Origin of the sequence: Microbacterium paludicola (assembly GCF_015235415.1) — a bacterium.
Taxonomy (GTDB): Bacteria; Actinomycetota; Actinomycetes; order Actinomycetales; family Microbacteriaceae; genus Microbacterium; species Microbacterium paludicola.
In genome coordinates this window covers 1-114,415 of the sequence record NZ_JADGLL010000004.1, presented here as the reverse complement: position 1 = coordinate 114,415, position 114,415 = coordinate 1, and the positions used below count along the sequence as shown (strand labels likewise).

Genomic DNA, 114,415 nt, shown 5'->3' with positions numbered 1-114,415 from the left:
AAGTTCGGCGTGTATCCGGAGGACGAGGCGGTGTTCCACTGGATGCGCGACGGCGCGCCCGGTCGCCTGCGCTGCATCGAGGCCGAGGTCATGGACCTCTCCGACGACATCGCGTACTCCGTGCACGACTTCGAGGACGCGGTCGTCAACGGCTACATCGACCTGGAGGCGCTCGCGGATCCGGTGCAGCATCATCCGCTGATCGGCAAGATCCAGCAGTGGGTCGGCTACGACTACAGCCGCGAGGAGCTGGCGGACGGGCTCTATCGCCTGACGCGCCAGCCGATGTGGCTGAAGTCGTTCGACCGCTCGCGGCAGGACCTCGCGCGTCTGAAGAACCTCACGAGCGACCTCATCGGGCGCTTCGCACGCGCCGCGGTCACGGCGACGCGCGAGGCCTACGCCGGGTCGTCGCTCGCCCGGTACAACGCGCACGTGGTCGTGCCGCGTGTCGTGGATGTCGAGATCGCCGTTCTCAAGGGCATCATGGGCTCGTCCATCGTGACGATCGAGGCGCGCAAGGGCGTCTACAAGGAGCAGCGGCGGGTGCTCAAGCGCCTCGCCGATGCCCTGTGGTCGACGGACGCGCTGTGGTCGGCTGGGGCGGATGTGCTCGAGCCGGCGTTCGCCGCCGACTTCCGGGCGGCGCAGAACGACGCCGAGCGGGCACGCGTGGTGGTCGACCAGGTCGCGAGCCTCACGGACCAGACGGCGATCGACTGGCACAACCGCCTTGTCGGGGAGATCGACCCCGCCGAGGTCGGCATCTGGACTCCCCGCCACGCGCGTCCCGGCGCCCGGACGCGCTCTGCGGCGACGCCGCAGACGGTGGACGTCGGGGTGGGCTGATGCCCCGCATCCGTCAGGCCGACGTCGAAGAGGTCAAAGCGCGGACGAACATCGCCGACATCGTGGGCGAGCGCGTCGCGCTTCGGTCGGCCGGAGTGGGCTCGCTCAAGGGACTGTGCCCCTTCCACGACGAGAAGAGCCCGAGCTTCCACGTGCGACCGCAGGTCGGCTACTACCACTGCTTCGGCTGCGGCGAGTCGGGCGACGTCTACACGTTCCTGCGCGAGATGGACCACGTCACCTTCACCGAGGCCGTCGAGCGCCTCGCGGGGCGCATCGGCTACACGCTTCACTACGAGGACGGCGGCCCGGCGCCCGAGACGAGCGGCCGATCGCGGCTGTTCGCGGCGAACTCCGCGGCCGCCGAGTTCTTCCGCGCGCAGCTCGTCAGCGCCGAGGCGGAGCCCGCGCGGCGGTTCCTGGGGGAGCGCGGTTTCGACGCCGGCGCGGCGGCGCACTTCGGCGTCGGCTACGCGCCCAAGGGCTGGGACGCGATGCTCAAGGCCCTCACCGCTCAGGGCTTCACGCGCGACGAGCTCACCACCGCGGGCCTCGTCTCGACCAACCAGCGCGGCGGCGTGTACGACCGCTTCCGGGGCCGGCTGGTCTGGCCCATCCGCGACGTCACCGGTCAGACCATCGGCTTCGGCGCGCGCAAGCTCTACGACGACGACCAGGGCCCCAAGTACCTGAACACGCCCGAGACGCCGATCTACAAGAAGGCTCAGGTGCTCTACGGCCTCGACCTCGCCAAGCGCGACATCTCGCGCGGCGACCCCAAGCGCGTCGTGGTGGTCGAGGGCTACACCGACGTGATGGCCTGTCACCTCGCGGGGGTGACGACCGCGATCGCGACCTGCGGCACGGCCTTCGGATCGGAGCACGTCACGGTGCTGCGGCGCGTGATGGGTGACGATTCCGCGTCCGGCGAGGTGGTGTTCACCTTCGACGGCGACGAGGCGGGCCAGAAGGCCGCGATCCGCGCATTCGCCGAGGACGGGCGCTTCAACGCCCAGACCTACGTCGCCGTCGCCCCCGACGGCCTCGATCCGTGCGACCTCAGGCTGCAGCGGGGAGATGGCGCGGTCCGCGGCCTGCTCGACCACCGGGTGCCGATGTTCGAGTTCGTGATCGACCGCCGCATCGGGGGGTTCGACCTCCGCAGCGTGGAGGGCCGCATCGGCGCGCTTCGCTCCGCCGCGCCCATCGTCGCCGCGATCCGCGACAGGATGGTGCGCGCCGGCTACGAGCGCGTCCTCGCGCGGAAGCTCGGCATGGAGCCGCGCGATGTGCACGGCGCGGTCGAGCAGGCCGCGCGCCGCGCGTCGTCCGACGGCGCCCCGTCCCGCTCGGACGGCCGCTCGGATTCGCGCCCCGAGCCGCGTCCGATGCCGGGATCGGAGCCGGCGGTGCAGGCCCCGCTCGAGCGCGTGACGCTCGCGTCGCTGCCGCGTTCGACCGACGTCGCCCTCGAGCGCGACGCGCTCACGGGCATCCTGCTCTACGGCCACCGCATCGACCCGGACCTGCTCGCCCGCGCGGTGAGCATCCCGTTCCGCACGCAGGCGCTGGAGGCGGTGCGCGCCAGCGTGGCCACCGCGGCCGACCGCACGCGACCCGGATGGGCGATGAGCGCGATCGAGGCCGTGCGCGAGCCCTACCGGCAGCTCGCCGGCGAGCTGCTCGCGCGCGACTTCCCGGCCCGGGATGACGAGCACGCGATCGCGTCGGTGAAGGACATCTGCCGCCGCCTCATCCTGCGGGCGCTCGACAGCGAGAAGTCGGAGCTGCTCGGCGCGGTGCAGCGTGCGGCGCCGACGTCGGAGGAGGGACGGACGCTGCGCATGAGGCTCCGCGATCTCGACAACGAGCGCCGCGCCCTCATCGACGTCGAGTGAGTCGGCTGGCCCGCGGTGTTCGCAGCGGGCAGGATGGGCTCATGTTCCGCGTCCCGGATGATCCCGTCAACGCCGTCGTCTGCGACGACCTGAGCGTGAGCCGGTGGGGTCACGGCCCCGAGACCCGCGCGGTCGACGGGGCGACGTTCACCGTCAAGGCCGGGGAGATCCTGGTCGTCTCCGGCCCGACCGGGTCGGGGAAGTCGAGCCTGCTCGGCGTGCTCGCGGGGCAGAGCGACGACACGCTCGGCATCGCCGGGGGCGAAGCGCGGGTGTGCGGCATCTCCGTGCGGCGCCGGGGGAGGGATCGCCGGGTGCTCACCTTCCGGGTCGGCTACGTCCCGCAGGGGGCAGGTGCGACGCTTCCCGCGCGCCTCACGGTCGGGGAGACGATCGCCGAGCCGATCACGTCACGCGACCGCCGCGTCAACAGCCGCGCGGTCGCCGTCCGGGTCGCGGCACTGCTGGATGAGATGCACCTGCCGCTGGGCACCGCCGACCGCTTCCCGTTCGAGCTCAGCGCCGGGATGCGCCAGCGCGTGGCGTTCGCTCGCTCGCTGATCCTGGATCCGCGCATCCTGATCGCCGACGAGCCGCTCGCCAACATCGACCTCGAGGTGCGTCACGTCATCTACGACGCGATCGTGCGCCGCCGGCGCGACTCGGGCATGGCGGCGCTCATCGCGAGCAACGACGAGGCGTTCGCGCGCGAGCTCGGCGCCGCGCGCCTGCACCTGCACGGAGGCCACGTCGTCGCCCAGTCGGCGGACGGCCAGGTGCTGTGGACACCCGACACGCCAGGGCGCACGCCCGTGTCGTGAGCACCCGTTCGGCTTTGCTAAGATTGTGGGGTTGCCCCGCGAGGGGCAGAGGAATGATCCTCGGTAGCTCAATTGGCAGAGCAGCCGGCTGTTAACCGGCAGGTTCTTGGTTCGAGTCCAAGCCGGGGAGCCAACAGGGCCCGTCGAAAGACGGGCCCTTTCCCTTTGGTGCGCGCGGAGGGGCACCCTGTCGGTACACCCCTCATCAGAGGGTCCCTCGCGCGTCGGCACCGGGCGAGGCTGGATCGCATGACCGCTCCGCACCCGCACGCCCCCGCCGTCAGCCGGTCCCTGCCGGCGCTGCTGCTGATCCTCACGGTGTTCGGTCCGATCTCGATGGACCTGTACCTGCCGGCGCTGCCCGCGCTCACCGCGGAGATGGATGCGGCCACGTCCGTCGCCCAGCTGACGGTCACCGCGTGTCTGATCGGGCTCGCGGTCGGACAGCTGATCGCGGGCGCGCTGTCCGACCGATACGGACGACGGGGGATCCTTCTGATCGGCATCGTCGGCTACATCGTGACCTCGGCGCTGTGCGCGCTGAGCCCGAGCATCGAGTCGCTCATCCTCGTCCGCCTCGTGCAGGGGCTCGCGGGCGGCGTGGGCATCGTGATCGCCACCGCCGCCGGTCGCGACGTCTTCAGCGGCAGGGCGTTGATCCGCTTCTACGGGAGCCTGACCGTCGTGGGCGGGCTCGCGGCGATCGTCGGCCCCCTCCTCGGCGGGCTGCTCAACACCTTCACCAACTGGCGGGGCCTGTTCGTGTTCCTCGCGCTGATCGGCGTTGCGATCCTCGTCCTCGTCCTCATCGCCTTCGGCGAGACGCTGCCGGCCCAGCGTCGAGCCCAGGGCGGTTTCGCGAAGACGCTTCGCGATTGGCGAACCCTCCTGAGTGACCGCGGATTCCTCGGCGCAGTGCTGAACCAGGGGTTCCTCTACGCCGCGCTGTTCGCCTATCTGGCCGGATCGACCTTCGTGCTGCAGGACATCTACGGGCTCTCACCGCAGTGGTACGCCGCGGCGTTCGGCCTCAACTCCGCGGGTCACATGATCTTCGGCTATCTCGCCGGCCGCAGCGCCGAGCGGTGGAGCATCCCCGGCACACTCGTTATCGGCGTCGCCGTGACCGGCTCGGGTGCGCTGGGCCTCCTGGCCGCGGGACTGACCCCGGTGCCGCTGTGGGTGGTGATCGTGTCGCTGTTCGCGCTCTCCAGCGGAGTCGCGATCACGGCGCCTCCGGCGACGACCCTCGCGATGTCCGACTATCCGCAGATCGCGGGCACCGCGTCCTCGCTGCTCGGGATGGTGAGGTTCGGGTTCGGCGGCATCGCGGCCCCGTTCGTCGGCGTGGCCGGCGCGCTCAGCATCCTTCCGCTCGGTGTGGTCACCGTCGTCTGCGTCGCTCTCGCCGCCGCAGCCCTGCTCCTGACCCGTGCCCCCTCGACCGACGGTGCGCGGGGCGAGCGGCGCCCTGCCCTTGAGCCCGCATCCACCGCCATCCCCGACAGGAGCTCCTCATGAACATCGAACCCGCAGGCCCCACGATCAAGAACCCGCCCGAGCAGTTCGCCGGTGACGTCTGGGTCGACATGATCGCCACCCCGCACGAGGCCGACCAGCGGATGTCGGTCGCCCTCGTGCGGTTCGCGCCCGGCGCGCGCACCGCCTGGCACTCGCACGCCCGCGGCCAGTACCTCCGCGTCACCCAGGGCATCGCCCGATTCGGAACCCGCGACGGCCGGATCATCGAGCTCCACCCGGGACAGACGCTCTACACGCCACCGGGGGAGGACCACTGGCACGCTGCCGCCGCCGGCACCTTCATGGAGCACATCGCGATGCTCGAGAGCGGCGACGACCCGGCATCCACCACCGTGTGGAAGGAACACGTCACCGACACGGAGTACCAGGGGAACGACGTCGAGGGCGGGGCGGCGGCGGTGCCGCGATGATCCGCCGCATGCCCGTGGCGTTGGCCGCGGTCGGCGGGCGCCTCATGGGCGGCCCTCGGCGTCGACGGCGGCGGGGTGTTCCGCGCTCCACGAGGCAAGCAGGCGCAGCCGCTCGGCCGAGGGGGATCCGGGCTCCGCGGTGTAGATGAGCATCACGTTGCCCGGCTCGGCGGTGAGGGCGAACTCCTCGTACGCGAGGGTGAGCTCGCCGACGACGGGGTGGTGGAAACGCTTCGTGCCGGCACCGTGGGTGCGCACGTTGTGCGCCGCCCACAGCGTGCGGAAGTGGTCGCTGCGCGTGGACAGCTCGCCGACCAGATCCTGCAGTGCCTTGTCATGCGGGTCGCGGCCGGCCTCGGCGCGCATGATCGCCACGCACATCTCGGCGAACTTCTCCCAGTCGGGGTAGAACTCGCGGGCGGCAGGGTCGAGGAACTGGAACCTGGCCAGGTTCGGCGTGCGGCCGCCGTCGCCGATCGCCGGCGAGTAGAACGCACGGCCGAGGTCGTTCACCGCGAGCAGGTTCTGTCGCTGGTCGCGCACGAACGCGATCCCGTCCGTGATCGACGCGAGTGCCCATTGCAGGCTCTGCCGTGGCACGGGTGTCCCGGCGGCACGCCGCCGCGGCCGGCCGCTGGTGGGGACGCCGTCGGCCGCGCGGGCGAGGTCGAACAGGTGCGCGGTCTCGGTCTCGTCGAGCTGAAGCGCGCGGGCGAGGGCGTCGAGCACGGAAGCCGAGGCACCGGCGATCGCGCCGCGCTCGAGCTTGGAGTAGTACTCGACGCTGACCCCGGCGAGGCTCGCGACCTCGCTGCGGCGCAGCCCCTCGACGCGACGGTTGCCGCCGGCCGTGATGCCTGCCGCTTCGGGGGTGATCCGGGCGCGGCGGGTCATCAGGAACTCGCGCACCTCCGCTCGGTTGTCCATAGGACGAGGCTATGCGCGCCCGGCGGATCGAGGGGTTCCCTGTGGGTACACCTCACGGCAGAGTCTCCCGTTCGCCCGCGCCGCGCGCGAGGCTGGATCACGCGGCCCTCCGCCCCGTCCGCTCGCGGCGAGGCGCGGCTGCGGATCTGCGAACCCTGAATGGAAGGACACCATCATGCGTGGAGTCATCATGCACGCCCCCGGCGATGTGCGCGTCGAGGATCGGGACGACCCGACGATCCTCGAGCCCACCGACGCCATCGTCCGGCTCACGGCGTCCTGCATCTGCGGATCCGACCTGTGGCCGTATCGCGGCGCCGAGCCCGTCGACCATGCGCCCATGGGGCACGAGTACGTCGGCGTGGTCACCGAGATCGGTGCGGACGTGAAGAACGTGAAGGTCGGCGACTTCGTCGTGGGCTCGTTCTGGTCGTCGGACAACACCTGCGAGATCTGCCAGGCCGGCTACCAGTCGTACTGCGTGCACCGCACCCTCATGGGGACGCTCGGCACGCAGGCCGAGTTCGCCCGCATCCCGCTCGCCGACGGAACCCTCGTCGCGACGCCCGGCCAGCCCGACGCCGAGCTCATCCCGTCGCTTCTCGCTGCCTCGGACGTCCTCGGCACCGGCTGGTTCGCCGCCGTCGCCGCCGAGGCGGGCCCGGGCAAGACCGTCGCGGTCGTCGGCGACGGCGCGGTCGGGCTGCTCGGCATCCTCGCCGCACGCGAGCTCGGCGCGGAGCGGATCATCGCCATGTCGCGACACGCCGACCGCCAGGCACTCGCCCGCGAGTTCGGAGCGACCGACATCGTCGAGGAGCGCGGCGAGGAGGGCGTGGCGCGCATCAAGGAGCTCACCGGAGGTCTCGGCGCGCACAGCGTGATCGAGGCAGTCGGCACGCAGGAGGCGATGCACCAGGCGATCCGCGCCACCCGCGCGGGCGGTCACGTGGGCTTCGTCGGCGTCTCGCACGACGTGTCGCTCGACGGCCTCGAGCTCTTCGGCGCCGGCATCCACCTGCACGGGGGAGCGGCGCCCGTGCGGCAGTACCTGCCCCAGCTCATCCAGCTGATCTGGGACCGCAGGATCGACCCCGGCAAGGTGTTCGACCTGACGCTCCCGCTGGAGGACGCCGCCGAGGGCTACAAGGCGATGGACGCGCGCCGCGCCACAAAGGTGCTGCTCACCGTCTGAGGGATATCGGATCGGGGCGGCCGGACGTTCTCCGGCCGCCCCGTGACCGGGGCCTGGGCCGAGGCGCACACGGCCGCCGTCGTGACCGACTGGTCGCTGCTGCGACCCGTTCCGGCCGAGGACCAGCCGGGGGAGCGCCGATGAGCCTGCTGCGCACCGGCGCGCGCGGCGCCGAGCTGTTCCGGATGAGCGCCGACCAGGCGACGGTGACCGTTCACGCCCTCGACCCGGACGCGGATGCGGATCTGATCCACGGCTGGGTGACGCAGCCGCGCGCGGCGTTCTGGGGGATGGGCGGGCTCACGCGTGACGAGGTGCGCGACGCCTACGCGTTCGTCGAGACGCTTCCCACTCATCACGCCTACCTCGTGCGCTGGGACGGCACACCCGTCGTGCTGCTTCAGGCGTACGACGCGCAGGACGATCCGGTCGCCGTCGCGTACGACGCGCGGCCCGGGGACGTCGGGTTCCACTTCTTCCTCAGCGCCCGGATCGAGGGCGTCTCGGATGTGTGGGAGCTCCTCGGCCCCGCGCTCGTCTCGTTCCTGCTGTCGGAGCCCGGGGCCCAGCGCCTCATCGCCGAGCCGGACGCGCGCAACCGCGCCGCCGTCGCGCGGGTGCTCGCCATCGGGTTCCAGCGTGGAGAGCGGGTGCGGTTCGATTCCGCCTACGGGCCGAAGGACGCGCAGCTCGTGTTCCTCACCCGTGAGCGCGCGGCCGCTCTTCTCGCCGTCGCCTGACGCCGCGCTCCCCGCGGCCCGGCACCGAAGGGAACCGGCGCTTGCCGTTGACGCCGGCCGCGCCCCCAAGTAGCGTCGCCCGTAGCGTCTGGAAAGCGCATTCCATCCGCGGATGAAACGTTTCGAAGACGAGCGTCCATCATCAGGAGAAGAGGATTCGACGATGAATCTCAGACGACCTTCCTTCCGTGTGCTCGTGGCGGCGGCAGCCGCGGCGGGCCTTGTCGCGACCGGCGGTGCCGCCGTCGCCGCACCGCCGGATCATGCCGGGCCCTTCGGCGGTGAGGCCGTGCCAGAGGGCGTCCCGCAGCTCGAGGCCCTCGACCGCGGGCTCGTCGCGCTCGCCGGAAGCGGGGGAGTGCACCTCAGCTGGCGCCTGCTCGCGTCCGAGGTCACGGGAGCGACCGAGACCGGGATGGCAGGACCCGACTTCGTCGTGTCGCGCGACGGGACGGAGATCGCGACTGTCACCGACACGACCGACTTCCTCGATGGCTCGGGCAGCGCCGCCTCGTCTTACACCGTGACTCCCGTGCTCGACGGGGTCGCGGGAGAGCCGAGTGCGCCCGTCGCGCCGGTTTCCGCGGATCACCTCACGGTGCCGCTCACCAAGCCAGCCGATGGCGTGACCCCGAAGGGCGAGGCATACACGTACTCGGCGAACGACACCAGCGCGGCCGACGTGGACGGCGACGGCGATTACGAGCTCGTCGTGAAGTGGGATCCGTCGAACTCGAAGGACGTCTCGCAGGTCGGCTACACGGGGGAGGTCTTCCTCGACACGTACGAGCTCGACGGCACCCTGTTGAACCGCATCTCGCTCGGCCGCAACATCCGCGCCGGTGCGCACTACTCGCAGCCTCTCGCGTACGACTTCGACGGCGACGGCCGCAGCGAGCTGATGGTGAAGACAGCGCCCGGCACGAAGTCCACGCAGTACGCGGCCGATGGCTCGATCGTCGACGAAGCGTTCGTGACCCTTACCGACGACGACGCCGCATCCGGCGTGACGCACGACGACGACTACCGGATGAGCAACGCCGACTTCCGCGCGCACCTCACAGACCTGTTCCTCGGCTGGCACGAGCGTCCCGAGGTCGTGTCGGGACAGTGGCCCGCGACCCTCGAGGAGGCCTGGGGCGCACCCGTGAGGCACGAGTACCCCCTGTCGCCGCAGAGCGCACACGAGCTGACCGACTACTTCATCGACGTCTACGCACCGAGCCGCAGCGGTAACAACCGCCTGTGGAACTTCGAGGGCTTCATCCTCGAAGGGCCCGAGTACCTCACGGTCTTCGACGGGCTGACCGGCGAAGAGCTCGAGACCGTCGACTACACCCCGCCGCGGGGCGACGACGGCCTCCTGTGGGGCGACTACGCGATGGGCCGGATCGAGCCGGGCAACCGGGTCGACCGCTTCCTCTCGGGAGTCGCGTATCTCGATGGCGAGCGCCCGGCCGCCATCTTCGCCCGGGGCTATTACACACGGTCGACGATCGCCGCCTACGACTGGGACGGCGAGCACATCGCCGAGCGCTGGTTCGTCGACAGCGGGCACGTCCCGCTCACCAACCCGTTCAACGACGGCCCACACGGACGGGACGGAACCGACCCGGAGTTCGGCACCCTGACGACGCAGGGCTTCCACTCCCTGAGCGCCTCGGATGTCGACGGTGACGGAAAGCATGAGGTCGTCTACGGCTCGGCGACGATCGACGACGACGGCTCGCTGCTGTACAGCTCTGTCGCCACGATGCCGCCGCAGAGCGCGCAGCCCGGCGCAACGGCCCGCCTCGGCCACGGCGACGCGATGCACGTCACCGACATCGACCCCGCCCGCCCCGGCCTCGAGATCTTCACGGTGCACGAGGGTGGTTCCTGGGCGCCGTACGGCTACGCGCTGCGCGATGCGGCGACGGGCGAGGTGATCTACGGCGACTACACCGGCCGCGACACCGGGCGCGGCATGATCGGCGACATCGACCCCGCGGTCCCGGGTCTCGAGACCTGGGCGACGCGCCTGCGCGCCGCGGACGGCACCGAACTCGGCGCCGCGACGGGCCTCGGCACGAACCAGTCGATCCGCTGGGCGGGAGACCTCACAACGCAGATCGTCAATGGCTCGGGCGATGCCGCCGTCACCGTGGATGACCGCACCCGCGGGCGGATGCTCACCGCGGCCGGCACGCGCAGCAACAACGGCACGAAGGGCAACGCCGCGCTCGTGGCCGACATCGTCGGCGACTGGCGCGAGGAGCTGGTCGTGCGCACGACGGATTCGTCCGCTCTTCACGTCTACGTGTCAACGGATCCGTCGCAGCACAAGCTGCCCACGCTGATGCAGGACCCGCAGTACCGTGCCGAGGTCGCGCGCCAGCAGACGTCCTACAACCAGCCGTCCTACCCCGGGTGGTATCTGGCCTCCGACACCGACTTCGCTCAGGTGCCGATCCTGACTCTGGAGACGGCTCCGCGCGAACCGCAGCTGCGCGACCGCCCCGGCGCGAAGCACGATGCCGTGAAGGTGTTCGCCAGCCCGGGCGTCGCCTGGTACGTGAACGGCGAGCGGGTCACCGCACCCAACGGCACCGTCGCCGTGACGGGTGAGGTCGAGGTCGTCGCCGTCCCGACGGCTTGGCACCGCTTCCCGGCCGAGGCGCAGACGCGCTGGACGGGCTCGTTCAGCGACTGAGCCGCCGCACGTCCGATCGGGCTCCCTCGACTCGTCGGGGGAGCCCGACGCGCGAGGGGGCCTCCGCGAGTCGACCTCAGTCGGCCGGCTCTTCCCGCCGTCGCCTGGTCATCCGCGTGATCGCGTAGAGCACTGCTCCGAGCGCCAGAAGCGCTCCGCCGAAGAGCCACACGGCGCCGTCCTGCTGGGTGAGCAGCAGGATGCACGACGCGATGCCGAGGACAGGGACGATCGTCCAGACCCGGAAGTGGTCGTGCTCGACGTGGTCGCGCCGCAGCACGAGCACCGACACGTTCGCGCTGAGGAACACGAACAGGAGCAGCAGCACCACGGTCTCGGCGAGCATGGCGAGATCGCCGAGCAGAGTCAGGGCCATCGCCACCGCGGTGGTCGCGATGATCGCCACCCACGGCGTCCTGCGGTTCGGCAGCACGCGCCCGAACACGGACGGCAGCAGGCCGCCGTCGGCCATTCCGTACGCGAGCCGGCTCGCCATGATCATGGTCAGCAGCGCGCCGTTGGCGACCGCGATGAGGGCGATGAGGCTGAACAGCCACGACGGCACGGCGACCCCGGTCGCCTCGACGACGTCGAGAAGCGGGCCGGTCGACCCGCTCAGCTCCTCGGCTGGCAGGGCGATCGCGCTCGCGAGCCCCACGAGGACGTAGACCGCCCCCGCGACCAGCAGCGAGCCGAACAGCGCACGCGGATAGGACCGGCGGGGATCGCGCACCTCCTCGATGACGTTCGCGGAGGTCTCGAATCCCACGAACGAGTAGTACGCGATGATCACGCCGCCGAGCAGCGCGAGTGGCACCGCGGTGTCCGGCGGCGGCTGCAGCACGCGAGACACGTCGCCGCCACCACCCGCGAGGAACACCGCCACGACCACCACCACGATCACGAGCCCGCTGAGCTCGATGGCCGTCATCACGAGATTCGCCGACATCGACTCGCGGATGCCGCGGGCGTTCAGCGCCGCGACGACGGCGAGGAACACGATCGCGACGGGCACCGTGGGGACGTCGAGGAAGGTGCGGAAGTAGTCGCCGGCGAAGGCGAGCGCGAGGCCCGCGGCGCTCACGATGCCCGCCGCGAGCATGCTGAAGCCCACCAGGAACGACACCAGCGGGTTTCGGAACGCCCGTTCCGCGAAGACCGCCGCACCGCCCGCCTTCGGATACTTGGTGACGAGTTCTGCATACGAGCCGGCCGTGAGCAGCGCGAGCGCGAGGGCGATGAGCAGCGGCGCCCAGAGCAGACCGCCGACCTCGCCCGCGAGGACACCCATGAGCGCGTAGATCCCCGCGCCGAGGACATCCCCCAGGATGAACACGAACAGCAGGGGACCGGTGATGCCCCTCCGCAGCCGGGTGTCGTCCGTCGTCTCTGCGCTCACTCCGCCTCCGCTCTCCGCCCGCATCCGGTTCGAGCGCTTTCGTCCATGCTCATCCGCGCGCCCGCCGGGCGCCACGGCTTGACCAGGCGAGGGCCGAATCGATAACGCGCCGGCGCATCCCACGTCATCGGGCCCGGAGTAGCTTGGGAGCGTGCGGCAGGAGCAGCGGGCGGGCGACGCGAGACGGGAGCTGCTCTCCGCGGTCGAATCGCTCCGCTGGGTGCAGGCCCTGCCGCCGCTGGCAAGGCCGGCCGACGCGCGGCACGCCGCCGTGCTCGTGCTCTTCGGAGTGCTCGACTCGGTCGTCCCCGCCGTGCCGGATGCGGCGGTCGCGCGCGAGCTCGACGTCCTCCTGCAGAGGCGCGCCGCGACCCTGCGCTCGCATCCGTCCGAGGTGTCGTTCCCGGGTGGGCGCCGCGAGCCGGGCGACGCGGATGCCGTCGCCACGGCGCTGCGCGAGGCCGAGGAGGAGACCGGGGTCGATCCCCGCGACGTCGAGATCCTCGGCCTGCTTCCCGAGCTGCCGCTCGCGGCCAGCAGCCACCTCGTCACCCCGGTCGTCGCCTGGTGGCGGACGCCCTCGCAGGTGGCGGCCGTGGATCACGCCGAGACGGTGGACGTGCTCCGCGTGCCGGTCGCCGAGCTGCTCGACCCCGCCAGCCGCTTCATGTCGGTCTGGACGTTCCGCGGCCGCGAGCGCGAGGCGCCCGCCTTCGACGTCGGGGGCACGATCGTGTGGGGCTTCACCGCCATCGTGCTCGACCGCCTCTTCGACGCGGCCGGGTGGACGGTGCCCTGGGACACCGACCGCACCCGACCCGTCGAGGAGTTCTTCCCGCGGCCCGCGCGCGGCGGGGAGTGAGCACTCCCAGCGCGGCTCAGCGCGCGGCGCCCTTGAGCGACCCCTCCACCGGCTTGGCGGCGCCGCCGTCGCCGGGCTCGTAGATCACGCACTGCACGAGGCGGTCCTTCACGTTCGGGTCGTTCCAGCCGCCCTCCAAGGGCGCGAGGAAGACATACTCGAGCACCGAGTCCTCGTACGCCTTCCCGACGAAGCCCGCGAACGCCTCGTAGCAGCCCTCATCGGCCGCCGTGTCGATCGCCTCCTTGCCGGGCCACTCGCCGTCCGGCAGCGAGAACTCGTGGAAGATCTCCTCGGTGTGCGGCTCCGCGCAGGGGACCACCGCGGCGGAGGAGAGCTCTCCGCTGTCATCGAGATTGAGGCAGTCGCCCACCTCCAGCTGGAAGACGTCGACGTCACCACCCTCCGTGACCTGACCCGTCTCCTCGTCGCGGTCGGGCCCGCCGCCGAAGACCTGGTCGATCACGGCGCACCCGCCGAGGGTCGAGGCGAGGGCGAGTGCGCCGATCGCGGCGGCCACGCGGACGGGGCGGATGCGGATCATTGCGCCTCTCCTGTCGATCATGCGAGGCGGTGCACCGCCTCAGCGCTCACAGTAATCCCCGGCGGGGCGACGGGCGAGCCTCCGCGACGGGCAGAGCTGACCGGTATGCGCGTCAGCCCTCGAGATCGTCGATCCCGGGCATCCAGCTCGCGCCCGGACGTCCCCAGCCGCGCTTGCGGGCGATCTTCTGGACGAGCTTCGCGTCCGATCCGCCGAGCCGGTCGACGTAGAGGACACCGTCGAGGTGATCGAACTCGTGCTGCAGGATGCGCGCGCGCCACCCGTCGACGTCGATGCGCACCGGTGCGCCGTCCAGGTCGAGGCCGGTCACCAGGACGCGCTCCGAGCGCCGCAGCGGGAAGCGCTCGCCCGGGAAGGACAGGCAGCCCTCCGACTCCTCGTCCTCATCCGGCTCGCCGGGGACGGTCGGCGTCATCCAGAGCTCAGGGTTCAGGATGACCCCGCGCCACGGCTCACCCTCGTCGTCCTCGTACGAGTACGTGAAGATGCGCAGCGGAACCCCCACCTGCGGGGCGGCGAGGCCGACGCCGGGGGCGGCGTCCATCGTCTCGAACATGTCCGCGACCAGTGTGCGGATCTCGTCCGTGATCTCGTCGACATCGGCGGCGGGTGCGTGGAGAACGGGGTCGCCCATGATTCGGATCGGGAGCACGGCCATGTCTCCAGCGTAGTCGGGCCCCCGCCGGGTACCCTCGGAGGGTGCATCGGGGGATCGTTGAGCTGGCGCTCGGAAACGGGGTCATCGGCGTGGACGAGGTCGGTGATCAGCTGCTCGGTGCGTTCCAGAACCCGGGCCTCCTCCTGGGCATCCCGCTCGCTCTCGCTGGCGCGGTGTTCATGTCGCTCGGCGCGCAGTACCAGAGCCAGGGCGTCCGCAAGGTCGAGCGGATCTCCGGAGCGAACGCCGACACGGGGCTCGGGCTCTCGCACCTGCTGCGCCTGCTGACGCGCCCGTCCTGGGTGATCGGGACGGTCCTGCTGACCGTGGCCATCGTCTGTCAGCTCAGTGCCCTCGCCGTCGCGCCGCTCATCGTCGTGCAGCCGCTGGGCGCCGTCTCGCTCGTCATCACGACGCTGCTCAACGCGCAGATCACCGGACACGTGCCGACCAGGAAGTCGCTGACGTCGATTGGGCTGTGCGTGGGCGGCATCTTCCTGTTCGTCATCGTGGCGACGCTGTTCGCCACCGAGCACCCGCTCAGCCAGTTCGAACTGCTTGTCGTGCTCGCGATCCTGCTCGTTGTGATCATCCTGCTCGGCGTTGCCTGGCTGATGCTGCGGCACCGGATGGGCGCCCTGTTCTACATCACTGCCGCCGGCGTTCTCTACGGCTTCGTCGCGACCCTCGCCAAGGTCGTCATCAGCAGGTTCCAGCAGGGCGACTTCGACTGGCTCACGATCATCTGCCTGATCGCGCTCGTGGCCGCGGCGATTGCCGGCGGCTACTTCGTGCAGACGGCATACGCGTCGGGACCCCCGGACCTCGTCATCGCCGGCCTCACCGTGATCGACCCGATCATCGCGGTCCTCATCGGCGCGATCGTGCTCGGCGAAGCCTCGAAGGCTCCGCTGTGGGCCCTGATCGTCTTCGGCATCGCCGGGGCCGCCGCGTCTCTCGGCGTCTTCCTGCTCGCTCGGCACCACCCGCAGGTGGTGAGCGAGAGCCAGGAGCTGGCCATCGCCCGCGGCCGCGACGCGGGGGTGGATCGCGCCGCGCGCGACACCGACGAGCCGCTCCCGGGCAGCGCGTCGGCGCTCGACCAGCTTCGCGCGGCGCGCGATCCCGACGACCTGTTGAGCCGGCGGCTTCCGCCGGAGGACGAACCCGGCCCCACGAGGTAGCGCGGGTCGCGTGACCCGGCCCGCGGCGGGCCGGACCGGCGTATCGTCGATCGCATGGGGACGGCGGTGACGGGTTCGGTGACGTTCGCGAACGGCTTCGCGCGCGACGTCCCTGAGATGGCGGTGCCCTGGCGCGCAGAGCCGTTCCCGGATGCGCGACTCGTTGTGCTCAACGAGCCCCTCGCGCGCGAGCTCGGTTTCGACCCGGCGTTCCTGCGGACGCCGGAGGGCGTGAAGCTGCTATGCGGCGCCGCCCTCGGAGACGGCGCGGTTCCGGTGGCTCAGGCGTACGCGGGGCACCAGTTCGGCGGCTACTCGCCGCGCCTCGGCGACGGCCGGGCGCTCCTCCTCGGCGACGTCGCCGACGCGCACGGCGACCGGCGCGACATCCACCTGAAGGGCTCGGGCCCCACGCCGTTCGCGCGTGCGGGGGATGGCTTCGCCGCGCTCGGCCCGATGCTGCGCGAGTACCTGATCAGCGAGGCGATGCACGCGCTCGGCATACCGTCCACCCGGTCGCTCGCGGTCATCGCCACCGGGGCGACGGTGTATCGCGAGACGGCCCTGCCGGGCGCGATGCTCGTCCGCGTCGCGAGCAGCCACCTGCGCGTGGGCAGCTTCCAGTACGCCGCGGCCACGCGCGATCCGGATCTTCTCGTGCGGCTCGTCCGCCACGCGATAGACCGCCACCATCCGGAACTCGCCGAGGCGGACAACCCCCCGCTCGCCCTGTTCGAGGCGGTGCGCGACGCGCAGGCCGCCCTCGTCGCGCAGTGGATGCTGGTCGGCTTCGTCCACGGCGTTATGAACACCGACAACATGACGATCTCGGGCGAGACGATCGACTACGGACCGTGCGCGTTCATGGAGGCGTTCGATCCCGGCGCGGTCTACAGCTCGATCGACGTCGACGGCCGCTACGCCTACGGAAACCAGCCCTCGATCGCCGCGTGGAGCCTCGCGCGCCTCGCCGAGACGCTGCTGCCCGTGTTCGACGAAGACCGCTCGCAGGCACTCGCGCTCGCTCAGCAGGCCCTGGATGCGTTCGGCCCGCGCTACAGCGCCGCCTGGACCGCCGGCTTCCTCGCGAAGCTCGGCCTCGGCGCGGGAGCGGACGAGGATCTGACCACGTCCCTGATCGGCGACCTGCTGTCGCTGCTCCGGGCGGATCACGTCGACCACACCTCGTTCTTCCGCGCGCTGGGCGAGGCCGCGCGCGGCCGCCCCGAGCCGGTGCGGCGGCTGTTCCTCGATCTCGGCGCGATCGACGCGTGGATCGAGAGGTGGCGCGGGCTCGGCCCCGACGCGTCGGCGATGGACGCCGTCAACCCCGTCTACATCCCGCGGAACCACCTCGTCGAGGAGGCGCTCACCGCCGCGACCGATGGCGACCTCGGTCCGTTCGAGCGCCTGCTCGACGCGGTCAGCACCCCGTACGTCGAGCGTGCCGGCTTCGAGCGCTATGCGGAGCCGGCGCCGCAGGACTTCGGCGCGTACCGGACGTTCTGCGGCACCTGACGCGCTCCTCCCGTGCCGGGTCGTGACCCGCGCGGCAGTAGGCTCGAGGTACGCGGGGCGGTGGCCAAGATGGTCAAGGCAGCGGGCTCATAACCCGACGATGCGTGGGTTCGAGTCCCACCCGCCCCACCAACGAGCCGGACCGGATCCGCGCAGCCGCGTCAAGTCCCTGCCGCCGGGGGCGTCCGCGTGCGCATACTGACGCATGCGGACGTTCGGGGTGGAGGAGGAGTTGCTCCTCGTCGACGGGGTCACGGGAAGCCCGCGGGCGCTCGCCCCGGACATCCTCGATCGCTTCGGGCGCGGCGACGGGGCGGGCTTCTCGCTCGAGGCCGAGATGCAGCAGGAGATGATCGAGGTCGTGTCGTCGCCCTGCACCGAGCGCGGCGAGCTGCTGCGCTTTATGCGTGCGGGGCGGCGCACGGCCGACGGCCTGGCGCAGGATCGCGGCGCGCACGCCGTCGCGATCGCGGGCTCCCCGATGCCCGTCCGTCCGCACGTGACGACGCGGCGCCGCTACCAGGCCATCGCCGAGGGCTACGCGGGCATGGCGCGCACGACGCTCGAATGCGGCTTCCACGTGCACGTCGGCATCGCCGACCCCGAGTGGCGATCCTGAACCGGATCCGCGCCTGGCTGCCGGTGCTGCTGGCACTGTCGGCCAACTCGCCGTTCCGGGACGGTGAGGACACCGGTTACGCGAGCTTCCGCTTCGTCGCGTGGCACCACTGGCCGACCGCCGGCCCCATCGACGTCTTCGCGGATGCCGCGGCGTACCGGGCGTTCGAGCAGGAGCTGGTCGCCACCGGTGCCATCCTCGACACCGGCATGCTGTACTTCGACGCCCGCCTGTCGCACTCGCACCAGACCGTGGAGGTGCGGATCGCGGATGTCTGCCTGACGGCGGAGGACGGTGCGGCGCTCGCCTGCATGGTCCGGGCGCTCGTGGATCAGGCGGCGGATGACTGGCGCGGGGGAGTGGCTCCGCTGCCGGCGTCGACGGCGGCGATCCGGCTTGCCTCCTGGACCGCGGCGCGTCACGGCATGCGCGACCGGCTCGTCGACCCGCTCACGGGAACCGCGCGGCCCGCCTCGGCCGTCGTCGACCGGATGCTCGCGTGGGCCGGTCCGTCCCTTCGCCGGCATGGCGACGAAGAGGCCGTGCGGCACGCTCTCCGCGCGATCGCCCACCGCGGAACGGGCGCCGATCGGCAGTGGTCGGTCTACGCGCGGACCGGCTCGGTCACCCAGGTCGTGCTGGACGCCGCTCGCGTGTCCCGAGAATCAGGAATCACACGCTTGTGATTCCGGACCCGCCCGGGTCATAATGCTGGGAGAACTGAAGATTCGTCACCGGATCCGCCGGTCAGGTCGTAGGGGAAGACGCACCTGACGAAACGGAGAGATCATGGCGACACCTATGGCGCGCGGAGTGGTCTACATCCACTCAGCGCCACGTGCGTTGTGCCCCCACCTGGAGTGGGCGGTCGGCCGATCGCTCGGCCGGGCCGTGAACTTCGAGTGGGCCGACCAGCCTGTGCTGGACGGTGCGCGGCGCGCGGAGTTCTACTGGGAGGGCCCCGCCGGCACCGGCGCTGCCCTGGCCACCGGCATCCGCGGCTGGGAGCACCTGCGCTTCGAGGTGACCGAGGACCCGACCCCGCGCAGTGACGGCGGTCGCTGGATGCACACGCCCGATCTCGGCATCCACTACGCGCAGATGGACACGGCAGGAAACGTCGTCGTCCCCGAGGATCGCATCCGCTACGCGATGGAGGTCGCCGCGGGCGACCCCTTCGAGCTGCAGCGCGAGCTCGACATCGCCCTGGGCTCGGCCTGGGACGAGGAGCTCGAGCCGTTCCGTCACGCGAGCGACGACGCACCGGTCGTCTGGCTCCACAAGGTCGGCTGAGCACCGCACAAGCCACGGAGCGGCGCCGGTACCGCCGGCCGGTGAGGAGTCCCGGCGGGTGAGACAGCGTCACTCCGGAACGAAAGAAGCGGCCCCTGGAGAACCAGGGGCCGCTTCTGCGTCCGCGGATCAGTCGTCGTAGGACGCGAACGCCGCGACGGCGTTGTGTCCGCCGAAGCCGAACGAGTTGCAGATGGCCAGCTGCGGGTCGGCGCTGAGCTTCTGCGGCGAGGTCGACGCCTTCAGCGGGATCGCGGGGTCCTGATCGACGAGGTTGATCGTCGGGGGAGCGACGCGATCGCGCAGCGCGAGGATCGTGAAGACCGACTCGATCGCACCCGTGCCGCCGAGCAGGTGGCCGGTGGATGCCTTGGTGGCCGAGACCGGGATGTCGTGGACGCGGTCGCCGAACACCGACAGCAGCGCCGCGTACTCCGCCGGGTCGCCCACGGGCGTCGACGTCGCGTGCGCGTTGATGTGGGTGACCTCGTCGGGCGTGCGACCGGCCTGCTCGAGCGCCTGGCGGACGGCGCGCGACGCTCCGGCACCGGTCGGGTCGTTCGCCGTGATGTGGTGGGCGTCGGCGGTGACCGCGGAGCCGACGAGGCGGCCGTAGATCTTCGCGCCGCGAGCGAGCGCGTGTTCCTCGGTCTCGAGGATCAGTGCGGCCGCGCCCTCACCCATCACGAAGCCGTCGCGGTCGACCGAGAAGGGCCGCGAGGCCGTCTCGGGCGAGTCGTTGCGACGCGACAGCGCCTGCATGGAGGCGAAGGAGGCGACGGTGATCGGGTGGATGGCGGACTCGGTGCCGCCCGCGATCACGACGTCCGCGAGGCCGAGCTGCAGGTGCTCGTAGGCGCTCGCGATCGACTCGACGCTCGAGGCGCAGGCCGAGGCGACGGTGCGCGCGAAGGCGCGTGCGCCGAAGTGGAGCGAGAGGTTGCCGGCCGCGGCGTTGGGCATGAGCATCGGCACCGTCATCGGCATGACGCGACGCGGCCCCTTCTCGCGCAGCGTGTCCCACGCGTCGAGCAGCGTCCACACGCCGCCGATGCCGGTGGCGAAGTCGATGCCGAGGCGCTCGGGGGCGACCTCGGGAGCGCCCGCGTCCTCCCAGGCCTCCATGGCGGCGATCAGCGCGAACTGCGACGCGGGGTCGAGGCGCTTGGCGGTCGGGCGGGGAAGCACGGTCTCCGGGCGCACCACCGCCTCGGCGGCGAAGGTCACCGGGAGCTCGTACTCGGCCACCCAGTCGTGCTCGAGTGCGCGAGTGCCGGAGACGCCGGCGAGAAGGTTCTGCCAGTTCTCGGGCGCGGTGCCGCCGAGCGCCGACGTGGCGCCGATGCCGGTCACGACGATGGACTTGCTCATGGGTTGGTTCCTCGTGCTCCGATGAAGGGGATCCGGTGCCGCACCCGGTCGTCAGGGGTGCGGCACCGCGGATGTCACTGGTTGTTGGTGATGAAGTCGACGGCGTCCTTCACCGTCTTGAGGTTCTTGACCTCGTCGTCCGGGATCGTGACGCCGAACTTCTCCTCGGCGTTGACGACGATCGTCATCATCGAGATCGAGTCGATGTCGAGGTCGTCGGTGAACGACTTCTCGAGCGCGACCTCCTCGGCGGCGATGCCGGTCTCGTCGGTGATCAGCTCGGCCAGGCCGGCGAGGACCTCGTCAGTCGTGTATGCCATGGGGTACTCCTTCAGGATGTTTCGGTCGGATCGGATGATTCGGGAGACGACGGAACCGAGGTTCAGTCTATGGTCGCGGCGCCACGCCTCACGGGAGGACGACGACCTGTGCCGCGTAGACGAGGCCGGCGCCGAAGCCGATCTGCAACGCGAGGCCGCCGCTCAGCTCGGGATTCTCCTGCAGCAGCCGGTGGGTGGCGAGCGGGATCGAGGCGGCCGACGTGTTGCCGGTGGTCTCGATGTCGCGGGCGACCTTCACGGTCTCGGGAAGGCCCAGCTGCTTGGCGAACTCGTCGATGATGCGCATGTTCGCCTGGTGAGGGATGAATGCGGCGAGGTCGTCGGCGGTGATGCCCGCGGCCTCGAGGGCCTGCTTGGCGACCTTCGCCATCTCCCACACGGCCCAGCGGAAGACCGTGGGGCCCTCCTGGCGCAATGTGGGCCACTCGGCGGCGCCGTCGCGGAACTCGGTCAGCGTGTGGTTCATGCCCACCGCGCCCGCCTTGGAGCCGTCCGAGCCCCAGATCGAGGCCGAGACCCCGGGGGTGTCGCTCGGCCCCAGCAGGGCGGCGCCGGCACCATCGCCGAGCAGGAACGAGATGCTGCGGTCGGTGGGATCGACGATGTCGCTGAGCTTCTCGGTGCCGATCACCAGCGCGTAGCGGGCGGCGCCCGAGCGGATGAGCGCGTCGGCCTGTGCGACGGCGTAGCAGTAGCCGGCGCACGCCGCGTTGACGTCATACGCCGCGGCGGGGTTCGCTCCCACGCGGTCGGCGACGATCGCCGAGACCGAGGGAGTCTGCTTCGGGTTGCTGATGGTGGCGACGATCACGAGGTCGACCTGTGCGGGGTCGACGCCCGCCTTCTCGATCGCCTCCCGGGCGGCGGACGTCGCGAGGTCGATCGCATCCGTCTCGGGCACGGCACGCACGCGCGTGACGATGCCGGTGCGCTGCCGGATCCACTCGTCGCTCGAGTCGATCGGGCCGACGAGGTCGTCGTTCGGCACGGCGAGCTCGCCGCGCGCGGCGCCGTAGGCGTAGATGCGGGAGTGCGGAGCCCCGACGGCTTCCTTGAGGATGACGGTCATGTGCGTTCCGTTCTGTGAGGTCGGGGCGGATCAGGCGGCGAGCAGCTCGAGCGCTGCGGCTAGATCGTCCGGGGTCTTGACCGCGACGCTGGGCACGCCGCGCAGGCCGCGCTTGGCGAGGCCGACAAGGGCGCCGGCGGGCGCCAGCTCGATGATGCCGGTCACTCCCTGCTCGGCGAACGAGGCCATGCAGAGGTCCCACCGCACCGGGTTGGCGACCTGGTGCACGATCAGCTCGAGCGCTTGGAAGCCCGCGGGGACGGTGCTGCCGTCGCTGTTCGTCCAGAGGGTGAGATCGGGATCGCCGACCGCGCGGACGCCGTCGACCGCGCTGCGGAGGGCATCCTGCGCCGGCGCCATGAACCGCGTGTGGAACGCGCCCGCGACCTGGAGGGGGATGACCCGCGCCCCGCGGGGCGCCTGCTCGGCGAGGGCCGCAAGACCGCGAAGCTCGCCGGCCGCGACGATCTGACCGCCGCCGTTGAAGTTGGCGGGGGTGAGCCCGTTTGCCTCGATCGCGTCGAGAACCTGCTGCTCGTCTCCGCCGACGACCGCGCTCATGCCCGTCTCGACGAGCGCGGCGGCATCCGCCATCGCCCGACCGCGGACCCCGACGAGGCGCATTCCGGCCTCGGCGTCGATCACTCCCGACGCCACGAGCGCGGCGATCTCACCGACCGAGTGGCCCGCGACACCCGCGGGACGCGCGCCGCCGCCGGTGAGCTGCTCCCACGCGAGGATGCTCGCGGCGACGATGAGCGGCTGCGCGATGCGCGTGTCGCGGATCGTGTCGGCGTCCGACTCGGTGCCGTGCGCGACGAGGTCGACCTGCGCCGCTTCGGAGAACGACGCAAGGCGCTCCGCGGCGCCGTCGAGCTCAAGCCAGGGCGCGAGGAATCCAGGGGTCTGCGAGCCCTGTCCAGGGCAGACGACGACGATCACCCGTCCAGTCTGCCAACGTTGTTCAACGCGGCGCTGGCGACGGCCTCACAAGAAAACCGGAATCACTTGTGCGTGGCGGACAGTCCGTGAGCTCGCTTCGCTGCGGGTCTCTTCTGGCGGCTCGCGGCGGGCGTGCCTGGGAACCCACCGGCGAGCGAAGCGAGCGTGCCGCGGAGCGGCCAACCAGCGCGCCCCGGATGGAGCGGAGCGACAGCCCATCGAGCGCGAGTCCCGCCGCGGAGCGTCGGGCGAGGGATCGATGAGCGCGCGGCGCGAGCGAAGCGAGCTGACAATCAGCGGTAGCCAGGATTGGGCGCGAGCGAAGCGAGCCGAGAAACAGGTCAGCGAGGGCGGCGCACCGCGGCGCGGCGGCGGCCGACGTCCGCCGATCCGATCGAGCCGAGGATCAGCGCCGTCTGCAGGATGAGCGCCTCGCGCGGGCCCGTCGCATCCCAGCCGATCACGTCGCTGACCCGCTTGAGGCGGTAGCGCACGGTGTTCGGGTGGACGAACAGCTCGCGGGCCGTCGCCTCGAGCGATCGGCCGTTGTCGAGGTAGCTCCACAGCGTCGTGACGAGGTCGGTGGAGTGCGCCGCGAGCGGGCGGTAGATCCGCTCTACGAGGGTCTGCTTGGCGACGGGATCGCCGGCAAGAGCGCGCTCGGGCAGCAGGTCGTCGGCCTCGACCGGACGAGGAGCGTGGCGCCAGCCGCGCGCGACGGCGAATCCCGCGAGCGCGGCGCGGGCGCTCTGGCTCGCGTCCACGAGCGCGGGAACGGTCGGCCCGAGCACGAGGTAGCCCTCGCCGAACAGGGGCTCGAGGTGACGGGCGACCTCGATGAACGGCATGCCTTCGGACTCGGTCTCCTCGTCGGCGTCCGCCTCCTGGGCCCGGCCGATCACGATCACGAGACGCGATCCCTGCACGCCCACGAGCACATCCACGCCGAGCTTGCGCGACGTGCGCCGCACCTGGTCGACATCGAACTGCGGGGGAGCGGTGCCGACGAGCACACACGCCTGGCCGTGGCCGTGCCAGCCGAGCGCGGCGATCCGGCTCGGCAGCTCCTCGTCGGCCTCGCCCGTGAGGATGGAATCGACGACGAGCGCCTCGAGGCGCGCATCCCACAGGCCCCGCGATTCCGCGGCGCGTGCATAGACGTCGGCAGCCGTGAAGGCGACCTCACGCGAATACAGGAGGATGCCTTCGCGCAGGTCCTCGCTCTTCGACGCGACGCGCTCCTCGACGACCTCCACGGTGATCCGGATCAGCTGCAGCGTCTGCTGCAGGCTGACGCTCCGCAGCAGCTCGCGCGGGGCCGCCGCGAAGATGTCGGCCGCGATCCAGGGCGTCGACGTGGGGTCGTCGTACCACTGGATGAACGACGTGATGCCGGCCTGCGCGACGAGGCCCACCGCCGAGCGGCGCGCGGGAGGCATCCCGGCGTACCACGACAGCGACTGCTCGAGCCGTGTTGTGGTCGCCGTCGCGAGGTCACCGGAGATCCGGCGCAGCCAGGCGAGGGTGGCCGTCTTGTCGAGAGCGGCCCCCTCACCCGATGCCGTGCCCTCGACGGGCGTGGCGTCCTGACTCACTGAGAGCTCAGCTCTCCCCGCCGGCGTTCCCCGAGGTGCCGGCGTTGACGTCGTGCAGACGGTACTTCTCGATCGCCTGGGCGATCACGCTGCGGTCGACCTTGCCCTCGTCGGCGAGGCCCTGCAGGGCGCGCACCGCCATCGACGGGCCGTCGATCTTGAAGAAGCGACGGGCCGCGGCGCGGGTGTCCGAGAAGCCGAAGCCGTCGGCGCCGAGTGTCAGGTAACGCTGCGGCACCCAGGGCCGGATCTGGTCCTGCACGGCGTGCATGAAGTCGCTGACCGCGATGACCGGGCCCTCGGCGTCCTTGAGCTTCTCGGTGATGTACGCGGCCTTCGGCTCTGCCTCGGGGTGCAGGAAGTTGTGCTCGTCGGCGGCGAGGCCGTCGCGGCGCAGCTCGGTCCAGCTGGTCACCGACCACACGTCGGCGACGACGCCCCAGTCGTTCTTGAGCAGCTCCTGTGCCTCGAGCGCCCACGGCACACCCACGCCCGACGCGAGAAGCTGCGTGCGAGGGCCGTCGCCCTGGCCCTCCGAGATGCGGTGGATGCCGCGCACGATGCCGTCGACGTCCACGTTCTCCGGCTCAGCCGGCATCACGATCGGCTCGTTGTAGACGGTGATGTAGTACATCACATTGGGGTCCTCGTGCTGGCCGCCGTACATCCGCTCGATGCCCGAGCGCACGATGTGCGCGATCTCGTACCCGTACGCCGGGTCGTACGACACGGTCGCCGGGTTCGTCGAGGCCAGCAGGTGCGAGTGGCCGTCGGCGTGCTGCAGGCCCTCACCCGTCAGGGTCGTGCGTCCGGCGGTCGCGCCGATGATGAAGCCGCGGGCCATCTGGTCGCCGGCCGCCCACTGGGCGTCGCCGGTGCGCTGGAAGCCGAACATCGAGTAGAAGATGTAGATCGGGATCAGCGGCTCGCCGTGCGTGGCGTACGTCGTGCCCGTCCCGGTGAACGCCGCAAGCGCGCCGGCCTCGTTGATGCCGACGTGGAGGATCTGCCCCTGCGGGCTCTCCTTGTACGCAAGCAGAAGCGCGCGGTCGACCGAGGTGTAGTTCTGGCCGTGGGGGTTGTAGATCTTCGCGGTCGGGAAGTACGAGTCCATGCCGAACGTGCGCGCCTCATCCGGGATGATCGGCACGATGCGGTTGCCGAACCCGTCGACGCGCAGCAGGTCCTTCACGAGACGCACGAACGCCATGGTGGTGGCGATCTCCTGCGTGCCGGAGCCCTTCTTCATCAGGGCGTAGTCCTTGTCCTGCGGAAGAGGGATCTGGGTGTACTTGCTGCGGCGCTCCGGGAGGAAGCCGCCCAGCGCGCGGCGGCGCTCGAGCATGTACTGGATCGTCTCGTCGTTCTCACCCGGGTGGTAGTACGGCGGGCGGTACGGGTCGTCCTCGAGCTGCTTGTCCGTGACAGGGATGTGCATCGTGTCGCGGAACAGCTTGAGGTCGTCGAGCGTCATCTTCTTCATCTGGTGGGTCGCGTTGCGGCCCTCGAAGTGCGGCCCGAGGCCGTAGCCCTTGATGGTGTGGGCGATGATGACGGTCGGCTGGCCCTTGTGCTCCTGGGCCGCCTTGAAGGCCGCGTAGACCTTGCGGTAGTCGTGACCACCCCGGCGCAGACCCCAGATCTGGTCGTCGGAGTAGTCCTTGACCAGCTCGAGCGCGCGCGGGTCGCGGCCGAAGAAGTTCTCGCGGACGTACGCACCGGACTCGGTCTTGTACGTCTGGAAGTCGCCGTCGGGCGTCACGTTCATCAGGTTGCGCAGCGCGCCGTCCTTGTCGCGCGCGAGCAGGTCGTCCCACTCGCGGCCCCAGATGACCTTGATGACGTTCCAGCCGGCACCGCGGAAGAAGCTCTCGAGCTCCTGGATGATCTTGCCGTTGCCGCGCACCGGGCCGTCGAGGCGCTGGAGGTTCGCGTTGACGACGAACGTGAGGTTGTCGAGGCCCTCGTTGGCCGCGACCTGCAGCTGGCCGCGGCTCTCGACCTCGTCCATCTCGCCGTCGCCGAGGAACGCCCAGACGTGGCTGTCGGCCGTGTCCTTGATGCCGCGGTTGGCGAGGTACTTGTTCGTCATCGCCTGGTAGATGGCGTTGATCGGCCCGAGGCCCATGGAGACGGTCGGGAACTGCCAGAACTCGGGCATGAGCCGCGGGTGCGGGTAGGACGGGATACCGTTTGCCCCCGCCGACTTCTCCTGACGGAAGCCATCGAGCTGCGCCTCGGTGAGGCGTCCCTCGAGGAACGCGCGGGCGTACGGTCCGGGGGAGGCGTGTCCCTGAACGAAGATCTGGTCGCCGCCGGACGGGTGGTCCTGGCCGCGGAAGAAGTGGTTGAAGCCGACCTCGTAGAGCGAGGCGGACGACGCGTAGGTGGAGATGTGGCCGCCGACGCCGATGCTGGGCCGCTGCGCGCGGTGCACCGTGAGGGCCGCGTTCCACCGGATCCAGGAACGATAGCGACGCTCGAGCTCCTCGTCGCCGGGGAAGTCGGGCTCGTCCTCGGGCGCGATGGTGTTGACGTAGTCGGTGGTCGGCACCATCGGCACGCCCAGGTGCAGATCCTTCGACCGCTTCAGCAGGCTCAGCATGATCTCGCGACCCCGCTGATGACCCTTCGCGTCGACGAGCTCATCCAGCGACTGCTGCCACTCGCTGGTCTCTTCCGGATCGCTGTCCTGCGGTCCCTGCGAGTACGGATCCTGGTCGTGTACAGCCACCGGATTCCCTTTCGTCGAGCGGGGCAGGTCGTGCCTCGCGTACATGCCTGCGCGCGCGCCGATGGGTCCGAGCGCACGCGTGATCGCCTCTCAGCCTAGACCCCGCAAGGGTGCAGGATGGACGGGTGCCGCACGTGAGAGCCCTGTTCCGCTATCCGCTGAAGGGCTTCACGCCCGAGCCTCGTCAGTCGCTCACGGTCGGCCCGGACGGGCGCGTGGAGGGCGACCGGGTGCTCGCGTTCCGGTTCGCCGACGCGGCGGTGCCGGAAGACCGCGACGGGCTCGACTACTGGCCCAAGACCCGCGGGCTCGCGCTCGTCGACTTCCCGGGGCTCGCCCGGCTGGGGGTGACGTACGACGCCGCGGGGCAGCGCGTGCGCGTCAGCCTGGGAGACGACGTGCTGGCAGATGAGGGCCTCGACGAGGAGGGCCGCGAGCGTCTCACGGACGCCGTCACGGCCTATGTGCTGGGCACGCCGGACGGCCGTCGCCTCCGCGCCGAGGGACGCCTGCCGCTGCGGCTTGTCGGCGACGGTGTGGCGTCGCGGTTCCAGGACCGGCCGCGCGGGTACGTCTCGCTGCACGGCGGTGCATCGGTCGTGGCGCTGGATGCGATCACGGATGCGCCCGTCGACGACCGGCGGTTCCGCTCGAACGTTGTGCTCGACGGCGTCGCGGCCTGGGCCGAGCTCGGATGGACCGGGCGCGTCACCATCGGCGACGTGGCCTTCGAGGTGCAGCAGCCGATCGGGCGCTGCGTCGCGGTGCACGCGAACCCGGACACGGGGGAGCGCGACGCGCGACTGCTGCAGACGCTCACGCGCGACATCGGACAGGACGCGCCGACCCTCGGCATCCTGCTGCTGCCCGTCGATGGCGGTGGCGTCATCCGGGTGGGCGACGAGGTCCGCGTCGGCTGAGGCGCGCCCGTAGACTCGAAGAACGGGCCTTTAGCTCAGCTGGTAGAGCACCTGGTTTACACCCAGGGTGTCGTCGGTTCGATCCCGGCAGGGCCCACCACACCGTCAGAGCGCGCGCAGGCGCTCCAGCAGGGGCCCCGCCACGTCATCGAGGAACTGCTGCTGCTTCTCGTCGCCGATCTGCACGATCGCGATGTCGGTGAAGCCGGCGTCGAGGAACGGACGCACGCCCTCCGCGAGCGCATCCAGATCCGGTCCGCACGGGATCGACGCCGCGACGTCCTCCGGCCGGACGAACTGACTCGCCGCCTCGAAGCCCGCCGGGGTCGGCAGATCGGCATTGACCGCCCATCCGCCGCCGAACCAGCGGAACTGATCGTGAGCGCGCGCGACGGCCGCATCCGGATCCGGATCCCAGCTGATCGGCACCTGGCCGATCTTGCGCGACTCACCCTCGTGCTTCTCATCCCACCCCGTGACCAGCTGCGCCTCCGGCTGCACCGCGATCAGGTGATCGCCCAGGGGAGCGAGCTTCGACAGCGAGCTGTCGCCCGACACCGCTACTCCCAGCGGGACCCCGCCGTCCGGGGCGTCCCAGACCCGCGCCGAGTCGACGCGGAAGTACGCGCCGTCGTAGGTGACGAGGTCGCCGGTGTGCAGCGCGCGGATGATCTCGATCGCCTCGACGAGCATGTCCTGGCGCTGATCGACCCCGGGCCACCCCTCGCCGACGACGTGCTCGTTGAGGCTCTCCCCGGACCCGAGACCGAGGGTGAAGCGCCCCTCGGACAGAAGCTGCATCGTCGCCGCCTTCTGCGCCACGACCGCGGGGTGGTACCGCATCGTCGGGCAGGTGACGTAGGTCATCAGATCCACGCGGGAGGTCACCTGCGAGACCGCGCCCAGCACGCTCCAGGCGTAAGGGGAGTGCCCCTGGCTGGTGAGCCAGGGGGAGTAGTGGTCGCTCGAGACCTCGAAGTCGAAGCCGAGATCCTCCGCCTGCTGCGCATAGCGGACAAGCTCGCGCGGTCCGCTCTGCTCGGTCATCAGGGTGTAGCCGAAACGTGTCATCCGATCCTCCGTCGTGCGCGTCGGTCAGCGTCCACGGGCGACGTTACGAGCCTCGAGCAGCGGGCGCACGGGGGTTGCGGACGCGCGGCTCATCGGGCAACCTCCGCCCGTGCGGCGGGCGGGTGCCGGGGTAGGTTGGAAGGGTGAAAGCCAGCCCCGCAGACCAGCTCCTCCTGCTCGACGTCGTCGACATCGACCGCCGCATCGCGCAGGCGGAGTCCGCGCGCAAGAACCCGCCCCAGGCGGCGCGCGTGCAGGAGCTGATCGCCCGGCGCACGGCACTCGGCCGCGAGCTCGCGGAGAAGGCGGGAGCGCGCGACGACCTGCGCGCGGAGCTGAAGCGCATCGAAGGCGACGTCGCCGTCGTGTCCGCCCGTCGGGCGCGCGACGCGGAGCGTCTCGCCGCCACCAGCAGCCCGAAGGACGCCCAGGGGCTCGAGCACGAGATCGCCGGCCTCGAGAAGCGCCGCAGCGACCTCGAGGACGCCGAGCTTGAGGTCATGGAGAAGCTCGAAGCCGCCGAGGCGGCCGCCGCCGAGCAGCAGGCGCTCCTCGACGAGGTCACGTCCGAGGGCCAGCGCCTGAGCACCGAGGCGAAGGGAATCGTGGCGCAGGCGACAGCCGACCTCGCCACCCTGACGCGCGACCGCGCAGCGGTTGCCGGGCGCATCCCCGCCGACCTTCTCGCCCTCTATGAGCGGCTCGCGTCGCGCGGCACGGGCACCGCCGTGTTCACGCGCGGCATGTGCGGCGCCTGCAACATGAACCTCTCGCCCAGCGACCTCGCGGTCCTCCGATCGACCCCGGACGACGAGGTCGCGCTGTGCCCCGAGTGCGGCGCCATCATGGTGCGCACCGCGGAGTCCGGTCTGTGACCGGAGCCCTCATCGTCGAGGCCGACGGCGGCTCGCGCGGCAACCCCGGCACGGCTGCCGGCGGCGCGGTGGTGATCGACCCGGCCACCGGAGCGGTGCTCACCGAGGTCGGCGTCTACGTCGGCATCGCGACGAACAACGTCGCCGAGTACAACGGGATGATCGCCGGGATCCGGGCCGCGCTCGATCGCGACCCGACGGCCATCCACGTGAGGATGGATTCGAAGCTCGTCGTCGAGCAGATGACCGGCCGCTGGAAGATCAAGCACCCCGACATGCAGACGCTCGCCCGCCGCGCGCGCGAGCTGACGGCAGGGCGGACGGTCACCTTCGAGTGGGTGCCGCGCAGCGACAACCGCCTCGCGGACGCTGCAGCCAACGAGGCGATGGATGCGCGAGCGAGCTTCCGCCGCGATCTCGACGGCGGCGTGGCCGCCCCTGCACCCGAGGCCGTGGGCGGTGACTTCCTCCTCTGAACCGGCGGACGCCTCGCCGTGGGCACACGCGGATCGCATCGCCCTCGGGCGCACCGCGGGCGGCGGCATCGTGGCGATCGTGCTCGCCCGCGAGGGAGAGCGGGGCCGCCGGCCGCTGACGGCGGCAGAGCTGCCCGCCTGGGTCGCCGCGCGGGAAGCGGAGGCCGCGAACGCGGGCCGCGCCATCCGCTGGGTGTGGTCGAGCACGGCCGAGTGGTACCCGAAGCTCCTGGCGGCCGGCGTCCGCGTCGTGCGCTGCCACGACCTGCGGCTCTCGCACGCGATCCTGCGCGAGGCGGCGCCGAGCGCATCCGCCCTGCGCGCGGCGACGGAATGGGACGGGATCGGCACGGCCGAGGGCCCGGATGACGACGCGCTGTTCGCGCTGGATCGCACGGGATCCGAGAGAGGGCGCGACGACATCGCCGAGGTGCTCGCCGAGCTCGACCGCCAAGACGCGGCGGTGCCACTCGCGCCGGACCCCGGCAGGATGCGCCTGCTTCTCGCCGCCGAGTCGGCCGGCGCGCTCGTGGCCGCCGAGATGCGCGTCGCCGGGGTGCCGTGGGACGCCGAGCATCACCGCCGCATCCTGACCGAGGTGCTGGGCGCCCGTCGGGCCGGCGGCGTGCCCGATCACATGGCGCGTCTCGCCGCCGAGGTGCGCGAGGCGCTCGACGACCCGGCCGCCTCGCTCGATTCGCCGCCGCGCCTGCTGCGCGCACTGCACAGCGCGGGAATCCTCGTGGACTCGACGAGCAAGTGGGAGCTGCGTGAGATCGCGCACCCCGCGATCCCTCCGCTGCTCGAGTACAAGCGGCTCGCACGGCTGCTGACGGCCAACGGCTGGGCCTGGCTGGACGAGTGGGTGAACGACGGGCGGTTCCGTCCGGTCTTCGTGCCGGGCGGGGTCGTGACCGGCCGATGGGCGTCCTCGGGAGGCGGCGCGCTGCAGCTGCCCCGTCAGATCCGCGGGGCGCTGCGCGCCGATCCGGGGTGGCGCATCGTCGGCGCGGACGTCGCCCAGCTCGAGCCGCGTGTGCTCGCCGCGATGTCGCGGGACGACAGGATGGCGGATGCCGCGCGCGGGCGCGATCTCTACGAGGGCATCGTCGCGGACGGCGCGGTCAGCACGCGCGCCGAGGCGAAGATCGCCGTGCTCGGTGCGATGTACGGCGCCACCACCGGCGACTCGGGCCGGCTCGTCCCGCGTCTGCGCCGGGCCTACCCGCGGGCGATGGGGATGGTGGACGCGGCTGCGCGAACGGGGGAGGACGGCGGGGTCGTCGCCACCTGGCTCGGCCGCACGAGTCCGGGGCCGGACGAGGCCTGGCGCTCGGCTCAGGAGCGCGCCTCGCGTCCCGGTGCGTCGGCGGCGGATGAGAACCGCGCGCGTCGCATCGCGCGCGACCGCGGGCGCTTCACCCGCAACTTCATCGTGCAGGGGACCGCGGCGGAGTGGGCGCTCGCGTGGCTCGCGGATCTCCGGCTGCGGCTGGCGCAGCTGCCTCCTGTGGCGCCGGCCGCCGCCGCGCCGGCCTCGGGGCCGGCTTTCGCGCGGCGCGCGCACCTTGCGTTCTTCCTCCACGACGAGGTGCTGATCCACGCCCCGGCCGAACAGGCCGAAGCCGCAGCCGAGGCCCTGAGCGAATCTGCCGCGGCGGCCGGCCGCCTGCTGTTCGGCTCGTTCCCCATCGACTTCCCACTCGACCTGCGCATCTCCGACAGCGCCGCCAAGGAGTGACCGGCGGGATCCTCCGATCTCGGCGACGTAGACTGGCGGATGCGAATGGGTCGGCCGGACGACCGCGTCGCGGGCGGTTCGCCGCCGCGCGCCGAGGAACGTCCGGGCTCCACAGGGCAGGGCGGTGGGTAACACCCACCCGGAGCGATCCGCGAGACAGTGCCACAGAAAGCAGACCGCCGGGCACCCGAAAGGGCGCCCGGTAAGGGTGAAACGGTGGTGTAAGAGACCACCAGGGGTCGCGGTGACGCGATCCGCTCGGTAAACCTCGCCCGGAGCAAGACCAGACAGGGGACGTCGAAGCGGCCCGCCGAGTCCCCGGGTAGGTCGCTAGAGCGGCACGGCAACGTGTCGCCGAGAGAGATGGTCGTCGAAGGGGCGAAAGCCCCGGAACAGAACCCGGCGTACAGGCCGGCCCATTCGCCTCAGCCGTGAACGAAGACGCGCCCGGATCCAGTCGGATCCGGGCGCGTGCGGCTTACGGGGTCAGAGGGACAGCGACGCGGCGCCGATGATGCCGGCGTTGTTCGCGTGCGTCGCGATCCGCATCTCGGCGCGGGTCTTCAGCATCGGCATGAACTTCTCCGGGTTCTTCGACACGCCGCCGCCGACCAAGATGAGGTCGGGGGAGAAGAGGAACTCCACGTGGTCGTAGAACTCCTGCAGGCGACCCGCCCACTCCTCCCACGACAGGTTCTCGCGCTCGCGCGCGGTCGGGGCTGCGTAGCGCTCGATGGAGTCGCCGTTCCACTGCAGGTGGCCGAGCTCGGTGTTCGGCACCAGCGCGTCGTCGAACAGGAACGCCGATCCGATGCCCGTTCCGAGCGTCGTCAGGATGGTGAGCCCCGGCTGGTCCTTGGCGCCGCCGAAGCGGAGCTCGGCGAGGCCCGCGGCATCCGCGTCGTTGACGAAGTGGATCGGGCGTCCGAGGCCCTCCTCGAAGAAGCGGTCGGCCTCGAAGCCGATCCACTTCTTCGACACGTTCGCCGCCGACAGGGTGCGGCCGTTCTTCACGATCGTCGGGAAGCAGATGCCCAGGGGCAGCTCGTCGGCATCCGACCCGAGCTTGTCGAGCAGCTGCTCGACCGTCGCCAGGACGTCCTTCGGCTTCGCGCCTTCGGGGGTGGGGATCCGCACTCGTTCGCTCACCAGCTGACCGTCGACGAGGTCGACGATGCCGGCCTTCATGCCGGTGCCGCCGATGTCGATGCCGACGGCCCGGTCCACGCTCTTCGCCATGGTCACAGCCTATGGGAGCCGGAGGGGAGTGCTTGACGTTCGATCACAACAGAAGACGCCGGCCACGATGGGCCGGCGTCGTCTCTGTGTGATCGGTCAGGCCGACTTGGCGCGCGCCTCGTCGCCGGCGCCGCGGCGGGCCCGGACGAACTCGAGGCGCTCCGCGAGGATCTCCTCCAGCTCGGGGAGGGTGCGGCGCTCGAGCAGCATGTCCCAGTGGGTGCGTGCGGCCTTGTCGCCGCTGTGGTCGACCTCGACGGTGCCACCGTCGATCTTCAGCAGCGCCTCGCCGCCACAGCCGCGGCACTCCCAGGTCTGGGGGGCCTCGGCGTCGGCCGCGAAGGTGAGCGTGGTGTCGCGATCACACGCGGCACAGTGGTACGTGTGCTGGGTGCGCTCCATAAAAACGACGCCCTCCTCGCTCTGGAGGCTCTGGGCGCCGAGTCGGATTCCGCGAAGGCTGCGATCTGCCATTGTGTGGTCCTCTCGTCGGTCCCAGGTATAACGCTCGCGCCTGTGCGCATCATCCGAAGTGCGCGCTCCCGCAAGGGTTTCCCAGCCGAATCCCAGCGTGATGAGAGATGGGCCGCGCGGCTCAGCGGGTGAGGGTCTCCAGGGCGAGATCCGCCCGGTCCGTGACGATCCCGTCGACGCCCATCGCCACGAGCATGCGCATGCGCTGCGGGTCGTTGACGGTCCAGACGTGCACCTCGACGTCGGCGTCGTGCGCCCACCGGATGAGCCTCGGCGTGAGCACGCGGATCGCGCCCTGGCGCTCGGGGATCTGGATGGCATCGAACCCGCGCAGCAGCCGCATCGCGACCGGCCGCAGCCCGGCGCCCACGGCCGCGACGATGCGCGTGATCGTGCGGGAACCGGGCGAGATCGCCGGGCGCGCGGGGAGGGCCGCGTCCATGGCGATCCGGCGTCGCTGATCCGAGAAACTCGTCACCAGCACGCGGTCGGCATGCTCGGCGACCAGCCTGCCGACGCCCACGGCGGCCGCGCCGGCCTTGACGTCCAGATTGAATCGCGTCTCGGGGAACGCCTCGAGCGACTGCTCGAGGGTCGCGAGGCCGCCGAGAGACTCCATCTGCTGCGCGAGCTCCCGCAGCGAGACCTCCGCGATCGCGCGGCGGTCGCCCGTCACGCGCTCGAGCGTGTCGTCGTGAAAGAGCACAACGTGACCTTCCGCCGTCACGTGGCAGTCGGACTCGACGTACGCGGCGCCCGCGGCGTGCGCGGCGGCGATGGCGGCGAACGAGTTCTCGGCGACGTGATCACCCGGCACGGCGAGGCCACGGTGGGCGAGCACCCGCGGATGGGGCGTTCCGGTGAGGTACGGGTGCGTCACGGGCGATCCGACGGGGTCGTGCCGCGGCCGAAGCCGCCGGCGATGCCCTTGAGGGCCTCCGTCAGCTCGCTCGGGATGATCCAGAGCTTGCTCGACTGGCTCTCGGCGAGCTTCGGCAGCGTCTGCAGGTACTGGTAGGCGAGCAGCTTGTCATCCGGCGCGCCGGCGTGGATGGCGTTGAAGACGTTCTGGATCGCCTCCGACTCGCCCTGCGCGCGCAGCACCTGCGCCTGCTTGTCGCCCTCGGCCTTGAGGATCTCCGCCTGGCGGGCGCCCTCCGCGACGAGGATCTGCGACTGCTTCTGGCCCTCGGCCGTGAGGATCGCGGCGCGCCGGTCTCGCTCGGCGCGCATCTGCTTCTCCATCGCATCCCGCAGCGTCGCCGGCGGGTCGATCGCCTTGATCTCGACGCGGCCGACCTTGATTCCCCATTGGCCCGTGGCCTCATCGAGCGTCGCGCTGAGCTTGCCGTTGATCAGGTCGCGGCTGACGAGCGCCTCCTCGAGGTTCAGGCCGCCGACGACGTTGCGGAGGGTCGTGATCGAGAGCTGCTCGACGGCGCCGAGGTAATTGGCGATCTCGTACGTCGCGGCGCGCGGATCCGTGACGCGGAAGTACACGACGACGTCCACCGCGACCGACAGGTTGTCCTCGGTGATGACCTGCTGGGGCGGGAATGAGACCACCTGCTCGCGGAGGTCGACGCGCGCACGCGTGCGGTCGATGATCGGCATAAGCAGGTGGGGCCCGCCGTAGAGGGTGCGGTGGTACCTGCCGAGCCGCTCGATGATGAACGCCTCGCTCTGCGGCACGATCCGGATCGCCTGGACGAGCACCGTGATCACGAAGATCACGACGGCGATGGCGAGGATCCACAGCAGGATCGCTCCGATGTCTGGCATGAGTCAGCTCTCCGGGGTCGGTGTTGTCGCGGTCGTTCGGGTCACGATCGCCGTGGCGCCGTTGATCTGCTGCACAACGACCGGGGTGGCCGGCGGAAGCTCGCCACCTGCCTGCACGCGCGCCGACCACGAGTCGCCGTTCACGAGCTTGACGCGTCCGCCGATCGCCGTCACGGTCTCGGTCACCATGCCGTTCAGGCCGATGAGCGCATCCACGTTGAACTTCTGCGGGTCGGAGCTGCGGCGCAGCCTGCGCAGCAGCGGGGCCCGGAGCAGTGTGAGCCCGGCGACGGCCGCGACAGCGGCGATGATCACCTGCAGCCAGACGGGCGCGCCGGCGAGCGCCGCCACGATTCCCGCGGCCGAGCCGAGGGCGAGCATGAGGAACGTCAGCTCACCCGCCATGACTTCGATCGCGAGGAACAGGGCGATCAGCACGATCCAGCCGACCCACGCCCACTGTCCGATGAATTCCCACACTGCGAAGTCCATGGGGCCTCCTTGCTCGCACCCTACCAGCGGCCGACGACGCCGGGACGGACAACCGGAGCGCCGCGACATTGGAGGCTCGCGACAGGGCTCCGCGGTGCCTCGTTGGTACTGTCGAACAGACCCCAGGGCGCGCCGCGATGACCTCGCGACGCGCGCCCGATCCGCTCGTCCGCTCCAGGAGACACCGTGACCGACGCCCCCTCGCAGCCCATCGCCCCCGGCACCCTGGCGGGCAAGGTCGCCCTCGTGACCGGCTCCTCCCGCGGCATCGGCGCGGACACGGTGCGCTATTTCGCGCAGGCCGGCGCCGACGTCGTCATCAACTTCCGCAACAAGGCGCCCCGCGCCGAGAAGCTCGCCGCCGAGCTGCGCGAGCTCGGTGTCCGCGCCCTCGTCGTCGGCGCCGACCTGACGGATCCCGCGTCGGTGGACGCGATGTTCGCGGCCGTCAAGGACGAGTTCGGCACGCTGGACATCCTGGTCCTGAACGCCTCGGGCGGCATGGAGTCGGGGATGGCCGCGGACTACTCCCTCACGCTCAACCGCGACGCGCAGGTCGGCGTGCTGACGGCGGCCGAGCCCCTGCTCGGCGACGGATCGCGGGTGGTCTTCGTGACGAGCCACCAGGCCCACTTCATCCGCACCACGCCGACCATGCCCGAGTACGAGCCCGTCGCGCTGTCGAAGCGCGCGGGCGAGGACGCACTGCGCGAGCGCATCCCGGCGCTCGCCGAGAAGGGGATCGGCTTCACCGTCGTCTCGGGCGACATGATCGAGGGGACGATCACCGCCACGCTTCTCGAGCGCGCCAACCCCGGGGCCATCGCGCAGCGTCGCGAGTCGGCCGGGAAGCTGTACAACGTGTCGGAGTTCGCCGCCGAGGTCGCGCGGGCCGCGGTCGACCCGGTGCCGGCCGACAACACCCGCCTCGTCGGCGACGTCAGCGCCTTCGCCTCCGAGTAGCGGGCGTCGCGCGGGTGCGGCGGGCCCCACAATAGGTCCATGCCCTCGCACGACGTGGTCGTCATCGACCACCACGACAGCTACACGGGGAACCTCGTGCACCTGATCGCCGGGGTGACCGGCTCGCTGCCGCGTGTCGTCGAGCACGACGAGTGCACGGCGGCCGAAGTGCTCGCGCACGACTTCATCGTGCTGTCGCCGGGCCCAGGCCATCCGGCCGACCCGCACGACTTCGCCGTCGGGCGCGAGGTGCTCCGCGCGGGGGAGAAGCCGGTGCTCGGGGTGTGCCTCGGCATGCAGGGCATCGTGACGACGTTCGGCGGACGCGTGGAGCGGGTCGACCCGGGGCACGGCATCGACGCGACCGTGCACCACGACGGCGCGGGGCTGTTCGCCGGCATCCCCGACGGCTTCCGCGCCATCCGCTATCACTCGCTCGCGGCCCTCGAGCTGCCCGACGACGTCGTCGTCACGGCGACGGACCAGCGCACGGGTCTCGTGATGGGTGTCGCGCATCGCACACTGCCGATCGCGGGAGTGCAGTTCCACCCCGAGTCGATCCTCACCGAACACGGCGAGACGATCGTGCGGAACTTCCTCGGTGCCGCATGACCGACCGGATCGCACAGGCCGCCGGGAGCGGCCGCTGCGTCTGGCTTCACGGGGGTGACGGCGGGCCGCAGCTCGCCTGGCTCGAGCCGGACGACGTGTCGCTCACCTACGACGCCCGCCGCCGCGAAGTGACGCGCCACGTCGCGGCCAGGCGCGAGGTGGTCGGCGATGACATCTTCGACGTGCTCGCCGCCGAGATCGCGGCCGGGGCGCCGGACGACCGCTGGTACGGCTACTTCGGGTATGCCGCGCGCTCCGATCTGCCGGCGCGGCCCGACGACATCCTGCCCGACGCGGTGTGGATGCGCCCGTCGCACGTCGAGTCCCTCGAGCTGCCCGAGACCTCAGGGCAGCAGGTCGTCGGAGCCACCCACGAGCCCGCGCCGCAGTGGTACCGCGACGCGTTCGAGTCCGTGCAGGAGCACCTTCACGCCGGCAACTCGTACGAGGTGAACCTCACCTACCGCGCCACCACCCGCAGCGACCTGACACCGCTCGAGGCCTTCACGCGCCTGTGGCGGGTGAATCCCGCGCCCTACGCGGCGTACCTGCACCACGACATGCCCGGCGCCCGCGCCTTCGTCGCCGGCTCGTCGCCGGAACGCTATGCCCGGATCGACGCCCGCGGGACGGCGCGCACCCTGGAGGCGAAGCCGATCAAGGGGACCACCCCTCGCGGGGCGACCGCGGCGGAGGACACGGCGGCGGCCGAGCTGCTGCGCACCGACCAGCGCTTCCGCTCCGAGAACCTGATGATCGTGGACCTGCTGCGGCACGACCTCTCGCAGGTGTGCGAGGTCGGCACGGTCGAGGTGCCGACGCTTATGGCGGTCGAGTCGTACGCGTCGGTGCACCAGCTCGTGTCGACAGTCCGCGGGGCGCTGCGTGCCGACGTGTCCAGCATCGACGCCCTGCGCGCCCTGTTTCCTGCCGGATCGATGACGGGTGCCCCCAAGCTGCGGACGATGCAGATCATCGACGAGGTCGAGGCGACCCCGCGCGGCGCCTATGCGGGGGCGCTCGGCTGGATCTCGGGTGACGGCCGCGCCGATCTCGGCGTGATCATCCGGACGCTGCTGACCGACGGATCCGGCACGTACACGCTCGGCACCGGCGGCGGCGTCACTGTGCAGTCGACGGCCGAGGACGAGTACACGGAGTCGCGCTGGAAGGCCGAGCGCCTGCTGCGCGCTCTCGAGGCGTGACTCAGGCCCCGAAGACCGTCGCCGCGACGAACACGATCGGGATGCAGCCGAACGTGGTCAGGAAGACGACGTCTCGGGCGAGGATCTCGCCGACCCCATAGCGCTGGGCGTAGTTGAAGACGTTCTGGGCACTCGGCAGGCTCGCCAGCACCACGACCACGAGCATCGCGTGCGCATCGAGCTGGAACAGCAGCCCGATCGCCCAGGCCGCCACGGGCATCAGGAACAGCTTCATCCCGGTGGACAGCAGCACATCCGCGCGGGACGCGCGCGTGGTGAGCACCCGCTGCCCGAACAGCGACATGCCGAAGCTGAGCAGCAGCACGGGAACCGCGGCGCCGGCGATCAGGTCGATCGGCGCCGACACGATCGTCGGCAGCTCGATTCCGAGCACCGCGACGAGCACCCCCAGGGCGGCCCCGATGATCATCGGGTTGCGCAGGGTGCGTCGCAACGCGCGTCCGAGCCCCCGCCATCCCGCGGCGCCACCGCTGGAGACGCTGTCGAGGATCGCCAGGACGACGGGTGTGAAGATCAGCAGCTGGATCAGGATGACCGGGGCCGCATACGCGCCGTTGCCGAGCAGGTAGGTGGAGATCGGGATCCCGATGTTGTTGCCGTTGACGTAGCCGGCACCGAGGGCGCCGACCACGACCTCGCCGAGCGAGCGCTTCCAGAGCAGGAGCGCGATCAGCGCGTAGACCAGGATCATCGCCACTGCTGCGAGCAGCGACACCGGCAGCAGGGCCGAGAAGAGAAGCCCCAGATCGGCGTCGGCGAGCACCGCGAACAGCAGGAACGGATTCAGGACGAAGAACGTCAGGCGGCTGAGGACGTACCGTGCGTGCTCGCCGAGCAGGTCGATCCTGGCGACGATGTAGCCGACGAGGATCGCGAGACCGACGACCGCGAAGCCGGTCAGAACACCGATCACGAGGCGGGACGCACCTTCGGCGCGGGCAGCGGCGGCGCCTCCGCCGCGGCGACGGCCTCGAGGCGCCGCAGCGCCTCCTCGATCGCGCGATCGAGCTGGGGGTCGTCGTCCCGGAAGAGCTGCGCGGGGGTGTGCACGACCTCGATGTCCGGGTCGACGCCGTGGTTCTCGACGCCCCAGCCCTTGCCCTGCAGCCAGTAGGCGTACCGCGGCTGGGTGACCTTGGTGCCGTCGACGAGGTCGAACCGGCTGTCGATCCCGACCACGCCGCCCCACGTGCGCACACCCACCACGGGCCCGACGCCGAGCGCCTGGGCGCGCGCGTTGACGATGTCGCCGTCGGATCCCGAGAACTCGTTCGCGACGAGGACGACCGGCCCCCGCGGTGCGCGATCGGGATCCGGGACGAACTGCTCGAAGTGCCGGGCGGCGTTCCAGGCGATGACGCGGGACGCGAGGCGTTCGACGACGAGCTGGCTCGTGTGCCCACCGCGGTTGTAGCGCACGTCGGCGATCACGCCCTCGGCGTCGGTGGCGATGCGCAGGTCGCGGTGGAGCTGCGCCCAGCCGTAGCTCTGCATGTCGGGCACGTGCACGTAGCCGAGCCGTCCGCCGCTGCGGGTGGAGACGTACGCGCGACGCGACCGGACCCAGTCCTGATACCGAAGCACCTCCTCGTCCGGAAGCGGCACGACGACCACGCGCCGATCGTCCTCGCCCTCGCGGCGCAGGGTGAGCTCGACGGGCTTGTCGGCGGCCCCCACCAGCGACGCGGCGGGGCCCGCGACCTCGTCGACGGGCTTCCCGTCGACCGCCACGATGAGGTCGCCCTCGCGCGCGCCGACGCCGGCCTGACGCAGCGGTGAGCGGGCGTTCGGCTCGCTCGATTCGCCCGGCAGGATCCGGTCGATGCGCCAGCCGCCCTCGGCGGGGGAGAGGTCGGCACCGAGGAACCCCAGGCGGCGCGTCTGGTTGCCGAGCGGCGCGGAGGGGGTGACGTAGGCGTGCGAGGTGTTCAGCTCGCCCACCGTCTCCCACAGGATGTCGACGACGTCGTCGTGCGTGAGCGCGGACTCGACGACGGGACGCCAGCGGGCGACGACCGCGTCCCAGTCGACGCCGTCCATGTCGGCCCGCCAGAAGTGGTCGCGCATGATGCGGGCGTTCTCGTCGAACATCTGCCGCCACTCGGCGGGGCGGTCGACGGTGAAGCGCAGCCGGCCGAGGTCTACCTTGACGGCGTCGTCCTTCGCGGGACGGTCTGCGGGCACCACGGTGACGGCGTCGCGGTGCCGCACCGTCAGGCGACGTCCGTCGCCCGAGACGGCGTAGCGGTCCACCGCCTCGACGAGGGTGTCGGCACGGCGGTCGGCGAACGACCAGCGCTCGAGGCTGTCGGGCGTCGGCTCGTCCTTCACTCCCGCGCGGCGCGAGCCGAGCACTCCCTGCTCGCGGTGGACGGCGATCCACACCACGCCGCCGTCGACGCACCGCAGGTCGCGGTACTCCGCGGACGGAACGGGGAACGGCACGATCCGCTCCTCCGCGCCGTCGGCGTCCAGGTCGGGGCACACGACGCGCTCGTCCTCGGCGGGCTTCGGCGCCGGAGAGACGGGCCAGCCGTCGGCGCTCGGCCCGAACGGGGCGGGCTCCGTGGCCGACAGCGGGATCAGCCAGGGGCGCGTCGCGCCGGCGAACGCCAGGTCGAACGCGTGGGCGTTGTAGTGGGGATCGAACGTGCGATCCGACAGGAACACGAGATGGCGGCCGTCGTGCGTGAAGTCGGGGGAGCGGTCGTTGTACTGCCCCGTCGTCAGCCGGATCGCGGGGCCGGCCGCGTGGATGTCGGCGATCCAGATCGCGTGGAGATCGCCGCCGGCGTCCACCGGCTGGGTCCAGGCGAGATAGCGGCCGTCGGGGGAGAAGCGGGGAGTCCGCGCCTCGCCGCGGCCGGAGCGGCTGACCTCGCGCGTCGAGCCACCGGCGACGTCGACGACGCGCACGGTGCCGTCGTGCGAGATCGCCGCGATGCGGTCGCCCCCGGGGCTGGCGGCGAGGTGGAGGATGCGTCCGAGGTCGCCGGACAGCAGGCGGCGCGGCGGCTGCGTGCCGTCGAGAGACAGGATGTCGATGCCGTCCTCGCCGTCGGCGTCGCTCGCGACGGCCCCGAATCCCGTCCGTCCCAGCACGATCGGCTCCCGCGCGCGGATGCCCGAATCGGCCAGCAGCGCCCGCGCCGGACCCTCGCGGTGGGCGAGCCAGAACGCCTTGCCGCGCCAGGTGACGAGGCTGCCGGAGGCGTCGTGATCTGGGGCGAACGCGTCGAGCCGCCGGGTTCCGCCCAGCACCAGCGGCTCGGCGGCGGTGCCGGGAAGCGTGACGTCGATGGTCCGGGGCGCGCCATCGAGGCTGTCGAGGATCCGGATCCGTCCCCGGCTGTGCCAGACGATCCGGTTTCCGTCGGTCGTCGCGTCGCGGACGTAGCCGTCCGCCGCCGTCTGATGCGTGAGCAGGCGCGGCGCACCCTCGCCCGGGGTCTCCCAGATCCAGAGGTTCGCCTGCTCGTCCGCCCGGTCGGGGAACGTCGCGGCGCGGTCCGAGGCGAACACGAGCGCGTCGCCCAGCCACATGGGGTCGGTGATCGACGCCTCGTCCTCCGTGAGCAGCTGCTCCCAGGCGCCGGCGCCCTCGCGCGCGAGCCACAGCCGCGGGGCCGTGCCGCCGCGGTAGCGCTTCCAGTGCGCCGGCGGGCGGCTCCACGGCGTGGTGAGCACGATGCGCCCGTCGCCGTGAAGGGCGATGCCCGACGCCATGCCGATCTCGGGGCGCTCCCACGACCCGTCGAGAGAGAGGAGCTTCACGACCGTGTGCCGGATGTTCGCCTCGCCTCCGTTGGACGCGACGATGATGCGCCCGTCCGCGGTCCAGCCGAGCAGATAGGTCATCTGGGCGCCCCAGTGCGTGAGCCGTCGCACGTCGCCGGAGTCGACCTCGGCGACCATCACCTCCGGATGCCCGTCGCGGTGTGAGACGTACGCGATACGCGCACCGTCCGGCGAGAACCGCGGCTGACGCACCGGGGCGATGTCGCTCGTGAGGCGCCACGCGCGCCCTCCGGAGACCGGGGCGATCCACACGTCGTCGGCCGCGACGAACGTGAGGAGGTCTCCGTGGAGATGGGGATAGCGGAGGTATGCGGGACGGGCGCTCACCCCCTCAACCTACGGCTCCGTAAGCTGGGGGCATGACCACCACGCGCACGTCCATCCGCCGCGTCACCGTCTTCACCGGATCATCCGCCGGAGCGGACCCGGCATACGCCCGCGCGGCCGTCGACGTCGGGCAGGCGTTCGCCGCGCGCGGCATCGGGGTGGTCTACGGGGGCGGCAACGTGGGCCTGATGGGCGCGATCTCGACCTCCGCGCGCGAGGCCGGCGCCGAGGTGCACGGCGTCATGCCCGAGGCGCTCGTCGACAAGGAGATGGCGCACCCGAATCTCACGAGCTTCGAGATCGCCCCCGACATGCACGCGCGGAAGATGCGCATGGCCGAGCTCGGCGACGCGTTCGTCGCGCTGCCCGGCGGAATCGGCACCCTCGAGGAGTTCTTCGAGGTGTGGACGTGGTTGCAGCTCGGCATCCATCGCAAGCCCGTCGCGATATACGACGTGCGGGGGTTCTGGCGCCCGATGCTCACGATGGTCGACCGGATGGTCGAGGAGGGGTTCGTCACGGACACCTTCCGCGATTCACTGCTCGTCGTCTCCACGCCGCGCGGCCTCATCCACGCCCTCGAGGACTGGGAACCGCCGACGCCGAAGTTCAGCGCCGAGGAAGCGCCCCACGCCTGAGCGCATGTCGGCGGGTCGTGGCACGATCGGGATGTGACCCCGGCCGTCGACGAATCCCGTCTGCGCGATCTCGCGCTGCTGCGGCGCGTGCGCGACAGGATGGACCGCGAGTACGCGAAGCCGCTCGACGTGGAGGCGCTGGCGCGCGGCGTGCACATGTCGGCCGGTCACCTCAGCCGGCAGTTCAAGGCCGCCTACGGCGAGTCGCCCTACTCCTATCTCATGACCCGGCGCATCGAGCGTGCCATGACGCTGCTGCGCCGCGGCGATCTCAGCGTGACCGAGGTCTGCTTGGAGGTCGGCTGCGCGTCGCTCGGCACCTTCAGCTCGCGCTTCACCGAGCTGGTGGGAATGCCGCCGAGCGTCTACCGCAGCCGCGTCGAGCACGGGCTCGGGGGGCTTCCGTCCCTCGTGGTGAAGTCCGCCACGAGACCGGTCAGGAATCGAGAAGCGCGGCCCGCAAGGGCGTCGATAACGTGACCGACATGGACATCACAATCAACGCGAGCTTCCTGCCGCACACCGACCCGGAGGCGTCGCTCGCCTTCTACCGTGACGTGCTGGGCTTCGAGGTGCGCCTCGACGTCGGCTACGAGAACATGCGCTGGATCACCGTCGGTCCCGCGGGGCAGCCCGACACGTCGATCGTGCTCACCCCGCCCGCCGTCGACCCCGGCGTCACCGACGACGAGCGCGGGACGATCGCCGAGATGATGGCGAAGGGCACGTACGCGGGGGTCGTGCTCGCGACGCCCGACGTCGACGCCGTGTTCGAGCGCATCCAGGCGCTGCCCGACGTCGACATCGTGCAGGAGCCGATCGATCAGGACTACGGTCTTCGTGACTTCGCGCTGCGCGATCCCGCGGGGAACATGGTCCGCATCCAGCAGCGCGGCTGACTCATCCCGCAACCCCGTCCCAGACCACGGAACGACCGACACGAAGGAGCGCCGGTGCACCCCGCCGACACCCACGACCTGATCCGCGTGCAGGGCGCGCGCGAGAACAATCTGAAAGACGTCAGCGTCGAGATCCCGAAGCGCCGGCTGACGGTGTTCACCGGCGTCTCCGGGTCCGGCAAGAGCTCGCTCGTCTTCGACACGATCGCTGCCGAGTCCCGGCGCATGATCGACGAGACCTACAGCGCGTTCGTGCAGGGATTTATGCCGTCCGTGCCGCGGCCGGACGTGGATGTCCTTGAGGGGCTGACGACGGCGATCATCGTCGACCAGGAGCGGCTCGGTGCCAACCCGCGGTCGACGGTCGGCACCGTCACCGATGCGAACGCGATGCTGCGCATCCTGTTCAGCCGGCTGGGCGAGCCGTACATCGGCGGTCCGACGGCGTTCTCGTTCAACATCCCGACGCAAAAGGCAAGCGGAGTGATGACCGGGCCGAAGGGCGAGAAGACGATCGTCAAGGACGTCATCTACCTCGGCGGCATGTGCCCCCGGTGCGACGGCCGCGGCTCGGTGTCAGACCTCGATCTGACGAAGATCATCGACGAGTCGAAGTCGCTCAACGAGGGCGCGATCATGGTGCCCGGCTACACGGCCGACGGCTGGATGGTGCGCGGATTCGCCGAGTCGGGCTTCTACCCGGCCGACAAGCCCATCGCGCAGTTCAGCGAGAAGCAGCGCCACATGCTGCTTTACGGCGAGACCACGAAGGTCAAGATCCAGGGGATCAACATGACCTACGAGGGTCTGATCCCGAAGATCACGAAGGCGATGCTCTCGAAGGACATCGAGTCGCTGCAGCCGCACGTCCGCGCGTTCGTCGAGCGGGTGGCGACCTTCGCGACGTGTCCGGAGTGCGACGGCACCCGCCTGACCGAGGGAGCGCGCTCGTCGAAGATCGACGGGGTCAGCATCGCGGACGCCTGCCGGATGCAGGTGACGGACCTCGCCGAATGGGTCCGCGGGCTCGACAAGCCCGGCGCCGGCCCGCTGCTGAGCGCCCTCGGTGCGAACCTCGACGCCTTCGTGACCCTGGGCCTCGGGTACCTCAGCCTCGATCGCCCGTCCGGCACGTTGAGCGGGGGAGAGGCCCAGCGCATCAAGATGCTGCGGCACCTCGGCTCCTCGCTGACCGACATCACGTATGTGTTCGACGAGCCCACGATCGGCCTGCATCCGCACGACATCCAGCGCATGAACGAGCTGCTGATCCGACTGCGCGACAAGGGCAACACGGTCCTGGTCGTCGAGCACAAGCCAGAGGCGATCGCCATCGCCGACCACGTCGTCGACCTCGGCCCCCGCGCTGGCAGCCAGGGCGGCACCATCTGCTTCGAGGGGACGGTGGACGGGCTCAAGGCGAGCGGCACCCTCACCGGTCAGCACCTCGACTACCGCGCTCAGCTGAAGCCCGCGGTGCGTTCGGCGACCGGCGCGATCGAGGTGCGCGGCGCCAGCGGGAACAACCTTCAGGACGTGGACGTCGACATCCCGCTCGGTGTGCTGACCGTCGTCACGGGCGTCGCCGGATCCGGCAAGAGCTCGCTCATCCACGGCGAGGTGTCGCCGCGCGAGGGCGTGGTGTCGATCGACCAGGGCGCCATCCGGGGTTCCCGACGCAGCAACCCGGCCACCTACACGGGGCTGCTCGAGCCGATCCGCAAGGCATTCGCCAAGGCGAACGGCGTCAAGCCGGCGCTGTTCAGCGCGAACTCCGAGGGCGCCTGCCCGACCTGCAAGGGCGCGGGCGTGATCGTGACCGAGCTCGGGTTCATGGACACCGTCGAGACGCCCTGCGAGGACTGCGGCGGGAAGCGCTTCCAGGCCGCGGTGCTCGACTACAAGCTCGGCGGCAAGGACATCACCGAGGTGTACGACCTGCCGGTCGCCGAGGCGCGGCCCTTCTTCTCGGAGGGCGAGGCGAAGATCCCGGCCGCCGCCGCGATCCTCGGGCGACTCGAAGACGTCGGCCTCGGGTACCTGACGCTCGGTCAGCCGCTGTCGACCCTCTCGGGCGGCGAGCGGCAGCGGATCAAGCTCGCCAACCAGATGGGGGAGAAGGCCGACATCTACGTGCTCGACGAGCCCACGACGGGTCTTCACCTCGCCGACGTCGAGAACCTGCTCGGCCTGCTCGACCGGCTCGTCGACTCGGGGAAGACCGTGATCGTGATCGAGCACCACCAGGCGGTCATGGCGCACGCCGACTGGATCATCGATCTCGGTCCCGGTGCCGGCCACGACGGCGGCCGCATCGTGTTCGAGGGAACCCCCGCCGACCTTGTCGCCGCCAAGTCGACCCTGACGGGGGAGCACCTGGCGAAGTACGTGGGGGCAGTCGGGGCATGACTTCCTGGGTTCCCGAATGGGACGGCTTTCCGGCTTCGCTTCTCGAGTTCTGGACCGAGCGGCACCTCTGCACGCTGACGACGCTGCGCGCAGACGGCCGGCCCCACGTCACTCCCGTCGGGGTAGCCCTCGATCTGGAATATCGGTGCGCGTGGGTGATCACCTCACGCTCGTCGTTGAAGGCGAAGCTCGTCGGGCGCGATCCGCGTGTCGCTGCGTGCCAGGTGGACGGACGCCACTGGTCGACGCTGGAGGGAACGGCGAGCGTTCTGGATGACCCGGAGTCCGTCCGCCGCGCCGAGGAAAGGTATGCCGCGCGTTACCGGACGCCGCGGCCGAACCCCGAGCGCGTCGCGATCCGCGTCGAGATCGACCGGTTCCTGGTCTCGCAGAGCCTGACGGCCGATCTGCCGTCGTCCTGAAGCTGCGGCCGGTCTCCGTGCCAACGGGCTGGCGGCTGTCGCGCGCAGCCGCTAGCACGGATGAATGGAGTTCCAGGAGATCGTCGAGACCGTGGGACGCGGCAGCCGGTTCCGTCGGTTCCTCGGACGGTCGATCCTGCATCGTCGTCATCCGGACGTTCCTCAGCTGGTCACTCGAGCTGGAGATCACCGGGCAGTGGCCGTGGCAGAAGCGCAAAGCCCCGGCTGCCGAGGCCACCGAGTGACCCGGTGTGTTCTTGCCGATAATGCACATTATGTCAGTACAGATTGCAGACGCCCTAATAGGTGCGAACGCGATGCCGGGAGTTGCTCTCCCCGGGGGCCACACCCACGCACCGCGATCATGCGAAGGCAAGCACGCCAGTCAGTTCCCCAAGGCTGTCGATACGCAGGTCGGCAAGCTCGACCTCGGTCGAGGGCTTCATCGGACACCGGCCGTGCAGATCCTGCCGAACCGGCGCGAGGGTTACTCGCTGATCTGCGTCAGCAGCTCCAGCTGGTCGGTCCCCGCGAACTCGGCGATGCGGCCCTTGGCCAGGCGGTACATCCCGAACTCCGCGACGTTCACGTGCCGCCGCGTTGCGGCGATGCCATGGAACACGGCCTGATGCGTGCCGCTCCCCCGCAGGTGCGCCGCGATCCGGTCATCCTCGACGACGAGCTGGATGCGGCGCCATCGCCAGTCGGGGAACGCGTGGAAGAGGTCACCGAGATCACCGATCCACGCGTCCGCTCCCCCGGGCAGATGAGCCCGACGCACGGCGGGATCGACGAACTCGCGGATGCGCTCGAGGTCGTGTCGATTCAGGGCGTCGAGATAGTCCTCGAACCACTCGTGCATCTGCCACGGCTCCACTGAGCCATTATCGGCTCAGGCCGACACGCTCGGCCTCGCGAGCGACGAGCCGTTCCGCTGGTCAGCGGAGGGCGCGAAGGTAGCGGCGCCGCACGATCCTCTGCACGAGGAGCAGCGCCGGCCACGCGAGGCGCCATCCGCCGCGTGCTGCCGGGCGCGTCAGCGAGCGCACCGTCAGGCGGATCGCCTCCCCCTCACGATGCAGGATGAATGCCTCCTCGCCGGACACCGGATGGCCAGGCAGCGTGCGATAACTGAAGCCGACACGGTCGGTCTTGTTCACAACCTGGACGACCTCGATGGGTTCGCGGATCCGGATCCATCCCACCCTCGCGACGACCACGAGGCGCTGCGCCGCCGCGACCGGCGTTGTATCCGCGATGGTGAATCCGCTGCGCGTCTTCACCGCCCACGACAGCAACTCCCCCGTCGCACGGGCCCAGACCGCATCGCCACGGCCGATCTCGGCCGAGCGCTCGGAGACCCGTCCGCTACCGCGGGGCGCGGCCCAGACGGCTGCCGCCGGGTCCGTCATCCCCGCACCTGGATCGACGACTGCACGCTCATGGGTCCAACGGTAGCGATGCGGCGCGGAAACGACGGAGATGGACCGAATCGACGCACGCGATTCGCGTATCCGGTCCGTAGATCCGGGCATCGTCCGTCGATTCGGTTACCGCCTTCATGCCTGTGGGCGGCTGCCGTCACCGGCAGCCGCCCACAGGAAATGACCGCTCTTACTCAGCGGGCAGGACGAGCTCCTGGCCCACCTCGATGAGGTCGGGGTTGGAGATCGTGTCCTGGTTGACGGCGAAGATGCCGAGCCAGCCGGTCTCGAGCTCCTGCGCCTCGGCGATCTCGAACAGCGTGTCGCCGGCCTCGACCTTGTAGGTCTCGTCCGAGGGCTCGACGTCCGGAAGCTCGTACGTCGGCGCGGCAGGTGCGGCCGCGGGAGCCTGCGCGGCTCCGCCCGTCGAGGGGGCCGGGGCCGCCGGGGCCGCGGGAGCTGCCTGCTCCGCAGGCGCCGGAGCCGGTGCAGGAGCGCTCGGCTCGGCCGCTCCGTTGGCGCCGATCTGGGCCGAGCAGCTCGGCCAGGCGCCCCAGCCCTGCGTCGCGAGCACGTTCTCCGCGACGCGGATCTGCTCCTCGCGCGAGGCGGCGGCGGGGTTGCCGGAGCCGCCGTTCGCCTCCCACGTCGACTGCGAGAACTGCAGGCCACCGCGGTAGCCGTTGCCCGTGTCGATCGCCCAGTTGCCGCCCGACTCGCACTGTGCGAGGGCGTCCCAGGTCGCGTCGTCCGCGGCGTTCGCCGCGGACGGGATCAGAACACCGGCGCCGGCGGCGAGCACGCCGGCAGCGAGAAGGCCTCCCCGCGCGAGGCGCGAGGAACGGCGCGAGCCGGTGGTGATGCGGGAATTCGTGTTCAGGGTCACTTGGAACTCCACGGCCCCGTCTCCGCGTGCGACCGCAGTCTGCACGTCCGTCCGCCCGACCGGAATGGTCTTTGTGGATCTCGGGTACGAGGGACTCTCGGGGCGGATCCGACGGCGGTCCCTCGCCGTTCGAACTGCCACCATACGTGATGGTCACGAAGAAGTAACAATCACGTCCAGGCTCTTGCCAGGAACCGCCTCAGTCCAGGCGCATCTCCATCTCGACCTCGTCGCCGAAGGGCGGCAACTCGTACGGGCGGCGGTTTCCCGTTTCACGGAAGCCTCTGCGCCGGTAGAACGCGGACGCGCGGGGATTGTCCGCGTGCACCTCGAGCCGCAGGGTCTCGCCCTCGCCGCGAGCCCAAGTCACGACCGCGTCGAGCAATGCATCAGCGACGCCGATCGCCGCGCTGCGCCAGCCAGGGTCCACGAACACGCTCACGAGCATCGGCCCACGGGTCTGGGATACGAACCCGCGCATGATGCCGACCCAGCTTCCGTCATCGGCCACCGCCACGAAGCTCGCGTTGTGCGGCTGCTGCCCACGACCCGCGCGGGCTCGCCATTCGGCCTCGTCGATGCGGAGGCTCGCCTCGTACGTCTCGCCGTACGCGATCGGGGTGTCCTGCAGCATCCGCAATCGGATGTCGCGGAACTCCCGCCAGTCATCCGCCGTGACCTCGCGCACCGTGAAGCTCATGCGGTCACGCTATCTCCCCGCCGATGCGGGTCCCCCACACCCGCCGAGTGAGGTGCGCGCACCTCACCGCGCGCGGCGGCCTGTCGTAGCATCGGGCGATGATGAGTGAGGCGTTCGACACAGCGGTCGCGCAGGATGCGCCGGATCCGCGCCTGGGCCGGCGCGCCCCCGAGGTGCTCGACGAGTTCCAGCGGCGCGAGCGGCATCCGGAGTTCCGCGTCGACCTCGAGCGGATCCGGTTCTCGCCGTACTTCTCGCGACTGTCGGCCGTCACGCAGGTGATCTCGCAGACGGGCGCGGGCCTCGCCGTCCACAACCGCCTCACGCATTCGGTGAAGGTGTCGGCCGTCGCCCGTGCCATCGCCGTGCAGGTATCGCACGACCGGGGAGCCCAGGGACGCGTCGTGGCCCAGCTGGGCGGCTGCGACCCGGTCGTCGCGCAGGCCGCGGCCGCGGCCCATGACCTCGGCCACCCGCCGTTCGGGCACCTCGGCGAGCAGACGCTCGACCGGCTCGCGAAGGATCGGTTCGGCCTGAGCGAGGGCTTCGAGGGCAACGCCCAGACGTTCCGCATCATCACCCGCCTCGACGAGCACGATCGTGCCGGGACGGGCCTGAACCTGACGGCCGCGGTGCGGGCCGCCGTGCTGAAGTACCCGTGGCTGCGCCGCCAGGGCCGGGACGGAGCGGGAGGACCGCAGACGCCCCGCGGATTGACGCCCTCCTCGCCCGGCGGAGGAGCGAACAAGTTCTCGGTCTACGCGCTCGACCTCGCCGACATGCAGGATGCCCGCCAGGCGTATCCCGCGATCGGCGAGTATCAGCAGACCGTCGAGTGCGCCGTGATGGACATCGCGGATGACATCGCATACTCGCTGCACGACCTCGACGACTTCTACCGGGCAGGGCTGCTGAACCAGGCGACCATCTCGTCGGAGTTCCGCGCCTGGCGCCGTGAACGGGCCGAACTCGCTCATCTGGATCCGACCGAGCTGCGGATCGCCGAGCGCACGCCCGGCCGATCTCTCGAGCTGCTGTGGCGCCGGCTCGCGGACAAGGACCCGTGGATCGCCGACGAGGACGCCTTCATCGAGGCCGTGTCCCGGGTGAACGAGGACGTCGTCGAGGGGCTGCTGTCGGTGCCGTTCGACGGCTCGCTGCTCGCCGAGCGCTCGCTGTCGCAGTTCACCAGCGCCTGGATCAACCGGCTGCAGCACTCCGTGACGGTGAGCGCCGAACCGCCCGTGCGGTCGGGGCACGTCAGCCTCAGTACGGCGGCCTGGCACGAGGTCGCGGTGCTGAAGTTCCTGCACCAGCGGTTCATCCTGGAGCGACCCGATCTCGCCGTGTACCAGCGCGGCCAGGCGAGCGTGCTCGAGCGCCTCGTCGACGGTTTCGCCGCCTGGCTCGACGATCCGCACGACGTGCGCCGTGCGCCGCGGCGCCTGCTGGACCTCGTCGACCTTGCCGGGGAGGATCACGACCGGCTGCGGCGAGACCATCCGGAGCTCGTCGACGCGGAGGGGCCAGACCTGCGTGTCCGCGCGACCGGACGCGGGATCATCGACTACGTCGCGGCCCTCACCGACGCGCAGGCGATGCACCTCGACGCGATGATCAACGGGGGCTCCGAGCGACTCTGGGAGGGTGGCCAGGGCCTCTGAGCCGAGACAGCCGCACCGCGGCGGCTCAGATGCGCCCGCGTACGGGTGTGCGCTCGACCGGGTCGCCCTCCTCGGGCATCACCATCTCGGCGCGCACGCCGAGCAGCCGCACCTCGCGGTCCTCGAGCGCGTCGCACAGCGCGAGCGCGGCGGCGACGACGTCCTCTCGCTCGGCCGTCGGCTCGGCCAGCTTCCTGCCCCACGTCTTGGTGTCGAACGGCGCGTACCGCACCTTCAGGTGCACGCGCATCACCGCGCGTCCTTCGGCAGCGCAATCGTCGAACGCCTGACCGGCGAGCACACGCACCGCGTCTTCGATGTCGGCGCGGGTCACGAGGTTCTGCTGGTAGGTCGTCTCCCTGCTGTGGCTGCGGGCGACCCAGGGCGTGTCGTCGACGACCGCGGGCCCGATGCCCCTCCCGAGCTCGCGATACCAGACGCCCATCCGCGGCCCGAACTCCGCCACCAGTTCGTCGGTGGACGCGTCGGCGAGTTCCCGCACCGTGCCGATCCCGTGCGCCGCGAGGCGCTTCTCGACCTTCGCGCCCACGCCCCACAGGGCGCGGGTGGGCCGCTCCCCCATGACCTCGAACCAGTTCTGCGCGGTGAGCCGGAACGTACCGCGCGGCTTGCCGAACTCCGTGGCGATCTTCGCGCGCACCTTGTTGTCGCCGATGCCGACCGTGCAGTGAAGTCTCGTCGCCGCGAGCACCGCGTCCTGGGCCTGCTGCGCGACGGACTCGGGGTCATCCGTCGCCACGCCGAGGAAGCACTCGTCCCAGCCGAGCACCTCGAGGACCACGCCCGGGAGCGCACGCAGGGTCGCCATGACCTGTGCCGAGGCCTCCTCGTACGCGGCGTGGTCAACGGGCAGGAACACAGCATCCGGTGGGGCCTTGCGGGCGGCGATCTTCAGCGGCATCCCCGAGCCGATGCCGAAGGCGCGTGCCTCGTACGACGCCGTCGACACCACCGCCCGCTCGGTCGGGTCGCCGCGCCCGCCGACGATGACCGGCAGCCCCGCGAGCTCGGGGCGCCGCAGCACCTCGACGGCGGCGATGAACTGATCCATGTCGACGTGCAGCACCCATCGCGGCGCGCTCATGGCTGGAACGACTGCCTCTCGGTGAGTGTGAGCGCCATGCCGACATGGTGGCAAGGACCACCGACATCCGAAAGCCCCGACCGGCGCCGCGCCTGTCAAGCGGTGGTCGCGGCCCGCGAAGATCGCGCAGGATGGAGCCCATGCCGAACGTGCGCCTCCTCGACGTCGACGGACGCACCTTCCGCGTGTTCTCGTCCGAGCGCCCCGGCGCCGAGACCGCGTTCGTGCTCGTGCACGGGATCGGCATCTCGCACCGGCTCTTCTCGCGCCTGCACGGGCTGCTCGCCGAGCGGCACACCGTCCACACCCTCGATCTGCCGGGGTTCGGCGGCCTGCCGCAGCCCGCCGACTCGCCGGACGTCCCTGCCATGGCCGCGGGCATCGCACGCGTGCTCGAACGCATCGGGGCCGGCCGCGTCGTCGCCGTGGGTGATTCGATGGGAACGCAGTGGGTCATCGAACTCGGCGCACAGCGGCCAGACCTCGTCTCGCACGTCGTCGCGATCGGCCCCGTGGCCGACGAGCGGCATCGCACACCGCTGGCGCAGGCGACCGCGCTGGCCGCCGACACCGTGCGAGAGCCGCCGGACGCGAACATCCGCGTGCTCACCGAGTACACGCGCTGCGGCCCTCGGTGGTACTTCCGCCAGCTGCCGCACATGCTCTCCTACCGCATCGAGGATCGCGCCGCCGACCTCACGCAGCCGCTGCTCGTGATGCGGGGCGGCTGGGATCCGATCGCCGGGCGCGAGTGGTGTCGCCGCGTCCGCGACAGCGCGCCGCGCGGTCGCCTGGTCGAGGTGCCACGGCACCCGCATCTCGTCCAGCACACGGCACCCCGCGCGGTCGCCGCGGCGACCGCCTCGTTCCTGGCCGGGGAGGACGCATGATCCGGCCGCTGCGCAACCTCGCCTGGTGGGCGGCCGACTACGCCTACGCCGCGGGCTGGCAGGTGCGTGCGTTCGCGAACCGCACGGACCCCGCCGGCTTCCACTCCGGAGAGCGCGTCCCCATCCTGGTGATCCCCGGCGTGTACGAGTCCTGGAAGTTCCTGCAGCCGCTCGTCGTCGCCCTCCACGACCGGGGGCATCCGGTGCATGTCGTCGATCCGCTCCGACACAACCGGCAGCCCGTCGCCGCCGGCGCCGCGCTCGTCACGGAGTACCTCGAACGCCACGGCCTGAGCGATGTCGTGCTGGTCGCGCACAGCAAGGGCGGCCTGATCGGCAAGCACGTGATGGCCCTCGGCCCGGCGGCCCACCGCGTCCGCGGGATGGTCGCCGTCGCGGCGCCGTTCGGCGGCTCGCGGTACGCGCCGCTCATGGTGACGCCCACCCTCCGCAGCTTATCGCCGCGCGATGCGACGATCCTTGCGCTCGCACGCGAGACCGGCGTCAATGCCCGGATCGTGTCGGTGTACGGCCGCTTCGATCCCCACATCCCCGGGGGCAGTGAGCTCGCGGGCGCCCAGAACGTGGTCATCGAGACCGGCGGCCACTTCCGCATCCTCGCGCACCCGCGCGTGATCGCGGAGGTCGCCGCCATGGCCGAGCTTCCGCCCGCGCCCGGGTGATCGCTCAGCGCCGCGGCGTCCAGCCGAGCGGAAGCGGCCCGTCCGCGTCGGCGCGCTCGCGGTCGGCGGCCGCCGACCACCCCTGCGCGTCCGGGCCGTCGAAGCCGCCGCGCGCGACCCGGAACCCGAGATCCTCGTGGTGCATCCGGGGTGCGCCCCCACGCCGCACCGAGGCGCGCACGTTCCAGGCCTCGTCGGCGAAACCGCCGCCGCGGAACACGCGGTAGTCGTCGTAGCGCAGCGGATCGAGCAGATCCCAGCACCACTCCCAGACGTTGCCGAGCGTGTCGAACAGGCCGAACAGGTTCGGCAGCTTCCCGCCGATGTTCTGCGGCGTGCGCACCGCGTCGGCCGCGGTCCACGCGACCTCCGTGAGCGGACCGTAGTGCGGCCCGGTCGATCCGGCCCGGCACGCGTACTCCCACTCCGCCTCGGTCGGCAGGCGATAGCCGTCGGCGTCGACGTGCCAGGTGACCTCCTCGCCGTCGAAGGAGTACACGGGGTCCAGCCCTTCCCACTCGGACGCGGCATTGCAGAACCGGATCGCCCGCTGCCAGCTGACGCCGGTGGCCGGACGGCGCGGGTGCGGGTGCTCCTCGCCCGTGTCGCCGAGGATCTCGGCGACCTGCTCCTGGGTGACGGGGAACACGCCGATCTCGAACGGGGCGAGGTCCACCGTGCGCCGGGTCTTCCGGCGGGCGTTGTGGAGCGTCACGGCCCCGGCCGGGATGCGCGCGAGTTCGATGTCCAGCACGTCATCCATCCTGCCCCCACAGCAGGTTGGCAGGATCCAGGCGCCACTCGTCGGCGCAGGATGGGGCGCCGCGCGGTCCATGCGTGTGAAATGGAGCAATGACCACCGCCCTCGTCGTGATCGACATGCAGCAGGGATTCCTCGACCCGTTCTGGGGACCCACGACCAACCACCCGCAGTGCGAGCACAACGTCGCCCGCCTGATCGAGCACTGGACGGCGCAGGGCGAGCCGATCGTCGTCGTGCGTCACGACAGCGCGAACCCTCATTCCCCGCTCCACCCCGGCAACCCCGGCAATCGCCTCATGGATGCGGTCGACGCGGTCGAGCCGGCGCTGTTCGTCGCCAAGACCGTCAACTCGGCCTTCTACGGCGAACCCGATCTCGAGGCGTGGCTGCGCGAGGCGCGCATCTCGCGGATCGTCGTGTGCGGCATCCAGACGAACATGTGCGTCGAGACGACGGCGCGCATGGGCGGCAACCTCGGCTTCGACGTCGTCCTCGCGCTGGATGCGACGCGCACGTTCGATCTCACCGGGCCGGACGGAGTCGTGATCCCCGCCGACGTCCTCATGTCCACGACGGCGACCAACCTCCACGGCGGAGGTTTCGCGACGGTGCTGTCGACGGCGGAGCTGCTCGTCCCCGCGGCGTGAGGGCTCAGCGCCAGCCGAGCGCCGGCGCCACGTGCGTGAGGATCGACTCGATCATGTGCGTGTTGTAGTCGACGCCCAGCTGGCTGGGGATCGTGATGAGGATCGTGTCCGACTCGGCGATCGCCTCGTCGCGCCGCAGCTCCTCGATGAGGACCTCGGGCTCTGCGGCATAGGAACGGCCGAAGATGGCACGGGTGTTCGCGTCGATGTAGCCGACCTGATCCTCGTGGTCTCCCCCGCCGACGAAGTAGCGTCGGTCGCGCTGATCGGTGATCGCGACGATCGAGCGGGACACGGAGACGCGCGGCTCGAATCCCCAGTCGTGCTTCGCCCACTCCTCGCGGAACAGCCGGATCTGCCCGGCCTGCTGGACGTGGAACGGCTCGCCGGTCTCGTCGAACTTGAGCGTCGAGCTCATCAGGTTCATTCCCTGCTCCGCGGCCCAGACGGCGGTCGCGTTCGCTCCGGCGCCCCACCAGATGCGCTCGCGCAGGCCGTCGCTGTGCGGCTCGAGACGCAGCAGGCCCGGCGGGTTCGGGAACATCGGCCGCGGGTTCGGCTGCGCGAAGCCGCGGCCCTCGAGCAGCTGGAGGAACAGCTCGGTCTTCTGCCGGGCCATCTGGGCGCCGTCGGCGTCGTCGTCCGCGCTCGAGTACCCGAAGTGCTTCCAGCCGTCGATGACCTGCTCGGGTGACCCGCGCGAGATGCCGAGCTGCAGGCGGCCCTCCGAGATCAGGTCGGCGGATCCGGCGTCCTCGACCATGTACAGCGGGTTCTCGTACCGCATGTCGATCACACCGGTGCCGATCTCGATGCGCGACGTCTTCGCGCCGATCGCCGCCAGCAGCGGGAACGGCGAGCTCATCTGCCTCGCGAAATGATGCACGCGGAAGTAGGCGCCGTCGCCGCCGATGTCCTCGACGGCCTGCGCCAGGTCGATCGACTGCAGCAGCATGTCGCCCGCACTGCGCGTGCCCGACTCCGGATGCGGCGTCCAATGACCAAAGGACAGGAACCCGATCTTCTTCACGCTGAGGCAAACCCCTCGCCGTGCGAATCTATTCCACTGAATGAAGGTCGGATCTGCTGCCACTCGGCGAACTTCGGCAGACGCCCGTCTCCGGACGACGTGCGCGTCAGCCGTCGACGCAGCCAGGGGCCGACGTGCGTGCGGTAGTACTCGGCTCCCCGCAGCCGCACACCCGAATCGTCGACGGGCAGCGACCACCACGCCGGGTCGGGCTCGAAACCCAGCGCCGTGAGCACCCGTGCGGCGACGCGGTGGTGCCCGCGCGCGTTCATGTGCAGGCGGTCGGCCGACCAGAACGGGGCCTGCGCGAGCTCGCGATCCGGCCAGTTCAGCGCCCGCACGACGTCGACGCGGCCCTGCATCCGCTCCTCCACCGCGGCGGAGAGCTGATCGCCCCGGCGACGGACGAGCGCGCCGAGGGGCAGCCCCTCGGTGGGATCCGCTCCCGAGAGCAGGATGAGCCGCACGCCCTCCTCGTCGCAGCGCTTCAGGACGTGCGCGAAGGCGTCGGCGATGCGGGAGATCGGCGTGCGGGGACGCAGCATGTCGTTGCCGCCGCCGTTGAACGACAGGTGCGTGGGGCGCAGCGCGAGCGCCGCCTCGAGCTGCTCGTCGACGATCGGCCAGGCGAGTTTGCCGCGGATCGCGAAGTTCGCGTACTGGATGGGCTCGCCGAGCGCGTCCGCCCATCCCTGGGCGGCGAGGTCGGCCCACCCGCGAGGGGTGCCGTCCGGCAGTTCGTCGCCGACGCCCTCCGTGAACGAGTCGCCGATCGCCGCGTACCGCACCTCAGCCATGGCGGCAGTCTATTCCGGTGGTCGCATACGCGGGCCCGTCAGCCGACGGGAAGGCGCTCCTCGAGGGCGGCGCCCTTGCGCTCGGCGAGCGGGATCACGCCGATCGCCGCGACGGCGAAGAAGATCGAGAAGACCGTGAACAGCAGCGGCGCCCCACCGATGCCCATCGCCCACGGCACAAACAGCGGCGCGACGATCGACGCGATGCGCCCGGCGGCCGCCGCCCATCCGGCTCCGGTCGCGCGCAGCGCTGTCGGGTAGAGCTCGGGTGTCACCGCGTACAGGGCGCCCCAGGCGCCGAGGTTGAAGAACGACAGGGCCATGCCCGTGGCGATGATCTGCCACTCCTGCGTCGAGTTGCCGAACAGGATCGCGGCGACCGCCGAGCCGACGAGGAACGTCGCGAGCGTCGCGCGCCGGCCCCACACCTCGATCAGCCAGGCGGCGACAGCGTAGCCCGGCAGCTGCGCGAGCGTGATGATCAGGGTGAACCCGAACGACTTCACCAGGTCGAATCCCTGCGCGAACAGGATCGACGGGATCCAGATGAACGCGCCGTAGTACGAGAAGTTGACGCAGAACCAGACGAGCCAGAGCGCCCCCGTCCGCACCCGCAGCGCGGGGATCCAGAGCGCCGCGACCGCGGCAAGGCCCCGCGGTGTCGACGGCGCCTGCGCGGCGGACCGCGGGACGACGGGTGACTCGGCGCGCGTGACGGGCCGGCCGGCCGACGCCTCGAACTCGCGCACGATCGCGTCCGACTCGGCGATGCGCCCCTTGCTCTCGAGGTACCGGGGCGACTCGGGAAGGGCCCACCGCACCACCAGCGCATACACGGCGGGGACGGCGCCGATGGCGAAGGCCCAGCGCCACCCCTCCTCGAGCGGCACGACGAAGTAGCCGATCAGCGCGGCGAGCGTCCATCCGACGGCCCAGAAGGCCTCGAGGATGACGACGAGTCGGCCCCGGATGCGCGTCGGGGCGAACTCGCTGACGTACGTGGACGCGACCGGGAGCTCGGAGCCGAGCCCGAGCCCGACGAAGAACCGCAGCACAAGCAGCGCCGCCACTCCCCCGACCAGCGCGCTGGCTCCCGTGGCGACGCCGTAGATGAGCAGCGTCAGGGCGAACACCTGCCGGCGCCCCAGGCGGTCGGCGAGAAGACCGCCGACGCTCGCGCCGATCGCCATCCCGATGAACCCGACCGACGCGATCCACGAGGTCTCGGTGGGCGACAGCTGCCACTCGGCCGCCAGCGCCGCGATGATGAACGAGATCAGGCCGACGTCCATCGCATCGAGCGCCCAGCCCACGCCGGAGCCGGTCAGCAGGCGCAGGTGCTTGCGCGTGAACGGCAGGGAGTCGAGGCGAGCGGACGGCGCGGTCATGGCTCCACCCTAATGGTCAGGCTGACCTATCAGTCGGATCCGGCCAGCAGCTCGCGCACCCGCGGCGCCACGACGGTCCCGTAGAGCTCGATGCTCTTCATGAGCTTGTTGTGCTCGAGCCCGCCGTTGGCGAACTTGAGGTCGAAGCGCGTCAGGCCCAGCGTCCGAACGGTGTCGGCGATCTTGCGCGCCACCCGCTCCGGGGAGCCGGCGTACACGGCGCCCTCGGGGCCGACCTCGTTCTGGAACTGGAGGCGGTTGTAGCCGCCCGCCCAGCCGCGCTCGCGCCCGATCTTCTCCCGCAGCGCCGCCATCTCGGGGTACAGCTCGTCCCACGCCTGCTCGTCGGTGTCGGCGATGTGGCCGGGCGAATGAACGCCGACGGGCGCGATCGGCTTCTCGTGGGAGGCGAGCGACCGGTGGAAGAGATCGACGTACGGCCGGAACCGGGCGGGAGACCCGCCGATGATCGCCAGCATGAGCGCGAGCCCGTGCCGTGCCGTGCGGACCACCGATTCGGGCGAACCGCCGACGCCGACCCACGCGGCGATACCGTTCTCCGTCTTCGGGAACACATCCGCCTCCGTGAGGGACGGGCGCATGGTCCCCTGCCACGTGACGGGACGCTCGCTCATGAGCTGCACGAACAGGTCGAGCTTCTCCTCGAACAGCGCCTCGTAGTCGTGAAGGTCGTAGCCGAACAGCGGGAACGACTCGATGAAGGAGCCGCGACCGAGGATGACCTCGGCGCGACCGTGCGAGACCGCGTCGAGCGTGGCGAAGCGCTCGTAGACCCGCACGGGGTCGTCGCTGGAGAGCACGGTCACGGCGGTGCCGAGCCGGATGTCCTTGGTGACCGAGGCGATCGCGGCCAGCACGATCTCGGGGCTCGACACGGCGAACTCGTGCCGGTGGTGCTCCCCCACCCCGAAGAAGGACAGCCCCACCTCGTCGGCGAGCTTCGCCTGCGCGACGATGTTGCGGATCGTCTCCGCGTCGCTGAGGGTTCCGCCGTCGGGTCCTCGTGTGACGTCCCCGAAGGTGTCAAGCCCGAGCTCGATCTCCATGTCGTTCCTTCCTATTCACTCGCATGGAACCCGAGCGGGGCTGCGGCTATTCCGCCGCCTCAGCCGAGCAGCGCGGACTTCAGCGTGTCGAGGCCGACGCCGCCGAGATCGAGGGCGCGCTTGTGGAACTCCTTCATGGAGAAGCCGTCGCCGCGCGCCGCGCGATAGTCGTCGCGGACCTGCTCCCAGAGGCGCTGGCCGACCTTGTACGACGGTGCCTGGCCGGGCCAGCCCAGGTAGCGGTTGACCTCGAAGCGCACGAACTCGTCGGGCATGTTCACGTTCGCGCGCATGAACTCGAGCGCGTAGTCGGCGTCCCACGTCCCGGCGCCGTCGGGACGCGGCTTTCCCAGGTGCACCCCGATGTCGAGCACAACGCGCGCGGCGCGCATCCGCTGTCCGTCGAGCATGCCCAGCCGGTCGGCGGGATCGTCGAGGTACCCGAGCTGCTCCATCAGCCGCTCGGCGTACAGGGCCCATCCCTCGGCGTGGCCGGACGTGCCGGCCAGCAGGCGGCGCCACGAGTTGAGCTGGGCGCGGTTGTACACCGCCTGCCCGATCTGCAGGTGATGCCCCGGGACGCCCTCGTGGTACACCGTCGTGAGCTCGCGCCACGTGTCGAACTCGGTCACGCCCTCCGGCACAGACCACCACATCCGGCCCGGACGCGAGAAGTCGTCGGTGGGCCCCGTGTAGTAGATGCCACCCTCCTGCGTGGGGGCGATCATGCACTCGAGCCGCCGGATCGGCTCGGGGATGTCGAAGTGGGTGCGCCCGAGCTCGGCCACGGCGCGATCGCTCGTCTCCTGCATCCACTCCCGCAGCGCATCCGTGCCGATGAGCTTGCGGGACGCGTCCTTCTCCAGGTGCGCGACGGCCTCGGCGACCGTGGCGCCGGGAAGGATCTCCCGCGCGATCGCCTCCTGCTCGGCCGTCATCCGGGCGAGTTCATCGAGCCCCCACTCGTACGTCTCGTCGAGGTCGATCTTCGCGCCGAGGAACCGCCGCGAGTGAAGCGCGTACAGCTCGCGACCCACCGCGTCGGTCTCGGTCGCGGCGTGGGCGAGCGGTCCGGTCAGGAACTCCGCGAGCCGGTCGTAGGCAGCGCGTGCGGAGGTCGCCGCACGCTCGAGCTCGACGCGAAGCGCCTCGGGGAGTGCGCCGTCTCCGGCCGTCGCCTCCGTCGCGAGGGTGGCGAAGAAGCCGTCCTCCGCGGTGTAGCGCGGGATCTGATCCGCGACCTCTCGCACCTGCCGTGCTGCCGGGACGACGCCGCGATGGATGCCCTCGGTGAGCGTCTCGACGTAGCCGTCGAGAGCGGCGGGGACCGCCGCGAGGCGGCGCGCGATGACCTCCCAGTCGTCGGCCGTCTCGGTCGGCATCAGGTCGTACACCTGACGGACATCCTGCGCGGCGCTGGCGATCACGTTCAGGTCGCGGAGGTGCCACTGCGCATCGTGCAGCTCCTGCGCGAGGCGCAGCTCGGCGCCGAGGTCCGCCTGCGTCACCCGGTCGATGTCGTCGGCCGGCACCGCGGCCTCCAGGGCCGCGAGCGTGCGCCGTCCGGTCTCAAGGGCATCGTCGTGCCCGGCGAGGCTGAAGTCGTCGTACCGATCGCTGCTCTCGCTGCGCCCGATGTACGTCGCGGCGATCGGCGACAGACGCACGACCTCGTCGACCCAGCCCTCCGCGATCCGATCGATCTCCGTCTGCGGCCGCTGCTGATCCGTCATCCCGTCGGTCCCTTCGTCGGCCGCGCTCAGTGCGCGGCTTCGTTCCAGTCGGCGCCGCGTCCCACCTGCACGTCGAGCGGCACCGTCAGCTGCGCGGCGCTGCCCATCCGATCGCGGACGATGCGCTCCACATCGTCCCACTCGCCCGGCGCCACCTCGACCACGAGCTCGTCGTGGATCTGCAGCAGCACGCGGGAGCGCAGGTCGCGCAGGTCGTCGTGGATGCGGAACAGCGCGATCTTCATGATGTCCGCCGCGCTCCCCTGGATCGGGGCGTTGAGGGCCGCGCGCTCGGCGTTCTCGCGCAGCTGGCGGTTCGGGCTCGTCAGATCGGGGAAGGGACGGCGGCGGCCGAAGATCGTCTCGGTGTAACCGTCGACGCGCGCCTGCTCGACCGACGAGCGGAGGTAGTCGCGCACCGCGCCGAAGCGAGCGAAGTACTCGAGCATGAGGGCCTTCGCCTCCGACTGCTCGATGCGCAGCTGCTTCGAGAGGCCGAAGGCAGACAGGCCGTACACGAGGCCGTACGACATCGCCTTGACCTTCGTGCGCATCGCGGATGTCACGTCCTCCGGGGCGACGCCGAAGACCCTGGCGCCGACGAAGCGGTGAAGGTCCTCGCCGGAGTTGAACGCCTCGACGAGGCCCGGGTCGCCCGACAGGTGCGCCATGATGCGCATCTCGATCTGCGAGTAGTCGGCCGTCAGCAGCGCCTCGTAGCCCTCGCCCACCTCGAACGCGGCGCGGATGCGGCGCGACTCCTCGGTGCGGACCGGGATGTTCTGCAGGTTCGGGTCGGTGCTCGACAGACGCCCGGTCTGGCTGCCGGTCTGCACGTACGTGGTGCGCACGCGCCCATCCGGACCGATCGCGGCATCCAGGCCGTCGATGATCTGCTTCAGCTTCGTCGCCTCGCGGTGCTGCAGCAGCAGGTCGAGGAAGGGATGGTGGGCCTTCTCCTGGAGGTCGGCGAGGGCCGCGGCGTCGGTCGTGTAGCCCGTCTTGGTCTTGCGGGTCTTCGGCAGCTGCAGCTCCTCGAACAGGACCTCCTGCAGCTGCTTGGGCGAGCCGAGATTGACCTCGTGGCCGATCGCGGCATACGACCGCTGCGCGAGCGCGTCGGCGCGACCGCCGAGTTCGCCCGAGAATCCCGAGAGCTTCTCGTGCGACACCGCGACGCCCGCGAGCTCCATGTCGGCGAGAGCGATCAGCGTCGGCAGCTCGATGTCGGTCAGCACCGTGTTGACGGCGTCGGGCAGCTCGTCGCGCAGCCCCGCCGCCACACGCAGCGTGTACCAGGACAGCTGCCCGGGCGTCGCGCCCTCCGTCTCGGGGACGAGCTGGGAGGGATCGGCCTCGGGCAGCTTCTCGCCGAGATAGCGCTCGACGAGATGGCCGAGCGTGCGGTCGGGGAAGCTCGGACGCAGCAGCCAGCCGGCGACGATCGTGTCGAAGGCGAGGCCGCCGACCGTCGCCCCCGCACGCCCCAGCGCCTTGACCTGGGGCTTCGCGTCGGAGAGCACCTTCGGCGCCGCGGAGGCGAGCCACGGGCCCAGGGCGGTGGCGACTTCGTCGGACCAGGATGCCTCGACGGCCTCACCGGCGGCCGCGAGGCCGATGCGGTCGGGACGGCCGGCCTGCACCGTCACCGTCACGCCGACCTCGCCCTCGGCGGCGGCAGCCCAGGCGGCGAGCTCGGCCGCGGGAAGCTCCCTCGGCGTGGGCGCCGGCTCGGCCGGCGCCTGCGGCTCGTCCTCGCCGGTCGTGCCGGCCCACTCGAACACGCGCGGCAGCAGGGTGCGGAACTCGAGCCGGGCGAACACGTCGCGCACCGCCTGCGGGTCGAGCGGCTTCACCGCGAGCTCGGCGGGTCCGAAGGGAAGCTCGACGTCGCGCAGCAGCCGGTTCAGGCGGCGGTTGCGCCGCACGTCCTCGATGTGGTCGCGCAGGTTGCCGCCGACCACGCCCTTGATCGTGTCGGCTCCGTCGAGCAGCGCGTCGAGCGACCCGAACTGCGTGAGCCACTTCACGGCCGTCTTCTCACCGACCTTCGGCACACCGGGGAGGTTGTCGCTGGTCTCGCCCACGAGCGCCGCGATATCCGGGTAGAACTCCGGCGCGAGGCCGTACTTCTCGACGACCGCCGCGGGGTCGTACCGCTTCAGCTGCGACACCCCCTGCACCGACGGGTAGAGCAGCGTCACGTCGTCGTTGACGAGCTGGATGGTGTCGCGATCGCCCGAGCAGACGAGCACCCGGAAGCCCTGCTCCATCCCCTGCGTCGCGAGCGTCGCGAGGATGTCGTCGGCCTCGAAGTCGGGCTTCGTCAGCACCGTCACGCCCATCGCGTCGAGGCACTCCTGCAGGAGCGGGATCTGCCCCTTGAACTCGGACGGCGTCTCGGACCGGTTCGCCTTGTACTCGGTGTACTCGCGGGTGCGGAACGACTCGCGGGACGTGTCGAAGGCCACCGCGAGATGGGTGGGTTTCTCGGCCTTCAGCAGGTTGACGAACATGGAGAGGAACCCGTAGATCCCGTTTGTGTGCTGCCCATCCTTCGTCGTGAAGTTCTCGACGGGAAGCGCGTAGAACGCCCGATAAGCGAGCGAATGGCCGTCGACGACGAGAAGGGTAGGCTTTGCGGAGTCCGTCACCCTGCCAGCCTAACTTCGGCCAGGGACATACCGAGGAGCCGCCGTGTCCGACCGTTCGACCGTCCTCTCCCCCGGACTCGAATGGCTGCACCAGCGCGGAGTCGGCGTGCTCGCCGAGCGCATGGGGGTGCAGTTCACCGAGTTCAGCGCCGAGCGCTCCGTGGCGACGATGCCCGTCGAGGGAAACACTCAGCCGGTCGGTCTCATGCACGGCGGCGCATACGTCGTGCTCGGCGAGACGATGGGCTCGATGTCCGCGAACTACCACGCGGGGCCCGGCCGCCTCGCCGTGGGCCTGGACATCAACGCGACCCACACGCGCTCCGCGCGCACCGGCATCGTCACCGCCACGTGCACCGCGATCCACCTCGGGCGCACGACCACGGTCCACGAGATCGTCGTCGTCGACGAGTCCGGCCGCCGGTGCTCGACGGTCCGGATCACGAACCTCATCAAGGACCTTCCGGCCTGACACCCGGCCCGGCGACACCCACCGAGCGAGCGAGACCGCACCCCGCGGCCGAGACCGCGCCCCGCGGCCGAGACCGCAGTCCCCACACGCAGTCTCGGCCCGCAGCTGCAGTCTCGACCCGCAGCTGCAGTCTCGGCCCGCGACCGACGTCTGGGATGCGCGGACGGCGCCGCAACGAGAACGGCCCCGCCCCTTGGTGAGGGACGGAGCCGGATGTCTCGGTGAGGGTGCTTACGCCTTCTTCGGCGAGAGCTGCTCGATGATCGCCTTGGCGACATCCTGCATCGTCAGGCGACGATCCATCGACGCCTTCTGGATCCAGCGGAACGCCTCGGGCTCCGACAGACCCATCTTCTCGTTGAGCAGGCCCTTGGCCCGGTCGACGAGCTTGCGGGTCTCGAAGCGCTCGACCATGTCGGCGACCTCGGCTTCGAGCGTGATGATCTGCTCGTAGCGCGCCAGGGCGATCTCGATCGCCGGCAGCAGGTCGTTCGGGGTGAACGGCTTCACGACATACGCGAGGGCGCCGGCCTCGCTCGCTCGCTCCACGAGCTCCTTCTGGCTGAACGCCGTCAGAAGCACCACGGGCGCGATGTGGTTCTTGCTCAGCCGCTCGGCCGCGCTGATGCCGTCGAGCTGGGGCATCTTCACGTCCATGATCACGAGGTCGGGGCGCAGCTCGGTCGCGAGCTGCACGGCGGTCTCGCCGTCACCCGCCTCGCCGACCACGTCGTATCCGTTGTCCCGGAGGATCTCGACGATGTCGAGGCGGATGAGGGACTCGTCCTCGGCGACGACCACGCGGCGCGGTGCCGCGGGTGCCTGTCCGGTCTGCTCTTCGGTCACCTGTACATCCTAGTTCTTCGTCGTGTGACGCCCGGGAGCCACGTCGGCTCGGGCGTTCGATTGTGCATGGGAGTGCCGGTGGTGGGACTCGAACCCACACGCCCTCACGGACAGCGCATTTTGAGTGCGCCGCGTCTGCCATTCCGCCACACCGGCCCCGATCGACACTACCGCGTCGGCACCGTCGTCCATCCGGTCGGCTCCCAGACGGCCGACCGCCCCGACGCGCCAGGCGCATCGGGGCGGTCGCGGTGCCGTGGCGTTACTGCTGGTAGACCGGCGCCGCACCGTGGACGGCGTCGCCCACCTTGTGCACGCGCAGGTCGTTGGTCGATCCGACGATCCCGGGAGGGGAACCGGAGATGACCACGACCTTGTCGCCGATCTGGGCGAGTTCGTTCTCGAGCAGGTACTCGTCGACCTGGTGGAACATCGCGTCGGTGTGCGCCACCATCTCGACGAGGTGCGACCGGATGCCCCACGTCAGCGCCATCCGGTTCTGGATGGCCGGGTCGGGCGTGAACGCGATCATCGGGCGGTGCGAGCGCAGGCGCGACATGCGACGCGCCGAATCGCCCGACTGCGTGAAGATGCAGAGGAACTTGGCGTCGACGAAGTCGGCGACCTCGACGGCGGCGAGGGTGATCGCGCCGCCCTGCGTGCGCGGCTTCGTCTGCAGCGGCGGGATGCGCTCGAGACCGTGGTCCTCGGTCGACTCGACGATGCGCGCCATGGTCGCGACGGTGACGATCGGGAACTCGCCCACGCTCGTCTCGCCGGACAGCATGACCGCGTCCGCGCCGTCGAGCACCGCGTTGGCGACATCACTCGTCTCCGCGCGCGTCGGCACGGGGTTGGTGATCATCGACTCGAGCATCTGCGTCGCGACGATGACCGGCTTCGCCATCCGGCGGGCCAGCTCGACGGCCTTCTTCTGCACGATCGGCACTGCCTCGAGCGGAAGCTCGACGCCGAGGTCGCCGCGGGCGACCATGATGCCGTCGAAGGCGTCGACGATGTCCTCGAGGGCCTCGACGGCCTGGGGCTTCTCGATCTTGGCGATGATCGGGACGCGACGTCCCTCCTCGGCCATGATCACGTGGGCGCGCTGCACGTCCTTCGCGTTCCGCACGAACGAGAGGGCGATCAGGTCGGCGCCCTTGCGCAGGGCCCAGCGCAGGTCGGCCTCGTCCTTCTCGCTGAGGGCGGGGACGTTCACGGCGGCGCTCGGGATGTTGATGCCCTTGTTGTTGGACACGTTGCCCGCGACGATCGTCTTCGTCGTGACGGTGCGCTCGTCGGCCTCGACGACCTGGAGACGCACCTTGCCGTCGTCGATCAGCAGGAAGTCACCGGGCTTCACGTCCTGCGGCAGGCCCTTGTAGGTGGTGCCGCAGATCTCCTTCGTCCCCTCGATCTCGTCGATCGTGATGGTGAAGATGTCGCCCTCGGCGAGGTAGTGCGGGCCGTCCTTGAACTTGCCGAGCCGGATCTTCGGGCCCTGCAGGTCGACGAGGACGGCGACGGGCTTGCCCAGGTCCTGGGCGGCGCCGCGCACGTTCTCGTAGTTCGCGTCGTGGACCGAGTAGTCACCGTGGCTCAGGTTCAGACGAGCGACGTCGACCCCCGCCTCGATGAGCTCTCGAACCTTCTCGCGTGTCGATGTCGCGGGCCCGAGGGTGGCGACGATCTTGGCACGTCTCAACTGCATACCTCCGCACAAGGATGGTCAGGGTTGGGGTTTTTCGGCGGGGCCACAGAACTTCCGATCCTTGTGACGCGCCGACGGGGATTCGCTCGTCAGCCTACGCGGGCTGCAGACCGATCGCGACATCCGTGGGGCGCACCGGAGAGGGCAGGGACGTCTCCCCCATCAGGTAGGCATCCACCTCCGCGGCGACCGACCGGCCCTCCGCGATCGCCCAGACGATGAGCGACTGCCCACGTCCCGCGTCGCCCGCGACGAACACGCCGGGAGCCGTCGCCTGGAAGGCGCCGTCCCGCTCGACGTTCCCGCGCGAGGTGAACTGCGCCTGGAGCTGCGACTCGAGCGCGTCGCGCTCGGGGCCGGTGAAGCCCATCGCGATCAGCACCAGGTCGGCGGGGATCTCGCGCTCGGTGCCGCGCTTCGGCACGCGGCGTCCGTCCACGAACTCGGTCTCGGCCACGACGAGGGCGCGCACCTCGCCCGCGTCGTTGCCGACGAACTCGACGGTGGAGGCGAGGTACTGACGCTCGCCGCCCTCCTCGTGGGCCGAGGAGACCTCGAACAGGGTCGGCGTCATCGGCCACGGCTGGTGCTCGGGACGCTCGCTGCCGGGCTGCTTGCCGATGGCGAGGTTGGTCACGCTCAGCGCGCCCTGACGGTGGGCGGTGCCGATGCAGTCGGCGCCGGTGTCGCCGCCGCCGATGACGACGACGTGCTTGCCCTCGGCCGTGATCTGGTTCGGCACGGTGTCGCCCGCGACGGCCTTGTTCGACTCGACGAGGTACTCCATGGCGAAGTGGACGCCGGCGAGGTTGCGGCCGGGGATCGGCAGGTCGCGCGGAACCGTGGCGCCGGTGGCGACGACGACCGCGTCGTACCGGGCGCGCAGGTCGCTCCAGCTGATGTCCTTGCCGATCTCGACACCGGCGCGGAAGCGGGTTCCCTCGTCCTGCATCTGGCGAAGGCGCGCCTCGACGTGCTTCTTCTCCATCTTGAAGTCGGGGATGCCGTAGCGCAGCAGGCCGCCGATGCGGTCGTCGCGCTCGTACACGGCGACCGTGTGACCGGCGCGCGTGAGCTGCTGGGCGGCGGCGAGGCCGGCGGGACCGGATCCCACGACCGCGACGGTCTTGCCGGTCAGGCGTGCCGGCGGCTTGGGCTCGACCCAGCCGTTGCCGAACGCCTCGTCGATGATCGAGACCTCGATCTGCTTGATCGTGACGGCCGGCTGGTTGATGCCGAGCACGCACGCGCTCTCGCACGGCGCCGGGCAGAGGCGACCCGTGAACTCCGGGAAGTTGTTCGTCGCGTGCAGCCGCTCGATCGCGGTGCGACCCTCGCCGCGCCACGTCAGGTCGTTCCACTCGGGGATCAGGTTGCCGAGCGGGCAGCCCTGGTGGCAGAACGGGATGCCGCAGTCCATGCAGCGCCCTGCCTGGCGGCGGAGCACGGCCGAATCACCCGGCTCGTACACCTCCTTCCAGTCGAGGATGCGAACTGGCACGGGTCGGCGAGCGGGGAGCTCCCGCTCGGTCACCTTCAGAAAGCCCTTGGGGTCAGCCACCGGTCACCTCCAGGATGCGGTTCCAGACGACGTCGCCGTCGGGGTCAAGCCCCTCGGCGACCGCCTCCTGGCGGGTCTGCAGAACGGCGGCGTAGTCGCGCGGCAGGACCCGCACGAAGTTCGCCACCTCGTTGTCGAAGTCGTCGAGCATGCGCTGCGCGAGCTCGGATCCGGTCTCCGCGACGTGCTGCTGGAGCAGGTCGCGCAGGATCTCGGCATCGCCCGAGCCCAGCTCGGTGAGGGTCAGCTCGCCCGTCGCCAGCGCCTCGCGGTTCACGAGGTCGGTGTTCAGGCGGTACACGTACGCCGTGCCGCCCGACATGCCGGCGCCGAGGTTGCGCCCGGTGCGGCCGAGGATCACCGCGAGGCCACCTGTCATGTACTCGAGCGCGTGGTCGCCCACGCCCTCCACGACGGCGGTGGCGCCCGAGTTGCGGACGAAGAACCGCTCGCCCACCACGCCGCGCAGGAACATGGTGCCCTGGGTCGCGCCGTAGCCGATCACGTTGCCGGCGATGACGTTCTCCGAGGCGTCGAAGGTCGCTCCCTTCGGGGGGCGGATGACGATCTGGCCGCCCGAGAGGCCCTTGCCGACGTAGTCGTTCGAGTCGCCCTCGAGGCGCAGCGTGATGCCGTTGGGCAGGAACGCGCCGAACGACTGCCCGGCCGAGCCCGTGAGCGACACGTCGATGGATCCGGCGGGCAGGCCGTGCTCGCCGTGCGCCTTCGTGACGTGGTGCCCGAGGAGCGTTCCGGCGGCGCGCGCCGTGTTGCGCACGGGCAGCTCGATCTTGACCGTGCCGCCGTTCTCGATGACGTCCTTCGCGCGCTCGATGAGCGGCACGTCGAAGTGGTCGTCGAGCTCGTGGGCCTGGTCGCGCTGGTGGCGGCGCGGCTCATCGTCGGCGAAGCGCGGACCCTCGAGGATCGGCGTGAGGTCGAGACCCTCGGCCTTCCAGTGGGACAGCGCCGTGTCGGTGTCGAGCAGCTCGGCGTGACCGATCGCCTCGTCGAGCGTGCGGAAGCCGAGGGCTGCGAGGTACTCGCGCACCTCCTGGGCGATGAACTCCATGAAGTTCACGACGTGCTCGGCCTTGCCGGTGAAGCGCGAGCGCAGCACGGGGTTCTGCGTCGCGACGCCGACGGGGCAGGTGTCGAGGTGGCACACGCGCATCATGATGCAGCCGCTCACGACGAGCGGTGCCGTGGCGAAGCCGAACTCCTCGGCGCCGAGCAGGGCGCCGATGATGACGTCGCGGCCGGTCTTGAGCTGGCCGTCGACCTGCACCACGACGCGGTCGCGCATGCCGTTCAGCATGAGCGTCTGCTGCGTCTCGGCGAGCCCCAGCTCCCACGGCGTGCCCGCGTGCTTGAGCGAGTTCATCGGGCTCGCACCCGTGCCGCCGTCGTGACCGGAGACCAGGATGACGTCGCTGAGCGCCTTCGCGACGCCGGCCGCGACCGCGCCGATGCCCGACTGGCTGACGAGCTTCGTGTGGATGCGGGCGGCGGGGTTGGCGCGCTTGAGATCGAAGATCAGCTGCTTGAGATCCTCGATCGAGTAGATGTCGTGGTGCGGCGGCGGCGAGATCAGGCCGACGCCGGCGGTCGCGTGACGGGTGCGCGCGACCCACGGGTACACCTTGCCCGGCGGCAGCTGACCGCCCTCGCCCGGCTTGGCGCCCTGGGCGAGCTTGATCTGGATGTCGTCGGCTTCGGTGAGGTACAGGCTCGTGACGCCGAAGCGGCCCGACGCGACCTGCTTGATGGCGCTGCGGCGCTCGGGGTCGAGCAGGCGGTCGACGTCCTCGCCGCCCTCGCCGGTGTTCGACTTCGCGCCGAGACGGTTCATCGCGATCGCGAGCGTCTCGTGCGCCTCGCGCGAGATGGATCCGTAGCTCATCGCGCCGGTGGAGAACCGCTTCACGATGGACGAGACGGGCTCGACCTCATCGAGCGGCACCGGCGGGCGCACATCCGTCCGCAGCTGGAACAGGCCGCGCAGGGTCTTGAGCTCGGCCGCCTGGTCGTCCACGAGCTTCGTGTACTCGCGGAAGATGTCGTACCGGCGCGTGCGCGTCGAGTGCTGCAGGCGGAACACCGTCTCCGGGTTGAACAGGTGGGGGGCGCCGTCGCGGCGCCACTGGTACTCGCCGCCCGTCCAGAGGCGTTCGTGCGCCCGCGGCGCGCGGTCCTCCGGATACGCGAACGCGTGGCGCGCGGCGTTCTCGGCCGCGATCACGTCGAGGTCGACGCCGCCGAGCTTGCTCTCGGTGCCGGTGAAGTACGCGTCGATCAGCTCCTGCGACAGGCCGACGGCCTCGAACACCTGGGCGCCCGCGTACGACGACACGGTCGAGATGCCCATCTTCGACATGATCTTCAGCACGCCCTTGCCGAGCGCGTAGATCAGGTTCTTGACGGCCTTCTCCGGCGTGATGCCCTGGATCGTCCCGGAGCGGACGAGGTTCTCGACCGTCTCCATCGCGAGGTACGGGTTGACCGCGGATGCGCCGTAGCCGATGAGCGTCGCGACGTGGTGCACCTCGCGGACGTCGCCCGCCTCGACCACCAGGCCGACCTTCATGCGCGTCTCGTTGCGGATGAGGTGGTGGTGGATCGCCGAGAGCATCAGGAGCGACGGGATCGGCGCGAGGTCCTGGTTCGAGTCGCGGTCGCTGAGCACGATGAACTCGACGCCGTCCTCGATCGCGTTGTCGACCTCGCGGCACATCTGCGCCAGGCGCTTCTCCAGGCCCTTTCGTCCCGCGGCGACGCGGTACAGCCCGCGGACCGTGATCGAGGACCGACCGGGCAGCGCCGTGTGGATGTGCTGGATCTTCGCCAGCTCGTCGTTGTCGATCACCGGGAAGTCGAGACCGACCGTGCGCGCGTGATCCGGACCCCAGTCGAGGAGGTTCGCCTCGGGACCGAGGCCGAGCTTGAGGCTCGTGACGACCTCTTCGCGGATGGAGTCGAGCGGCGGGTTCGTCACCTGCGCGAACTGCTGCGTGAAGTAGTCGAACAGCAGGCGCGGGCGCTCGCTGAGCACGGCGATGGGAGTGTCCGAGCCCATCGCCCCGAGCGGCTCGGCGCCGGTGCGGCCCATGGGCGTGAGCAGGATCCGCACCTCCTCCTCCGTGTAGCCGAAGGTGCGAAGGCGCCGGTTGATGGACGCGATGGGATGAACGATGTGCTCGCGCTCGGGCAGGTCCGCGAGGCGGACGGTCCCCTTGTCGAGCCACTCCTGCCACGGGTGCATGGCGGCCAGGTCGCGCTTGACCTCGTCGTCCTCGATGATGCGGCCCTGCGCCGTGTCGACCACGAACATGCGGCCCGGCAGCAGGCGGCCGCGGCGCTCGATGCGCTCGGGCTCGAAGTCCAGCACGCCGGTCTCGCTGCCGATCACGACGAGGCCGTCCTTCGTGACGGTCCAGCGACCGGGACGCAGGCCGTTGCGGTCGAGCATTCCGCCGACGACGGTGCCGTCCGTGAAGATCAGCGACGCCGGGCCGTCCCACGGCTCCATCTGCAGCGAGTGGTACTCGTAGAACGCACGCACGTCCGGATCCATGTCCGGCTGCTTCTCGTACGCCTCCGGCACCATCATGAGCATCGCGTGCGGCAGGCTGCGGCCCGTCAGGGTGAGCAGCTCGAGGACCTCGTCGAACGACGCGGAATCGCTCTGGCCGTCCTCGCAGATCGGCAGCAGCGGGCGGATGTCGCCGAGCAGGTCGGACGCGAGCTGCGACTGACGCGCGCGCATCCAGTTGCGGTTGCCGCCGACGGTGTTGATCTCGCCGTTGTGGGCGAGCATGCGCAGCGGCTGCGCGAGCGGCCACGACGGGAACGTGTTCGTCGAGTAGCGGCTGTGCACGACGGCGAGCTCGGTGACGAAGCGCTCGTCCTGGAGGTCGGGGTAGAACGGCTCGAGCTGGAGCGTCGTGACCATTCCCTTGTAGCCGAGGGTGCGGCTCGAGAGCGACACGAAGTACGCGTCGAGCTCGTGCTGCGCGCGCTTGCGCAGCCGGTAGATGCGGCGGTCGAGAGCGATCCCCGAGAGCGAGGAGCCGTCGGCGTCCGCGCACGAGACGAACAGCTGCTCGAAGGCGGGACGCGCGTCGTACGCGAGCTTGCCGAGGTTCTCGTCCTCCGTCGGCACGTCGCGCCAGCCGAGCACCGTGATGCCCTCGCTCACCGCGACGCTCTCGATCGAGGCCTTCATCGCCTCGCGCGCCTCGTCCTCGCGGGGAAGGAAGATCATTCCGGCGGCGTACTCCCCCACCGGCGGTAGGTCGAAGCCGACGACGGCACGCAGGAACGCATCCGGCATCTGAGTGAGGATGCCGGCGCCGTCACCCGTGCCGGCGTCGGAGCCGATCGCGCCGCGGTGCTCGAGGTTGCGCAGCGCGGTGAGCGCGAGATCGACGATGTCGTGTCCCGGCTCGCCCCGCAGGGTCGCGACCATGGCGAGACCACACGCGTCCTTCTCGAACGCCGGGTTGTACATCCCCTGCTTCTCGGGGAAGCCCGAAAGCGAGGAGTGCGATCCGTAACGGGGGCGAGATGCCATGCCTACCGTCCTTGAGGTTGGTGCTCAGCCGGGACGACATCGGCCCTGTACTGCTGCAGAGAGGTACGTCGCCGCAAGCGGCCGCGAGAGGAACGCCCGCTCCGTAGGGAGCTGCGTGCTACTTCGCGGCGGCGGTGCTTGTGGCGGCGGCCTGGTGGTGGATGACCTCCGACGCAGGCGGTTCGCTGACGTCGACGAAGTCGGTGGGGTCCTCCGAGTGTAGCGCGTCGCCGTCGCCTCGCTCGCGTCCGGGCATGTACGGCGAGGGCTCGACACCGAGGTGTCGGCGCTGCACGACCAGGATCGCGATGCCGACGACGACGCCGAGGATGGCCGCCCACACGTTGGTGCGCAGGCCGAGGTAGATCTCGCTCGGGTCGATCCGAATCGACTCCCACACGATGCGTCCGAGGCTGTACCAGATCAGGTACAGCGCGAACAGGCGGCCCCACTGCAGGCGCAGGCGGTTGCCGATCCAGAGCAGGAAGATGACGCCCAGGACGTTCCAGATCACCTCGTAGAGGAAGGTCGGGTGGAAGAGCGTGCCCTCGGGCAGGCCCTCCGGGATTGCCGTGTTCTCCGGGTCGATCTCGAGGCCCCAGGGAAGGTCGGTCGGCCAGCCGAACAGCTCCTGGTTGAACCAGTTGCCGAAGCGGCCGATCGCCTGGGCGAGCAGCAGACCCGGGGCGAGCGCGTCGGCGAACGTCCAGAACCTCACGCCGGTCCAGCGGCATCCAAGCCAGGCGCCCACGGCGCCGCCGATGAGCGCGCCGAAGATCGCGATGCCGCCCTCCCAGATGCGGAAGACCGCCCAGATGTCCGTGCCCTCGCCGAAGTAGAAGCCGGGGTGCGTGAGGACGTGGAAGATGCGAGCGCCGATGATCGCGAGCGGCACGGCGAGCAGCGCGATGTCGATGACGACCCACGGCTCGGCACCGCGCTTCGTGAGCCGGTGGTTCGTCATCAGCGTCGCGACGACGATGCCGGCGATGATGCACAGCGCGTAGAAGTGGATGCGCAGCGGGCCGAGGTCGATGTAGCTGATCGGCGGGCTGGGAATGCTCGTCACGACGGACGCGAGCGCGGAAGACAGCATGATGCCGAGTCTAGTTCGACGGACGCGGGGTACCGGACGCCAGCTCGCGCGTGACGGCCGCGAGCTGCTCGACGCCGCCGTCGCGCAGCGCGCGGACGAGGGCGGTGCCGACGATCGCGCCGTCCGCGTACGTCAGGACGTCCGAGATCTGCTGGGCCGTCGAGATGCCGATGCCGACGCACGCGCGCCCGGCACCGTGGGCGCGCAGACGCTCGACGAGCGTGCGGGCCGCCGCGTCGAGCTGCGCGCGCTCGCCCGTGATGCCCATGGTCGACACCGTGTAGACGAAGCCCGTTGTGTTGCGGACGACGAGGTCGAGCCGCTCGTCGGTCGAGCTCGGGGCGGCGAGGAACACGCGATCGAGACCCGTGCGCTCGCTGGCGGCGATCCACTCGGGTGCCGCCTCCGGGGTGATGTCCGGCGTGATGACGCCTGCGGCCCCCGCAGCCACCAGGTCGTCCGCGTAGCGGTCGACGCCGTACTGCACGACGAGGTTCCAATACGTCATGACGAGGACCGGCACATCCGTGCGCGCGGTGATCTCGCGCAGGGCCGTGAACAGGTCACGCGTGCGGAAGCCCGCCGCGAGAGCCGCCTGCGTGGCCTCCTGGATGAGGGGGCCGTCCATCACGGGGTCGCTGTAGGGCGGGCCGAGCTCGATGATGTCGACGCCGTTCTCGGCGAGGGCGACGGCCGCGTCGATGCTCGTCTGCAGGTCGGGGTAGCCGACGGGCAGGTAGCCGACGAACGCGCCGCGTCCCTCCGCGTGCGCCTTCGCGATCGCGTCCTCCACCACACTCACTTCGACTCGCTCCGCTCGCTCAGCACATCGCATGCCTGCGCCCCCTGGGTCCCGTGTTCCTGCGCGGCCTGCGCGTCGTCGTACAGCTCGAAGTAGCGCGCGGCGGTGTCCATGTCCTTGTCGCCCCGGCCCGAGAGGCAGATGGCGATGATCGCGTTCGGGCCCAGCTCGCGGCCGATCCGGAGGGCGCCCGCGAGCGCGTGCGCCGATTCGATCGCGGGGATGATCCCCTCGGTGCGGCTGAGCAGGCGCAGCGCCTGCATCGCCTCGTCGTCCGTCGCGGGGATGTACTCGGCGCGCCCGATGTCGGCGAGCCACGAGTGCTCGGGGCCGACGCCCGGATAGTCGAGGCCGGCCGAGATCGAGTGCGACTCGATCGTCTGGCCGTCCTCGTCCTGCAGCACGTACGTCCGCGATCCGTGAAGCACGCCGGGGCGACCGCGCTCGATCGACGCCGCGTGACGCGGGGTGTCGACGCCGTCGCCGGCGGCCTCGACGCCGTAGAGCTTCACTCCCTCGTCGTCGAGGAACGCGTCGAACATGCCGATCGCATTCGAGCCGCCGCCCACGCAGGCGAAGACCGCATCCGGGAGGCGCCCGGCGCGCTCGATGAGCTGGGCGCGCGCCTCCTCGCCGATGATCTTCTGGAAGTCGCGCACCATCGCGGGGAACGGGTGCGGGCCCGCCGCGGTGCCGAAGATGTAATTGGTGGTCTCGACGCTCGCGACCCAGTCTCGGTATGCCTCGTTGATCGCGTCCTTGAGGGTGCGCGATCCGGTCGTCACCGGGATGACCTCGGCGCCGAGCAGGCGCATCCGAGCGACGTTCAGCGCCTGGCGCTCGGTGTCGACCTCGCCCATGTAGATGGTGCACTCGAGGCCGAACAGCGCGGCGGCGGTGGCCGTGGCGACGCCGTGCTGACCGGCACCGGTCTCGGCGATCACGCGGGTCTTGCCGAGGCGCTTGGTGAGCAGCGCCTGGCCGAGCACGTTGTTGATCTTGTGCGAGCCCGTGTGGTTGAGGTCCTCGCGCTTCAGGAACACGCGCGCTCCCCCGGCGTGCTCGGCGAAGCGCGGCACCTCGGTCAGAGCCGACGGGCGGCCGGCGTAGTCGGCGAGCAGCTCGGCGAGTTCGTCGCGGAAGGCGGGATCGGCGATCGCCTCGGCGTGGGCGAGCGCGAGCTCGTCGATGGCCGCGACGAGCGACTCGGGCATGAACCGCCCGCCGAAGTCGCCGAAGAACGGGCCGTGCTGGTCGCGCAGGCTTGTGGTGTCGCTCACGATCCGGCCTCCAGGAATACGTTGAGAGTGGCCACGGGGTCGCCCGTCACGAGCGCCTCGCCGATGAGCACCGCGTCGGCGCCCGCCGCGCGGTAGTGGGAGACGTCGGCGGGCGTCAGCACCGCCGACTCGGCGACCTTGATCGCGCCCGCCGGGATCTTCTCCACGAGCCGGCCGAACAGATCGCGGTCGAGCTCGAACGTCGACAGGTCGCGCGCGTTCACCCCGATGAGGGCGGCGCCGAGGTCCGCGGCGCGGGCGACCTCGTCGGCGCTGTGCGCCTCGACGAGGGGGGTCATCCCGAGCTCCCGGACGAGGCCGTAGAGCTCGGCGAGCACCGGCTGATCCAGCGCCGCGACGATCAGCAGGACGAGATCGGCACCCGCTGCCCGTGCCTCGAGCACCTGGTACGGCGTGGCGATGAAGTCCTTGCGCAGCACCGGCACCGAGACCGCCTGCCGCACCGCGGTGAGGTCGGCGAGGCTTCCCTTGAACCGGCGCTGCTCGGTGAGCACGCTGATCGCCGAGGCGCCGCCCTGCTCGTAGAGCCCTGCCTGGTGGGCGGGATCCGGGATGGCGGCGAGGTCGCCGCGCGACGGGCTGGCGCGCTTCACCTCCGCGATGATGCGGACGCGTGCGGCGGGTGCGAGCGCGGCGAGGGCGTCGCGCGCGGGCGGCTGAGCGAGAGCCGCGCTCTCGACCTCCGCCAGCGGGCGGGTGAGCCTGCGGTTCTCCGCGTCCTCCACCGCGCCGGCCGTGAGGTCGGCGAGCAGCATCAGTGGGCCTTCGACGTGTACTTCGGTCCGTTGGCGCCGTAGCCGGCCTTGGTCATGATCCAGCCCACGAGAGCGCCGACCACGAGCAGACCGACGGCCACCCAGAAGAGCACCCAGACGTCGATGAACAGGGCCACCGTGCCGAGCGAGATCGCCACCAGCATGATGATGACGGCCGTCCAGGCGGCGGGCGAGTGTCCGTGACCGGGGTCGTCGGTGTGGTTGCTCATCGCGTATGTGCTCCTTCGATGCGTGGGACCTCCGAAAGTCTATCGGGCGCGCGGGGTGCCATCCGATGCGGGCGGACGGCCGACGCCCAGGATGTCGTCCCTCGGCCGCTGTCAGCGGGTCGGGTCGTCGCCGCGGGACAGATCGTCCCAGGAGTCGACGGCATCCAGGGTCGTGTCCTCCGTGCGGGCGACCGGCTCGGCCGTCGCGGCATAGCGGCGCCCGCCGCGGGTCCACTGGTGCGCGGTCGCCAGCACCGCCAGTCCCGCGAGTCCGAGCACCACAGCGGCGACGATCGTGACGAGGGGCCACGGCGTCGCCGCGACGTCGTGCACAACGCCCGCCACCGCCTCCGTTCCCGCCAGGCCGGTGCGCTCGGTCACGGCGGGGGCGACGGCCGACAGCGGCGGCGCGCCCAGCATCGGCGCCGACAGCGCGATCACGGCGCCCGCGACGACGACGGCCAGGGCACCGAGGACGTAGCGGAGCACGCGCCCGACAAGGGTCAGCACGAGCCCGAGTGCGAGTGCGGTGAGCATCAGCGGCTGCAGCACGGGCACCGCGATCGCCCCGGAGACCGGCAGATCGCCGTCAGCGAGCGTCGCGACGGCCCAGGTCTGGGTCGAGCCGATCAGCCCGATCGCGCCCGCCGCCAGGATGGCGACGACCGTGAGCGGACGGGCGCGTGTGCGCAGGCTCACGTCGCGGGGGTCCCGTCGAGGTCGGCTGCCACCGCGCCGAGGTCGCGGCCGTCGAAGCAGGTGCGGGTGCCCGTGTGGCAGGCCGGCCCGGTCTGCTCGACCTTCAGCAGCACCACATCGCCGTCGCAGTCGAGGTTCGCGGAGACGACCCGCTGGATGTTGCCCGAGGTGTCGCCCTTGCGCCAGTACTCCTGACGCGAGCGGGACCAGTACGTGACACGGCCTGTCGTGAGCGTGCGGCGCAGCGCCTCGGCGTCGAGCCAAGCGAGCATCAGCACCTCGCCGCTGTCCCACTGCTGCACGATCGCCGGCACGAGGCCGTCGGCGTTGAACGCGACGCGAGCGATCCGCTCCTCGAGGTCATGCTCGGCGCTCTTCGCTTCTGCTCGCTCAGCAACCGGATCAGTCATCGCGCGTCGATCCCCTCCGCGCGCAGCGCGCGCTTCACATCGTCGATCGTCAGCTGGCCCGAGTGGAACACGCTGGCGGCGAGCACCGCATCGGCGCCCGCGGTCACCGCCGGCGGGAAGTGCTCGGGGGCACCCGCTCCTCCGGACGCGATCACGGGAACGCTCGAGAGCTCGCGCATCAGGCGGATCAGCTCGAGGTCGAAACCCTGCTTCGTGCCGTCGGCGTCGATCGAGTTGACCAGCAGCTCACCCGCGCCGCGGTCGATCGCCTCGCGGGCCCACGCGAGGGCATCCAGGTCGGTCTCGGTGCGGCCGCCGTGGGTCGTCACGACGAATCCCGAGGGCGTCCGAGACGACCGCTTCACGTCGAGCGACAGCACGAGCGCCTGCGCGCCGAAGCGGTCGGCGATCTCGCTGAGCAGGTCGGGGCGCGCGATGGCGGCGGAGTTCACTCCCACCTTGTCGGCCCCGACGCCCTGCAGGCGCGCCACGTCGTCGGTCGTGCGGACGCCACCGCCGACCGTCAACGGGATGAACACCTCCTCCGCCGTGCGCCGGACGACGTCGTACATCGTCGCGCGCTCGTCGACCGTGGCGGTCACGTCGAGGAAGGTGAGCTCGTCGGCGCCCTGTTCGAAGTACTCGCGCGCGAGTTCGACGGGATCGCCCATCTCCCGCAGGTTCTCGAAGTTCACGCCCTTGACGACGCGACCGGCGGCGACGTCGAGGCACGGGATGACGCGCGTGACCACGCTCATCGTCAGAGCCTCGCGTTGTCGATCGCGGTGACGAGGATGGCGCGCGCGCCGAGCTCGTACAGATCGTCCATCACCCGGTTGACGCCCTTGCGGGGAACCATCACGCGCACCGCCACCCACTCGGGATCGCGCAGCGGCGAGACCGTGGGCGACTCGATTCCCGAGGCGATCTCGACCGCGCGGTCGACGAGCTTCGCGGGGAGGTCGTAGTCGACCATCACGTACTGGCGGGCGACCATCACGCCGCGCAGCCGGCGCAGCAGCGTGTCGACGCCGGAGCGCTCGTGCGGACCCTGGATCAGCACCGCCTCGGACTCGAGGATGACCGGGCCGAAGATCTCGAGACCCGCCTGGCGCAGGGTCGTGCCCGTCTCGACGACGTCGGCGATGGCGTCGGCGACGCCGAGCTCGATCGCGGACTCCACGGCGCCGTCAAGCGGGACGAGGTCGGCCGCCACGCCGTGGCTGTCGAGGAACGAGTCGACGAGGCCGGGGTACGACGTCGCGATGCGCGCGCCGTCGAGTGCCGCGACATCCGCGAACCGGCCGGGCACCGCCGCGAACCGGAACGTCGACCGTGCGAATCCGAGGGTCTCGATCTCCCGCGCGGGCATGCGGGCGTCGAGCAGGAGGTCGCGGCCGGTGATGCCCACGTCGAGCGCGCCGAGCGCGACGTACGTGGCGATGTCGCGCGGACGGAGGAAGAAGAATTCGACGTCGTTGGCCGAGTCGATGAGGTGGAGCTGCTTCGAGTCGCGACGACCGGCGTAGCCGGCCTCGGCGAGCATCTCGGCGGCGGTCTCGGACAGGGATCCCTTGTTCGGGACGGCGATGCGGAGCATGTCAGCTTTCGGGAAGGGGGTCGACAGGGCTGGAGGCGAGCTCACAGATGTCGGTAGACGTCGGCCGGCGTCAGGCCCTTCGCGATCATCATCACCTGCAGGTGGTAGAGCAGCTGGGAGATCTCCTCGGCGGCCTCGTCGTCCGACTGGTACTCGGCGGCCATCCAGACCTCGGCCGCCTCCTCGACGATCTTCTTGCCGATCGCGTGGACGCCGGCATCCAGCTGCGCGACGGTTCCCGAGCCCTCGGGGCGCGTCTGAGCCTTCTCGCTCAGTTCGGCGAACAGGGCATCGAAAGTCTTCACCCCGTGAGTTTATCCGCTCGCTTCGCTCCCGCGTCGCACGCGGTCGGGCACCGGCTTCGCTCGCACGAGGGTACTGTGTCGGGACGGCAGGGGTCAGTGCGCGTGGGCGTGGGCGGCGAGGGAGCGGAGGCCCGCGATCGCGCCGTCGATGTCGTCGGCCCCGAACACGGCGGATCCGGCGACGAAGGTGTCGGCGCCCGCCTCCGCGGCCTGCGCGATGGTGCCCGCGGCGATGCCGCCGTCGACCTGCAGCCAGACGTCCGCCCCACGGCGGCGGGTCTCGTCGGCGAGACGGCGCAGCTTCGGCATCGTCTCCGGCATGAAGCCCTGCCCGCCGAAGCCGGGCTCCACCGTCATCACCAGGATCTGGTCGAACTCGTGGAGGTGCTCGAGGAGGCCGTCCACCTCGGTGCCCGGCTTGACCGCCACGCCCGCGCGGGCGCCGATCTCGCGCAGCCGCCGGGCCAGCGCGACCGGTTCGGCGGCGGCCTCGAGATGGAAGGTGACCGACGCGGCCCCGAGCTCGGCGTAGCCGGGAGCCCAGCGGTCCGGATCGTCGATCATCAGATGCACGTCGAGCGGCACGGGGCTCGTCGCCTGGATCCGCTCGACCATCTGCGGCCCGAACGTGAGGTTCGGCACGAAGTGGTTGTCCATCACGTCCACGTGCACAAAATCGGCCGACGCGATCCGCGCGAGCTCGGACTGCATGTTCACAAAATCGGCCGCGAGGATGCTCGGGTTGATGCGGGGGGCGTCAGGTAGCGACATCGATCGGGTCCTCCGGATCGGATCAGCGGGTCTTGCGGAGCAGGGCGAGGAACATCGCGTCGGTGCCGTGGCGGTGCGGCCACAGTTGCGCGCTCCCCGCACCCGACGCCGGCGTGGGCAGGTCGATGGCGCCGCGCGACACGCGCCGCAGCACGGCGCGGGCGTCGAGCTCCTCGACCGCGTCCCCCAGCTCCTCGCGCACCTGCGCGACGATCGCGGACGTCTCGGCGAGATGCGGTGAGCACGTCACGTACGCGACGGTGCCGCCCGGCTTCAGCGCGGCGAACGCGGCGCGCAGCAGCCCCGCCTGCACCACGGCCAGATCCGCGACGTCGCTCGGCTGCTTGCGCCAGCGCGCCTCCGGCCGCCGGCGCAGGGCGCCGAGACCGGTGCAGGGGGCGTCGACGAGGACGCGGTCGTACGTCCCCGCGCGCTCGGCAGCGAGCTCGCGCCCGTCGGCCTCCGAGACGTCGACCTGCAGGGGGATCGGGGCGATCGCCTTGCGCACGAGACCGGCGCGGGCGGGAACGAGCTCGTTCGCATCCAGGTGCGCGCCGTGAGCCAGTGCCTCGGCCGCGAGGAGCGCCGTCTTGCCACCCGGGCCCGCGCAGAGATCGAGCCACCGCTCCCCCGGCTCGACCGGGGCGAGCCGGGTCAGGGCCAGGGCGACGAGCTGCGACCCCTCGTCCTGCACGCGCACGGTGCCGCCCGAGGCGCGGACGAGCGGCTCGGGGTCGCCGGCGCGGAGACGGAAGCCGACCGGCGAGTAGGGCGTGCGGGTTCCGTCGGTCTCGGCGAGGCCGGGCAGCGCGGCCATCGTCACGCGCGGCGAGACGTTGTGAGCGTCGAGCAGGTCGTCGAGCTCGTCCGCACGCCCCTCGGCGGCAAGCGCGCGACGCAGGGCGCGGACGATCCAGACTGGGTGCGACGACTCGAGCCCGATGCGCTCGTCATCCGATCGCGCTGTGTCCGCGATGCGCGTGAGCCAGTCGCCCGGGTTCTCCCGCGCCACGCGCCGGAGGACGGCGTTGGCGAAGCCCGCGGCGCCGGCCCCAGCCTTCTCACGTGCGAGTTCGACGGACTCGTTCACCGCGGCGTGGGAGGCAACGCGGGTCGCCAGCAGCTGATGGACGCCCAGACGCAGCGCGTCGAGCACGGGCGCATCGACCGTTGCCGGGTCGCGGTCGGCCGCGAGAGCGATCACGGCGTCGTACGTGCCGAGGCGCCGAAGCGTGCCGTAGGTCAGCTCGGTGGCGAGGGCGGCGTCTCCGCCCGAGAGCCCCGCCCGCTCCAGCTCGCGCGGAAGCAGCAGGTTCGCGTAGGCGTCCGAATCCTGCACGGCGCGCAGCACGGCGAACGCCACGCGGCGCGCGGGCTGCACCTGGTGCCAGGCCTTGGCGCTCGGCCGCTGTGCGCGGCGATTCCGCGGCGCCGGGGACGACGTGCGGTGCCCGTCGCCCCGGCGGGCGCCGCCTTCGCGATGCTCGACCATCAGGCCTCGCCTCCCAGCACGACGGTGCCGCGCGTGCCGCGGGCCCAGTCGCTCGCGCCCATCGCCGCCTTGCCGGCCGGCTGCACCCGCTCGACCAGGATCGGATCGGTGCCCGTCCCGACGAGGATGCCGCCCGCGACCGGGGCGACCTCGCCGGGCGCCAGGTGGCCGGCGCCGTCGGCGCGGCGGGCGGCGAGGATCTTGAACCGGGCGCCGTCGAGCGTCGTGTGGGCCCCCGGCTCGGGGGTCACCCCGCGGAACCGGTCGAGGACGCGCTCCGCCGGCTCGCTCCACGCGAGCAGTCCGTCGTCGATCGTCAGCTTCGCCGCGTGCGTCGGCTCGCCGACCTGGGGGGTCGCGACCGCCGTGCCCGCGGCGATGCCGGCGACGACCTCGGTCAGCAGCCCGGCGCCGCTCTCGGCGAGGGCATCCAGCACGTCGCCCGCCGTCGCGTCCTCCGGGACGTCGTAACGCAGTTCGCCGAACACGTCGCCGGCGTCGAGCTCGGGCACGAGCCGGAACACCGCGGCACCCGTCACGCGGTCGCCCGCGATCAGGGCGCGCTGCACCGGCGCCGCCCCGCGCCAGCGCGGCAGCAGCGAGAAGTGAAGGTTGATCCAGCCATGCGGCGGCTGCGACAGCAGCGGCTCCCTGACGAGGCCGCCGTAGGCGACGACGACCGCGAGCTCGGGCTGCAGCTGCGTGATCCGCTCGGTGGCCTCGGCATCCAGCCGCGCGGCCTTGATGACCGGAAGACCGAGCTCCGCGGCCGCGGCGGCCACCGGCGAGGGCGTCATCACGCGCTTGCGTCCCAGCGGTGCGTCGGGGCGGGTGACCACGGCGGCGATGTCGTGGCCGGCGGCGTGCAGCGCGCGCAGCGACGGGACCGCCACCGACGGCGTCCCGGCGAACACGATCCTCATGCGTTCAGCGGTCACTGCTCCCCCGTCTCGCGGCGCACCGGCCTGCGTCTCACCCGCTCCGCGGGGCTCATCCGGTGCCATTCACAACTCCGGCTCGACGATGTCGAGCCTGGCCGTGAGTATATTCCGCGGCGCCCGCGACTTCGCCGAGCCCCGGCGCGACGAGCGCGCGTTCACTGCCTCGGTCACGACCGACGCGCGCAGGCTCGCGGCGACGGCGGCTCCCCGGGAGTAGTCGAAGCGGATGAGCGCCCGCGCGCCCGGCCACCCCTGGCGATCGAGCGGCACGGGCCCGAGGACCGCGTCGGCCGGCAGCTCGGGGACGTCGGCGCGGAGGGTCGCGAGCGCGCGATCGACCGCCGCGACGTCGCCCTCGATGCGTGCGACGCGGGCCGTGGGCGGCATCCGCAGCGGCGCGCGGTCGGCGAGCTCGGCGCGGGCGTAGGCGGCCTGCGTCCAGGTCGCGAGCGCCCGCCCGACCGCGCCGCCCACACCGACGAGGTGGACGGGAGCCCCCGGGGCCGCCAGTGCCGCCGCGTTCGACCACCACCGGAGGCACGCCTCGCCGATCCTCAGCTCCGGCGCCTGCAGCATCCTGTCGCCGTCGAGCAGCAGCACCGCCCGGTACCCGCCCTGGGCGATGGGTTCGGCGCCGCGCGTCGCGACCACAAGGGCGGGACGGTCGTCGACCTCGAGCACCGGATGGGCGTTATCCGCGACGATGACGCGCGCGCCGGGGAACGCGCGCCCCAGCTCATCCGCCGTCCGCTCGCTGCCGGATGAGGCGAGGCGCACGCGGGGCGAGGAGCACGCCGCGCACGTCCATGCGGTGGCCGAGCGGCCGCACCAGCCGCACACCGGGGTCGCGCCCCGGCCGGGAGCATGCAGAGGGCCGCCGCAGTGCCGGCAGCGCGCGGGAGCACGGCAGTCGGCGCACACCAGGGTCGGGGCGTACCCGGGCCGCGCGACCTGCACGAGCACCGGGCCGTGCTCGAGGCCCTCACGCGCCGCGCGGAACGCCGCCGACGGGATGCGGGCTCCGGGACGCTCGCTCTCGTTCAGCGCGCTCAGGATGACGTTCGGCGCGTAGCGCCGGGCGGCCGGCACGTCGCGCACCCAGCCGAGCGCCACCAGCCGCTCCACGTCGGCCGTGCGCGTGTGCCCGGCCAGCAGCAGGGCCGGGGTCTCCCCCGAGTCTGGGTCGGCGAGCTCCTGGCGCACAAGAGCGGCGTCGCGGGCGTGCACGTAGGGCGCGAGCTGCTCCTCGTACAGGGGATCGCCGTCGTCCCACAGCGCGATGAGTCCGAGCCGCGCGACGGGCGAGTACACGGCCGAGCGGTTGCCGATGACCACGCAGGGCGCATCGGCGAGCGTCCGGAGGAACCCCCGATAGCGCTCGGGCCCGGTCTGCTGGGCGTCGTGACGCACCACCGCGTCGGCGGGCAGCGTCTCGAGCAGCGCGCCGTGCAGCGCGTCGAGGTCGCGGTGGTCGGGCACCACGAGCACCACCGAGCGCCCGGCGGCGAGCACCACCGTCGCCGCGGCCGAGATCAGCGCGGTCCACGCCGGACGGGCACCCTCGAGCCGGGGCGGCGCGTCCACGGCGAGGCGGCCGGACTCCTCGAGCCCCTCCGCGAGCCCGGGGTACGCCGCCAGCAGCGCGTGGGCGGCCTCCACCCGACCCTGAGGCACCACCGGAGCCGGCGGCGGGTCGCCCGCGAGCCACTGCTTCTCGACCCGTACCTGGCGCTTCGGGATCGCGAGCCGCAGGATGTCGACCGCCGACCCCGCCGCACGGTCGGCGACGCGCCGGGCGAGCGCGTAGAGCCGCGGCGGCAGCACCTCGGCCGCCGACACGACGGAGTCGAGCTCGGACAGCGGCCTGTCGCCGTCTGCCTCGTCGCCGATCTCGACCACGTACCCGTCGACGACGCGGCCGGCGGTGCGCAGCGGCGCCTTGATCCGGACGCCCGGAACGCACTCGCCGGCCAGCTCATCCGGGATCGCGTAGTCGAACAGCCGGTCGAGCTGGGGCAGCGGCGAGTCGATCAGCACGCGCGCGACGCGGCGCGACACGACGGCTCCCCTTGTCCGCTCGGGTCAGAGGCCGGCGGCGCGACGCAGGTCGTCGACGCGCGTCGTCTGCTCCCACGTGAAATCGGGCAGCTCCCGGCCGAAGTGACCGTACGCGGCGGTCTGCGCGTAGATCGGGCGCTTCAGGTCGAGCTGCTCGATGATCGCGGCGGGCCGCAGGTCGAACACCGACCGGATCGCGTCGACGATCACGTCGTCGGACACGGCGCCCGTGCCGAACGACTCGACGTACAGGCCGACCGGGTTCGCCTTGCCGATCGCATACGCGACCTGCACCTCCAGGCGCTCGGCGAGGCCCGCGGCGACGGCGTTCTTGGCGACCCAGCGCATCGCGTAGGCGGCCGAGCGGTCGACCTTCGACGGGTCCTTGCCGCTGAACGCGCCGCCGCCGTGGCGCGCCGCGCCGCCGTAGGTGTCGATGATGATCTTGCGGCCGGTGAGCCCCGCGTCGCCCTTGGGGCCGCCGGTGACGAACGGGCCCGCGGGGTTGATGTAGAGCTTCACGCCCTCGAAGTCGAGGCCCGTCTGCTCGAGCACGGGGCGGATCACGCGCTCCTCGACCTCGGCGCGGATCTCGTCCTGTGTCATCTTCGGGTGGTGCTGCGTGGACACCACGACGGCGTCGACCGTCTTCGGCGTGAACCCCTCGTAGCCGAGCGTGACCTGCGTCTTGCCGTCGGGGCGCAGGAAGGGCATCTCGCCGTTGCGGCGCACCTCGGTGAGCCGCTCGGCGAGGCGGTGGGAGGCCCACGCGGCCATCGGCATGAGCTGCGGTGTCTCGTTCGCCGCGAAGCCGAACATGATGCCCTGGTCGCCCGCGCCGAGCTCGTCGTAGTGATCCGACGAGCCCTCGCGCGTCTCGAGCGCCGTGTCGACGCCCGCCGCGATGTCGCTCGACTGCTCACCCACCGACACGCTGACGCCGCAGGAGTCGCCGTCGAAGCCCATGTCGCTCGACGTGTAGCCGATGCGGTTGATCACACCGCGCACGATCGCGGGGATCTCGACGTACGCCTCGGTGCGGATCTCGCCGGCGACGTGCACGAGGCCGGTCGTCACGAGCGTCTCCACCGCGACGCGGCTCTCGGCGTCCTGCGCCAGCAGGCCGTCGAGGATGCTGTCGGAGATCTGGTCGCAGATCTTGTCGGGGTGACCCTCGGTGACGGACTCCGACGTGAAGAGGCGAAGGCTCATGCTGCTCCTAGGCGAGGCGTTTCGGCGGGCGGTGTGCGACCGGTGACAGGGCTCAGACGAGAAGGTGGTCGCCACCCATGATGGGGGCGACCACCGACATCAGGTCAGGCGCGTGTCACTCGGCGTGACGCAGGCGCAGCTTGTCCTGGTGGATCTCGTGGAGCGCGATCGTCAGCGGCTTGTCCTCGACCGACGAGTCGACGAGCGGGCCGACGTTGTCGAACAGGTTCCCCTCGTGGAGATCCGTGTAGTAGTCGTTGATCTGGCGGGCGCGCTTCGCGCCGTAGATCACGAGCTGGTACTTCGAGTCGACCTTGTCGAGCAGCTCGTCGATGGGCGGGTCGATGATGCCCTTGTTCTCCGTGGTCATGCGGAACCTCCTGGCTGGGCGACGGCAGTCGCGTGGAAGACGATCGGCGTCGGCGGATCTGGATGCGGTCCGGAGCGGACCAGACGGATCAGCGCGCGGACGCCTGGGTCAAGTCTACGACCTGGCGCGCGGCGGTGGCGACGTCCTCGTTCACGACGTGGAAGTCGAACTCCCCCTGGGCCGCCAGCTCGACCCGCGCGGTGCGCAGGCGACGGGCGCGCTCCTCCGCGTCCTCGGTGCCGCGGCCGACGAGCCGCTGCACGAGCTCATCCCAGCTCGGCGGCAGCAGGAACACCAGCGAGGCGCGCGGATCGGCGGCGCGCACCTGCCGCGCGCCCTGCAGGTCGATCTCGAGGAGGACGGTGCGCCCCTCGGCCAGCGCCGCCTCGATCGGTCCGCGCGGCGTGCCGTAGCGGTACTTGTTGTGCACGACGGCGTGCTCGAGCAGCTCGTCCTCGGCGAGCATGCGATCGAACTCCGCGTCGTCCACGAAGTAGTAGTGGACGCCGTCGATCTCGCCGGGGCGGGGAGGACGCGTCGTCGCCGACACCGAGACGAGGATCTCGGGGTGCTCCTCGCGGATCTTGGCCGACACTGTGCCCTTGCCGACGGCGGTCGGGCCGGCGAGCACGAGGAGGCGGCTGCGTCCCGGGCGGGGTCGCGGCTCGGGCATCCGCCGATCGAGCCACGCCTCGAGGGCCGAGCGCTGCCGCGTGCCGAGGCCGCCGAGGCGCTTGACCGGCGAGATGCCGAGCTCGGTCAGGATGCGGTCGCGCTTGCCCTCGCCGATCGCGGGCAGCGAGGTCAGGAAGTCGGGGACGCGAAGCGTGCCGGCCGGCGACGCCGGGTCGGCCGCCGCGCGGCGCAGCACCTCCTGCGGCGTCACGACGCGGGTGGCGAGGTCCCGCTTCAGCGACGCGCGCGCCCGCCGGGCGGCCACCGCGCGGCGGGAGGCCGCGGCCCTGTCGACCTCCGGGGGCCGCGTCGCGGTGGCGCGAGGCGCGTCATCTGCGGTGTCAGACATGCAGGCTCCCCTCGGTGACGGGCGGGTAGGCGGAGGCGGCCGCGGCGATCGCATCCGCGATGCCGGCGGGGCCGGCGGACAGGAGGCTGCGGCTCTCGCTCGCGACGACCGCGGGGGCCATCGTGCCATACACGGCGCGCAGCTGATCGGGGCGCGCCCCCTGGTGGCCGAAGCCAGGGGCCAGGATGGGCGCGACGGGCGAGAAGGGCTCCAGCCCCGCGGCTGCCCAGTCGACCGTGGCGCCGATGACGAAGCCGAGGCTCCCCCAGTGGCCCTGCCCCGCGGCCTCGGCGTTGCGCCGGGAGACCTCGGCGACGATCTCGGCGGAGACCGTCCGCCCGTCGCCCGACGTCGCCCGCTGCAGCGCGGTCGCCTCGGGATTGCTCGTCGCCGCCAGCACGAACGCCCCCTTGTCGTGGGCGTGCGCGAGCGCGAAGGTGCCGTCGAGGGATCCGACGCCGAGGTACGGGGTCACGGTCAGCGCGTCCGCCTCGAGCGGGGCACCGGGTGTCAGCCACGCCGCCGCGTACGCGTCCATCGTCGATCCGATGTCGCCGCGCTTGGCGTCGGCGATCGCCAGCAGCCCCGCGCCGCGCGCCGCGGCGAGAACGTCCTCGAGGGCGGCGATGCCGGCCGACCCGTGACGCTCGAAGAACGACACCTGGGGCTTCACGAAACCGGCGCGCCCGGTCGCGGCCTCGACGACGCGGAGCCCGAATTCGCGCACCCCCGCGGCATCCGCGCCGAGCCCCCACGCCGCCAGGAGCGGCTCGTGGGGGTCGATGCCGACGCAGAGGTGCCCGCGCCGCGCGATGGCGGCGCGGGCGCGGTCTCCGAACGAGCCGGCGGATGCGGTCACACCGCCCCCAGGGCGAGGGCGGTGCGCTCCGCACGCTCGGTCGCGTACTCCTGCAGGCTCTTCACCCGGAAGCCGTCGCGCATGGTGTCCAGGGCGCTCACCGCGGCGCCCAGCGTGGCGATCGTGGTGAACAGGGCCTTGTCCCCGCCGACCGCCGCGGCGCGGATCTCGTAGCCGTCCGCGCGCGCCGACATGCCGCTCGGGGTGTTCACGATGATGTCCACGCGACCCTCGTTGATGAGGTCGACGATGTTCTCCTCGCCGGACTCCTGGGTCGCGCTGTACTTGCCCACGACCTCCGCCTTGATGCCGTTGCGCAGCAGGATCTCGGCCGTGCCCTCGGTCGCGAGGATCGAGAAGCCGAGCTGCTGCAGGCGGTGGGCCGGCAGGATCACGTCGCGCTTGTCGGCGTCGGCGACCGAGATGAACACGGTGCCGCTCAGCGGGATTCCGCCGTAGGCCGCCGACTGGCTCTTCGCGAACGCCGTCGGGAAGTCGCGGTCGATGCCCATGACCTCGCCGGTGGAGCGCATCTCCGGCCCGAGCACCGAGTCGACGATCTGTCCCTCCCGGGTGCGGAACCGCTTGAACGGCAGCACCGCCTCCTTGACCGAGACCGGCGAATCGAGGGGCACGCGCGATCCGTCGGTCTGCGGCAGCAGACCCTCGGAGCGAAGCGTGTCGATCGTCTCGCCCGCCGTGATGCGCGCGGCGGCCTTGGCGAGCGGGATGCCCAGCGCCTTCGACACGAACGGCACCGTGCGGCTCGCGCGGGGGTTCGCCTCGATGACGTAGAGCACGCCGGCGCTGATCGCGAACTGCACGTTCAGCAGGCCGCGGACGCCCACACCCTGCGCGATCGCGAGGGTCGCCTCGCGCACGCGGTCGATCTCGGTGCGGCCAAGCGACATGGGCGGCAGCGCGCAGCTCGAGTCGCCGGAGTGGATGCCGGCCTCCTCGAGGTGCTCCATGATGCCGCCGATGTACAGCTCGTGGCCGTCGTAGAGCGCGTCGACGTCGATCTCCACGGCGTCGTCGAGGAAGCGGTCGACGAGCAGCGGGGCATCCGCACCGATGATGGCGTGCTCCGCGATGCGTGCGAAGTAATCGCGCAGGCTCGCGGTGTCGTACACGATCTCCATGCCGCGGCCGCCGAGCACGAAGCTGGGGCGCACGAGCACCGGGTAGCCGATCTCCTCGGCGATGCGGACCGCCTCGGCCTCGTCGGTCGCCGTGCCGTTGCGCGGGGCGAGCAGGCCGCCGCGCTCGAGGATCTCGCCGAAGAGCTTGCGGTCCTCGGCGAGGTCGATCGCCGCGGGGCTGGTGCCGAGGATCGTGTAGCCGGCCTGCTCGATGCCCTTCGCGAGCCCGAGCGGGGTCTGGCCGCCGAGCTGGCAGACGACGCCGTGGATCTCGCCCGAGAGCGACTCGACGTGCAGCACCTCGAGCACGTCCTCGAGCGTCAGCGGCTCGAAGTAGAGACGGTCGGACGTGTCGTAGTCGGTCGACACGGTCTCGGGGTTGCAGTTGATCATGATCGTCTCGAACCCGGCCGCCGACAGCGCGAACGACGCGTGCACGCACGAGTAGTCGAACTCGACGCCCTGCCCGATGCGGTTCGGGCCGGATCCGATGATCACGACCTTCTTGCGGTCGGAGGGGGTCACCTCCGACTCGAAGTCGTAGCTCGAGTAGTGGTACGGCGTGAGCGCCGGGAACTCGCCCGCGCACGTGTCGACCGTCTTGAACACCGGGCGCAGCCCGAGCTCGTACCGGACGCCGCGCACATCCGCCTCGTCGGTGCCGCGCAGCTGCGCGATCTGGACGTCCGAGAAGCCGTGCTCCTTCGCCAGGCGCAGCACGCGCTCATCCAGCTCCGCCGCCCCGGCGACCACGTCTGCCACCTCGTTGATCAGCACGATCTGGTCGAGGAACCACGGGTCGATCGCGGTGGCGTCGAACGCCTCGGCGACCGTCGCGCCCTTGCGCAGCGCCTGCTGCACGAGCACGATGCGGCCGTCCGTGGGAGTGCGGGCCTCGAGGAGCAGCTCCTCGGCGGAGCGCGGCTCGTCGCCCCAGTGGAAGCTCGAACCGCGCTTCTCGACCGAGCGGAGGGCCTTCTGCAGCGCGGTCGTGTAGTTGCGGCCGATCGCCATCGCCTCGCCGACCGACTTCATGGTCGTCGTGAGGGTCGGGTCGGCGGCGGGGAACTTCTCGAACGCGAACCGGGGCACCTTCACGACCACGTAGTCGAGCGTGGGCTCGAACGACGCGGGGGTCACCTTCGTGATGTCGTTGGGCACCTCATCCAGGCGATAGCCGAGGGCGAGCTTGGCGGCGAGCTTCGCGATCGGGAAGCCCGTGGCCTTCGACGCGAGCGCCGACGAGCGCGACACTCGCGGGTTCATCTCGATCACGATGATCCGGCCGTTCTCCGGGTTGACCGCGAACTGGATGTTGCAGCCGCCCGTGTCGACGCCGACGGCGCGGATGATGTCGATGCCGATGTCGCGCAGCTTCTGGTACTCGCGGTCGGTCAGCGTCAGCGCAGGGGCGACGGTGATCGAGTCTCCCGTGTGGACGCCGACGGGGTCGACGTTCTCGATCGAGCAGACCACGACCGTGTTGTCGGCCGTGTCGCGCATGAGCTCGAGCTCATACTCCTTCCACCCGAGGATCGACTCCTCGAGCAGCACCTCGGTCGTGGTCGACTCGCGCAGGCCCTGGCCGGCGATGCGGCGCAGATCCTGCTCGTCGAACGCGAAGCCCGAGCCGAGGCCGCCCATTGTGAAGGACGGGCGCACGACGAGCGGGTAGCCGAGCTCCTCGGCGCCGGCGAGCACCTCGTCCATCGTGTGGGCGATCACGCTGCGGGCGACCTCCGCGCCGGCGTCGATGACCAGCTGCTTGAAGATCTGGCGGTCCTCGCCCTTGCGGATTGCATCCACCTTCGCGCCGATCAGCTCGACGCCGTACTTCTCGAGGATGCCGCGCTCGTGAAGCGCCATGGCGGCGTTCAGCGCGGTCTGGCCGCCGAGCGTCGGCAGGATCGCGTCCGGCTTCTCCTTCGCGATGATCGACTCGATGACCTCGGGGGTGATCGGCTCGACGTAGGTCGCGTCGGCGAACTCGGGGTCGGTCATGATCGTGGCCGGGTTCGAGTTCACCAGGATGACGCGCACGCCCTCCTCGCGGAGCACGCGGCACGCCTGGGTGCCGGAGTAGTCGAACTCCACGGCCTGACCGATGACGATCGGTCCGGAGCCGATGACGAGGACGGACTGGATGTCGTCGCGCTTAGGCATTCGCGTCCTTCTTGGTGAGGTGCTCCACGACCATGTCGCGGAAGCGGTCGAAGAGGTAGTTGGCGTCGTTGGGGCCGCCCGCGGCCTCCGGGTGGTACTGCACCGAGAACGCGGGGATGTCGAGGGCGCGCAGGCCCTCGACGACGTCGTCGTTCAGGCCCACGTGGCTGACCTCGACGCGGCCGTAGCCGGCGGGGCTGTCGAACTCGCCCTCGAGGGGCGCCTCGACCGCGAAGCCGTGGTTGTGGGCGGTGATCTCGACGCGCCCGGTGAGCTTGTCCTTCACCGGCTGGTTGATGCCGCGGTGGCCGAACGGGAGCTTGTACGTGCCGAGGCCGAGCGCGCGGCCGAGCAGCTGGTTGCCGAAGCAGATGCCGAAGAACGGAAGGCGCTCGTCGAGGATGCCGCGCAGCAGTTCGACGTGGCCCTCGGAGGCCGCGGGGTCTCCGGGTCCGTTCGAGTAGAAGGCGGCGACCGGCTCGATCGCGAGCAGCTGCTCCCGGGTGACGTTCTGCGGCAGGACGTGCACCTCGAACCCGCGGCGGGCGAGGTTGTTCACGGTCGCCTGCTTGATGCCGAGGTCGATCACCGCGAGGTTGCCGATCTTCTCGCCGACGGCCGGTGTGACCTCGGCGACCTCGACCGACACCTGGTCGGAGAGGTTCTGGCCGGCCATCTCCGGCGCCTCGGTGACGAGGCGCAGCTGCTCCTCCTCCGCGAGGGACGCGGCGTCGCCCGAGAAGATCCCGCCGCGCATGCTGCCGGCGGAGCGGATGTGGCGCGTGATGGCGCGGGTGTCGATCCCGCTGATCCCGACGATGCCGTCGCGCTCGAGAGCATCGTCGAGGGTCTCCTCGGCACGCCAGCTCGACACCACGCGGCTGGGGTCGCGCACGATGTAGCCGGCGACCCAGACGCGGCGCGACTCGGGGTCTTCGGTGTTGACGCCGGTGTTGCCGATGTGCGGTGCGGTCTGCAGCACGATCTGGCCGGCGTACGACGGGTCGGTGAGGGTCTCCTGGTAGCCGGTCATGCCGGTCGTGAAGACCACCTCGCCGAGGGTGGTGCCGCGGGCGCCGTAGGCGTGCCCGGGGTAGCGCGTGCCGTCTTCGAGGACGAGCACCGCAGGCTGGCGGTCGAGGAGCGATGTCATCGCTGTGCTCCCATCTGGGTGGAGTCGGAGGGTGAGTCGGTGGGCGTCTGAAGACGCGCAATCTCGGCCCCGAGGGCATCCGGATCGCCGTCCTGCAGACGGAGGTAGGTGTCGCAGACGGTGCCGTCGTCGGCGGTCCAGGCGATCAGGACGAGGCCGTCGTTCTCGACGACGCGGTCGATCGCCCAGGTGGCGCGTCCCGCGCCCTCGATGCGCGCGGCGCCGAGGAAGACGGGAGCCGATCCCGGCAGCTCGAGCGCGACGCCGGCGTCGGTCACGACCACGGTCGCCCGGGCACGGAACGCGAGGTGCCGCACGTTCAGGCGATCCAGCGGCGCCTCGTGGCGCGTCGTGGCGACGTACAGGCCGGTGAACGTGCCGCGGATCTCGCCGCGGCGTTCGCCGACCGGGGCCGCGATGCCGGCGTCGCGCCGGGATCGTCGTCGCCAGCCCCACGCCATCAGCGCGAGCACGACGACGGCGAGGCCGACGAGGATCAGTGCGGCGGCTTCCTGGGTCATTTCGACTCGCTCCGCTCGCTCAATGCATCGGATGCGATGACCCCCTGCGGCTCGACGAGCTCGCCGTTCGCGAGGGTGACGTAGCCGCGGTGGATCGTCCACATCACCTGGCCGGGAAGCTCGCGCCCGACGTACGGCGAGTTGACGCTGCGGCCGCGCAGGTCATCGGTGCCGAACGAGCCGCCGGTGCGGGGGTCGTAGAGCGTGAGCTCGGCGGGCTGACCCACAGCGAGCGGCGTGCCGTGTCCTTCGAGCCGCCCGATCCGCGCCGGTGTCGCGGACATCACGCGCGCCACGTCCGCCCAGTCGAGCAGGCCTGTCTCGACCATCGCCTGGTGGACGACGCGCAGCGCGCTCTCGAGGCCGACCATTCCGTTGGCCGCGGCGGGCCACTCGCACGCCTTCGCCTCGGCCGGGTGCGGCGCGTGGTCGGTCGCGACGATGTCGATGGTGCCGTCGGCGAGGCCCTCACGGACCGCCTGCACATCCTCGGCCGTCCGCAGCGGCGGGTTGACCTTGTAGCGGGCGTCGTAGCCGCGCACGAGCTCGTCGGTCAGCAGCAGGTGGTGGGGGGTGACCTCGGCGGTGACCGCGATCCCCCGCTTCTTCGCCCACCGGATGATGTCGACCGATCCGGCCGTCGAGAGGTGGCAGACGTGCAGGCGCGAGCCGACGTGCTCGGCGAGCAGCACGTCGCGCGCGATGATCGACTCCTCGGCGACGGCGGGCCATCCCGTGAGGCCGAGCTCGGCCGAGACGATCCCCTCGTTCATCTGCGCGCCCTCGGTGAGCCGGGGGTCCTGCGCGTGCTGCGCGACCACGCCGTCGAAGGCCTTCACGTACTCGAGCGCGCGGCGCATGATCAGCGGGTCCCACACGCAGAAGCCGTCGTCGCTGAAGACACGGACCCGCGCCCGAGAATCGGCCATGGCGCCGAGCTCAGCGAGCCGCTCGCCCTTCTGGCCGACCGTGACCGCGCCGATGGGCTGCACCGTCGCGTAGCCGGCCGCCTCGCCGAGGGCGAGCTCCTGCTCGACCACTCCCGCGGTATCGGCGACCGGCGAGGTGTTGGGCATCGCGAACACCGCGGTGAACCCACCCGCGGCAGCCGCGCGCGTGCCGGTCAGGATGGTCTCGCTCGCCTCGTAGCCGGGCTCGCGCAGGTGGGTGTGGAGATCGACGAGGCCGGGCAGGGCGATCAGGCCGTCCGCGTCGATGCGCGTCGCACCCTCGCGGGACAGTCCAGTGCCGACCTCGGTGATCCGGCCGTTCTCGATCAGCAGGTCGGCGCGGTCGACGCCCTCGATCGCTGCTCCGGTGATGAGGAGGACCTCGTTCGTGGGCTTCAGGCTCATCGCCCCTCCTCGTTTGCGCGCTTCGGGTTCGTCCGCTCGCCTGCCAGCAGCAGGTACAGCACCGCCATCCGCACCGATACGCCGGCCTTGACCTGCTCGAGCACGGTCGAGCGGGGCGAATCGGCGGCCTCGGCGGAGATCTCCAGACCCCTGTTCATTGGCCCGGGGTGCATGACGATGCTACCGGGAGGGAGGCTGATGAGGCGCCGAGGATCGAGCCCCCAGCGACGCGAATACTCCCGCTCAGAGGGGAAATACGCTGCGTTCATGCGCTCCAGCTGGATGCGCAGCATCATGACCGCGTCGGGAGCGTCGGCGATCGCCTCGTCGAGGTCATAGCGCACGGTCACCGGCCACGCCGACGTGTCCTGGGGAAGCAGCGTCGGCGGGGCGACGAGCGTCACCTCCGCGCCGAGGGTGTGAAGCAGCCAGACGTTCGAGCGTGCGACCCGGGAATGGAGGATGTCGCCGACGATCGCCACCCGGAAGCCCGCGAGATCGCGTCCGCGGCTGTCGCCGCCGTAGCGGCGCTTGCGCATCGTGAAGGCGTCGAGCAGGGCCTGCGTGGGGTGCTCGTGCGTGCCGTCGCCGGCGTTCACGACGCCCGCGTCGATCCATCCGCTGGTCGCGAGGGTGCGGGGCGCCCCGGAGGCGCCGTGGCGGATGACCACCGCGTCGGCCCCCATCGCCTGCAGCGTCTGAGCGGTGTCCTGCAGGCTCTCGCCCTTGGAGACGCTCGAGCCCTTGGCGGCGAAGTTGATGACGTCGGCCGAGAGCCGCTTTGCCGCGGCCTCGAACGAGATGCGGGTGCGGGTCGAGTCCTCGAAGAACAGGTTGACGACCGTCTTGCCGCGCAGGGTCGGGAGCTTCTTGACCTCGCGCGACTGCGTGTCGGCCATGTCCTCGGCGATGTCGAGGATGCGGATGGCGTCCTCGCGGGCGAGCGTGCGGGTGTCGAGCAGGTGCCTCATCGCTCGTCCTCCCGCGCCTCGATCGTGACCTCGTCGGCCCCGCCGTCGATCTCGGCGAGGCGCACGTTCACGCGCTCGGAGCGCGAGGACGGCAGGTTCTTCCCGACGAAGTCGGGCCGGATCGGCAGCTCGCGGTGGCCGCGGTCGACGAGGATCGCGAGGCGCACGGCGGCGGGCCGGCCGATGTCGTTCAGCGCGTCGAGCGCGGCGCGGATGCTGCGCCCGGAGAACAGCACGTCGTCGACGAGCACAACGACCTTGCCGTCGATGCCGCCGGGCGGGATCTCGGTCGGCCGCGGCGTGCGCGTCGGGTGCTGGGAGAGGTCGTCGCGGTACATCGTGACGTCCAGGGCCCCGGTGGGCACGACGGTTCCGGCGAAGCGCTCGATCAGCGCAGCGAGCCGGCGGGCGAGGGTGACGCCGCGGGTCGGGATCCCGAGGAGGATCAGGTCGTCCGGGCCCTTGTTCGACTCGAGGATCTCATGGGCGATCCGAGTCAGGGCCCGCGTGATGTCGGCGTCATTCAGCACAGCGCGCGTGCTCATGGGCCTCTCCCTTCTCCGCCTCACGGGACGGTGTTAAAGGTGCAGGTGGGTCCAGCCTACCGGTGCCGGACTCCCCCAGCGCGCGCCGGTTGCTGACCGCGCGCCGGAGAGCCGCAGCGACGGCCGTGCGGGTCGGTCATCTCGACTCGCAAGCTCGCTCGATAACCGGGGGTGGGGGCACGCAGAGGTGCGGCAAACGCACCGAACAAGCGGCGCGAAGGTGCACACGCCGCACGTTTACCCCACCGGTTGCTGAGCGAGCGCCAGCGAGCCGAAGCGACCGACCTGTGCGGGTCCGTCATCTCGACTCGCGAGCTCGCTCGATAACCGGGGTTAAGCCAAGGGCCGGCACCCCACCGGTTGCTGAGCGAGCGCCAGCGAGCCGAAGCGACCGACCTGTGCGGGTCCGTCATCTCGACTCGCGAGCTCGCTCGATAACCGGGGTTAAGCCAAGGGCCGGCACCCCACCGGTTGCTGAGCGAGCGCCAGCGAGCCGAAGCGACCGACTCGAAGCCGCCCACCCGTGCGAGCGGGTCATCTCGACTCGCTCCGCTCGCTCGATAACCGGCGGGGTGCGCAGAGGGCCTGTGCCTGTGCGAACGAAGTGAGCGTGGAGCGAAGCGACCCCGCAGCGCGAAGCGCTGCCGCAACGGAGCGTCAGCGACGGTGCCTCGCTCACGGGTGCCGGCGCGGAGCGTCGGCGCGAGCGTGCGAGACGCTTCTAAAACGACCCTTCAGCTGCGGGCGATGCGGGCGAGCACTCCGTGGACGAACGCGCCGGAGTCATCCGTGGAGAACTCCTTGGCGAGGTCGACCGCCTCATCGATCGCGACGGCGGTCGGCACGGCGTCGTTGAACAGGATCTCCCACGTCGCGATGCGCAGGAGCGCGCGGTCGACGGTGGGCATGCGGTCGAGCTTCCAGTCGCGGCTGTGGGTGGAGATCTGCTCGTCGATCTCCTCGGCGTGGTCGATCACGCCGTCCACGATCTCGCGGGCGTAGAGCCAGGATGCCTGGCGTGCCGGCTCGGACGCGGCCCGCTTCGCCTCGGCCGCGAGGGCGACCGAGAGCTTGTCGCCGCGGACGTCGGCCGAGAACAGGATGTCGAGGGCGCGCTTGCGTGCCTTGGTGCGGGCGCTCACTTCTCGCGGCCGAGGTACTCGCCCGTGCGGGTGTCGACCTTGACGCGCGTGCCGGTCTCGAGGAACAGCGGCACCTGGATCTCGGCGCCGGTCTCGACCGTGGCGGGCTTCGTGCCGGCGGACGAGCGGTCGCCCTGCAGGCCCGGCTCGGTGTAGGTGATCTCGAGGATCACCGACGCGGGGAGGTCGACGTACAGCGGGGTGCCGTCGTGGAGGGCGATGGTGACCTCCTGGTTCTCCAGGAGGAACTTCGCGGAGTCGCCGACGGTGGCAGCGGGGACCGTGATCTGGTCGTAGTCCTTCTGGTCCATGAAGACGAAGTTCTCGCCGTCGTTGTAGAGGTACGAGTAGTCGCGGCGGTCGACGTTCTGGATGTCGACCTTGGCGCCGGCGTTGAACGTGCGGTCCACGACCTTGCCGGTGACGACGTTCTTGAGCTTGGTGCGGACGAACGCGCCGCCCTTGCCGGGCTTGACGTGCTGGAACTCCACGACGCTCCAGAGCTGCGAGTCGATGCTGAGAACGACGCCGTTCTTGATGTCTGCGGTGGATGCCATGGATCTTCCGTTCGTTCGATTGAGTCGCGCCGAGTCGCGCGCAAGTCCGGGGCCGTCACGGCCGAGGAACGATCCTATCGTGTCGGCGTGGGAGTCCCCCGAGCGGGAGCCCTCAGCCGCGGCGGGTGCTGATGATGCGGCCCTGCTCCTCGGCGCCGATCTCCTGGTAGGCGGCGAACAGCAGCGACTCGTCGGGCGCCTGGTGAACCGTCGGCTTGGCGATGTCGTCGAGCAGGATGAAGCGCAGCATGCCGCCGCGCGCCTTCTTGTCGCGCTGCATCGTCGCCAGCAGCGTCTGCCACGCGCCCGCGCGGTACGTGGTCGGAAGGCCGAGCAGCTCGAGCACCCGGCGGTGCCGGTCGACCGCGGCGTCGGAGAGACGTCCGGCGAGGCGCGACAGCTCGGCGGCGTACATCATGCCGACGGAGACCGCCGCGCCGTGACGCCAGCGGTAGCGCTCGGCGTGCTCGATCGCGTGCCCGAGCGTGTGCCCGTAGTTGAGGATCTCGCGCAGGCCCGCCTCGCGGAAGTCCTCCCCCACGACGTCGGCCTTCATCTGGATCGCCAGCTCGACGCAGCGGCGGAACTCGGGCGAGGCGACGTCGATCGCGCGATCCGGGTCCGCCTCCACGATGTCGAGGATCTCGGGGTACCGGATGAAACCTGCCTTGACGATCTCGGCGAAGCCCGCGAGCACGTCGTTCTCCGACAGCGTTGCGAGCAGATCGAGGTCGCAGATGACCGCGCGCGGTGCCCAGAACGCGCCGACGAGGTTCTTCCCCTCCGCGGTGTTCACGCCGGTCTTGCCGCCGACGGCCGCGTCGACCATTCCCGCCACGGTGGTGGGGACCTGCACGATCTCGACGCCACGCAGCCAGCTGGCGGCCACGAACCCGGCGAGGTCGGTCACCGCGCCGCCGCCGAAGCCCACGACGGCATCGGTGCGGGTGAAATCGGCCTGGCCCATGATCTGCCAGCAGAACGCGGCGACCTCGATGCGCTTGCCCGCCTCGGCGTCGGGGATCTCGGCCAGCAGCACCTCGCGTCCGCCGTCGGCCATGAGGGCCTCGCGGAGCTCGGCCGCCTGGGCGCCGAGCGTCGGCGGGTGGACGACGAGCACCTTGCGCGCCGCCGGGGGAAGCGCGGGCCCGACCTGCCCGATCGTGCCGTGACCGATGGTCACGTCGTAGCCCGGGGTGCCGTTCACGTGGATCACGGTGTCGCCCGGGGTGCGGTCGTCCGCCTGCGTGCTGGTCTCGCTCATCGCGTCGTCTCCTTGTCGCCGTCCGCGCCGGGAACCGGGGCGTTCGGGTCCTCTGCGCTCAGATCCTCTGCGCTCAGGGCGGTCTCATCCTGCGTCGTCTGCTGCTCCGAGGGAACACCCGGCGCGAAGGCCGGATCCTCGGCGCGCACCCACGCGGCGATCGCCGTCACGACGTCGCCGAGGGGGCCCCTCGAGGTGTCGAACACCGCATCCGCGACCTCGCGGTAGATCGGCTCGCGTGCGTCGCGGATCCGGATCCAGGCGTCCAGCGGATCCCCGTCGCCGCTCAGCAGCGGGCGCTTCTGCTGGGCGCGGATGCGGCCCGCGACCACGCGCTCCTCGACCGTGAGCAGCACGACGTGGTGATCCCGAAGGGCGGCGCGCGTGCCCGGGTGGAGCACGGCGCCGCCGCCGAGTGCGACCACCCCGCCGCGCGCCACGGCGGCGATCACGGCCTCGTGCTCCAGCGCACGGAAATGGGGCTCCCCGTGCGCCGCGAAGATGTCGGCGATCGGCCCGTGCTCTTTGACGACAGCGCTGTCGGTGTCGCGGAACCGCACCCCGAGCGTGCGCGCGAGGCGACGCCCGATGCTCGACTTGCCGGCGCCCATGGGGCCGACGAGCACGAGCGCACGCGGCGATGCGCCGGTCGACTCGGCGGCGGGGACGCCTGCGTCAGAGTGCGAGGTCATGCGCGAGGTCGACCGGCTGCGCCGACGTCCGCAGGCTCTCCGCGATGCCGTCCACGTAGGCGGTCAGGTTGCGGCGCGTCTCCTTCACGGAGTCGCCGCCGAACTTCTCCAGCACGACGTCGGCGAGCGTGATCGCGACCATCGCCTCGGCCACCACGCCGGCGGCGGGCACCGCGCAGACGTCGGAGCGCTGGTGATGGGCCGCGGCCGTCTCGCCGGTGGCGACGTCCACCGTCCGCAGTGCGTGGGGAACGGTCGCGATGGGCTTCATCCCCGCCCGCACGCGCAGCACGGTGCCGGTGGACATGCCGCCCTCGGTGCCGCCGGCGCGGTCGCTGCCGCGCGCGATGCCGTCGGACGTGACGAACAGCTCGTCGTGCGCGGCGGAACCGCGGCGGCGGGTGGTCTCGAAACCGTCGCCGACCTCCACGCCCTTGATCGCCTGGATGCTCATCAGCGCCTGCGCGAGCTTTCCGTCGAGGCGGCGATCCCAGTGCACGTGCGAGCCGAGCCCCGGCGGCAGGCCGTACGCGAGCACCTCGACGATGCCGCCGACGGTGTCGCCCTCCTTGCGGGTGTCGTCGACCTCGGCGACCATGCGCTCGGAGGTCTCGGGGTGGAAGCAGCGCAGCGGATCGGCGTCGAGCGCGGCGACGTCATCCGGCGTCGGCACCGGCGCGTCATCCGGCACGCGCACCGGCCCGATCGACAGCGTGTGGCTGACGAGCCGGATGCCCAGCTCCGCCAGGAACGCGCGGGCGACCGCCCCCAGCGCGACGCGCGCGGCCGTCTCGCGGGCGCTCGCGCGCTCGAGGATCGGGCGCGCCTCGTCGAAGTCGTACTTCTGCATCCCGACCAGGTCGGCGTGTCCCGGGCGCGGGCGGGTGAGCGCTGCGCCGCGGCCGCGGGACTTCTCGGTGAGCTCCACGGGGGCCGGGTTCATGACCTCGGTCCACTTGGGCCACTCGGTGTTGCCGATGCGCAGGGCGATGGGGCTGCCGAGGGTAAGGCCGTGACGCACGCCGCCCGAGATGGTGAGCTCGTCCTGCTCGAACTTCATGCGCGACCCGCGGCCATAGCCGAGCTTCCGACGCTGCAGGTCGGCCTGGATGTCCTCGGCAAGCAGGGGCACGCCGGAGGGAAGTCCCTCCATGACGGCGATGAGTTCGGGGCCGTGCGATTCGCCGGCCGTGAGCACGCGGAGCATGCGCCTAGTCTCCCATGAGCGCGGAGCGCATCGCGGCGCGCACGTCATCCTCGGACGCGAGCGGCTCGTCGACGGATCCGGTCGTGAACACCCGCACCTGCAGCACCGCCTGGTGAAGCAGCATTCCGAGCCCCGGGATCGCCGGTCCCTGCCAGCGGCTCGCCAGGTGCGACGGCCACGGGTGGTAGGCGACGTCGAACAGCGGATGACCGCCCGCCGCGAGGGCGTCGGCATCCTCGTCCGGCAGGATCGTGCCGCCCGGCAGCGCGCAGACGGTGAGGTCGACCGGCGCGTGCGGGCCGCCGAAGGGCTCCACCGAGACGGGGACGCCCAGCGCCTCGCCGAGCTCCACGAGGGGCGCGGCGCGCTCGGGCCGGCGGGCGACGACGCTCGCCGTGCCGGCGCCCATCTCGGCCGCCGCCACCAGCGCCGACGCGGACGTGGCGCCCGCGCCCACGATGCGGACCGAGCCCACCTCGGCGATCCCCTCGTCGGCAAGCGCCGCGACGATCCCGCCGACATCGGTGTTGAATCCGACCGGCGCGGACGCAGGTGCCCCGGTCGGCCTCGACACGTCAGCCCCGGGCAGGAGCAGGGTGTTCACCGCTCCGGTGAGCTCGGCACGGCGATCACGCCATCCGCTCGCCCTCCACGCGCACTCCTTCAGCGGCATCGTGACCGCGAGCCCGCGCCACGACGAGTCGAGCCCTGCGAGCACACCATCGAACTCGCCCTCGGCGACGCGGACGCGCTCGAAGCTCCACTCCCGTCCGAGCACCCGGTACGCCGCGTCGTGAAGCTGCGGCGAGCGGCTGTGCGCGATCGGGTCGCCCCAGACCGCGAGCCGGGTGGCTCCGGTCATCCGCCGCAGCCGCCGTGGTCGGGGTTGTCGGCACACCACGCGTGAAGCTGCGCTTCGTTCTGCTGCTGCTCGGCGTAGGTCTCCGCGAAGAGCGTCTCCCCGGTCTCGAGGTTCACGGTGACGAAGTACTGCCACCCGCCTTCCGTCGGCTGCTGAGCCGCCTGGATCGCCTCGTCGCCGGGGTTGGCGATCGGACCGACGGGCAGCCCGGGGTGCACGTACGTGTTCCACGGGTTGGGATCGTTCAGCTGCTCCTCCGAGCTGAAGACCGAGCCCTGCTCGGCTGCCTCCGGGTGCGCGGCCCGGTACCCGAACTGGGCGGTCGAGTCCATCTGGAGCAGGCCGTTGGTGTCGGAGATCTCCGGATCGAGGCGGTTGTAGATCACCTGCGCGACCATCCCGAAGTCCTCACGCGAGGCGCCCTCGCGCTGCACGATCGACGCGACCGTCAGGATGCGCTGCTCGTCGCCCGCCGCGACGCCGGCGTTCGCGAGCGACTCGCGCGTGCGATCCACCATCGTCTTGATGACATCCTCGGCGGTGACGCCCGGGTCGAACGTGTAGGTCGCCGGGAACAGCCATCCCTCGAGGCTGTCGGCCTCGACGTCGTAGGCCGAGGGGTCCTCGGCTGCCGCCTGCAGCTCCTCGAGCGGCATGTCGAGACCCGTGGACGCCGCCTCGAGGGTCGCCGAGACGGTCCAGCCCTCCTGCAGGGCGACCGTGTTCTCGAGCTTGTTCGCGGGGTCCGCCAGCGCGGCAAGCGCCGCCTCGGACGTCATCTTCTGCTGCAGCCGGTAGATCCCGGGGTAGAACGTCGGGATCGCATCGGCATCAAGCAGGTGGTCGTAGAAGGAGTCGGGCTTGAGCGTCACGCCGGCCTCGTAGAGGGTCTGCGAGATCGCCTCGCCGCCGTCGCCCTCCTCGATCGTGATGATCGCCTCGCCGGTGGCCTCACCCGGCTCGTAGTCGCTCGGCCCGTCCCAGCCGAACCGCTCGGCGATCTGCGTGCCGTAGGTGTTCCACACGTACATGCCGCCGGCGACGATGCCGCCGAGGATCGCCAGCAGGATGATGAGCGTGACGAGGCAGCCGCGGCCCCCGCGGCGCTTCGGCTCGACCGTGTTCTCGGGAACGAAGAGGTCCTCGAGCGACGCCGGCTCCGGACCGCTGGGCGCCGGCGCCTGGCTCGCGAGCGCCGCCGTCTCGGCGAGCGTCGCGGGAGCCGAGCGCTCGGCCGGGGGCGTCGCCTCCGCGGCGGGGGTGACCGTGGTCGCCGGCGTGCGCTCGACGAAGATCCCGTCGTCCCAGGGCATCGCGCGCGCCGCCGACACCGGATCGCCGGCCGTCGGCACGCCGCTCGCGTCGCCCTCGGGCGTGGCGGATGCGGACGGAGCCTGCGGGGCCCGCGCCGACTCGCGCGCCTGGCGGCGCGTCATCGGCGAGGACTCGGGTGGCGTGCTCTCGCGGGACGGATCGGTCATGAGCGGGGCTTACTCCTCGGGTATGCCGGCCGGGTTGCCGGCGGCCGCCCCGGTGCGTTTCTCGCTGTCGATGGCGTGCTGGAGCAGCACCACCGCGGCGACCTGATCGACAATGCTACGAGAACCCCTCTGGGTTCTGCCCGACTGGCGCAGCGCCGAATGCGCCGACACTGTGCTGAGGCGCTCGTCCACCAGCCGCACGGGCGCATCCTGCGCCGCCGCGAGCTGAGCGGCGAACTCGCGCGCGTCAGCGGTCGACAGGGTGTCCTCGCCACGCATGTTGAGCGGCAGACCCACGATGAACTCGAGCGGCTCGTACTCCCCCGCGAGCTCCACCAGCCGGGCGATCGAGCGCTCGTCGCGCGGCACCGTCTCGACCGGGACGGCGAGCATCCCGTCGGGATCACAGCGCGCGACGCCGATGCGGGCCTTGCCCACATCCACGCCGAGGCGCACTCCCCGCCGGAATCCCGTCACGCGCCGCGCCCGATCACGCGGTCCGCAGCTGAGCGCGCACGGCGTCGAGCGCGGCCGGGATGCCGGCCGCCTCGGAGCCCGCGCCCTGCGCCATGTCGTCGCGTCCGCCGCCTCGACCGCCGAGCGGCTCGAGGGCGGCCTTCACGAGGGCACCGGCCTTCGCTCCGGCCGAACGCGCCGCCTCGTTCGTGGCGACGATCGCGAGCACCTTGTCGCCCGCCTGCCCCGTGAGGGCGACGACCGCCGGATCCGATCCGAGACGGTCGCGCACCGACAGCGCGAGGCTGCGCAGGTCGTCTGCCGACCCGACCTGGCCGACGGACTCGGCCACGAGATTGACGGATCCGGTGCGCTGCGAGGTCTGAGCGAGCGCCGGCACGCGGTCCGCAAGCGCGCGGGCCTCGAAGGCCGCGATCTTCTTCTCGGCGGCCTTGAGGTTCGCGGTGAGCTCGGCGATGCGGGCCGGGAGCTGGTCCTTCGGCGCCTTCAGCGAAGCCGAGAGCTCGGCGACGAGCGCCCGCTCGGCCGTCAGCTCGCGGAACGCGTCGAGACCGACGAGCGCCTCGACGCGACGGTTCGACGCTCCCACCGACGACTCGCCGATCAGACTCACGAGGCCGATCTCGGCGCTCGAGGACACGTGCGTCCCGCCGCAGAGCTCGCGCGACCAGGGGCCGCCGATGTCGACCATCCGCACGGTCTGGCCGTACTTCTCGCCGAACAGCGCCATCGCTCCCGCCGCCTTCGCCTCGTCGAGCGAGAGCACGCGCGTCGTCACCTCGAGGTTGTCGCGCACCGCGTTGTTGGCGATCTCCTCGATCTCCGAGCGGGTCTCGGGGCTCAGTGCCTGCCCCCACGTGAAGTCGAAGCGGAGGTAACCGGCGCGGTTGAGCGATCCCGCCTGGGTCGCGCCGCTGCCGAGGGTGTCGCGCAGTGCCGCGTGCACGAGGTGCGTGGCGGAGTGCGCCTGCTGGGCCGAGCGGCGGTTGGCGGCGTCCACGATCGTCGTCGCCGGCTGATCGACGCCGACCTCGCCGCGCACGACCTCGACGGTGTGGCTGATGAGTCCCGCCACCGGGCGCTGCACGTCGAGCACCTCGAGCTCGTAGCCCGGGCCGACGATCGTTCCCTTGTCGGCCACCTGGCCGCCCGACTCGGCGTAGAGCGCCGTCTCCGCGAGGATGACCTCGGCGATCTGTCCCTCGGATGCCCGACCGGTGGCGAGGCCGTCGACGAGCACGCCGAGCACGCGGCTCTCGGTCTCGAGATCCGTGTAGCCGGTGAAGACCGTCTCGCCGAGCGCACGGAAATCGCGGTAGACGCTGACGTCGGCGATCGCGCGCTTGCGCGAGCGCGCATCCGCCTTCGCGCGCTGGCGCTGCTCCTGCATCAGCGCGTCGAATCCGGCGCGGTCGACGCCGATGCCCGCCTCCTCCGCGATCTCGAGCGTGAGGTCGATCGGGAAGCCGTAGGTGTCGTGAAGCAGGAACGCCTGGTCGCCGGCGAGGGTCGACCCGCCCCCCGCCTTCGTCTTCTGCACCGCGGTGTCGAGGATCGTGGATCCGGACGTCAGCGTGCGCAGGAACGTCTCCTCCTCCGCGTACGCGTAGGACGAGATCCGCTGCCAGTCGCTCTCGATGACCGGGTAGGCCTCCTTCATCGCGTCGCGCGAGGCCTCGAACAGCGCGGGGAACGTCGCCTCCTGGACGCCGAGCAGGCGCATCGCGCGCACGCTGCGGCGCATCAGGCGACGCAGGATGTAGCCGCGGCCCTCGTTCGAGGGCGTCACGCCGTCGGAGAGCAGCATCAGCGAGGACCGGACGTGGTCGGCGATGATGCGGAAGCGCACGTCGTCCTCGTGTGAGACGCCGTAGGGGCGACCGGAAAGCTCGGACGCGCGATCCAGGACGGGGCGGACCTGGTCGATCTCGTACATGTTCTCGACGCCCTGCTTGAGGAACGCGACCCGCTCGAGCCCCATGCCGGTGTCGATGTTCTTCGCGGGAAGATCGCCGACGATGTCGAACTCGGTCTTCGAGCGCACGTTCGTGATCTCGTTCTGCATGAAGACCAGGTTCCAGATCTCCAGGAACCGGTTGTCGTCGACGATCGGGCCGCCGTCCTTGCCGTAATCGGGTCCGCGATCGAAGTAGATCTCCGAGCACGGACCGGCGGGGCCGGGTTGGCCGGTTGTCCAGAAGTTGTCCTCGCGGCCGAGGCGCTGGATGCGCTCCGCCGGGAGCCCCGCGATCCGCTGCCACAGCTCGGCGGCCTCGTCGTCGGTCTCGTAGACGGTGACCCAGAGGTCCTTCGGGTCGAAGCCGAGCCCGCCGTCCTCCTCGGAGGTGGTCAGCAGCTCCCAGGCGAAGGAGATCGCGCCCTCCTTGAAGTAGTCGCCGAACGACCAGTTGCCGAGCATCTGGAAGAACGTGCCGTGGCGCGCCGTCTTCCCGACCTCTTCGATGTCGTTCGTCCGGATGCACTTCTGCAGGTCGGCGGCTCGCGAGTAGGGGGCCGGAACGACACCCGTCAGGTAGGGGATGAACGGAACCATGCCGGCGATCGTGAACAGGATCGACGGGTCGTCGCTCACGAGCGAGGCGGACGGCACGATCGTGTGGTCGTTCTTCTCGAAGAAGTCGAGGTAGCGCTTCGCGATTTCCGCGGTCTTCATGGGCAGTGCTTCGTCCTTGACTGGTGGCGCCGCGCCCCGCCGGAGCGGACGCGACTGCATGCGGGGACGGCCGTCTCGCGCGACGGCCGGAGAGCGGAGGGGGTCAGGCTGCAGGGGCGTCGTCCGCGGAGGTGCGGCGGGCCTCCTCGAGGCGGTACGCCTCGCCGATGCGGTCGACGAACTCGTCGATGCGGGCGTCGATGTCGGCGAGCACCTCGGCGCCGCGCGGGTCCTTGTTGAGGAAGTGGGCCGCGGCGAAGCCCGTGGCGATGCCGAGCAGGAACCACAGCACGTTCTTCATGTCACCCATCCTCCAGCTTGGGCCGCGCGTCGCGACGTCGTTCCATCGTAGACCGACCGGCGCCGCCGGGCAGCGCGCCGGGCACTGCGCGAACGACGGAGGGCGCCGAGGCAGAAGCCTCGACGCCCTCCGGACGGATCGATGGATCAGCGAGCCGCGTAGTACTCGACGACGAGCTGCACGTCACACGTGACGGGCACCTCGGCGCGCTTCGGGCGACGCACGAGCTTCGCCTGGAGCTTGTCGAGCTCGACCTCGAGGTAGCCCGGAACGTTCGGGAGGACCTCGGCGTGACCGCCGGCGGCCGCGACCTGGAAGGGCTCGAGCGACTCGCTCTTGCCCTTGACCTCGATGGTCTGACCCGGCTTCACGCGGAACGACGGGCGGTCCACGATCTTGCCGTCGACGAGGATGTGGCGGTGAACCACGAACTGGCGCGCCTGCGCGGTCGTGCGGGCGAAGCCCGAACGCAGCACGAGGGCGTCAAGACGCATCTCGAGCAGCTCGACGAGGTTCTCACCCGTCAGGCCGTCGGTGCGGCGCGCCTCGTTGAAGGCGATGCGGAGCTGCTTCTCGCGGATGCCGTACTGCTCGCGCAGACGCTGCTTCTCGCGGAGACGGACGGCGTAGTCACTGTCGGCCTTGCGCTTCGTGCGGCCGTGCTGACCGGGGCCGTAGGGGCGCTTCTCGAGGTAGCGCGCCGCCTTCGGGGTCAGCGCGACGCCGAGGGCGCGCGACAGGCGGACCTTGCGGCGGTCCTGGGACTTGGTAACCATGGTTTCCTTTCACGAGGCCGCGGCTGTCGCGACGCTCGGACGTACAGTCCCCTCCCATCCGATTCGGGCGTACGTCTACCCACCCGAGGGATCAAGCAAAAGGGGATGTGCCCGGATTTCGAGCCGATCCAGCTTACCAGGTCCACCCGAGCACGCCCGACCAGCGCCGGCGGGGCCGCGGTCCTCCCCCTGGATCAGTAGCGGATCGCGTCGATCGGCCGGACCCGGAGGGCGACCAGCGCGGGCACCAGGCCGGCCAGCGCGCCCACGCCCGCCGAGACCAGCAGGCCCGTGACGGCGGCCGACATCGGGAAGGCCGGCGGTTCCTGCAGCATCGCGAACATGTTGTCGGCGACGAGCGGCATCCGCAGCACGAGGATCGCGATCACGATCCCGACGCCGCCCGCGATGACGGTCGCGACGACGCTCTCGAGCATCACCGAGAAGAACACCCGCGTGCCGGTCGCCCCGAAGCTGCGGCGCACGCCGATCTCGCGGATCCGGTGGCGCACGGTGACGAGCGTGATGTTCAGCAGGCTCAGCCCGCCGAGCGCGAGGATGAGGCCCGAGATCCCGCCCAGCACCAGCAGCATGGGGCCGAACGGATCGAAGCCGCCCTGCTCCTGCTGGTAGAGGTAGTCCGTGCGATCGGCTGAGACGTCGTACCCCTCCGGCAGCGACGCGGCGATCGAGGTCTCCATCGCGTCGATGAGCTCCTGGGCGCCGTCGACCGGGATCCACGCCTCGCGGCTCGTGTTCTGGGCGAGCGCGTCGGCGCCGATCAGCGCGGCGACGTCGTCGTAGACGAGGAAGCCGTTGAACGAGTACTGATCCTGTGTGGTCGTCACTCCGACCACCACCGCCTCGGCCTCGGCCGGCGCCGTGGGCGTTCCGTCGGCGGACCACGTGGTCAGCGTGACTGTGACCTTCGGATGCGTCTCCATCGCGGGCGAGCCGAGCGACTCCCACCAGTTCTCGCTGATCACGATCGCCGGCACCAGCCGTGCCGCATCTGCGTCCGTGAACCAATGGCCGTGCAGGATCGGCACGCGGTGCATCACTCCGTAGTCCGGGTCGACCGCCTGCATCCCGGCCCACCCCTCGTACGGAAGCTGTGCCTCGAGCCACGCCTGACGCGCGACCCAGTCGATGCCGAAGCGCTCAGCCGTCGCGAAGAGCGCGGCGTCGAGCGCGTCGCCGTCCGCCGAAGCGACGATTCCCGATGCGTCCGGCTCCCCCTGCGCGGCGCCGATCATGACGAGAGCGGGGCGTCCGCCGCTGCGCTCCATCTGCTCCTCGAAGCCCTGCGAGAGCATCTGCCCCAGGGCGACGACGCCCGTGAACGCGGCGACCGACACCGCCACGACGATCAGGCTGAGCAGGACGCGGAGGCGGTGGACGCGCAGCTCCTGCCACGCCTCGGCGAGTGAGCCGGCGGCGGAGGTCAGGACGCTCATGCGCCGGCTCCGGCCGCCGCGGGCGCCGACGCGGCGGGCTCGAGCACCGGAACGGTCTCGTGCAGCACGCCGTCGGCGAGACGGAACGCGCGCTGCGCGCGGGCGGCGACGTGCGGGTCGTGCGTGATCGTGATGAGCGCGGCGCCCGCCTGGGTGGCGATGTCGTCCAGCAGATCCATGATCGTCGCACCGGTGTCGACGTCGAGCGCGCCCGTCGGCTCGTCCGCCAGGATGAGCCGCGGCGACCGCACAAGAGCGCGTGCGATAGCGACGCGCTGCTGCTCGCCACCGGAGAGGCGTTCCGGCGTCTGCTGCAGCCGGTCGCCGAGGCCGACGCGATCGAGCATCTCGGAGGCGAGCGCACGGCGGCGCCAGAAGCCGCGACCGCCGTCGTACATCAGGGGCATCTCGACGTTCTCGAGCGCCGTGCGCCGCGGCAGCAGGTTGAACTGCTGGAACACGAACCCGACGTTGCGGCCGCGCGTGCGGTCGCGACGCCCGGCGCTCATCCGCTGCAGCGGCACGCCGTCGAACTCCAGGTCGCCGTCGGTGGGCGCGTCCAGCAGCCCGAGGATGTTGAGCAGGGTCGATTTGCCCGACCCCGAGCGGCCCATGATGCTCAGGTGGTCGCCGACATGGACGTCGAGGTCGACGCCGCGCAGGATGTGCAGGGGCGCGGCGTCCGGCAGCTCCACGGTGCGGGTGATGCCGCGCGCCCGCAGGATCGGGACGCTCACCCCTGCGCCTCGGCGGACGTCTGCTCCTCGGCCTGCGCGGCGGCGGGCACGAACTCGAAGATCGTCTCCCCCTCCTCGAGTCCCTCGCGCACCTCGATGCTCTTGCCGTCGTTCAGGCCGAGCACCACCTCGCGCTCCTCCGGCATGCCGTCGGGCCCGGGCACGAAGACGACGCCCGCCTCGGCCGTCCCGATCACGGCGGTCATCGGCACGACGAGCACGTCCTCGGCGATGCCGCCGGCGATCGTGATGGTCGCACTGAGGCCCGGGAAGACCCGGACGTCCGCTGGCACCGGGCAGCGCACGGTCGTCGTGGGAGACGAGGGCGCCGCCGAGTCGTCGGCCGGCAGACCGGCGAGCGGGGTCTCGAGCACCAGGCCCGTGCAGGTGAAGGGCGCGGGACCGCCGGCGATCTGGATTGTCGCCTCCTTCGGCTCCGCCGTCAGGCGATACCGATCCTCCGGGGCGATGGATCCCTGGATCCGGAACGTCGCGGGGGCGACGGCGCCGACGGTGTCCCCCGGCGCGACCGCCTGGCCGCTCGCCAGTGAGAGGTCCGACAGCGTGCCGGTGCCGGGCGCGATGATCTCGCTCCACAGGTCGAACGTGGAGCCGTCCTCCTGGGGGATCTGCTCGCGCACGCTCGCGATGATGGCGCCGGCCGCGACCTGCTGGCCCTTGCCGGCGAACACGTCGACGACCGTGCCCGCCTTGTACGCCGTGATCGCCACGGCGGGGTCGCCCGCGACCGTCGCCTTCAGCTCCAGGTCGTTCCGGATCGTGCCGCGCTCGACCGCCAGCTGCGGCTCGAAAAGCGCGCCCGTCGGCTCGGCGCCGGCGCCCATCACGGGCGCCTCGCTCTGATCGGGGAAGAACGCCAGCTTGGCGAGGGCCGCCGCGGCGACGACGCCGATGACGAGCCAGACGACGGGAAGGATCACACGCCGGAAGACGGCCATGCTGGTACCTCGGTTCGGGGGGAGACGGAACGGTACGCTCACCCTCCCGGGACACGGACCGGGGCGTCAAGGACGCCGCGGACATACCCGGGCAGACCCTGATCGAAATCAGGGGCCGGCGTCCGCTCAGCCGCCGAGGATGCGACGCAGCTTCTCGAGCCGCGCACCGATCTCGCGCTCGGTGCCGTGAGGCTTCGGTTCGTAGTACCGTCGCCCGCGCAGCTCGTCCGGCAGGTACTGCTGGGTCACGACGCCGAGCTCGTGATCGTGCGGATACACGTAGCCCTTGCCGTGGCCGAGCCGTTTGGCTCCCGGGTAGTGCGCGTCGCGCAGGTGCTTGGGGACAGCGCCCATCCGGCCGGCCTTGATGTCGGCCATGGCGGCGTTGATCGCGTTGTACGCGGCGTTCGACTTCGCGGCGGTCGCGAGGTACGCGGTGGCCTCGGCGAGCGGGATGCGTCCCTCCGGCATGCCGATGAACGCGACGGCGTCCGCCGCGGCCACGGCGATCTGCAGCGCCTGCGGGTCGGCGAGGCCGATGTCCTCGGAGGCCGAGATCACCAGGCGGCGCGCGATGAACCGGGGGTCCTCCCCCGCCTCGATCATCCGGGCGAGATAGTGCATCGCCGCATCGACATCGGAGCCCCTGATCGACTTGATGAACGCGCTGATCACGTCGTAGTGCTCATCGCCCTGCCGGTCGTAGCGCAGCAGTGCCCGGTCGACGGCCTGGGCGACGTGCTCGGCCGTCACGGCGGGCGTCTCGGCTCCCTCGGGCGCCTCCGACACGGCGACGCCGGCGCTCGCCTCCAGGGCGGTCAGCGCCCGCCGTGCATCGCCCGAGGCGAGCCGGATCAGGGCGGCACGGGCCTCTGGTTCGAGCTCGACCTCGCCGGCGAGGCCTCGAGAGTCGGTGACGGCGCGGTCGACGAGCACGCCGAGATCCTCGTCCGTCAGCGGCTGCAGCGTGAGAAGCAGCGAGCGGGACAGCAGCGGCGAGATCACCGAGAAGCTCGGGTTCTCGGTGGTCGCCGCGATCAGGATGACCCAGCCGTTCTCGACGCCGGGGAGCAGCGCATCCTGCTGCGCCTTGGTGAAGCGGTGGATCTCGTCGAGGAACAGGATCGTCGACTGGCCGTAGAGATCGCGCTGGTTCAGCGCCTCCTGCATGACCTCGCGCACGTCCTTGACTCCCGCGGTGATGGCCGAGAGCTCGACGAACCGGCGCCCCGACGAACGGGCGATCGCCTGGGCGAGCGTGGTCTTGCCCGTTCCGGGCGGCCCCCACAGGATGACGGACACGGTGCCGGGCGCCTGCGCCTCGGGGTCGGCGAGCGCGACGATCGGCGAGCCCGGCCGCAGGAGGTGCGCCTGACCCGCCACCTCATCCAGCGACGTCGGACGCATCCGCACGGCCAGGGGCGTCAGGCCGCGCCCACCGCCCATCAGGGATCCGCTCGCTGGAGTCATCCCCTCAGACTATGAGGCGCCCCTGACAAACGGTCCCGGCTCGCGTCTTCGCCCGTGTCGATTTCGACGCTCGCGCCGCCCATGCGTAGGCTCGATCCCGCTCTGCAGGAGGCGCCTCGCCGGCGCCGTCGTCGAGAGGATCCGTCAGACATGGCCGCAGGGGGCAAGGCATCCGCCAAGGAGCGCGCCGCGCGCGAGGCACGGGAGCGCGCCCGCCTCTACGAGGCGCGGCTCGAGCACCACCGCGCGCAGTCCCGCCGCCGTCGCCGCGACAACATCGTCGCCACCAGCGTCGCCGCCGTCGTCATCGCCGGCGCGATCGGCGGCCAGGCGCTCTTCTACAGCGTGGGCCCGGGCGCCGCCACCCTGCACTCCGGGGCCGCCGCTGCAGCCCGCGAGTGC

General features: G+C 71.2%; 103 protein-coding genes, 4 tRNA genes, 1 other RNA gene and 2 pseudogenes (1 of these 110 cut by a window edge). 36 read left to right on the top strand and 74 right to left on the bottom strand.

The features are described from left to right. From IR155_RS03470 to IR155_RS03445, 6 genes are all read left to right on the top strand, one after another. Window positions 1-849, top strand: the 3' portion of a protein-coding gene (locus IR155_RS03470) for a deoxyguanosinetriphosphate triphosphohydrolase (protein WP_233441085.1). It extends 534 nt beyond the left edge of the window; 849 of the gene's 1,383 nt are visible here — the last part of the coding sequence; its start codon lies off the left edge, out of view; the stop codon is at window positions 847-849. Further along, window positions 849-2,747 carry a DNA primase gene (gene dnaG / locus IR155_RS03465; RefSeq protein WP_135113221.1) on the top strand — a complete coding sequence of 633 codons (1,899 nt, stop codon included), beginning with the start codon at window positions 849-851 and terminating at the stop codon, window positions 2,745-2,747. The genes IR155_RS03470 and dnaG overlap by 1 nt, the downstream gene beginning before the upstream one ends. A 41-nt stretch (window positions 2,748-2,788) precedes the next feature. Then, entirely contained in the window at window positions 2,789-3,568 is a 780-nt protein-coding gene (locus IR155_RS03460) for an ATP-binding cassette domain-containing protein (RefSeq protein ID WP_135113219.1), read from the top strand. Window positions 3,569-3,625: 57 nt separating this feature from the next. Continuing rightward, a tRNA-Asn gene (locus IR155_RS03455) sits at window positions 3,626-3,701 on the top strand. A 116-nt stretch (window positions 3,702-3,817) separates the two neighbouring features. Further along, window positions 3,818-5,089, top strand: coding sequence for a multidrug effflux MFS transporter (locus IR155_RS03450; protein ID WP_135113217.1), 1,272 nt, complete (start codon window positions 3,818-3,820; stop codon window positions 5,087-5,089). Next, window positions 5,086-5,520 (top strand): (R)-mandelonitrile lyase, encoded by a 435-nt coding sequence (locus IR155_RS03445; RefSeq protein WP_135113215.1) that lies wholly within the window; start codon window positions 5,086-5,088, stop codon window positions 5,518-5,520. Before IR155_RS03450 ends, IR155_RS03445 begins: the two co-directional genes overlap by 4 nt. Window positions 5,521-5,562: 42 nt before the next feature. Here IR155_RS03445 and IR155_RS03440 read toward each other — a convergent pair whose 3' ends face one another. After that, window positions 5,563-6,447: a helix-turn-helix transcriptional regulator gene (locus IR155_RS03440; RefSeq protein ID WP_135113213.1), complete on the bottom strand. Its 885-nt coding sequence runs from the start codon at window positions 6,445-6,447 to the stop codon at window positions 5,563-5,565. A 175-nt stretch (window positions 6,448-6,622) separates the two neighbouring features. On the opposite strand from IR155_RS03440, the gene IR155_RS03435 reads away from it, so the two are divergent. The 3 genes from IR155_RS03435 to IR155_RS03425 all read left to right on the top strand — a co-directional run bounded on the left by IR155_RS03435 (window position 6,623) and on the right by IR155_RS03425 (window position 11,074). After that, on the top strand, window positions 6,623-7,642 hold the full coding sequence (locus IR155_RS03435) for a zinc-dependent alcohol dehydrogenase family protein (protein WP_135113211.1): 1,020 nt from the start codon (window positions 6,623-6,625) through the stop codon (window positions 7,640-7,642). A gap of 140 nt (window positions 7,643-7,782) precedes the next feature. Beyond that, window positions 7,783-8,382 carry a GNAT family N-acetyltransferase gene (locus tag IR155_RS03430; protein ID WP_135113209.1) on the top strand — a complete coding sequence of 200 codons (600 nt, stop codon included), beginning with the start codon at window positions 7,783-7,785 and terminating at the stop codon, window positions 8,380-8,382. 163 nt (window positions 8,383-8,545) lie between these two features. Further along, window positions 8,546-11,074, top strand: a complete 2,529-nt coding sequence (locus tag IR155_RS03425; RefSeq protein WP_167760695.1) for a rhamnogalacturonan lyase — start codon at window positions 8,546-8,548, stop codon at window positions 11,072-11,074. Between the two features lie 76 nt (window positions 11,075-11,150). Here the strand turns inward: IR155_RS03425 and IR155_RS03420 are convergent, their stop codons facing one another. After that, window positions 11,151-12,473 (bottom strand): APC family permease, encoded by a 1,323-nt coding sequence (locus IR155_RS03420; RefSeq protein WP_233441084.1) that lies wholly within the window; start codon window positions 12,471-12,473, stop codon window positions 11,151-11,153. Window positions 12,474-12,624: 151 nt separating this feature from the next. On the opposite strand from IR155_RS03420, the gene IR155_RS03415 reads away from it, so the two are divergent. Then, on the top strand, window positions 12,625-13,335 hold the full coding sequence (locus IR155_RS03415) for an NUDIX hydrolase (RefSeq protein ID WP_135113205.1): 711 nt from the start codon (window positions 12,625-12,627) through the stop codon (window positions 13,333-13,335). Between the two features lie 16 nt (window positions 13,336-13,351). Here IR155_RS03415 and IR155_RS03410 read toward each other — a convergent pair whose 3' ends face one another. Further along, entirely contained in the window at window positions 13,352-13,879 is a 528-nt protein-coding gene (locus IR155_RS03410; protein ID WP_135113203.1) for a septum formation family protein, read from the bottom strand. A gap of 112 nt (window positions 13,880-13,991) precedes the next feature. Next, window positions 13,992-14,558: a peptide deformylase gene (gene def, locus IR155_RS03405; protein WP_135113201.1), complete on the bottom strand. Its 567-nt coding sequence runs from the start codon at window positions 14,556-14,558 to the stop codon at window positions 13,992-13,994. 41 nt (window positions 14,559-14,599) lie between these two features. Between def and IR155_RS03400 the strand changes: the two genes are divergently transcribed. From IR155_RS03400 to IR155_RS03375, 5 genes and pseudogenes are all read left to right on the top strand, one after another. After that, window positions 14,600-15,742 (top strand): DMT family transporter, encoded by a 1,143-nt coding sequence (locus tag IR155_RS03400; protein ID WP_409366536.1) that lies wholly within the window; start codon window positions 14,600-14,602, stop codon window positions 15,740-15,742. A 54-nt stretch (window positions 15,743-15,796) separates the two neighbouring features. Then, complete coding sequence (locus tag IR155_RS03395) at window positions 15,797-17,260, top strand: protein adenylyltransferase SelO (RefSeq protein WP_135113199.1); 1,464 nt, start codon at window positions 15,797-15,799, stop codon at window positions 17,258-17,260. A 54-nt stretch (window positions 17,261-17,314) separates the two neighbouring features. Next, window positions 17,315-17,392: transfer RNA gene (locus tag IR155_RS03390), tRNA-Ile, on the top strand. Window positions 17,393-17,465: 73 nt separating this feature from the next. Beyond that, a pseudogene (locus tag IR155_RS15880) lies at window positions 17,466-18,565 on the top strand (carboxylate-amine ligase). Between the two features lie 103 nt (window positions 18,566-18,668). After that, entirely contained in the window at window positions 18,669-19,172 is a 504-nt protein-coding gene (locus IR155_RS03375) for a DUF3145 domain-containing protein (RefSeq protein WP_135113194.1), read from the top strand. Window positions 19,173-19,301: 129 nt separating this feature from the next. Here the strand turns inward: IR155_RS03375 and IR155_RS03370 are convergent, their stop codons facing one another. The 6 genes from IR155_RS03370 to aceE all read right to left on the bottom strand — a co-directional run bounded on the left by IR155_RS03370 (window position 19,302) and on the right by aceE (window position 27,224). Beyond that, window positions 19,302-20,543, bottom strand: a complete 1,242-nt coding sequence (locus IR155_RS03370; RefSeq protein WP_135113192.1) for a beta-ketoacyl-[acyl-carrier-protein] synthase family protein — start codon at window positions 20,541-20,543, stop codon at window positions 19,302-19,304. A gap of 74 nt (window positions 20,544-20,617) precedes the next feature. Further along, window positions 20,618-20,863: an acyl carrier protein gene (locus IR155_RS03365; protein ID WP_135113190.1), complete on the bottom strand. Its 246-nt coding sequence runs from the start codon at window positions 20,861-20,863 to the stop codon at window positions 20,618-20,620. An 88-nt stretch (window positions 20,864-20,951) separates the two neighbouring features. Further along, on the bottom strand, window positions 20,952-21,953 hold the full coding sequence (locus IR155_RS03360) for a beta-ketoacyl-ACP synthase III (RefSeq protein WP_135113188.1): 1,002 nt from the start codon (window positions 21,951-21,953) through the stop codon (window positions 20,952-20,954). 30 nt (window positions 21,954-21,983) lie between these two features. Next, window positions 21,984-22,895 carry an ACP S-malonyltransferase gene (locus tag IR155_RS03355; RefSeq protein WP_135113185.1) on the bottom strand — a complete coding sequence of 304 codons (912 nt, stop codon included), beginning with the start codon at window positions 22,893-22,895 and terminating at the stop codon, window positions 21,984-21,986. A 341-nt stretch (window positions 22,896-23,236) separates the two neighbouring features. Then, window positions 23,237-24,490, bottom strand: a complete 1,254-nt coding sequence (locus tag IR155_RS03350; protein ID WP_135113183.1) for a PucR family transcriptional regulator — start codon at window positions 24,488-24,490, stop codon at window positions 23,237-23,239. A gap of 7 nt (window positions 24,491-24,497) precedes the next feature. Next, complete coding sequence (gene aceE / locus IR155_RS03345; protein WP_135113181.1) at window positions 24,498-27,224, bottom strand: pyruvate dehydrogenase (acetyl-transferring), homodimeric type; 2,727 nt, start codon at window positions 27,222-27,224, stop codon at window positions 24,498-24,500. A 125-nt stretch (window positions 27,225-27,349) separates the two neighbouring features. Here aceE and IR155_RS03340 point away from each other — a divergent pair, with 125 nt between their 5' ends. Then, window positions 27,350-28,144 (top strand): MOSC domain-containing protein, encoded by a 795-nt coding sequence (locus IR155_RS03340; protein WP_135113179.1) that lies wholly within the window; start codon window positions 27,350-27,352, stop codon window positions 28,142-28,144. A 24-nt stretch (window positions 28,145-28,168) separates the two neighbouring features. Continuing rightward, window positions 28,169-28,244: transfer RNA gene (locus IR155_RS03335), tRNA-Val, on the top strand. A 5-nt stretch (window positions 28,245-28,249) separates the two neighbouring features. Here IR155_RS03335 and IR155_RS03330 read toward each other — a convergent pair. Further along, a complete protein-coding gene (locus tag IR155_RS03330; protein ID WP_135113177.1) occupies window positions 28,250-29,215 on the bottom strand; it encodes an LLM class F420-dependent oxidoreductase in 966 nt (321 codons plus the stop codon). A 143-nt stretch (window positions 29,216-29,358) separates the two neighbouring features. Here IR155_RS03330 and IR155_RS03325 point away from each other — a divergent pair, with 143 nt between their 5' ends. The 4 genes from IR155_RS03325 to rnpB all read left to right on the top strand — a co-directional run bounded on the left by IR155_RS03325 (window position 29,359) and on the right by rnpB (window position 32,730). Then, window positions 29,359-30,090, top strand: coding sequence for a zinc ribbon domain-containing protein (locus IR155_RS03325; RefSeq protein ID WP_135113175.1), 732 nt, complete (start codon window positions 29,359-29,361; stop codon window positions 30,088-30,090). Further along, window positions 30,087-30,566: a reverse transcriptase-like protein gene (locus tag IR155_RS03320; RefSeq protein ID WP_194210285.1), complete on the top strand. Its 480-nt coding sequence runs from the start codon at window positions 30,087-30,089 to the stop codon at window positions 30,564-30,566. The genes IR155_RS03325 and IR155_RS03320 overlap by 4 nt, the downstream gene beginning before the upstream one ends. Then, complete coding sequence (locus IR155_RS03315) at window positions 30,481-32,307, top strand: bifunctional 3'-5' exonuclease/DNA polymerase (RefSeq protein ID WP_135113170.1); 1,827 nt, start codon at window positions 30,481-30,483, stop codon at window positions 32,305-32,307. The genes IR155_RS03320 and IR155_RS03315 overlap by 86 nt, the downstream gene beginning before the upstream one ends. Window positions 32,308-32,353: 46 nt before the next feature. Beyond that, window positions 32,354-32,730: RNase P RNA component class A (gene rnpB / locus IR155_RS03310), an RNA gene on the top strand. 63 nt (window positions 32,731-32,793) lie between these two features. Here the strand turns inward: rnpB and ppgK are convergent. The 5 genes from ppgK to IR155_RS03285 all read right to left on the bottom strand — a co-directional run bounded on the left by ppgK (window position 32,794) and on the right by IR155_RS03285 (window position 36,294). Further along, window positions 32,794-33,546: a polyphosphate--glucose phosphotransferase gene (gene ppgK / locus IR155_RS03305; protein ID WP_135113169.1), complete on the bottom strand. Its 753-nt coding sequence runs from the start codon at window positions 33,544-33,546 to the stop codon at window positions 32,794-32,796. 96 nt (window positions 33,547-33,642) lie between these two features. Further along, on the bottom strand, window positions 33,643-34,020 hold the full coding sequence (locus IR155_RS03300; RefSeq protein ID WP_135113167.1) for an RNA polymerase-binding protein RbpA: 378 nt from the start codon (window positions 34,018-34,020) through the stop codon (window positions 33,643-33,645). Between the two features lie 121 nt (window positions 34,021-34,141). Then, window positions 34,142-34,900 carry a glycerophosphodiester phosphodiesterase family protein gene (locus IR155_RS03295; protein WP_135113165.1) on the bottom strand — a complete coding sequence of 253 codons (759 nt, stop codon included), beginning with the start codon at window positions 34,898-34,900 and terminating at the stop codon, window positions 34,142-34,144. Then, entirely contained in the window at window positions 34,897-35,802 is a 906-nt protein-coding gene (locus IR155_RS03290; RefSeq protein WP_135113163.1) for an SPFH domain-containing protein, read from the bottom strand. Before IR155_RS03290 ends, IR155_RS03295 begins: the two co-directional genes overlap by 4 nt. Window positions 35,803-35,805: 3 nt before the next feature. Then, on the bottom strand, window positions 35,806-36,294 hold the full coding sequence (locus tag IR155_RS03285; protein WP_135113161.1) for an NfeD family protein: 489 nt from the start codon (window positions 36,292-36,294) through the stop codon (window positions 35,806-35,808). Between the two features lie 186 nt (window positions 36,295-36,480). Between IR155_RS03285 and IR155_RS03280 the strand changes: the two genes are divergently transcribed. Genes IR155_RS03280 through IR155_RS03270 form a run of 3 tightly spaced genes read left to right on the top strand, consistent with a single transcriptional unit; the run spans window position 36,481 to window position 39,074 of the window. Continuing rightward, a complete protein-coding gene (locus tag IR155_RS03280; RefSeq protein ID WP_135113159.1) occupies window positions 36,481-37,257 on the top strand; it encodes an SDR family oxidoreductase in 777 nt (258 codons plus the stop codon). A gap of 39 nt (window positions 37,258-37,296) precedes the next feature. Beyond that, the gene (locus tag IR155_RS03275; protein ID WP_135113157.1) at window positions 37,297-37,869 is read left to right on the top strand and encodes an anthranilate synthase component II; all 573 of its coding nucleotides are present in this window, start codon (window positions 37,297-37,299) and stop codon (window positions 37,867-37,869) included. Further along, on the top strand, window positions 37,866-39,074 hold the full coding sequence (locus IR155_RS03270) for an anthranilate synthase component I family protein (protein ID WP_135113155.1): 1,209 nt from the start codon (window positions 37,866-37,868) through the stop codon (window positions 39,072-39,074). Before IR155_RS03275 ends, IR155_RS03270 begins: the two co-directional genes overlap by 4 nt. A 1-nt stretch (window position 39,075) precedes the next feature. On the opposite strand, the gene IR155_RS03265 is transcribed toward IR155_RS03270, so the two are convergent. Beyond that, complete coding sequence (locus IR155_RS03265) at window positions 39,076-40,008, bottom strand: AEC family transporter (protein ID WP_135113153.1); 933 nt, start codon at window positions 40,006-40,008, stop codon at window positions 39,076-39,078. Further along, complete coding sequence (locus IR155_RS03260) at window positions 40,005-43,220, bottom strand: S41 family peptidase (RefSeq protein ID WP_135113151.1); 3,216 nt, start codon at window positions 43,218-43,220, stop codon at window positions 40,005-40,007. The genes IR155_RS03265 and IR155_RS03260 overlap by 4 nt, the downstream gene beginning before the upstream one ends. Window positions 43,221-43,252: 32 nt before the next feature. On the opposite strand from IR155_RS03260, the gene IR155_RS03255 reads away from it, so the two are divergent. From IR155_RS03255 to IR155_RS16440, 6 genes and pseudogenes are all read left to right on the top strand, one after another. Further along, window positions 43,253-43,858 (top strand): LOG family protein, encoded by a 606-nt coding sequence (locus IR155_RS03255; RefSeq protein WP_135113149.1) that lies wholly within the window; start codon window positions 43,253-43,255, stop codon window positions 43,856-43,858. Between the two features lie 33 nt (window positions 43,859-43,891). Continuing rightward, window positions 43,892-44,338: a helix-turn-helix transcriptional regulator gene (locus IR155_RS03250; RefSeq protein ID WP_233441082.1), complete on the top strand. Its 447-nt coding sequence runs from the start codon at window positions 43,892-43,894 to the stop codon at window positions 44,336-44,338. A gap of 5 nt (window positions 44,339-44,343) precedes the next feature. After that, window positions 44,344-44,757, top strand: a complete 414-nt coding sequence (locus tag IR155_RS03245) for a VOC family protein (RefSeq protein WP_135113147.1) — start codon at window positions 44,344-44,346, stop codon at window positions 44,755-44,757. A gap of 54 nt (window positions 44,758-44,811) precedes the next feature. Next, entirely contained in the window at window positions 44,812-47,166 is a 2,355-nt protein-coding gene (locus IR155_RS03240; RefSeq protein WP_135113145.1) for an ATP-binding cassette domain-containing protein, read from the top strand. Beyond that, on the top strand, window positions 47,163-47,588 hold the full coding sequence (locus tag IR155_RS03235; RefSeq protein ID WP_135113143.1) for a pyridoxamine 5'-phosphate oxidase family protein: 426 nt from the start codon (window positions 47,163-47,165) through the stop codon (window positions 47,586-47,588). The genes IR155_RS03240 and IR155_RS03235 overlap by 4 nt, the downstream gene beginning before the upstream one ends. A 140-nt stretch (window positions 47,589-47,728) precedes the next feature. Then, window positions 47,729-47,833 (top strand): annotated as a pseudogene (locus IR155_RS16440) (DUF1622 domain-containing protein); the annotation flags it as partial. Window positions 47,834-48,075: 242 nt separating this feature from the next. Here IR155_RS16440 and IR155_RS03230 read toward each other — a convergent pair. The 4 genes from IR155_RS03230 to IR155_RS03215 all read right to left on the bottom strand — a co-directional run bounded on the left by IR155_RS03230 (window position 48,076) and on the right by IR155_RS03215 (window position 50,598). Next, window positions 48,076-48,465, bottom strand: coding sequence for an ester cyclase (locus IR155_RS03230; RefSeq protein WP_135113139.1), 390 nt, complete (start codon window positions 48,463-48,465; stop codon window positions 48,076-48,078). A gap of 61 nt (window positions 48,466-48,526) precedes the next feature. Then, entirely contained in the window at window positions 48,527-49,000 is a 474-nt protein-coding gene (locus tag IR155_RS03225) for a DUF1990 family protein (RefSeq protein WP_135113137.1), read from the bottom strand. 202 nt (window positions 49,001-49,202) lie between these two features. After that, window positions 49,203-49,898, bottom strand: a complete 696-nt coding sequence (locus IR155_RS03220) for a transglycosylase family protein (protein WP_322783507.1) — start codon at window positions 49,896-49,898, stop codon at window positions 49,203-49,205. Window positions 49,899-50,097: 199 nt separating this feature from the next. Beyond that, window positions 50,098-50,598 (bottom strand): GNAT family N-acetyltransferase, encoded by a 501-nt coding sequence (locus IR155_RS03215; protein ID WP_135113133.1) that lies wholly within the window; start codon window positions 50,596-50,598, stop codon window positions 50,098-50,100. Window positions 50,599-50,696: 98 nt separating this feature from the next. On the opposite strand from IR155_RS03215, the gene IR155_RS03210 reads away from it, so the two are divergent. Continuing rightward, entirely contained in the window at window positions 50,697-52,262 is a 1,566-nt protein-coding gene (locus tag IR155_RS03210) for a deoxyguanosinetriphosphate triphosphohydrolase family protein (RefSeq protein WP_135113131.1), read from the top strand. Between the two features lie 25 nt (window positions 52,263-52,287). Here IR155_RS03210 and IR155_RS03205 read toward each other — a convergent pair whose 3' ends face one another. Then, window positions 52,288-53,367, bottom strand: coding sequence for a DNA polymerase IV (locus IR155_RS03205; RefSeq protein ID WP_135113129.1), 1,080 nt, complete (start codon window positions 53,365-53,367; stop codon window positions 52,288-52,290). Between the two features lie 140 nt (window positions 53,368-53,507). Between IR155_RS03205 and IR155_RS03200 the strand changes: the two genes are divergently transcribed. Together IR155_RS03200 and IR155_RS03195 are read left to right on the top strand one after the other, a co-directional pair. Beyond that, window positions 53,508-54,257: an alpha/beta fold hydrolase gene (locus tag IR155_RS03200; protein ID WP_135113127.1), complete on the top strand. Its 750-nt coding sequence runs from the start codon at window positions 53,508-53,510 to the stop codon at window positions 54,255-54,257. Then, window positions 54,254-54,940, top strand: coding sequence for an esterase/lipase family protein (locus IR155_RS03195; protein ID WP_135113125.1), 687 nt, complete (start codon window positions 54,254-54,256; stop codon window positions 54,938-54,940). Before IR155_RS03200 ends, IR155_RS03195 begins: the two co-directional genes overlap by 4 nt. Before the next feature lie 4 nt (window positions 54,941-54,944). On the opposite strand, the gene IR155_RS03190 is transcribed toward IR155_RS03195, so the two are convergent. Then, the gene (locus IR155_RS03190; protein ID WP_194210284.1) at window positions 54,945-55,694 is read right to left on the bottom strand and encodes a formylglycine-generating enzyme family protein; all 750 of its coding nucleotides are present in this window, start codon (window positions 55,692-55,694) and stop codon (window positions 54,945-54,947) included. Between the two features lie 98 nt (window positions 55,695-55,792). On the opposite strand from IR155_RS03190, the gene IR155_RS03185 reads away from it, so the two are divergent. Then, entirely contained in the window at window positions 55,793-56,350 is a 558-nt protein-coding gene (locus IR155_RS03185; RefSeq protein WP_135113122.1) for a cysteine hydrolase family protein, read from the top strand. Between the two features lie 4 nt (window positions 56,351-56,354). On the opposite strand, the gene IR155_RS03180 is transcribed toward IR155_RS03185, so the two are convergent. From IR155_RS03180 to polA, 6 genes are read right to left on the bottom strand one after another with little or no spacing between them, the layout of a single operon-like run. After that, on the bottom strand, window positions 56,355-57,380 hold the full coding sequence (locus IR155_RS03180; RefSeq protein WP_135113120.1) for an LLM class flavin-dependent oxidoreductase: 1,026 nt from the start codon (window positions 57,378-57,380) through the stop codon (window positions 56,355-56,357). Next, a complete protein-coding gene (locus tag IR155_RS03175; RefSeq protein ID WP_194210283.1) occupies window positions 57,377-58,177 on the bottom strand; it encodes an SGNH/GDSL hydrolase family protein in 801 nt (266 codons plus the stop codon). Before IR155_RS03175 ends, IR155_RS03180 begins: the two co-directional genes overlap by 4 nt. Window positions 58,178-58,215: 38 nt before the next feature. After that, complete coding sequence (locus IR155_RS03170; protein WP_135113118.1) at window positions 58,216-59,565, bottom strand: MFS transporter; 1,350 nt, start codon at window positions 59,563-59,565, stop codon at window positions 58,216-58,218. Between the two features lie 29 nt (window positions 59,566-59,594). After that, entirely contained in the window at window positions 59,595-60,632 is a 1,038-nt protein-coding gene (locus IR155_RS03165; RefSeq protein ID WP_135113116.1) for an LLM class flavin-dependent oxidoreductase, read from the bottom strand. 59 nt (window positions 60,633-60,691) lie between these two features. Next, window positions 60,692-62,365, bottom strand: a complete 1,674-nt coding sequence (locus IR155_RS03160; protein ID WP_135113114.1) for a DUF885 domain-containing protein — start codon at window positions 62,363-62,365, stop codon at window positions 60,692-60,694. 26 nt (window positions 62,366-62,391) lie between these two features. Then, a complete protein-coding gene (gene polA, locus IR155_RS03155) occupies window positions 62,392-65,019 on the bottom strand; it encodes a DNA polymerase I (protein WP_135113112.1) in 2,628 nt (875 codons plus the stop codon). Between the two features lie 121 nt (window positions 65,020-65,140). Here polA and IR155_RS03150 point away from each other — a divergent pair, with 121 nt between their 5' ends. Then, window positions 65,141-65,491 carry a hotdog fold thioesterase gene (locus tag IR155_RS03150; protein ID WP_194210288.1) on the top strand — a complete coding sequence of 117 codons (351 nt, stop codon included), beginning with the start codon at window positions 65,141-65,143 and terminating at the stop codon, window positions 65,489-65,491. A 231-nt stretch (window positions 65,492-65,722) separates the two neighbouring features. Here the strand turns inward: IR155_RS03150 and IR155_RS03145 are convergent, their stop codons facing one another. The 44 genes from IR155_RS03145 to IR155_RS02935 form a co-directional block, all read right to left on the bottom strand. Beyond that, a complete protein-coding gene (locus tag IR155_RS03145) occupies window positions 65,723-66,337 on the bottom strand; it encodes an ANTAR domain-containing response regulator (RefSeq protein ID WP_135113108.1) in 615 nt (204 codons plus the stop codon). Window positions 66,338-66,410: 73 nt separating this feature from the next. Then, window positions 66,411-66,493 (bottom strand) — tRNA-Leu (locus IR155_RS03140). Between the two features lie 106 nt (window positions 66,494-66,599). After that, window positions 66,600-68,042, bottom strand: a complete 1,443-nt coding sequence (gene pyk, locus IR155_RS03135; protein WP_135113282.1) for a pyruvate kinase — start codon at window positions 68,040-68,042, stop codon at window positions 66,600-66,602. Window positions 68,043-68,142: 100 nt separating this feature from the next. Further along, window positions 68,143-69,609, bottom strand: a complete 1,467-nt coding sequence (locus IR155_RS03130; protein WP_135113106.1) for a glutamate synthase subunit beta — start codon at window positions 69,607-69,609, stop codon at window positions 68,143-68,145. Continuing rightward, window positions 69,602-74,182: a glutamate synthase large subunit gene (gene gltB / locus IR155_RS03125; protein ID WP_135113104.1), complete on the bottom strand. Its 4,581-nt coding sequence runs from the start codon at window positions 74,180-74,182 to the stop codon at window positions 69,602-69,604. The genes IR155_RS03130 and gltB overlap by 8 nt, the downstream gene beginning before the upstream one ends. A gap of 118 nt (window positions 74,183-74,300) precedes the next feature. Beyond that, complete coding sequence (gene lgt, locus IR155_RS03120) at window positions 74,301-75,278, bottom strand: prolipoprotein diacylglyceryl transferase (RefSeq protein WP_135113102.1); 978 nt, start codon at window positions 75,276-75,278, stop codon at window positions 74,301-74,303. A gap of 10 nt (window positions 75,279-75,288) precedes the next feature. Next, window positions 75,289-76,080 carry a tryptophan synthase subunit alpha gene (gene trpA / locus IR155_RS03115; protein WP_233441081.1) on the bottom strand — a complete coding sequence of 264 codons (792 nt, stop codon included), beginning with the start codon at window positions 76,078-76,080 and terminating at the stop codon, window positions 75,289-75,291. Then, the gene (gene trpB / locus IR155_RS03110; RefSeq protein WP_233441089.1) at window positions 76,077-77,294 is read right to left on the bottom strand and encodes a tryptophan synthase subunit beta; all 1,218 of its coding nucleotides are present in this window, start codon (window positions 77,292-77,294) and stop codon (window positions 76,077-76,079) included. Before trpB ends, trpA begins: the two co-directional genes overlap by 4 nt. A 62-nt stretch (window positions 77,295-77,356) precedes the next feature. Further along, window positions 77,357-78,133, bottom strand: coding sequence for an indole-3-glycerol phosphate synthase TrpC (trpC, locus tag IR155_RS03105; protein WP_135113280.1), 777 nt, complete (start codon window positions 78,131-78,133; stop codon window positions 77,357-77,359). 2 nt (window positions 78,134-78,135) lie between these two features. After that, window positions 78,136-78,366, bottom strand: a complete 231-nt coding sequence (locus tag IR155_RS03100) for an HGxxPAAW family protein (RefSeq protein ID WP_135113096.1) — start codon at window positions 78,364-78,366, stop codon at window positions 78,136-78,138. A 111-nt stretch (window positions 78,367-78,477) separates the two neighbouring features. After that, window positions 78,478-79,065 carry a Trp biosynthesis-associated membrane protein gene (locus tag IR155_RS03095; protein ID WP_233441080.1) on the bottom strand — a complete coding sequence of 196 codons (588 nt, stop codon included), beginning with the start codon at window positions 79,063-79,065 and terminating at the stop codon, window positions 78,478-78,480. Beyond that, the gene (hisI, locus tag IR155_RS03090) at window positions 79,062-79,475 is read right to left on the bottom strand and encodes a phosphoribosyl-AMP cyclohydrolase (protein WP_135113095.1); all 414 of its coding nucleotides are present in this window, start codon (window positions 79,473-79,475) and stop codon (window positions 79,062-79,064) included. The genes IR155_RS03095 and hisI overlap by 4 nt, the downstream gene beginning before the upstream one ends. Then, the gene (hisF, locus tag IR155_RS03085; RefSeq protein WP_135113093.1) at window positions 79,472-80,233 is read right to left on the bottom strand and encodes an imidazole glycerol phosphate synthase subunit HisF; all 762 of its coding nucleotides are present in this window, start codon (window positions 80,231-80,233) and stop codon (window positions 79,472-79,474) included. The genes hisI and hisF overlap by 4 nt, the downstream gene beginning before the upstream one ends. A gap of 2 nt (window positions 80,234-80,235) precedes the next feature. Then, window positions 80,236-81,075 carry an ATP phosphoribosyltransferase gene (gene hisG, locus IR155_RS03080; protein ID WP_135113091.1) on the bottom strand — a complete coding sequence of 280 codons (840 nt, stop codon included), beginning with the start codon at window positions 81,073-81,075 and terminating at the stop codon, window positions 80,236-80,238. 41 nt (window positions 81,076-81,116) lie between these two features. Then, the gene (locus IR155_RS03075) at window positions 81,117-81,380 is read right to left on the bottom strand and encodes a phosphoribosyl-ATP diphosphatase (RefSeq protein WP_135113089.1); all 264 of its coding nucleotides are present in this window, start codon (window positions 81,378-81,380) and stop codon (window positions 81,117-81,119) included. Window positions 81,381-81,473: 93 nt separating this feature from the next. Then, window positions 81,474-82,151, bottom strand: coding sequence for a ribulose-phosphate 3-epimerase (gene rpe / locus IR155_RS03070; RefSeq protein ID WP_135113087.1), 678 nt, complete (start codon window positions 82,149-82,151; stop codon window positions 81,474-81,476). A 22-nt stretch (window positions 82,152-82,173) separates the two neighbouring features. After that, window positions 82,174-83,643, bottom strand: coding sequence for an RsmB/NOP family class I SAM-dependent RNA methyltransferase (locus IR155_RS03065; RefSeq protein WP_135113085.1), 1,470 nt, complete (start codon window positions 83,641-83,643; stop codon window positions 82,174-82,176). Then, a complete protein-coding gene (gene fmt / locus IR155_RS03060; RefSeq protein WP_135113083.1) occupies window positions 83,643-84,566 on the bottom strand; it encodes a methionyl-tRNA formyltransferase in 924 nt (307 codons plus the stop codon). The genes IR155_RS03065 and fmt overlap by 1 nt, the downstream gene beginning before the upstream one ends. A gap of 81 nt (window positions 84,567-84,647) precedes the next feature. After that, window positions 84,648-86,642 carry a primosomal protein N' family DNA-binding protein gene (locus IR155_RS03055; RefSeq protein WP_135113081.1) on the bottom strand — a complete coding sequence of 665 codons (1,995 nt, stop codon included), beginning with the start codon at window positions 86,640-86,642 and terminating at the stop codon, window positions 84,648-84,650. 24 nt (window positions 86,643-86,666) lie between these two features. Continuing rightward, window positions 86,667-87,854, bottom strand: a complete 1,188-nt coding sequence (gene metK / locus IR155_RS03050; RefSeq protein WP_135113079.1) for a methionine adenosyltransferase — start codon at window positions 87,852-87,854, stop codon at window positions 86,667-86,669. Between the two features lie 115 nt (window positions 87,855-87,969). Beyond that, complete coding sequence (gene rpoZ, locus IR155_RS03045) at window positions 87,970-88,224, bottom strand: DNA-directed RNA polymerase subunit omega (RefSeq protein WP_055988299.1); 255 nt, start codon at window positions 88,222-88,224, stop codon at window positions 87,970-87,972. 88 nt (window positions 88,225-88,312) lie between these two features. Then, window positions 88,313-89,248, bottom strand: coding sequence for a guanylate kinase (gene gmk, locus IR155_RS03040; RefSeq protein WP_135113077.1), 936 nt, complete (start codon window positions 89,246-89,248; stop codon window positions 88,313-88,315). Further along, a complete protein-coding gene (gene pyrF / locus IR155_RS03035; protein ID WP_135113075.1) occupies window positions 89,241-90,107 on the bottom strand; it encodes an orotidine-5'-phosphate decarboxylase in 867 nt (288 codons plus the stop codon). The genes gmk and pyrF overlap by 8 nt, the downstream gene beginning before the upstream one ends. Continuing rightward, window positions 90,104-93,412: a carbamoyl-phosphate synthase large subunit gene (gene carB, locus IR155_RS03030; RefSeq protein ID WP_135113073.1), complete on the bottom strand. Its 3,309-nt coding sequence runs from the start codon at window positions 93,410-93,412 to the stop codon at window positions 90,104-90,106. The genes pyrF and carB overlap by 4 nt, the downstream gene beginning before the upstream one ends. Then, window positions 93,405-94,565 carry a glutamine-hydrolyzing carbamoyl-phosphate synthase small subunit gene (gene carA / locus IR155_RS03025; protein WP_135113071.1) on the bottom strand — a complete coding sequence of 387 codons (1,161 nt, stop codon included), beginning with the start codon at window positions 94,563-94,565 and terminating at the stop codon, window positions 93,405-93,407. The genes carB and carA overlap by 8 nt, the downstream gene beginning before the upstream one ends. Continuing rightward, complete coding sequence (locus IR155_RS03020) at window positions 94,562-95,086, bottom strand: PH-like domain-containing protein (protein ID WP_135113069.1); 525 nt, start codon at window positions 95,084-95,086, stop codon at window positions 94,562-94,564. Before IR155_RS03020 ends, carA begins: the two co-directional genes overlap by 4 nt. Then, window positions 95,083-96,441 carry a dihydroorotase gene (locus IR155_RS03015; protein ID WP_135113067.1) on the bottom strand — a complete coding sequence of 453 codons (1,359 nt, stop codon included), beginning with the start codon at window positions 96,439-96,441 and terminating at the stop codon, window positions 95,083-95,085. The genes IR155_RS03020 and IR155_RS03015 overlap by 4 nt, the downstream gene beginning before the upstream one ends. Continuing rightward, window positions 96,438-97,412: an aspartate carbamoyltransferase catalytic subunit gene (locus IR155_RS03010; RefSeq protein WP_135113065.1), complete on the bottom strand. Its 975-nt coding sequence runs from the start codon at window positions 97,410-97,412 to the stop codon at window positions 96,438-96,440. Before IR155_RS03010 ends, IR155_RS03015 begins: the two co-directional genes overlap by 4 nt. Continuing rightward, window positions 97,409-97,957 carry a bifunctional pyr operon transcriptional regulator/uracil phosphoribosyltransferase PyrR gene (pyrR, locus tag IR155_RS03005; RefSeq protein ID WP_135113063.1) on the bottom strand — a complete coding sequence of 183 codons (549 nt, stop codon included), beginning with the start codon at window positions 97,955-97,957 and terminating at the stop codon, window positions 97,409-97,411. Before pyrR ends, IR155_RS03010 begins: the two co-directional genes overlap by 4 nt. A 734-nt stretch (window positions 97,958-98,691) precedes the next feature. Next, complete coding sequence (gene nusB, locus IR155_RS03000) at window positions 98,692-99,099, bottom strand: transcription antitermination factor NusB (RefSeq protein ID WP_135113061.1); 408 nt, start codon at window positions 99,097-99,099, stop codon at window positions 98,692-98,694. Beyond that, window positions 99,096-99,656 carry an elongation factor P gene (gene efp, locus IR155_RS02995; protein WP_135113059.1) on the bottom strand — a complete coding sequence of 187 codons (561 nt, stop codon included), beginning with the start codon at window positions 99,654-99,656 and terminating at the stop codon, window positions 99,096-99,098. Before efp ends, nusB begins: the two co-directional genes overlap by 4 nt. Window positions 99,657-99,768: 112 nt before the next feature. Beyond that, window positions 99,769-100,920, bottom strand: a complete 1,152-nt coding sequence (gene aroB, locus IR155_RS02990) for a 3-dehydroquinate synthase (RefSeq protein WP_135113057.1) — start codon at window positions 100,918-100,920, stop codon at window positions 99,769-99,771. After that, window positions 100,917-101,612, bottom strand: coding sequence for a shikimate kinase (locus IR155_RS02985; protein ID WP_135113054.1), 696 nt, complete (start codon window positions 101,610-101,612; stop codon window positions 100,917-100,919). Before IR155_RS02985 ends, aroB begins: the two co-directional genes overlap by 4 nt. Next, entirely contained in the window at window positions 101,596-102,819 is a 1,224-nt protein-coding gene (gene aroC, locus IR155_RS02980; RefSeq protein ID WP_135113051.1) for a chorismate synthase, read from the bottom strand. The genes IR155_RS02985 and aroC overlap by 17 nt, the downstream gene beginning before the upstream one ends. 4 nt (window positions 102,820-102,823) lie before the next feature. After that, window positions 102,824-103,681: a shikimate dehydrogenase gene (locus IR155_RS02975; RefSeq protein WP_135113049.1), complete on the bottom strand. Its 858-nt coding sequence runs from the start codon at window positions 103,679-103,681 to the stop codon at window positions 102,824-102,826. Then, window positions 103,678-105,162 (bottom strand): endolytic transglycosylase MltG, encoded by a 1,485-nt coding sequence (gene mltG, locus IR155_RS02970; RefSeq protein WP_228066583.1) that lies wholly within the window; start codon window positions 105,160-105,162, stop codon window positions 103,678-103,680. Before mltG ends, IR155_RS02975 begins: the two co-directional genes overlap by 4 nt. A gap of 9 nt (window positions 105,163-105,171) precedes the next feature. Further along, a complete protein-coding gene (gene ruvX, locus IR155_RS02965) occupies window positions 105,172-105,639 on the bottom strand; it encodes a Holliday junction resolvase RuvX (RefSeq protein ID WP_135113047.1) in 468 nt (155 codons plus the stop codon). A gap of 13 nt (window positions 105,640-105,652) precedes the next feature. Next, window positions 105,653-108,313, bottom strand: a complete 2,661-nt coding sequence (alaS, locus tag IR155_RS02960; RefSeq protein WP_135113045.1) for an alanine--tRNA ligase — start codon at window positions 108,311-108,313, stop codon at window positions 105,653-105,655. Between the two features lie 103 nt (window positions 108,314-108,416). Then, complete coding sequence (locus IR155_RS02955; protein WP_135113043.1) at window positions 108,417-108,614, bottom strand: hypothetical protein; 198 nt, start codon at window positions 108,612-108,614, stop codon at window positions 108,417-108,419. Window positions 108,615-108,760: 146 nt separating this feature from the next. Continuing rightward, on the bottom strand, window positions 108,761-109,390 hold the full coding sequence (gene rpsD, locus IR155_RS02950) for a 30S ribosomal protein S4 (RefSeq protein WP_135113041.1): 630 nt from the start codon (window positions 109,388-109,390) through the stop codon (window positions 108,761-108,763). Between the two features lie 194 nt (window positions 109,391-109,584). Continuing rightward, window positions 109,585-110,847: an ABC transporter permease gene (locus IR155_RS02945; RefSeq protein WP_135113039.1), complete on the bottom strand. Its 1,263-nt coding sequence runs from the start codon at window positions 110,845-110,847 to the stop codon at window positions 109,585-109,587. Further along, window positions 110,844-111,584 (bottom strand): ABC transporter ATP-binding protein, encoded by a 741-nt coding sequence (locus IR155_RS15870; protein WP_233441079.1) that lies wholly within the window; start codon window positions 111,582-111,584, stop codon window positions 110,844-110,846. The genes IR155_RS02945 and IR155_RS15870 overlap by 4 nt, the downstream gene beginning before the upstream one ends. Continuing rightward, complete coding sequence (locus IR155_RS15865) at window positions 111,581-112,543, bottom strand: efflux RND transporter periplasmic adaptor subunit (protein WP_135113037.1); 963 nt, start codon at window positions 112,541-112,543, stop codon at window positions 111,581-111,583. The genes IR155_RS15870 and IR155_RS15865 overlap by 4 nt, the downstream gene beginning before the upstream one ends. A gap of 126 nt (window positions 112,544-112,669) precedes the next feature. Further along, complete coding sequence (locus IR155_RS02935) at window positions 112,670-114,013, bottom strand: replication-associated recombination protein A (protein ID WP_228066582.1); 1,344 nt, start codon at window positions 114,011-114,013, stop codon at window positions 112,670-112,672. A 150-nt stretch (window positions 114,014-114,163) separates the two neighbouring features. Between IR155_RS02935 and IR155_RS02930 the strand changes: the two genes are divergently transcribed. Then, the coding region (locus IR155_RS02930) for a hypothetical protein (RefSeq protein WP_135113035.1) at window positions 114,164-114,415 on the top strand (252 nt) is incomplete at its 3' end.

What these genes read in the sequence shown, in the direction of transcription:
- dnaG (WP_135113221.1), top strand. Translation starts at nt 849, where the DNA reads ATGCCCCGCATCCGTCAGGCCGACGTCGAAGAGGTCAAAGCGCGGACG.
- IR155_RS03460 (WP_135113219.1), top strand. Translation starts at nt 2,789, where the DNA reads ATGTTCCGCGTCCCGGATGATCCCGTCAACGCCGTCGTCTGCGACGAC.
- IR155_RS03450 (WP_135113217.1), top strand. Translation starts at nt 3,818, where the DNA reads ATGACCGCTCCGCACCCGCACGCCCCCGCCGTCAGCCGGTCCCTGCCG.
- IR155_RS03445 (WP_135113215.1), top strand. Translation starts at nt 5,086, where the DNA reads ATGAACATCGAACCCGCAGGCCCCACGATCAAGAACCCGCCCGAGCAG.
- IR155_RS03440 (WP_135113213.1), bottom strand. Translation starts at nt 6,447, where the DNA reads ATGGACAACCGAGCGGAGGTGCGCGAGTTCCTGATGACCCGCCGCGCC.
- IR155_RS03435 (WP_135113211.1), top strand. Translation starts at nt 6,623, where the DNA reads ATGCGTGGAGTCATCATGCACGCCCCCGGCGATGTGCGCGTCGAGGAT.
- IR155_RS03430 (WP_135113209.1), top strand. Translation starts at nt 7,783, where the DNA reads ATGAGCCTGCTGCGCACCGGCGCGCGCGGCGCCGAGCTGTTCCGGATG.
- IR155_RS03425 (WP_167760695.1), top strand. Translation starts at nt 8,546, where the DNA reads ATGAATCTCAGACGACCTTCCTTCCGTGTGCTCGTGGCGGCGGCAGCC.
- IR155_RS03410 (WP_135113203.1), bottom strand. Translation starts at nt 13,879, where the DNA reads ATGATCCGCATCCGCCCCGTCCGCGTGGCCGCCGCGATCGGCGCACTC.
- def (WP_135113201.1), bottom strand. Translation starts at nt 14,558, where the DNA reads ATGGCCGTGCTCCCGATCCGAATCATGGGCGACCCCGTTCTCCACGCA.
- IR155_RS03395 (WP_135113199.1), top strand. Translation starts at nt 15,797, where the DNA reads ATGGGGACGGCGGTGACGGGTTCGGTGACGTTCGCGAACGGCTTCGCG.
- IR155_RS03375 (WP_135113194.1), top strand. Translation starts at nt 18,669, where the DNA reads ATGGCGACACCTATGGCGCGCGGAGTGGTCTACATCCACTCAGCGCCA.
- IR155_RS03370 (WP_135113192.1), bottom strand. Translation starts at nt 20,543, where the DNA reads ATGAGCAAGTCCATCGTCGTGACCGGCATCGGCGCCACGTCGGCGCTC.
- IR155_RS03365 (WP_135113190.1), bottom strand. Translation starts at nt 20,863, where the DNA reads ATGGCATACACGACTGACGAGGTCCTCGCCGGCCTGGCCGAGCTGATC.
- IR155_RS03360 (WP_135113188.1), bottom strand. Translation starts at nt 21,953, where the DNA reads ATGACCGTCATCCTCAAGGAAGCCGTCGGGGCTCCGCACTCCCGCATC.
- IR155_RS03330 (WP_135113177.1), bottom strand. Translation starts at nt 29,215, where the DNA reads ATGACACGTTTCGGCTACACCCTGATGACCGAGCAGAGCGGACCGCGC.
- IR155_RS03315 (WP_135113170.1), top strand. Translation starts at nt 30,481, where the DNA reads ATGCGCGAGCGAGCTTCCGCCGCGATCTCGACGGCGGCGTGGCCGCCC.
- ppgK (WP_135113169.1), bottom strand. Translation starts at nt 33,546, where the DNA reads ATGGCGAAGAGCGTGGACCGGGCCGTCGGCATCGACATCGGCGGCACC.
- IR155_RS03300 (WP_135113167.1), bottom strand. Translation starts at nt 34,020, where the DNA reads ATGGCAGATCGCAGCCTTCGCGGAATCCGACTCGGCGCCCAGAGCCTC.
- IR155_RS03290 (WP_135113163.1), bottom strand. Translation starts at nt 35,802, where the DNA reads ATGCCAGACATCGGAGCGATCCTGCTGTGGATCCTCGCCATCGCCGTC.
- IR155_RS03285 (WP_135113161.1), bottom strand. Translation starts at nt 36,294, where the DNA reads ATGGACTTCGCAGTGTGGGAATTCATCGGACAGTGGGCGTGGGTCGGC.
- IR155_RS03275 (WP_135113157.1), top strand. Translation starts at nt 37,297, where the DNA reads ATGCCCTCGCACGACGTGGTCGTCATCGACCACCACGACAGCTACACG.
- IR155_RS03270 (WP_135113155.1), top strand. Translation starts at nt 37,866, where the DNA reads ATGACCGACCGGATCGCACAGGCCGCCGGGAGCGGCCGCTGCGTCTGG.
- IR155_RS03255 (WP_135113149.1), top strand. Translation starts at nt 43,253, where the DNA reads ATGACCACCACGCGCACGTCCATCCGCCGCGTCACCGTCTTCACCGGA.
- IR155_RS03245 (WP_135113147.1), top strand. Translation starts at nt 44,344, where the DNA reads ATGGACATCACAATCAACGCGAGCTTCCTGCCGCACACCGACCCGGAG.
- IR155_RS03235 (WP_135113143.1), top strand. Translation starts at nt 47,163, where the DNA reads ATGACTTCCTGGGTTCCCGAATGGGACGGCTTTCCGGCTTCGCTTCTC.
- IR155_RS03225 (WP_135113137.1), bottom strand. Translation starts at nt 49,000, where the DNA reads ATGACGGACCCGGCGGCAGCCGTCTGGGCCGCGCCCCGCGGTAGCGGA.
- IR155_RS03215 (WP_135113133.1), bottom strand. Translation starts at nt 50,598, where the DNA reads ATGAGCTTCACGGTGCGCGAGGTCACGGCGGATGACTGGCGGGAGTTC.
- IR155_RS03210 (WP_135113131.1), top strand. Translation starts at nt 50,697, where the DNA reads ATGATGAGTGAGGCGTTCGACACAGCGGTCGCGCAGGATGCGCCGGAT.
- IR155_RS03205 (WP_135113129.1), bottom strand. Translation starts at nt 53,367, where the DNA reads ATGAGCGCGCCGCGATGGGTGCTGCACGTCGACATGGATCAGTTCATC.
- IR155_RS03200 (WP_135113127.1), top strand. Translation starts at nt 53,508, where the DNA reads ATGCCGAACGTGCGCCTCCTCGACGTCGACGGACGCACCTTCCGCGTG.
- IR155_RS03195 (WP_135113125.1), top strand. Translation starts at nt 54,254, where the DNA reads ATGATCCGGCCGCTGCGCAACCTCGCCTGGTGGGCGGCCGACTACGCC.
- IR155_RS03185 (WP_135113122.1), top strand. Translation starts at nt 55,793, where the DNA reads ATGACCACCGCCCTCGTCGTGATCGACATGCAGCAGGGATTCCTCGAC.
- IR155_RS03175 (WP_194210283.1), bottom strand. Translation starts at nt 58,177, where the DNA reads ATGGCTGAGGTGCGGTACGCGGCGATCGGCGACTCGTTCACGGAGGGC.
- IR155_RS03170 (WP_135113118.1), bottom strand. Translation starts at nt 59,565, where the DNA reads ATGACCGCGCCGTCCGCTCGCCTCGACTCCCTGCCGTTCACGCGCAAG.
- IR155_RS03165 (WP_135113116.1), bottom strand. Translation starts at nt 60,632, where the DNA reads ATGGAGATCGAGCTCGGGCTTGACACCTTCGGGGACGTCACACGAGGA.
- IR155_RS03160 (WP_135113114.1), bottom strand. Translation starts at nt 62,365, where the DNA reads ATGACGGATCAGCAGCGGCCGCAGACGGAGATCGATCGGATCGCGGAG.
- IR155_RS03150 (WP_194210288.1), top strand. Translation starts at nt 65,141, where the DNA reads ATGGGGGTGCAGTTCACCGAGTTCAGCGCCGAGCGCTCCGTGGCGACG.
- gltB (WP_135113104.1), bottom strand. Translation starts at nt 74,182, where the DNA reads ATGGCATCTCGCCCCCGTTACGGATCGCACTCCTCGCTTTCGGGCTTC.
- lgt (WP_135113102.1), bottom strand. Translation starts at nt 75,278, where the DNA reads ATGCTGTCTTCCGCGCTCGCGTCCGTCGTGACGAGCATTCCCAGCCCG.
- trpB (WP_233441089.1), bottom strand. Translation starts at nt 77,294, where the DNA reads ATGCCCGAGTCGCTCGTCGCGGCCATCGACGAGCTCGCGCTCGCCCAC.
- IR155_RS03100 (WP_135113096.1), bottom strand. Translation starts at nt 78,366, where the DNA reads ATGAGCAACCACACCGACGACCCCGGTCACGGACACTCGCCCGCCGCC.
- hisI (WP_135113095.1), bottom strand. Translation starts at nt 79,475, where the DNA reads ATGACTGATCCGGTTGCTGAGCGAGCAGAAGCGAAGAGCGCCGAGCAT.
- hisF (WP_135113093.1), bottom strand. Translation starts at nt 80,233, where the DNA reads ATGAGCGTGGTCACGCGCGTCATCCCGTGCCTCGACGTCGCCGCCGGT.
- hisG (WP_135113091.1), bottom strand. Translation starts at nt 81,075, where the DNA reads ATGCTCCGCATCGCCGTCCCGAACAAGGGATCCCTGTCCGAGACCGCC.
- rpe (WP_135113087.1), bottom strand. Translation starts at nt 82,151, where the DNA reads ATGTCGCTACCTGACGCCCCCCGCATCAACCCGAGCATCCTCGCGGCC.
- IR155_RS03065 (WP_135113085.1), bottom strand. Translation starts at nt 83,643, where the DNA reads ATGGTCGAGCATCGCGAAGGCGGCGCCCGCCGGGGCGACGGGCACCGC.
- fmt (WP_135113083.1), bottom strand. Translation starts at nt 84,566, where the DNA reads ATGAGGATCGTGTTCGCCGGGACGCCGTCGGTGGCGGTCCCGTCGCTG.
- metK (WP_135113079.1), bottom strand. Translation starts at nt 87,854, where the DNA reads ATGAGCCTTCGCCTCTTCACGTCGGAGTCCGTCACCGAGGGTCACCCC.
- rpoZ (WP_055988299.1), bottom strand. Translation starts at nt 88,224, where the DNA reads ATGACCACGGAGAACAAGGGCATCATCGACCCGCCCATCGACGAGCTG.
- gmk (WP_135113077.1), bottom strand. Translation starts at nt 89,248, where the DNA reads ATGTCTGACACCGCAGATGACGCGCCTCGCGCCACCGCGACGCGGCCC.
- carB (WP_135113073.1), bottom strand. Translation starts at nt 93,412, where the DNA reads ATGCCTAAGCGCGACGACATCCAGTCCGTCCTCGTCATCGGCTCCGGA.
- carA (WP_135113071.1), bottom strand. Translation starts at nt 94,565, where the DNA reads ATGACATCGCTCCTCGACCGCCAGCCTGCGGTGCTCGTCCTCGAAGAC.
- IR155_RS03020 (WP_135113069.1), bottom strand. Translation starts at nt 95,086, where the DNA reads ATGACCCAGGAAGCCGCCGCACTGATCCTCGTCGGCCTCGCCGTCGTC.
- IR155_RS03015 (WP_135113067.1), bottom strand. Translation starts at nt 96,441, where the DNA reads ATGAGCCTGAAGCCCACGAACGAGGTCCTCCTCATCACCGGAGCAGCG.
- IR155_RS03010 (WP_135113065.1), bottom strand. Translation starts at nt 97,412, where the DNA reads ATGAGGCACCTGCTCGACACCCGCACGCTCGCCCGCGAGGACGCCATC.
- pyrR (WP_135113063.1), bottom strand. Translation starts at nt 97,957, where the DNA reads ATGAGCACGCGCGCTGTGCTGAATGACGCCGACATCACGCGGGCCCTG.
- efp (WP_135113059.1), bottom strand. Translation starts at nt 99,656, where the DNA reads ATGGCATCCACCGCAGACATCAAGAACGGCGTCGTTCTCAGCATCGAC.
- aroB (WP_135113057.1), bottom strand. Translation starts at nt 100,920, where the DNA reads ATGAGCGAGACCAGCACGCAGGCGGACGACCGCACCCCGGGCGACACC.
- IR155_RS02985 (WP_135113054.1), bottom strand. Translation starts at nt 101,612, where the DNA reads ATGACCTCGCACTCTGACGCAGGCGTCCCCGCCGCCGAGTCGACCGGC.
- aroC (WP_135113051.1), bottom strand. Translation starts at nt 102,819, where the DNA reads ATGCTCCGCGTGCTCACGGCCGGCGAATCGCACGGCCCCGAACTCATC.
- IR155_RS02975 (WP_135113049.1), bottom strand. Translation starts at nt 103,681, where the DNA reads ATGACCGGAGCCACCCGGCTCGCGGTCTGGGGCGACCCGATCGCGCAC.
- mltG (WP_228066583.1), bottom strand. Translation starts at nt 105,162, where the DNA reads ATGACCGATCCGTCCCGCGAGAGCACGCCACCCGAGTCCTCGCCGATG.
- alaS (WP_135113045.1), bottom strand. Translation starts at nt 108,313, where the DNA reads ATGAAGACCGCGGAAATCGCGAAGCGCTACCTCGACTTCTTCGAGAAG.
- IR155_RS02955 (WP_135113043.1), bottom strand. Translation starts at nt 108,614, where the DNA reads ATGAAGAACGTGCTGTGGTTCCTGCTCGGCATCGCCACGGGCTTCGCC.
- rpsD (WP_135113041.1), bottom strand. Translation starts at nt 109,390, where the DNA reads ATGGTTACCAAGTCCCAGGACCGCCGCAAGGTCCGCCTGTCGCGCGCC.
- IR155_RS02945 (WP_135113039.1), bottom strand. Translation starts at nt 110,847, where the DNA reads ATGAGCGTCCTGACCTCCGCCGCCGGCTCACTCGCCGAGGCGTGGCAG.
- IR155_RS15865 (WP_135113037.1), bottom strand. Translation starts at nt 112,543, where the DNA reads ATGGCCGTCTTCCGGCGTGTGATCCTTCCCGTCGTCTGGCTCGTCATC.
- IR155_RS02935 (WP_228066582.1), bottom strand. Translation starts at nt 114,013, where the DNA reads ATGACTCCAGCGAGCGGATCCCTGATGGGCGGTGGGCGCGGCCTGACG.